This window comes from Rubrivivax rivuli, from assembly GCF_004016505.1.
Lineage (GTDB): Bacteria > Pseudomonadota > Gammaproteobacteria > Burkholderiales > Burkholderiaceae_C > Rubrivivax > Rubrivivax rivuli.
This window is the reverse complement of sequence record NZ_SACR01000004.1, coordinates 1-113,078: the sequence shown is the minus strand read 5'-3', so window position 1 is coordinate 113,078 and position 113,078 is coordinate 1. Positions and strand designations below refer to the sequence as shown.

General features: G+C 70.1%; 100 protein-coding genes and 1 tRNA gene (1 of these 101 running past the window's edge). 29 read left to right on the top strand and 72 right to left on the bottom strand.

Annotation, left to right across the window (positions count from 1 at the left end; all coding sequences use genetic code 11):
• On the top strand, positions 1–609 hold the 3' portion of the coding sequence (locus EOE66_RS12895; protein ID WP_128229119.1) for a PEP-CTERM sorting domain-containing protein. It extends 345 nt beyond the left edge of the window; the window shows 609 of its 954 coding nt (coding positions 346–954); the start codon falls outside the window, past its left edge; the stop codon is at positions 607–609.
• A gap of 934 nt (positions 610–1,543) precedes the next feature.
• Positions 1,544–3,154 carry a winged helix-turn-helix domain-containing tetratricopeptide repeat protein gene (locus EOE66_RS12890; protein WP_128229118.1) on the top strand — a complete coding sequence of 537 codons (1,611 nt, stop codon included), beginning with the start codon at positions 1,544–1,546 and terminating at the stop codon, positions 3,152–3,154.
• A 264-nt stretch (positions 3,155–3,418) separates the two neighbouring features.
• Here the strand turns inward: EOE66_RS12890 and EOE66_RS12885 are convergent, their stop codons facing one another.
• The 15 genes from EOE66_RS12885 to EOE66_RS21805 form a co-directional block, all read right to left on the bottom strand.
• Positions 3,419–3,772, bottom strand: a complete 354-nt coding sequence (locus tag EOE66_RS12885) for a hypothetical protein (protein ID WP_164885095.1) — start codon at positions 3,770–3,772, stop codon at positions 3,419–3,421.
• An 11-nt stretch (positions 3,773–3,783) separates the two neighbouring features.
• A complete protein-coding gene (locus tag EOE66_RS12880) occupies positions 3,784–4,182 on the bottom strand; it encodes a hypothetical protein (protein ID WP_128229116.1) in 399 nt (132 codons plus the stop codon).
• A 572-nt stretch (positions 4,183–4,754) separates the two neighbouring features.
• Complete coding sequence (locus tag EOE66_RS12875; protein WP_128229115.1) at positions 4,755–5,015, bottom strand: acyl carrier protein; 261 nt, start codon at positions 5,013–5,015, stop codon at positions 4,755–4,757.
• Positions 5,012–5,860: an SDR family NAD(P)-dependent oxidoreductase gene (locus EOE66_RS12870; RefSeq protein ID WP_128229114.1), complete on the bottom strand. Its 849-nt coding sequence runs from the start codon at positions 5,858–5,860 to the stop codon at positions 5,012–5,014. Before EOE66_RS12870 ends, EOE66_RS12875 begins: the two co-directional genes overlap by 4 nt.
• Positions 5,857–6,660 carry a polyketide synthase gene (locus EOE66_RS12865; protein ID WP_128229113.1) on the bottom strand — a complete coding sequence of 268 codons (804 nt, stop codon included), beginning with the start codon at positions 6,658–6,660 and terminating at the stop codon, positions 5,857–5,859. Before EOE66_RS12865 ends, EOE66_RS12870 begins: the two co-directional genes overlap by 4 nt.
• Positions 6,657–7,358 carry an enoyl-CoA hydratase/isomerase family protein gene (locus tag EOE66_RS12860; protein WP_164885094.1) on the bottom strand — a complete coding sequence of 234 codons (702 nt, stop codon included), beginning with the start codon at positions 7,356–7,358 and terminating at the stop codon, positions 6,657–6,659. The genes EOE66_RS12865 and EOE66_RS12860 overlap by 4 nt, the downstream gene beginning before the upstream one ends.
• Positions 7,359–7,362: 4 nt before the next feature.
• Entirely contained in the window at positions 7,363–8,625 is a 1,263-nt protein-coding gene (locus EOE66_RS12855; protein ID WP_128229111.1) for a hydroxymethylglutaryl-CoA synthase family protein, read from the bottom strand.
• On the bottom strand, positions 8,622–9,398 hold the full coding sequence (locus EOE66_RS12850) for an SDR family NAD(P)-dependent oxidoreductase (RefSeq protein WP_128229110.1): 777 nt from the start codon (positions 9,396–9,398) through the stop codon (positions 8,622–8,624). Before EOE66_RS12850 ends, EOE66_RS12855 begins: the two co-directional genes overlap by 4 nt.
• A complete protein-coding gene (locus tag EOE66_RS12845) occupies positions 9,395–9,946 on the bottom strand; it encodes a 3-hydroxyacyl-ACP dehydratase FabZ family protein (protein ID WP_164885093.1) in 552 nt (183 codons plus the stop codon). Before EOE66_RS12845 ends, EOE66_RS12850 begins: the two co-directional genes overlap by 4 nt.
• Positions 9,930–10,928 carry an ACP S-malonyltransferase gene (locus EOE66_RS12840; RefSeq protein ID WP_128229108.1) on the bottom strand — a complete coding sequence of 333 codons (999 nt, stop codon included), beginning with the start codon at positions 10,926–10,928 and terminating at the stop codon, positions 9,930–9,932. The genes EOE66_RS12845 and EOE66_RS12840 overlap by 17 nt, the downstream gene beginning before the upstream one ends.
• A complete protein-coding gene (locus EOE66_RS12835; protein ID WP_128229107.1) occupies positions 10,925–12,265 on the bottom strand; it encodes an aminotransferase class I/II-fold pyridoxal phosphate-dependent enzyme in 1,341 nt (446 codons plus the stop codon). Before EOE66_RS12835 ends, EOE66_RS12840 begins: the two co-directional genes overlap by 4 nt.
• Positions 12,262–12,783: a hypothetical protein gene (locus EOE66_RS12830; RefSeq protein ID WP_128229106.1), complete on the bottom strand. Its 522-nt coding sequence runs from the start codon at positions 12,781–12,783 to the stop codon at positions 12,262–12,264. The genes EOE66_RS12835 and EOE66_RS12830 overlap by 4 nt, the downstream gene beginning before the upstream one ends.
• Entirely contained in the window at positions 12,780–13,610 is an 831-nt protein-coding gene (locus tag EOE66_RS12825; RefSeq protein ID WP_164885092.1) for an SDR family NAD(P)-dependent oxidoreductase, read from the bottom strand. Before EOE66_RS12825 ends, EOE66_RS12830 begins: the two co-directional genes overlap by 4 nt.
• Positions 13,607–14,890: a beta-ketoacyl-[acyl-carrier-protein] synthase family protein gene (locus EOE66_RS12820; protein ID WP_128229104.1), complete on the bottom strand. Its 1,284-nt coding sequence runs from the start codon at positions 14,888–14,890 to the stop codon at positions 13,607–13,609. The genes EOE66_RS12825 and EOE66_RS12820 overlap by 4 nt, the downstream gene beginning before the upstream one ends.
• Positions 14,891–14,947: 57 nt before the next feature.
• On the bottom strand, positions 14,948–15,631 hold the full coding sequence (locus EOE66_RS21805; protein ID WP_164885091.1) for a hypothetical protein: 684 nt from the start codon (positions 15,629–15,631) through the stop codon (positions 14,948–14,950).
• A gap of 60 nt (positions 15,632–15,691) precedes the next feature.
• Between EOE66_RS21805 and EOE66_RS21800 the strand changes: the two genes are divergently transcribed.
• A complete protein-coding gene (locus EOE66_RS21800; RefSeq protein WP_164885090.1) occupies positions 15,692–16,498 on the top strand; it encodes an SDR family NAD(P)-dependent oxidoreductase in 807 nt (268 codons plus the stop codon).
• Positions 16,499–16,780: 282 nt separating this feature from the next.
• Here the strand turns inward: EOE66_RS21800 and EOE66_RS12810 are convergent, their stop codons facing one another.
• From EOE66_RS12810 to EOE66_RS12765, 10 genes are all read right to left on the bottom strand, one after another.
• Entirely contained in the window at positions 16,781–18,223 is a 1,443-nt protein-coding gene (locus tag EOE66_RS12810; protein WP_128229102.1) for an NAD-dependent succinate-semialdehyde dehydrogenase, read from the bottom strand.
• A 21-nt stretch (positions 18,224–18,244) separates the two neighbouring features.
• Positions 18,245–18,958 carry an ABC transporter ATP-binding protein gene (locus EOE66_RS12805; protein WP_128229101.1) on the bottom strand — a complete coding sequence of 238 codons (714 nt, stop codon included), beginning with the start codon at positions 18,956–18,958 and terminating at the stop codon, positions 18,245–18,247.
• A 1-nt stretch (position 18,959) separates the two neighbouring features.
• Positions 18,960–19,721 (bottom strand): ABC transporter ATP-binding protein, encoded by a 762-nt coding sequence (locus tag EOE66_RS12800; RefSeq protein ID WP_128229100.1) that lies wholly within the window; start codon positions 19,719–19,721, stop codon positions 18,960–18,962.
• Positions 19,718–20,731, bottom strand: coding sequence for a branched-chain amino acid ABC transporter permease (locus tag EOE66_RS12795; RefSeq protein WP_128229099.1), 1,014 nt, complete (start codon positions 20,729–20,731; stop codon positions 19,718–19,720). Before EOE66_RS12795 ends, EOE66_RS12800 begins: the two co-directional genes overlap by 4 nt.
• A gap of 79 nt (positions 20,732–20,810) precedes the next feature.
• A complete protein-coding gene (locus tag EOE66_RS12790; protein ID WP_128229098.1) occupies positions 20,811–21,701 on the bottom strand; it encodes a branched-chain amino acid ABC transporter permease in 891 nt (296 codons plus the stop codon).
• 33 nt (positions 21,702–21,734) lie between these two features.
• On the bottom strand, positions 21,735–22,913 hold the full coding sequence (locus EOE66_RS12785) for an ABC transporter substrate-binding protein (protein WP_128229097.1): 1,179 nt from the start codon (positions 22,911–22,913) through the stop codon (positions 21,735–21,737).
• The gene (locus EOE66_RS12780; RefSeq protein WP_128229096.1) at positions 22,910–23,716 is read right to left on the bottom strand and encodes an alpha/beta fold hydrolase; all 807 of its coding nucleotides are present in this window, start codon (positions 23,714–23,716) and stop codon (positions 22,910–22,912) included. Before EOE66_RS12780 ends, EOE66_RS12785 begins: the two co-directional genes overlap by 4 nt.
• Positions 23,713–25,317 carry a benzoate-CoA ligase family protein gene (locus EOE66_RS12775; RefSeq protein ID WP_128229095.1) on the bottom strand — a complete coding sequence of 535 codons (1,605 nt, stop codon included), beginning with the start codon at positions 25,315–25,317 and terminating at the stop codon, positions 23,713–23,715. Before EOE66_RS12775 ends, EOE66_RS12780 begins: the two co-directional genes overlap by 4 nt.
• 50 nt (positions 25,318–25,367) lie before the next feature.
• Complete coding sequence (locus tag EOE66_RS12770) at positions 25,368–26,924, bottom strand: 3,4-dehydroadipyl-CoA semialdehyde dehydrogenase (RefSeq protein ID WP_128229094.1); 1,557 nt, start codon at positions 26,922–26,924, stop codon at positions 25,368–25,370.
• A gap of 39 nt (positions 26,925–26,963) precedes the next feature.
• Complete coding sequence (locus EOE66_RS12765; protein WP_128229093.1) at positions 26,964–27,428, bottom strand: DUF4863 family protein; 465 nt, start codon at positions 27,426–27,428, stop codon at positions 26,964–26,966.
• Positions 27,429–27,500: 72 nt separating this feature from the next.
• Here EOE66_RS12765 and EOE66_RS12760 point away from each other — a divergent pair, with 72 nt between their 5' ends.
• The 7 genes from EOE66_RS12760 to pcaF all read left to right on the top strand — a co-directional run bounded on the left by EOE66_RS12760 (position 27,501) and on the right by pcaF (position 36,639).
• Positions 27,501–28,454, top strand: a complete 954-nt coding sequence (locus EOE66_RS12760) for a helix-turn-helix transcriptional regulator (protein WP_128229092.1) — start codon at positions 27,501–27,503, stop codon at positions 28,452–28,454.
• A gap of 127 nt (positions 28,455–28,581) precedes the next feature.
• A complete protein-coding gene (gene boxC, locus EOE66_RS12755; RefSeq protein WP_128229091.1) occupies positions 28,582–30,249 on the top strand; it encodes a 2,3-epoxybenzoyl-CoA dihydrolase in 1,668 nt (555 codons plus the stop codon).
• A gap of 105 nt (positions 30,250–30,354) precedes the next feature.
• Complete coding sequence (gene boxB, locus EOE66_RS12750) at positions 30,355–31,782, top strand: benzoyl-CoA 2,3-epoxidase subunit BoxB (protein ID WP_128229090.1); 1,428 nt, start codon at positions 30,355–30,357, stop codon at positions 31,780–31,782.
• A gap of 67 nt (positions 31,783–31,849) precedes the next feature.
• Positions 31,850–33,118, top strand: a complete 1,269-nt coding sequence (gene boxA / locus EOE66_RS12745; protein ID WP_128229089.1) for a benzoyl-CoA 2,3-epoxidase subunit BoxA — start codon at positions 31,850–31,852, stop codon at positions 33,116–33,118.
• Positions 33,118–33,903 (top strand): enoyl-CoA hydratase-related protein, encoded by a 786-nt coding sequence (locus EOE66_RS12740; RefSeq protein ID WP_128229088.1) that lies wholly within the window; start codon positions 33,118–33,120, stop codon positions 33,901–33,903. Before boxA ends, EOE66_RS12740 begins: the two co-directional genes overlap by 1 nt.
• Entirely contained in the window at positions 33,900–35,435 is a 1,536-nt protein-coding gene (locus EOE66_RS12735) for a 3-hydroxyacyl-CoA dehydrogenase (protein WP_128229087.1), read from the top strand. The genes EOE66_RS12740 and EOE66_RS12735 overlap by 4 nt, the downstream gene beginning before the upstream one ends.
• A gap of 1 nt (position 35,436) precedes the next feature.
• Positions 35,437–36,639, top strand: a complete 1,203-nt coding sequence (gene pcaF / locus EOE66_RS12730) for a 3-oxoadipyl-CoA thiolase (RefSeq protein ID WP_128229086.1) — start codon at positions 35,437–35,439, stop codon at positions 36,637–36,639.
• Positions 36,640–36,646: 7 nt separating this feature from the next.
• On the opposite strand, the gene EOE66_RS12725 is transcribed toward pcaF, so the two are convergent.
• A complete protein-coding gene (locus EOE66_RS12725) occupies positions 36,647–39,124 on the bottom strand; it encodes a heavy metal translocating P-type ATPase (RefSeq protein WP_128229085.1) in 2,478 nt (825 codons plus the stop codon).
• A 99-nt stretch (positions 39,125–39,223) separates the two neighbouring features.
• On the opposite strand from EOE66_RS12725, the gene EOE66_RS12720 reads away from it, so the two are divergent.
• The 3 genes from EOE66_RS12720 to EOE66_RS12710 all read left to right on the top strand — a co-directional run bounded on the left by EOE66_RS12720 (position 39,224) and on the right by EOE66_RS12710 (position 41,401).
• Positions 39,224–39,430, top strand: coding sequence for a heavy-metal-associated domain-containing protein (locus tag EOE66_RS12720; protein ID WP_128229084.1), 207 nt, complete (start codon positions 39,224–39,226; stop codon positions 39,428–39,430).
• Between the two features lie 79 nt (positions 39,431–39,509).
• Positions 39,510–39,974, top strand: a complete 465-nt coding sequence (locus EOE66_RS12715; protein ID WP_128229083.1) for a DUF3717 domain-containing protein — start codon at positions 39,510–39,512, stop codon at positions 39,972–39,974.
• Positions 39,971–41,401: an MATE family efflux transporter gene (locus EOE66_RS12710; protein WP_128229082.1), complete on the top strand. Its 1,431-nt coding sequence runs from the start codon at positions 39,971–39,973 to the stop codon at positions 41,399–41,401. The genes EOE66_RS12715 and EOE66_RS12710 overlap by 4 nt, the downstream gene beginning before the upstream one ends.
• 25 nt (positions 41,402–41,426) lie before the next feature.
• Here the strand turns inward: EOE66_RS12710 and EOE66_RS12705 are convergent, their stop codons facing one another.
• From EOE66_RS12705 to EOE66_RS12670, 8 genes are all read right to left on the bottom strand, one after another.
• A complete protein-coding gene (locus tag EOE66_RS12705) occupies positions 41,427–42,812 on the bottom strand; it encodes a sensor histidine kinase (RefSeq protein WP_128229081.1) in 1,386 nt (461 codons plus the stop codon).
• A gap of 45 nt (positions 42,813–42,857) precedes the next feature.
• Positions 42,858–43,568, bottom strand: coding sequence for a response regulator (locus EOE66_RS12700; RefSeq protein ID WP_164885089.1), 711 nt, complete (start codon positions 43,566–43,568; stop codon positions 42,858–42,860).
• 62 nt (positions 43,569–43,630) lie between these two features.
• Positions 43,631–44,191 carry a Spy/CpxP family protein refolding chaperone gene (locus tag EOE66_RS12695; protein WP_164885088.1) on the bottom strand — a complete coding sequence of 187 codons (561 nt, stop codon included), beginning with the start codon at positions 44,189–44,191 and terminating at the stop codon, positions 43,631–43,633.
• 110 nt (positions 44,192–44,301) lie between these two features.
• Positions 44,302–45,267 carry a hypothetical protein gene (locus EOE66_RS12690; RefSeq protein ID WP_128229078.1) on the bottom strand — a complete coding sequence of 322 codons (966 nt, stop codon included), beginning with the start codon at positions 45,265–45,267 and terminating at the stop codon, positions 44,302–44,304.
• A 47-nt stretch (positions 45,268–45,314) separates the two neighbouring features.
• Positions 45,315–45,406 (bottom strand) — tRNA-Ser (locus EOE66_RS12685).
• A 93-nt stretch (positions 45,407–45,499) separates the two neighbouring features.
• Positions 45,500–46,798: a serine--tRNA ligase gene (gene serS, locus EOE66_RS12680; RefSeq protein WP_128229077.1), complete on the bottom strand. Its 1,299-nt coding sequence runs from the start codon at positions 46,796–46,798 to the stop codon at positions 45,500–45,502.
• A 105-nt stretch (positions 46,799–46,903) separates the two neighbouring features.
• A complete protein-coding gene (ispH, locus tag EOE66_RS12675; protein ID WP_128229703.1) occupies positions 46,904–47,872 on the bottom strand; it encodes a 4-hydroxy-3-methylbut-2-enyl diphosphate reductase in 969 nt (322 codons plus the stop codon).
• Positions 47,872–48,327 (bottom strand): FKBP-type peptidyl-prolyl cis-trans isomerase, encoded by a 456-nt coding sequence (locus EOE66_RS12670; RefSeq protein WP_128229076.1) that lies wholly within the window; start codon positions 48,325–48,327, stop codon positions 47,872–47,874. Before EOE66_RS12670 ends, ispH begins: the two co-directional genes overlap by 1 nt.
• A gap of 171 nt (positions 48,328–48,498) precedes the next feature.
• Here EOE66_RS12670 and radC point away from each other — a divergent pair, with 171 nt between their 5' ends.
• Positions 48,499–49,167 carry a RadC family protein gene (radC, locus tag EOE66_RS12665; protein ID WP_128229075.1) on the top strand — a complete coding sequence of 223 codons (669 nt, stop codon included), beginning with the start codon at positions 48,499–48,501 and terminating at the stop codon, positions 49,165–49,167.
• Positions 49,168–49,184: 17 nt separating this feature from the next.
• Positions 49,185–49,829 carry a Smr/MutS family protein gene (locus EOE66_RS12660; RefSeq protein ID WP_128229074.1) on the top strand — a complete coding sequence of 215 codons (645 nt, stop codon included), beginning with the start codon at positions 49,185–49,187 and terminating at the stop codon, positions 49,827–49,829.
• Between the two features lie 19 nt (positions 49,830–49,848).
• Here the strand turns inward: EOE66_RS12660 and EOE66_RS12655 are convergent, their stop codons facing one another.
• The 4 genes from EOE66_RS12655 to EOE66_RS12640 all read right to left on the bottom strand — a co-directional run bounded on the left by EOE66_RS12655 (position 49,849) and on the right by EOE66_RS12640 (position 52,831).
• On the bottom strand, positions 49,849–50,271 hold the full coding sequence (locus tag EOE66_RS12655) for a hypothetical protein (RefSeq protein WP_128229073.1): 423 nt from the start codon (positions 50,269–50,271) through the stop codon (positions 49,849–49,851).
• Between the two features lie 100 nt (positions 50,272–50,371).
• On the bottom strand, positions 50,372–51,784 hold the full coding sequence (locus EOE66_RS12650) for a sensor histidine kinase (RefSeq protein WP_128229072.1): 1,413 nt from the start codon (positions 51,782–51,784) through the stop codon (positions 50,372–50,374).
• Entirely contained in the window at positions 51,784–52,446 is a 663-nt protein-coding gene (locus tag EOE66_RS12645; protein ID WP_128229071.1) for a response regulator, read from the bottom strand. Before EOE66_RS12645 ends, EOE66_RS12650 begins: the two co-directional genes overlap by 1 nt.
• 25 nt (positions 52,447–52,471) lie before the next feature.
• Positions 52,472–52,831, bottom strand: coding sequence for a PepSY domain-containing protein (locus tag EOE66_RS12640; RefSeq protein WP_245479024.1), 360 nt, complete (start codon positions 52,829–52,831; stop codon positions 52,472–52,474).
• A gap of 145 nt (positions 52,832–52,976) precedes the next feature.
• Between EOE66_RS12640 and EOE66_RS12635 the strand changes: the two genes are divergently transcribed.
• From EOE66_RS12635 to EOE66_RS12625, 3 genes are read left to right on the top strand one after another with little or no spacing between them, the layout of a single operon-like run.
• On the top strand, positions 52,977–53,390 hold the full coding sequence (locus EOE66_RS12635; protein ID WP_128229069.1) for a DUF1924 domain-containing protein: 414 nt from the start codon (positions 52,977–52,979) through the stop codon (positions 53,388–53,390).
• Between the two features lie 23 nt (positions 53,391–53,413).
• Entirely contained in the window at positions 53,414–53,917 is a 504-nt protein-coding gene (locus EOE66_RS12630) for a diheme cytochrome c (protein WP_128229068.1), read from the top strand.
• Between the two features lie 12 nt (positions 53,918–53,929).
• Entirely contained in the window at positions 53,930–54,676 is a 747-nt protein-coding gene (locus tag EOE66_RS12625) for a cytochrome b/b6 domain-containing protein (RefSeq protein WP_128229067.1), read from the top strand.
• On the opposite strand, the gene EOE66_RS12620 is transcribed toward EOE66_RS12625, so the two are convergent.
• The 3 genes from EOE66_RS12620 to EOE66_RS12610 are packed head-to-tail and all read right to left on the bottom strand — an operon-like array spanning position 54,673 to position 56,575.
• Entirely contained in the window at positions 54,673–55,104 is a 432-nt protein-coding gene (locus tag EOE66_RS12620) for a group II truncated hemoglobin (protein WP_128229066.1), read from the bottom strand. The two genes, EOE66_RS12625 and EOE66_RS12620, sit on opposite strands and share 4 nt — an antisense overlap.
• Positions 55,101–55,853: a MinD/ParA family protein gene (locus EOE66_RS12615; RefSeq protein ID WP_128229065.1), complete on the bottom strand. Its 753-nt coding sequence runs from the start codon at positions 55,851–55,853 to the stop codon at positions 55,101–55,103. The genes EOE66_RS12620 and EOE66_RS12615 overlap by 4 nt, the downstream gene beginning before the upstream one ends.
• Positions 55,850–56,575: a GGDEF domain-containing protein gene (locus EOE66_RS12610; RefSeq protein ID WP_128229064.1), complete on the bottom strand. Its 726-nt coding sequence runs from the start codon at positions 56,573–56,575 to the stop codon at positions 55,850–55,852. The genes EOE66_RS12615 and EOE66_RS12610 overlap by 4 nt, the downstream gene beginning before the upstream one ends.
• Before the next feature lie 242 nt (positions 56,576–56,817).
• Between EOE66_RS12610 and EOE66_RS12605 the strand changes: the two genes are divergently transcribed.
• The 3 genes from EOE66_RS12605 (at position 56,818) to EOE66_RS12595 (ending at position 59,558) form a co-directional block, all read left to right on the top strand.
• Positions 56,818–57,684, top strand: a complete 867-nt coding sequence (locus tag EOE66_RS12605; protein ID WP_128229063.1) for a CheR family methyltransferase — start codon at positions 56,818–56,820, stop codon at positions 57,682–57,684.
• 66 nt (positions 57,685–57,750) lie between these two features.
• Positions 57,751–58,431 carry a chemoreceptor glutamine deamidase CheD gene (gene cheD / locus EOE66_RS12600; protein ID WP_128229062.1) on the top strand — a complete coding sequence of 227 codons (681 nt, stop codon included), beginning with the start codon at positions 57,751–57,753 and terminating at the stop codon, positions 58,429–58,431.
• 41 nt (positions 58,432–58,472) lie between these two features.
• Complete coding sequence (locus EOE66_RS12595) at positions 58,473–59,558, top strand: protein-glutamate methylesterase/protein-glutamine glutaminase (protein ID WP_128229061.1); 1,086 nt, start codon at positions 58,473–58,475, stop codon at positions 59,556–59,558.
• Between the two features lie 25 nt (positions 59,559–59,583).
• On the opposite strand, the gene EOE66_RS12590 is transcribed toward EOE66_RS12595, so the two are convergent.
• The 6 genes from EOE66_RS12590 to EOE66_RS12565 all read right to left on the bottom strand — a co-directional run bounded on the left by EOE66_RS12590 (position 59,584) and on the right by EOE66_RS12565 (position 66,597).
• Entirely contained in the window at positions 59,584–61,758 is a 2,175-nt protein-coding gene (locus tag EOE66_RS12590) for a hypothetical protein (protein ID WP_128229060.1), read from the bottom strand.
• A gap of 127 nt (positions 61,759–61,885) precedes the next feature.
• The gene (gene hemW / locus EOE66_RS12585) at positions 61,886–63,193 is read right to left on the bottom strand and encodes a radical SAM family heme chaperone HemW (RefSeq protein WP_375137477.1); all 1,308 of its coding nucleotides are present in this window, start codon (positions 63,191–63,193) and stop codon (positions 61,886–61,888) included.
• Positions 63,190–63,831, bottom strand: coding sequence for an RdgB/HAM1 family non-canonical purine NTP pyrophosphatase (gene rdgB, locus EOE66_RS12580; protein ID WP_128229701.1), 642 nt, complete (start codon positions 63,829–63,831; stop codon positions 63,190–63,192). The genes hemW and rdgB overlap by 4 nt, the downstream gene beginning before the upstream one ends.
• Before the next feature lie 35 nt (positions 63,832–63,866).
• A complete protein-coding gene (rph, locus tag EOE66_RS12575; RefSeq protein WP_128229059.1) occupies positions 63,867–64,595 on the bottom strand; it encodes a ribonuclease PH in 729 nt (242 codons plus the stop codon).
• Between the two features lie 112 nt (positions 64,596–64,707).
• Positions 64,708–65,622 carry a PP2C family protein-serine/threonine phosphatase gene (locus EOE66_RS12570; RefSeq protein WP_128229058.1) on the bottom strand — a complete coding sequence of 305 codons (915 nt, stop codon included), beginning with the start codon at positions 65,620–65,622 and terminating at the stop codon, positions 64,708–64,710.
• Positions 65,623–65,628: 6 nt separating this feature from the next.
• Positions 65,629–66,597 (bottom strand): serine/threonine protein kinase, encoded by a 969-nt coding sequence (locus EOE66_RS12565; protein ID WP_054140413.1) that lies wholly within the window; start codon positions 66,595–66,597, stop codon positions 65,629–65,631.
• A 44-nt stretch (positions 66,598–66,641) separates the two neighbouring features.
• Between EOE66_RS12565 and EOE66_RS12560 the strand changes: the two genes are divergently transcribed.
• From EOE66_RS12560 to EOE66_RS12545, 4 genes are all read left to right on the top strand, one after another.
• Positions 66,642–67,538: a YicC/YloC family endoribonuclease gene (locus tag EOE66_RS12560; RefSeq protein ID WP_205702694.1), complete on the top strand. Its 897-nt coding sequence runs from the start codon at positions 66,642–66,644 to the stop codon at positions 67,536–67,538.
• A 34-nt stretch (positions 67,539–67,572) separates the two neighbouring features.
• Complete coding sequence (gene gmk / locus EOE66_RS12555; protein ID WP_128229056.1) at positions 67,573–68,193, top strand: guanylate kinase; 621 nt, start codon at positions 67,573–67,575, stop codon at positions 68,191–68,193.
• Between the two features lie 42 nt (positions 68,194–68,235).
• The gene (rpoZ, locus tag EOE66_RS12550) at positions 68,236–68,439 is read left to right on the top strand and encodes a DNA-directed RNA polymerase subunit omega (RefSeq protein WP_054140416.1); all 204 of its coding nucleotides are present in this window, start codon (positions 68,236–68,238) and stop codon (positions 68,437–68,439) included.
• Between the two features lie 146 nt (positions 68,440–68,585).
• On the top strand, positions 68,586–70,874 hold the full coding sequence (locus EOE66_RS12545) for a RelA/SpoT family protein (protein ID WP_128229055.1): 2,289 nt from the start codon (positions 68,586–68,588) through the stop codon (positions 70,872–70,874).
• Between the two features lie 16 nt (positions 70,875–70,890).
• Here the strand turns inward: EOE66_RS12545 and greB are convergent, their stop codons facing one another.
• The 6 genes from greB to tssK are packed head-to-tail and all read right to left on the bottom strand — an operon-like array spanning position 70,891 to position 80,449.
• The gene (greB, locus tag EOE66_RS12540; protein ID WP_128229700.1) at positions 70,891–71,445 is read right to left on the bottom strand and encodes a transcription elongation factor GreB; all 555 of its coding nucleotides are present in this window, start codon (positions 71,443–71,445) and stop codon (positions 70,891–70,893) included.
• Positions 71,442–73,427 (bottom strand): serine/threonine-protein kinase, encoded by a 1,986-nt coding sequence (locus EOE66_RS12535; RefSeq protein ID WP_128229054.1) that lies wholly within the window; start codon positions 73,425–73,427, stop codon positions 71,442–71,444. The genes greB and EOE66_RS12535 overlap by 4 nt, the downstream gene beginning before the upstream one ends.
• 31 nt (positions 73,428–73,458) lie before the next feature.
• Positions 73,459–74,205: a type VI secretion system-associated protein TagF gene (gene tagF, locus EOE66_RS12530; protein WP_128229053.1), complete on the bottom strand. Its 747-nt coding sequence runs from the start codon at positions 74,203–74,205 to the stop codon at positions 73,459–73,461.
• Between the two features lie 13 nt (positions 74,206–74,218).
• Positions 74,219–77,731 carry a type VI secretion system membrane subunit TssM gene (gene tssM, locus EOE66_RS12525; RefSeq protein WP_128229052.1) on the bottom strand — a complete coding sequence of 1,171 codons (3,513 nt, stop codon included), beginning with the start codon at positions 77,729–77,731 and terminating at the stop codon, positions 74,219–74,221.
• 1 nt (position 77,732) lies between these two features.
• A complete protein-coding gene (locus EOE66_RS12520) occupies positions 77,733–79,067 on the bottom strand; it encodes a DotU family type VI secretion system protein (RefSeq protein ID WP_128229051.1) in 1,335 nt (444 codons plus the stop codon).
• 44 nt (positions 79,068–79,111) lie between these two features.
• Positions 79,112–80,449 carry a type VI secretion system baseplate subunit TssK gene (tssK, locus tag EOE66_RS12515; protein WP_128229050.1) on the bottom strand — a complete coding sequence of 446 codons (1,338 nt, stop codon included), beginning with the start codon at positions 80,447–80,449 and terminating at the stop codon, positions 79,112–79,114.
• A 314-nt stretch (positions 80,450–80,763) separates the two neighbouring features.
• On the opposite strand from tssK, the gene EOE66_RS12510 reads away from it, so the two are divergent.
• Positions 80,764–81,306, top strand: a complete 543-nt coding sequence (locus EOE66_RS12510; RefSeq protein WP_164885086.1) for an OmpA family protein — start codon at positions 80,764–80,766, stop codon at positions 81,304–81,306.
• Between the two features lie 77 nt (positions 81,307–81,383).
• Here the strand turns inward: EOE66_RS12510 and EOE66_RS12505 are convergent, their stop codons facing one another.
• From EOE66_RS12505 to EOE66_RS12480, 6 genes are all read right to left on the bottom strand, one after another.
• A complete protein-coding gene (locus tag EOE66_RS12505; protein WP_128229048.1) occupies positions 81,384–81,770 on the bottom strand; it encodes a DUF4280 domain-containing protein in 387 nt (128 codons plus the stop codon).
• A gap of 40 nt (positions 81,771–81,810) precedes the next feature.
• Complete coding sequence (locus EOE66_RS12500) at positions 81,811–82,572, bottom strand: PP2C family protein-serine/threonine phosphatase (RefSeq protein ID WP_128229047.1); 762 nt, start codon at positions 82,570–82,572, stop codon at positions 81,811–81,813.
• A gap of 30 nt (positions 82,573–82,602) precedes the next feature.
• On the bottom strand, positions 82,603–84,330 hold the full coding sequence (gene tagH, locus EOE66_RS12495; RefSeq protein WP_128229046.1) for a type VI secretion system-associated FHA domain protein TagH: 1,728 nt from the start codon (positions 84,328–84,330) through the stop codon (positions 82,603–82,605).
• A 63-nt stretch (positions 84,331–84,393) separates the two neighbouring features.
• A complete protein-coding gene (locus EOE66_RS12490) occupies positions 84,394–85,191 on the bottom strand; it encodes a hypothetical protein (RefSeq protein ID WP_128229045.1) in 798 nt (265 codons plus the stop codon).
• Positions 85,191–86,921, bottom strand: a complete 1,731-nt coding sequence (locus EOE66_RS12485) for a hypothetical protein (protein WP_128229044.1) — start codon at positions 86,919–86,921, stop codon at positions 85,191–85,193. The genes EOE66_RS12490 and EOE66_RS12485 overlap by 1 nt, the downstream gene beginning before the upstream one ends.
• 2 nt (positions 86,922–86,923) lie before the next feature.
• Positions 86,924–88,996 (bottom strand): type VI secretion system Vgr family protein, encoded by a 2,073-nt coding sequence (locus EOE66_RS12480; RefSeq protein ID WP_128229043.1) that lies wholly within the window; start codon positions 88,994–88,996, stop codon positions 86,924–86,926.
• 306 nt (positions 88,997–89,302) lie between these two features.
• Between EOE66_RS12480 and EOE66_RS12475 the strand changes: the two genes are divergently transcribed.
• Complete coding sequence (locus EOE66_RS12475; RefSeq protein ID WP_128229042.1) at positions 89,303–90,754, top strand: type VI secretion system contractile sheath domain-containing protein; 1,452 nt, start codon at positions 89,303–89,305, stop codon at positions 90,752–90,754.
• Here the strand turns inward: EOE66_RS12475 and EOE66_RS12470 are convergent.
• The 13 genes from EOE66_RS12470 to tssA all read right to left on the bottom strand — a co-directional run bounded on the left by EOE66_RS12470 (position 90,740) and on the right by tssA (position 104,595).
• Positions 90,740–91,309, bottom strand: a complete 570-nt coding sequence (locus EOE66_RS12470) for a DUF4123 domain-containing protein (protein ID WP_128229041.1) — start codon at positions 91,307–91,309, stop codon at positions 90,740–90,742. The two genes, EOE66_RS12475 and EOE66_RS12470, sit on opposite strands and share 15 nt — an antisense overlap.
• A 3-nt stretch (positions 91,310–91,312) precedes the next feature.
• Positions 91,313–91,729 carry a hypothetical protein gene (locus tag EOE66_RS21955; RefSeq protein ID WP_205702693.1) on the bottom strand — a complete coding sequence of 139 codons (417 nt, stop codon included), beginning with the start codon at positions 91,727–91,729 and terminating at the stop codon, positions 91,313–91,315.
• Between the two features lie 232 nt (positions 91,730–91,961).
• Complete coding sequence (locus EOE66_RS12460) at positions 91,962–93,071, bottom strand: PI-PLC domain-containing protein (protein ID WP_128229040.1); 1,110 nt, start codon at positions 93,069–93,071, stop codon at positions 91,962–91,964.
• 12 nt (positions 93,072–93,083) lie between these two features.
• Positions 93,084–95,801 (bottom strand): type VI secretion system ATPase TssH, encoded by a 2,718-nt coding sequence (gene tssH, locus EOE66_RS12455; RefSeq protein ID WP_128229039.1) that lies wholly within the window; start codon positions 95,799–95,801, stop codon positions 93,084–93,086.
• Between the two features lie 67 nt (positions 95,802–95,868).
• Positions 95,869–96,957, bottom strand: coding sequence for a type VI secretion system baseplate subunit TssG (gene tssG / locus EOE66_RS12450; RefSeq protein ID WP_128229038.1), 1,089 nt, complete (start codon positions 96,955–96,957; stop codon positions 95,869–95,871).
• Positions 96,954–98,828, bottom strand: coding sequence for a type VI secretion system baseplate subunit TssF (tssF, locus tag EOE66_RS12445; protein ID WP_128229037.1), 1,875 nt, complete (start codon positions 98,826–98,828; stop codon positions 96,954–96,956). The genes tssG and tssF overlap by 4 nt, the downstream gene beginning before the upstream one ends.
• 9 nt (positions 98,829–98,837) lie before the next feature.
• Complete coding sequence (gene tssE, locus EOE66_RS12440) at positions 98,838–99,341, bottom strand: type VI secretion system baseplate subunit TssE (RefSeq protein ID WP_128229036.1); 504 nt, start codon at positions 99,339–99,341, stop codon at positions 98,838–98,840.
• A 28-nt stretch (positions 99,342–99,369) separates the two neighbouring features.
• Positions 99,370–100,194 (bottom strand): type VI secretion system accessory protein TagJ, encoded by an 825-nt coding sequence (locus EOE66_RS12435; RefSeq protein WP_128229035.1) that lies wholly within the window; start codon positions 100,192–100,194, stop codon positions 99,370–99,372.
• Positions 100,195–100,234: 40 nt separating this feature from the next.
• Entirely contained in the window at positions 100,235–100,732 is a 498-nt protein-coding gene (locus EOE66_RS12430) for an Hcp family type VI secretion system effector (protein WP_128229034.1), read from the bottom strand.
• 96 nt (positions 100,733–100,828) lie between these two features.
• Positions 100,829–101,317, bottom strand: a complete 489-nt coding sequence (locus EOE66_RS12425; protein ID WP_128229033.1) for an Hcp family type VI secretion system effector — start codon at positions 101,315–101,317, stop codon at positions 100,829–100,831.
• A 119-nt stretch (positions 101,318–101,436) separates the two neighbouring features.
• Positions 101,437–102,927 (bottom strand): type VI secretion system contractile sheath large subunit, encoded by a 1,491-nt coding sequence (gene tssC / locus EOE66_RS12420; RefSeq protein ID WP_128229032.1) that lies wholly within the window; start codon positions 102,925–102,927, stop codon positions 101,437–101,439.
• A 44-nt stretch (positions 102,928–102,971) separates the two neighbouring features.
• Positions 102,972–103,472 carry a type VI secretion system contractile sheath small subunit gene (tssB, locus tag EOE66_RS12415; RefSeq protein WP_210214356.1) on the bottom strand — a complete coding sequence of 167 codons (501 nt, stop codon included), beginning with the start codon at positions 103,470–103,472 and terminating at the stop codon, positions 102,972–102,974.
• Positions 103,473–103,539: 67 nt separating this feature from the next.
• Complete coding sequence (gene tssA / locus EOE66_RS12410) at positions 103,540–104,595, bottom strand: type VI secretion system protein TssA (RefSeq protein ID WP_128229031.1); 1,056 nt, start codon at positions 104,593–104,595, stop codon at positions 103,540–103,542.
• Between the two features lie 366 nt (positions 104,596–104,961).
• Between tssA and EOE66_RS12405 the strand changes: the two genes are divergently transcribed.
• Entirely contained in the window at positions 104,962–106,758 is a 1,797-nt protein-coding gene (locus EOE66_RS12405) for a ShlB/FhaC/HecB family hemolysin secretion/activation protein (protein WP_128229030.1), read from the top strand.
• A 34-nt stretch (positions 106,759–106,792) separates the two neighbouring features.
• A partial coding sequence (locus EOE66_RS12400) for a two-partner secretion domain-containing protein (RefSeq protein ID WP_164885085.1) occupies positions 106,793–113,078 on the top strand: 6,286 nt, incomplete at its 3' end.

Below are 113,078 nucleotides of genomic sequence, written 5' to 3'. Positions count from 1 at the left end.
ACCGGCGTGGACCCCAACGGCGCCGCGCCCGACATCGAGTTCATGCTGGGCAGCACGGGCTACCTGCAGAACGAACTGTGGTTCGACCCTGACCCGCTGACGCGCAGTGCGGAGGTGCCGAGCGACCGCACCGATGCCTACTCGGTGCTGCTTCACGAGTTCGGCCATGCCTTTGGCTTCAATGGCTGGCGCGACGGCTTGAGCGGCATGCTGCCCGGGGGTTATGCGTCCAGCTTCGACGCGCTGGTCAGCAGCGCGCCTGGTGCCGGTGCTGCCTCGCTCTTCTTCATCGGCGCCGCAGCCGTGACCACCTACGGCGCGCCGGTGCCACTGACGCTGGGGAACTACGCTCACTTCGGCAACTGGTTGCCGGGCAGCGGGGCAGACCTGGTACCCGACCTGATGAACGGCCTCGTGTTCTACCGCGGCACGCGCTACGGCATCTCGGCCCTGGACCTGGCCGTCATGAGCGACCTGGGCCTGCCCCTGCAGGGCGGCATCGCGGTGGTGCCCGAGCCCTCGGTCAGCCTTCTTCTGCTGGCCGGCCTGTGCCTGCTGGCGTGGCGATGCAAGGCCATTCGCCCGCGCGAGGGGGCGCAAGACAGTTGAGCTTCGATGGCGGTGCCGAAGGTCGTTCTGGCTCGGCGCATGCTGCGGGTCGTCCGTTGCCGCCAGACCCCTGCCGTCGGTCCCGCAGGCACTCGGACGCAGCCGACGTCAGCGGCCGGAGGTGCCGGGACACTTGAACTGTCGCGGTTGGGGGTGGGGTCAGCGCGCAGCACAGGCCTGCACAGGAGAACTGCGCCCTCACCTGCGGGGCCGCTGCCGCGAGCTTGGTGACAAGCGACCGACTGATTCGGGGCGACGGGCTGAAGACAGCGCCAGTGGCTGCTGGGTCGGCAAGCGCCGATTGCCCGCGCGAGCTCACCGCCGGAAAGTTGCCCCCCGGTCTGGCCACAGGAAAGCCGACATCCGCGGTCGGCAGTGGACGACCCGCATCAGCCCATCGACGCGCTCCGAGGCTGCCCGACGACCGACCCAGATCCTTCTCGATCCGCATCTGCGAAGCTGCCGCTCGTGGCCTACAGCGGTGGGCCACGAACCGTCATGGGTGCACGACAGCTTCGTGGCATCTCACCCGACCACGCTGACACCGCCGGCAGCGCGGAACCAGCCAACCAGGGGTTGGCCTGCGAGCAGTGGGTCAGGGTCGATCCTGCGCCATAGGCTGCAGATGCTGCCGCAGCGTTGGCTGAGACCCCATCGCGAGGCCGGCGCATGAGCTGGCAAGCCCATCTCACGGCACTTCCCGGCATTCTGGGCTTTCTGGGCTTTCTGGGCGGGCCCAGCCTCGGTCTCCGGACCCGTCTCGGATCTATCGAATCCGGTCGAGGGGTCGTTAGACTTCCGGTCGCCTGCAGGAACGCAGCATGGCCTGGTTCCGGCCGGCCTGGCCCGGCGATGGATGTGAGTCCTCCCGAACCGGGCTGATGCATGCCGTTGTTGTCGTGAACGGAGACCGCTGCCCAATCCTCTTCCAGCGATGCAGTCGACCTACCGCTTCGACGATGTTGAAGTGTTCTGCCGCGAGCGGCGAATCACGGTCCGCGGCCAGCCCGCGCCCCTGGGTGCGCGCGCCTTCGATCTGCTCGTCACCCTGATCGAACGCGCCGACCGTGTCGTCGGCAAGGAAGAGCTGATGGACGCGGTCTGGCCGGACGCCGTGGTCGAAGAGGCCAACATCGCAGTCCAGGTCTCTGCCTTGCGCAAGCTTCTGGGCCCGCGGGTGCTCTCGACAGTGCCGGGCAGGGGCTATCGCTTCGCCAGGCCACTGCTCGAAGAGGGTGCGGCGCGTGTACCCGCAGTCCAGGCACCACGCGCGGCCGATGAGACCACCGCGCCACCGCAGCCCGAAAGGCCGGCCATCGCCGTGCTGCCCTTCGCCAACCTGTCTGTCGACCGCGAGCACCGCTACTTCGCCGATGGTGTCACGCAGGACATCGTCACCGGGCTGTCCCGCTTCCGCGCCTTGGTGGTGATCGCGCACGGCAGTTCTGCGGCCTACGCCGACCGGACCATCGGCATCGACACCGTCGCCGCGCAGCTGGGTGTGCGCTACATCGTGGACGGCAGCGTGCAGCGTGAAGGGCAGAGGGTGCGGGTGACGGCGCAACTGATCGACGCCCACACGCGCAGGCACATCTGGTCGGACCAGTACGACCGGGTGCTGGAGGACATCTTCGCCGTGCAGGAGGAGCTCACGCGCAGCATCGTCATCGCCGTGGTGCCCCACGTCAGCCGCACTGAACTTCAGGGCGCCAGCCGGCGCCGGCCGGCCAGCCTCGGCGCCTACCAGCTGGCCCTGCAAGCCTGGGCCATAGTGAGCCGTGCTTACGTGGCAGCGGACGCTGCGTTGCTGCCCGACGCGATCGACCAGGCCATGCAGGCACTGGCGATCGACCCGAAGTGCAGCCTCGCCTTGCTGACCGTGGGCCAGGCCCATTGGCAGCGCTTGTTCTTCAAGAGCGCGCCGAACCTGGTCGAGGCCTGGGAGACCAGCATGCACTGGACCCGGCTGGCCATCGAGGCCGACGAGACCGACAGCGCGGGCTATACCCAGAGGGCGCTGGTGCTGCAGCACGACCCTCGCGACGACGGCCGGTCGATCCCCTACGACGAGGCGCTGCATGACCTGGAGATCGCGACGCGGCTCAATCCCAACGACGGCGGTGTCCTGCGCGTGCGCGGGCTGACCGAGGCGGTGGCCGGGCGGCCCGCTGAGGGCATCGGCCATCTGACGCAGGCCTTGCGCGTTTGCCCCGGCGATGCGGGTGTTCTGTCACACCTGTCACTGGCGCACTTCCTGGCCGGCAGCTACGGCGACGGCCTGCGCTGTGCTGCGCAGGCCCTGGCCAAGCGGCCGAAGTCGGCCAACACCCTGATGTTCATGGCCATGAACGGCGTCGGCGCTGGCGACATCGACAAGGCGAAGTTGGCCTGGCAAGCAGCGCGCGCCATCTCGCCCAGCTACATCGACGCGCGCACGAACGGCCATTCCGTCTACAGGCTCGAGCGCGACCGGCAGCGGCAGAAGCTCTTCCTTCGCATCGCCGCCGGACTGGAGGACCCTTCCGCTGTCGAAGGGCTGCGCTAGCGAAGCCTGGGCGCGCGTTGGCGCATCGGGCGTGAGGCCGTTCGAAGACGACACGCGGGCTCCCCGCCGCAGCTCGGCAGCAGGTGCAATGTGGCCACGGGCCACAGGCCACCGCCCAGGCCGCAGGCGATGAAGGACATGTTGGCCGCCAGAGCCAGCAGACGCAGCCGCAGCCGCAGCAGGTCGCGGCCGATGAAGGTGCCAAGGTCAGCGCCGCTGCCAGCCCAGCAACTGCGTGTCGAGAACGTTCATGCGCCGTGCCACTCACATCCGCAGCGAAGCGATGACCACGAAGACCGACGCGCACATCGAGGCGTTGACGAGGTTGACGGCGACGGCACGGTTCCAGCGCTGGCCCTGCTGCTCGTACAACCAGGCGGCCATCGTCACGTTGGCACCAACCCACATGCCCCAGGTCCACAGCGAGTGCTGGCTGGAGTCGCCGCTGTGGATCAGGGCCCACAGCGTGGGCAGGTACGACAACACGCGGGCCGAGTTCAACAGGGTGAAGGCCCAGGTCAGCCCGGTCAGGTAGTGGGTGCGCCACGGCATGCGATCGCGCTTTGCGGAAGCGGGCTGCGTTGCGTCGATGCCGGCGGCTGGCGGCGGCAGGTCCATCGGGCGCGCGCTCACGGCCGGCTGCTGCGGGCACCTTGCGCGGTCTGCGCCGGGGCAGCCACGCGCTCGGGCAACACCACCCACACCCGTTCGATGCCTGCACCGGCGAGGCGGCGGGCCAGGCGGACAGCGTCTTCGCCCTGCCCATCCACGAACACCCAGGCATCGGCTGCTGGCATCTGCTGCGGGGTCATGTCGCCAGCGATCGCTCGCAGTTGCACCACGCGGCTCGGGTGGAGATGCAGCAGCTGATCGCGCTGCGCCTGCGTGGCCCATCCGGGCGCCGTTCCCCCCGCTGCGGCCTCCGCAGCAGGCTCTCGCTGCGCGCCGGGGTAGGCGCTGCCGTCGTCGGCCATCAGCGGCGTGACGATGTTGATCGGCCTCTCGCGCGCCGTGGCGGGGGCCGCCATGGCGTCACAAGCGGTCAGACACGCACAAAGTGCAACGACGTGGGTGAACAGGGGCAGGCGCAGGCAGGTCATGGTCGCGGTCCTCGGGTGGCAGCGCCCGCAGCGGGCGCTTGAACGTCGAAGCAGCCATGCTCCCCACCGCGACCCGGCGCGTCCTAAAGAGATCTAAAACCCGATGTCAAGGTCCGCACTTGTGCGCGCCGAGCCACCCAGGGCTTGAGAGGCCTCGCCTGATGCCTGTCGCTCGCAGGTGCTCCTTGGCGAGAGTTGAGATCAGCCCCGGGTCGGCTTTGCGGCCAGCGCGGTATGCCACTCTCTCCACACGGTCGTGATGGGCGGTGCATCCGGCGCCGGTAGAGCGGCTCATGGGCCGGGTTGCTGCTCTCCTGGCACCCCCACGCAGCACCGCTGCCCCGGGCAGACGTGGCGCGGCAGGGCCTCGAACAGGGCTGTCACGGCGGCGGGTCTGCCCAGCGCCCAAAGACACACCGGATCGTCGCGGAACGCCTCGTCCAGCGGCGCGGCCAGGTCTCCCAGGTCGGCGACGGTGGCCTCCCGCATCGCGGGTGTGTTCAGCCGGCCTTCTTCACCACGGCCTCGTGCAGCAGGTCGACCAGGCCGCCGATGTCCTTCAGGTCGGACAGTTCCTGGCGCGAAATGCGAACGGCCAGCTCGCGCATGCTGCACGACACCACCTCCACCATGTCCAGGCTGCTGGCGCCCAGGGCCTTCATCGAGACACCGCGTGTCACTTGTTCGGGCGCGATGTCGGGGCAGATCTCGGTGAGGTGCTTCTTCACCACCGCGAAGACGTCGTCGTTGCTCTTGCTCATGAAGGCTCTCCAGGTTTCCAGACCAGCTTGCCCTTGGCGCGGGCGCGCTCGGCAATGCCCATCAGGTTGTCGAAAAACTCGAATCCGCGGTCGACCATGATCACCTGGCCGCCCACCGCGTCGCACAGGCCGCTGGCCAGCATCAGCACCACGTTGGCGATCTCCTCCGGCGTGGTGTAGCAGTCCTCGAAGCCGCCCAAGGCTTCCAGAAAGGCATGGAATTCCTCGCCGAAAGTGGCATCGAAGCTCGCCGTGCGCACCAGGCGTGAACGCACCACGTTCACGCGCACGCCGTGGTCGAACAGCCGGAAGTTCAGGTAGCGGCAGAAGGTCTCGAGCACTGCCTTGCTGGCAGCGACGAAGTCGTAGTTCATGAAGAAGCCGTCGGGCCCGTCGCTCGACAGCCCCAGCACGTGTTTCGGGTAGCGCCCGAACCGCTGGTGCAGCGCACGCGTGTAGCTGGCCAGCGGCCAGGCCGAGTAGTCGATGCTGCGGTGCAGGGCGCGCTGGCTCCAGGCCTCGAAGCCGGTGGTCTTCAGCGCGAAGGCCACGTTGGAGATGAGCACGTCGACACCCGGGTGCCGCTGCGCGATGGCTTCCAGCAGGCGCGTGGTGTCGTCCTCCTGGCTCACGTCGGCTTCCACGATCAGCGGCTCAGGGGCACCGGCGGCGGCGAACTGGGCGCGCACCTCGTCCTGGTCGGCGGTGCCCCATCGGTAGGTCAGCACGGTGTGGGCGCCCTGCCGGCCGAAGGCCAGTGCGCATGCCAGCCCGATGCCCATGGTGCCGCCGGTGACCAACACGACGCGGCCGCGCTGGTCGATGGGGTTCGTGCCGGCGTTCACGGTGTGCCCCAGGCGTCGAGCTTCAGCTCGCGCAGGCTCAGTTCATGCATCAGGGTCTCCAGGGTCGATGCCTCTTCGAAGGCGCGGCGTCGTGGCAGCGTCAGCACCCGCTTCAGGCGCAGCAGGTTGTCGCGGGGCTTCTCGGCCAGCGCGCGGGCCAGCGCCAGCGCACGGGGCCGCACCTCGGCGCGCGGCAGCACCGCGTTGAAGCCCGGGTGGCCGCGCAACACGCGGCCGCGCAGCAGGTCGCCGGTGTAGAGCATCTCGTGCGCCAGCGCAGGCCCCAGCGCGGCCGACAGCAGCGCCGTGGTGCCCATGCCCGGCGTGATGCCCAAAGACATGAAGTTGGCGCCGTAGCGGCTGTCTTCGGCCAGCACGGTGAGGTCGGCCGACATCAGCAACGCCAGCCCGCCGCCAATGGCATGGCCTTCGGCCGCGGCCACCACCGGCATCGGCAGGCCCATCAGTCGGCGGCCGAGCAGCAGTTCGGTGGGGGCCAGGCGCCCGGCGGCCAGGTCGGCCAGCGCGTCGCGCGTGGCGCCGGTGCAGAAGGCCTCGGGCAGCCCGCTCAGCAGCACCACCTTGCACTGCACATCGCCGGCCAGGTGGTCCAGCGCCCGCACGAAGGCCGCCACCCAAGCGGGCGACATGCCGTTCTGTCCGGCTTCATCGACCATGGCCAGTTCGACCACGCCCTCGTCCAGCGCACGCTGCTGCACGGGGAGGGTCGCATGTCCGCCGGTGCCGCCGGCATTGCTGCTGTCGGGCCCGGGTTCGGCGCTGTTCCACCAGGTGGTCATGGCCAGGCCCCTTGGTTCATGAAGGCCTGCCGCACGTCTTCGCGCGCCAGCGCCTGCGCGGTGGCGGCAACGCCTGCGTCCAGCGACTGCTGCAGGCGCTGCAGGTGGGGGCCGTGGCGCTTCAGCGCCGCCACGGCAGGTGCCAGCGCACGGCCCAGGCGGTGTACCTGGCGGCGCACCACGGCGTCAAGCGAAGCTGCCGGAGCGCAGAAGTCGGCCAGGCCCAGCGCCAACGCCGCGGCGCCGTCGACGCTCTCGCAGCCCAGCGCCAGAGCGCGGGCGCGCTGTGCGGGCACGCGTTCGTCCAGCACGGCCATCACGATGGCCGGGTGGAAGCCGTACAGGCACTCGGGCAGGCCGAAGCGCGCCCCAGGCCCGGCGACGACGGTGTCGCAGGCGGCCGCCAGGCCCAGGCCGCCACCGATGGCCGGGGCATCCACCACGGCCAGCGTGGGGGTGGGCGCCGTGCGCAAGGCCAGCAGCAGGTCGGCGTAAGCGCGCAGGCCGGTGTGCAGCGCTGCCGCCGGCAGGTGCAGCGCACCGGCCAGGTCCATGCCCAGGCAGAAGGTCGAGGGCTCGGCACCTTGCAGCACCAGCACCCGGTCCGGCGGTGCGGTGAGCAAATGTGCGCGCAGGGCCTGCACGGCGGCTGCATCCAGGCGCTGGGGCACGGCGATGACGTGAAAGGTGGCCGTCACCCCGTCAGCTCCGGCCATATCGGCGCACGTGGCCGCGTGCACCTTCGAACACCAGCCGCCCCCGGCCGGCGTAGTGGCTGTGCCACAGGCCGCGCAGCCCCGAGGTGGCGACGTCGAAGTCGCCTTCGTCGATCTGCGCGCTGCGCCGGGTCTCGGCTTCTTCGTACTCGGCCACGCTGGCGGCCAGGCGCGCGTCCAGCCGCTCGCGCACCTGCGCCTGCTGGGCGATGCTGGCGGCCTGCGGGCCGAAAACGCCGCTGTAGAACTCGCCCGTCGAACCCGAGCCATAGCTGTAGATGCCCACCCGGCGGCCGTTCACGCTGTCACCGGCTTGCCAGGCCAGCCCGGCCAGCGAGATGAAGACGCTGGCTGCGTAGGTGCCGCCCATGCGCCGGTTGAACACCAGCGAAGGCTCGACACGATCGGCATAGTCGGCCGCCAGCGCCCCGGCCTGCCAGCCCGGCACAGAGCGCAGCACCGCGCGGTGCGCGCGCCGCGTGATGCCGCCAAAGGGCGCGTGGTAGATCTGGAAGGGCAGCCACTGCTGCAGCGCGGCCAGGCTGCCGAGGCCGACGCCTCGCCGGGCCTGCAGCTTGACGGCATATCGTTCGAAGGCCGTGTCGACGGCGTCCATGTACGACAGCAGGCTGGTCTCGCTGTGACCGGCTTCCACGCGCGAGGTCGGGCGGATCAGGTCCGACACCTCGTGCGTGTACAGCCCCGAAAGGCCGCGGTCGATGGCGAGGAAGCGCGGCTCGTGCGACAGCAGCAGCGCCGCTGCGCCAGCGCCCATCACGAACTCGTAGGGCTGCCCGAAGTGGGCCCGGCTCTGGTCGGTGCAGACCACCAGCGCCTTCTCGCCGGGCTGGGCTTCGGCGGCCAGCCAGGCCAGCGCGAGGTGCAACGCACCGGTGCCCCCGTAACACGCGTGCTTCACTTCCAGGTTGCGGCAATCGTCGGCCAGCCCCAGGTGGCGCTGAACCCAGGTGGACAGCGCCTTCTCCTGGTCGGGCGCGCTCTCCGAAGCCACCAGCAGCAGCTTCACCGCGCCGCGGTCTTCACCGGCGAGCACGGGCTCGGCCGCGTTCACGGCCAGCGTCACCGGGTCTTCCCAGGGCGGCAGCAGCGAGCGCTGGTCGATCATCATGTCGCCACACACGGTGCCCACGTCGCCGCCGCGTGCAGCCACCAAGGCGGCCATGTCCAGCGACAGGGTGCCGGGGTCGATGCCGATGCGGTCGATGCCGATGGGGCCGTGGTCCGTCATGGCGCCCAGTCCAGCCCGCCGCTGACGCGCACGGTCTCGCCGTTGATGTAGCCCGCCGCGTCGGACAGCAGGAACAGCATGGTCGCGGCCAGTTCGTCCAGTTCGCCCAGGCGGCGCAGCGGGCAGAAGCGGTTGGCGTAGTCGACCAGGCCTGCCGACATGGTGTCGCGCGTCATGTCGGTCTCGAAGTAGGCCGGCGCCACCACATTGGTGGTGATGCCCTTGGGCCCGTATTCCTTGGCCAGCGAACGGGCCAGGCCCAGCAGGCCGGCTTTGCTGGCGGCATAGGCGGCCTGGCCGCTGGCGCCGTCGGCGATGATGGAACTGACCAGGAGGATGCGGCCCTTGCGGCGCGACACCAGCTCGGGCAGGAAGGCGCGGCAGACGTAGAACGGGCCGCTGAGGTTGGTGTCGATGACGCGCCGCCAGTCGCTGTCCGACAGGCTGTAGGCCAGCCCATTGACGCTGACCCCGGCGTTGGGCACCACGGCGTTCACGCCATCGAAATGCGCCAGCACTTCGTCGGCCACGCGGTCGACGGCCGCCGGGTCGCAAACATCCAGCTGCCACGCCTTCACGCGCGCCTGTGGCGCCTGCTGGGCCGCCTGCTGCAGCACGTCCTCGGCGGCCTGCGCCTGGCTCACGTAGGTGAAGCCCACGTCCCAGCCGGCTTGGGCGGCGGCCAGCACCAGCGCACGGCCGATGCCACGCGAGCCCCCCGTGACGAACAGCACGGGGCGGGGCACGGTCTGGGGCACGGAGGCTTCGTTCATGGCGGCTCTCCGACCATCGCTTCGAACAGGGTCAGGCACAGCACGGCAGGCCCGCGCAGCACCTGGGCCAGCGCCATGAAGGTGTAGCCGCCGGTGTCCACGGTCTGCGCCAGCACGGTGAGCTGGTCGCCGGGCAGCGCGGGGGCGACGAAGCGGGTGTCGTGGATGCGCACCAGCCGCACCGGCTGCGGCCGCGTGCCGGCGGGCACCCGGGCGCTGCCCAGCGCCTGCAGCGCGGCCAGGCACAGCGCGAACTGCCCGGCCATCTCGACCAGCAGCACGCCGGGGTAGACCGGCTGGCCCGGAAAGTGGTCGGCAAAGACCGGGTCATCGGCGCGCAGCGCCTGCGTGCCGGCCAGCCGACCGGCCAGGTCCAGCGCATGGATGTGGCCGGCCAGCAGGAAGGCGCCGCGGTGGGGCAGCAGGCCCTCGATATCGGCCCGACCCAGTGACGTTCGAAGCGGCAGCGCCTGTTCGTCGAACAAGGGCCGGCGGCGCGCCCGGCGCAGTTCGTCTTCGGTGGGCGGGCTGTCAGCGGGCCAGCGCATCGTGGATCTCCTGCACGCGCCGGCCCCAGGCGGCGGTGGCAGCGGGTGAAGCGGACGTCCCGGATTCGCCGGGCGCATCGGCCATTTCGAAGGTGTCCAGCGCGAACACCGTCCCGGCCGGCAACCAGCGCCTGGCCATCAGCCGCGACAGCACCTGCAGCGGCCCCACTTCGACGAACACCGCATCCGGCCAGCGCTGCCGCATCGCGTCGATGGTCTGTTGCCATCGCACCGGCTGGTGCACATGCCGGGCCAGTGATTGCTGCAGGCGGGCCGGCGTCACGTCGTTCATCGCGCAGCCGTCGACGTTGGGCCAGTAGTCGAGCCTCGGTGCCTGCCAGGGCGCGGCCCGCAGCGCCGGCTGCAGCGCCTGTGCCACCGGCTCGAAGCGCACCACGTGCATGGGAATGCGCCTTTCGATCACGTGCCCGAGCACGCCGTGTTCGGCATCGGCCCCTTCCAGCACGGCGTCGACCGCGGCCTGCGTGCCGGCCACCACCACCTGCTGCGGGCTGTTGAAGTTGGACACCGCCACGGCCTGCGGGTCGCCTTGCGCCAGGCACACGCGTTCGCACAGCGCCTGGGCTTCGGGCGCCGCCATCGGGAACAGCGCGGCCATCGCGCCGGACGGCCCGGCGTCGTAGCAGCGGCCGCGCGCCGCCACCAGGGCCATCGCGGCGGCTTCGTCGAGCGCGCCGATGTGCACCAGGTGCGCGTACTCGCCCAGCGACAGGCCGGCCGAGGCCTGGGCGCGCAGCCCCGCCGCTTCGGCCAGCCGCAGCCAGGCCAGGCTGGCCGCCAGCACGCAGCACTGGATGTCGAGGTTGTGATCGAAGCTGGCCGAGCAGGCCCGGCCCATCGCGGCCTCGGCCCGTGCCTGGGCCTGCGTGCCGGCTCCGGGCGAGAGGGCATCGAGGCGCCGGAACAGTCCCGCATCGCGCGAGCTCTGCCCCGGGAAGACGAACACCAGCGGACGGCTCACGCCCCGGCCCCGGGCACGGCCTCGCCCGCGGGCGGCCGCAGCAGGCCAGCCTCGCGCAGCGGCGGTACCACCACCTCGGCGAAGTGGTGCAGCGCTTCGTCCAGGTCGGCCCGCGTGTGTGCCGCGCTGACGGCCACGCGCAGGCGCACACGGTCTTCGGGCACGGCGGGAAAGTCGACGGGCGCGGCATAGACCCCGCGCTGCATCAACAGGCGCGTGGCCTCGAAAAGCAGGTCGCGCCGGCGGCCGAAGATCACCGGCACGATCCAGCTCTGGCTGAGGCCGGTGTCCAGCCCCAGTGCCTGCAGCTGCATTCGCAGGTAGTCGGCGTTGTCCACCAGGCGTTGCTGGCGCTGCGGTTCGGCGCGCACCACGCGAAGCGCCGCCGTGATGCCGGCGACCGTGGCCGGCGGCATCGCGCCCGAGAAGACGTAGGGGTGGCTGAAGTAGCGCATGTAGTCGATCAGTTCGGCGTCGGCGGCCAGGAAACCGCCCACCATCGACAGCGCCTTGGAGAAGGTGCCCATGAAGACACGCACGCCCTGCTGCTGGCCCAGGCGGGCGGTGGTGCCGCCGCCGCCGGGGCCGTCGGCAAACACCGAGTGCGCTTCGTCGACGATGAGGCCCACGCCATGGCGCTGGCACACGGCCAGCAGTTCCGGCAGCGGCGCGAAGTCACCGTCCATCGAGTACAGCGCGTCGACGATCACCGCACGCCGGCTGCCCGTGGTGCGCTGAAGCACCGCGTCCAGCGCCTGGGGGTCGTTGTGGCTGAAGGTGGCCAGGCGCGCGCCCGACAGCCGCACGCCGTCCATCCAGGACATGTGGGCCTTCTCGTCGAGCACGGCCACGTCGCCCCGGTGCAGAAGCGCCACGCACAGTCCGATGGCCGCCGCGAAGCCGCTGGTGAAAAGCATGCTGCCGCTGCGGCCGGTGAGCAGGCGCAGCTCGTCCTGCAGTTCCTCGTGCAGCGCCGTCATGCCCGACATCAGCGGCACGCCGGCCGAGCCATTGCCCCAGCGCGACAGCGCCGCCTGCTGCGCCTCGATGACGGCCGGGTGGGCGGCCAGGCCCAGGTAGTCGAGCGACGCGATGTTCAGCATCGGCCGCGCCTGGCCGCCGAGCTGCAGCGCCGTGTGCGGGCCGACGCCGGCGGCCAGGCGGCGTTCGACGAGGGCGTGGTAAGCCGGGGCCATGCGTCGCCACTGCGTGAAGCCGGGGGCGGCCGCCAGCGGGTCGGTGTCGTGGCCCAGGTGGAAGTCGGCCAGCGACAAGGCCGCGGCGGCCTCGGCGCTGGCGTCGAGCATGGTGCTGCCGGGGTGGGGTGCGGTGGTCATGGGGCGGTGAGGGCCAGTTCCTGGCCGCGCAGGTCGTCGAGGTGGCCACTGAGCAGGGCCAGCGTCGTGTCGGCCGCGCGGGCCAGGCCTGCGGCATCGGCGCCATGGCGCACCAGGTTGCAGCTGAAGGGCTGCAGCATCAGTTCGGCCGTCAGGTAGCGCAGCAGGGTCGAGGCCACGGCCACGCCGGCTTCCTGCCAGGGGTGCGCCGAGGCCGGCACCAGCAGCACCACGCGGCGCGGCAGGCCGCCGGCGGCCGTGCGCCAGGCTTTCAGCAACTCGGGCAGCAGGCCGGCTTCGGCCGAGGCGGCGCCGGCCGACGCCGGCGGCGCACTGAAGAGTGCCAGGACCACGTTGCTTCGGCCTGCAGCGGCATCGGCCAGCAGCGCGGCCAGTCCCGCGCTGCCGGCAGGCCGGGCGTGAACGGTCAGGCTCGGCAGGCGGCTGCGCAAGGCTGCTTGCAAGGGCTCGGTGCCCCCCAGCACCAGCGCCGGGCCGGGTTCGAGGCGCAGGCTCACGCGGCAACCCCGGGGCCGGGCGCAGCCCCGGCCGGCTGCAGCAGGGGCATCACCGCGATGAGGTTGTCGACGAAGCCCACGCCCTTGTCGATGGTGATCGTCTGGCCGTGCAGGCCGTCCAGCAGCCCGGTGGCCAGCATCGCGACCGCCTGGCCGATGTGCGCGGCGTCGACGCCGAAGTGCCCCAGGCGCTGCGTCAGCAGGGCGCTCGTTGCCGGGCCGAACATGTCGGCCAGGCCCTGGGTGCCCACTTGCCGCGTGCGCAGCCCGAAGATGCGCCCGCCCGACGCGGCCGTGCGCGGTGCCAGGCTGCGCACCAGCGATTCGAGCGCGGCCTTCGAGGCGGCCACGTAGTCGTAGCCGGGGTAGTAGTGGTCGGGGCCGTCGGAGGACATGGCCACCGCCACGCGAGGCAGCCGCCCGCAGGCCTGTTCCAGCGCATCCAGCGTGGCCTGCAGCGGCCAGCTGCTGGTCTGCAGGCTGTTGGCCAGGTCGCGCTGCCGCATGCCTTCGAGGCCGCGACCTCGCGCGGCCACGCAGGCGTTGGCCACGAAGATGTGCACCTGCCCGTGGCGGGCAGCGAGTGTGCGTGCCAGCTCGGTGGTGTCGGCGTCGCTGCCGGCGTCGGCCTCCAGCACCTCGGGGGGCGCTGCGCCGGCCTGCTGGAAGGCGGCGGCCAGCTCTGCCTCGTCCACGCTGCCCCAGCGGTGGGTCAGCACCACGTGGGCCCCAGCACGCGCCAGCGCGATGCCCACCGCGCGGCCCAGGCCGCGTGTGCCGCCCGTGACCAGCGCCACCTGGCCGGCGAAGCTGTGAACGGCGCTCACGCCACGCTCGCCGGGTGCCGCCACAGCGCGCAGCAGTTGATGCCGCCAAAGCCGAAGGAGTTCTTCAGCATCAGTTCGCTGCGGTGCGCCACCGGCTGGTTGGCGCAGATGTCGAGGTCGACTTCGGGGTCGAGTTCGTCGACGTTGATCGACGGGTGCAACTGCCCGTGCTTCATCTGCAGCAGCCCGGCGATGGTTTCGACGACCGGCGCCGACCAGCAGGTGTGGCCGAGCATCGACTTCGGCGCGTTGATCTTCAGCTTGTGGGCGTGCTTGCCGAACACGCTGCGCAGCGCGCGCAGCTCGGACAGGTCGCCCAGCGGCGTGGACGTGGCGTGTGCGCTGACGAAGTCGATCTGTTCCGGCGCGGTGCCGGTGTCTTCGAGCAGCCGCCGGATGGTGGCGGCCTGGCCCTCGGGCGAGGGGTTGGGCAGATGGTTGCCGTCGGACATGGCCACGCAGCCCAGCACCTCGCCGTGGATGCGGGCGCCGCGGGCGCGGGCATGTTCGTACGCTTCCAGGATGAGTGTGCCGGTGCCGTGCGACGGCACGAAGCCTTCACGCCGCCGGTCGTAGGGCCGGCTGGCGCGCGTGGGTTCGTCGTTGAAGCTGCGTGTGGTGATGGCGCCCAGCAGCGCCATCGCGTGCAGGCCCATCGGCGAGAACTCGAGCGCGGCACCGGTCATCACCGCGACGTTGTGGCCGTGGTGACGCACCTCGTCGACGGCCGCGCGCAACGCGATGTTGGCACTGGCGCAGGCGCCACCCATCGTGTAGCTGGCACCGCGGCAGCCCAGCACTTCGCTCACCGACGACGCGTGGTCGGTGTCCAGGTCGAGCAGCGCCGCGTTGGCATCGATCCAGTCGGGCTCGCTTTCCATGAACACCTGGTGGTTGCGCAGCAGGTAGTGTTCGTTCAGGTTGTGCCCTGCCAGCAGGGTGGCGGCACGCGTGAAGTCGATGTCGAAGCCCAGGCCGGCGTCGAGCCAGGCGTCGACGCTGGCCAGCACGGACAGCCGCGTCGAGAACGGCGCACCGCGCATCAGCTTGCGGGCGCGCAGGTAGTTGGCTTCGGGCAGGCGGGGGCGCAGCGACTCCAGGCGTGCCTTCCAGTCATAGCCTGACAGGTCGCCACCCACCTTGGCGTAGACACGCTCGTCGTCGAAGAAGGTCCAGCGGCCGATGCCTGAACGACCAGCCATGAGATTGCCGTACAGGCCATCCAGCGTGTCGCCCAGCGGCGTGATCACGCTCATACCGGTTACCACCACGCGACGCATGAGCAGACCTTCAGAGTTGCTCAAAGGGTATGCGAACTGATGGGGTGCCCGCTCTCCCTAACTGGGAGGAAATGCGTTGCGCCGGCGCCGCGCGCGGGGCAGCGGCCACAGGCACAGCGTGAGCACGAAGCCCGCGCGACGCGCGGCCCACAGCGTCGTCCGCCCAGGCCCGTTCACGGGGCGATGGGCAGGCGGCGAGCATCGCGCGGCCAGCCGGTTGCGCAGGGCGTCGAACGCCGCTTGCGGGGGTACGCGCCCACACGCGGCGTGAGCCGCCTTCAAGAAGCTTTCCGTGGCCGAGAAGAGCAGGAAGCGCCAGCCTGCGGCTTCGGCAGCGGGCCGGGCCCGCAGCCGCTGCTGCTGAAGCGACTTCTCGTCGAACACAGCGGCGCCTGGTGGAAACGACGGCCGCCTCGGTTCGAGGTCGATGCCCACGGCCCGGCACGCCGAGCCCCTCGCCACCACCACCATCGCGACGCCACCGCCATGCGTGATGCTGCCCTGCAAGCCCCGGGGCCAGCGCACGGCGCCGCGGTCGTCAGCGTGCAGCCTGGGTGCGCGCCCCAGCAGCGCCCGCAAGGCCCGGCGTGCGGCCAGCCGGCCGCCGGTGTGATCGGCTGCGCGTCTCTCGGCGGCGGCCGCGGTGCGCGGCAGCGGCACGCACCGGGCGCAGGCTTCGCGCAGCAGGCCTGCTGCCTTCAGCAGCCGGCGCGTGCTGCGGCGCAACTCGTGCAGCGGCACCGGGGCTTCGATGGGGAGCACTACAGTCTGCGCCCTCAGGTCGGGCGTGGGGCAGGTGTCATGGGGCAGCCGTTTCCTTTCGATGGCAGTGCGCTGGTCTTCGGTGGCTCTGAAGGCATGGGCCTGGCGGTGGCCCGGCGGCTGCGCGCGCGCGGCATGCCGGTGGGGCTGGTGGCGCGCCGCAGCGCGCCGTTGCAGGCCGCGCAGCAGCGGCTGCTGGCTGATATCCCCAGTCTTTCAACTCTAGCAGTGGCCCCAGCCGACGTGACGCGACCCGCCGAAGTCCAAGCGGCCGTTCAACTGCTGCTGCAGGCTGTCGGCCCGCCTTCGTTGGTGGTGAACTGCGCCGGCTACACGCAACCGGGCTACGTGGACGCGCTGGCGCCCGAGCAGTACGCCGCACAGTTGCATGTGCATGCGATGGGCATGCTGCACGTGGTGCAGGCCTGCCTGCCTGCGTTTCGCGCGCAAGGGCGGGGCCACTTCGTCGCCACGGCCTCTGTGCTGGGCCTGACGGGCATGTTCGGCTACAGCGCCTATGCCGCCAGCAAGTTCGCGATGGTGGGCCTGTGCCTGTCGCTGCGGGCCGAACTGCGGCGCGAGAACATCCGCGTGAGCCTGCTGTGCCCGCCGGCCGTGGACACGCCCGGCTTCGCGCAGGAGAACCGCATCAAGCCCGCGCAGGTGCTGGCGGTGGAGCGGCGGGGCGGCGTGATGTCGGCCGACGACGTGGCGCGGCGGCTGGAACGGGCGCTGCCTGGCAACCCGTTGTGGGTGCTGCCTTCGTGGTCGGCGCGCTGCGTGGGTCTGGGGCAGCGCATCGCGCCCGAATGGATGAACCGGATGCTCTCGCGCCCCCGGGACTGATCTGCACGGCACGCAGGTACGAGTTCGCACCCACGCAGCTTGCTGTCGATGCCGAGGATGAACAGCGCGAGCTCCGGCACCGGGTCCCTGTCCATGCCCATCGACGTCAAGCGCTTCGGCGCGCAAGGGCGCGCCTGCCTGGCGGGGCGCAGACCCTGGCCGCCATCGGCAACGGCGGGCAGTTCGAGGGCTACAGCATCGCGCGCAATGCCGGCCAGGCTGTCGCAGCGCAGGGGTGGGGCCCTTGGCGCATAGCCACTCGGCCCCGGGCCGCAGCCGCGCTCAGTTCAACTGCGTCACGAACTTGGTGTTGAGATAGCCGTCGAAGGTCTCCAGCCCACCTTCGCTGCCGTAGCCGCTGTCCTTGATGCCGCCGAACGGCGTCTCGGCCAGCGCCAGGCCCACGTGGTTGATGCTGACCATGCCGGCCTCCAGGCCCTCGCTCAGCATCCGCGCGTTTTTCGTGCCGCCGGTGAAGGCGTAGCTCGCCAGGCCGAAGGGCAGGCTGTTGGCGCGCTGCAGCACCTCTTCCACGGTCTTGAAGCGCACGATGCCGGCGATGGGGCCGAAGGGCTCTTCCGTCATCAGGCGGCTGTCTTCGGGCAGGTCGGCCAGCACCGTGGGCGCGAAGAAGTTGCCTTCGCCCGGCAGCGCGCTGCCGCCGGCCAGCACGGTGGCGCCGCGCTGGTGCGCGTCGTCGATGAAGCCGGCGATGGCCGCCACGCGGCGCGCCTGCGCCAGCGGGCCCATGCGGGTGTCCTTCAGCAGGCCGTCGCCGACCTTCACCTTCTCCAGCTTGGCGAGAAAGCGCGCGACGAAACGGTCGTAGGCGCCTTCCTGCACGTAGAAGCGCGTGGGGCTGATGCACACCTGCCCGGCGTTGCGGAACTTGAAGGGCACCAGCGTGTCGGCCGCGGCATCGATGTCGGCGTCGTCGCACACGATCACGGGCGCGTGGCCGCCCAGTTCCATGGTGCAGCGCTTCATCAGGCTGCCGGCCAGGCCGCCGAGCAGCTTGCCCACGGGCACGCTGCCGGTGAAGCTGATCTTGCGCACGATGGGGCTCTTGATGAGGAAATCGCTCACCTCGTGCGGCACGCCCCACACCACGTTCAGGCAGCCTGGGGGCAGGCCGGCGTCATGGAAGAGCTGCGCGATGGCCACCACGGCGCTCGGCGCATCTTCCGGGCCCTTGATGACGATGGTGCAGCCCGCGCCCAGGGCCGCAGTGATCTTGCGGATGGCCTGGTTGAAGGGGAAGTTCCAGGGGCTGAAGGCCGCGCACACGCCGATGGGCTCGCGCAGCACCGTCTGGCGCACGCCGTCTTGCCGCGCCGGGATCACGCGGCCGTAGATGCGGCGGCACTCTTCGGCGTGCCACTCGGCGTGTTCGGCGCAGAACACCACCTCGCCCACGGCCTCGGCCAGCGGCTTGCCCTGGTCGAGCGTGATGTTGCGGCCGATGTCCTGCGCGCGTTCACGCGCCAGCTCGGCCACCTTGCGCAGCACCTTGCTGCGCTCCAGGGGGCTGGTCTTCTTCCAGGTCAGAAAAGCGCGCTGCGCGGCGTTCAGCGCGTTCTGCAGGTCTTCGGTGCTGGCGTGCGGCAGCGTGCCGATGGTCTGGTTGGTGGCCGGGTTCAGCACGGGCTGGGTCTTGCGGCCTTCTGCGCCGAGGAACTGGCCGTCGATGTAGAGGCTGAGGGCGGGGTAGCTGGGGGTGGTCATGGAGATTCCTTCAAACGGAGCCTACACGCCCAGACAGCCCGCGAGTTGCGGGTCGTCGCGCAGCGTGGCGGCGCTGCCTTGTAGCACCACCTGGCCTTTCTGCAGCACCAGCGCGCGGTCAGCCTGGGCCAGCACCTTGCGGTAGTCGCGGTCGACGATGAGGGTGGCGATGCCGCTGCCGCGGATCTCGCCGATCACACGCCAGATCTCGGCCACGATCAAGGGCGCCAGGCCCTCGGTGGCTTCGTCCAGGATGATGAGCGTGGGGTGGGTCATCAGCGCACGGCCGATGGACAGCATCTGCTGTTCACCGCCCGAGAGCTGCGCGCCCAGGTTGTTCAGGCGTTCACCCAGGCGCGGGAAGGTCTGCAGCACACGCTGCAAGGTCCAGTCGTTCTGGCCTTGCGGGCCGGGGCGCGCGGCCATCACCAGGTTCTCGCGCACGGTGAGGTTGGGGAAGACGCCACGACCTTCGGGCACGTAGGCCACGCCGGCGCGCGCCACCTCGTGCGGGCGCGCGCTGCTGCGGTCGCGGCCGTCGATGTGGATGCGGCCCTCGCGCTGCGCCACATGGCCCAGCAGCGTGCGAATGAGCGTGCTCTTGCCCATGCCGTTGCGGCCCAGCAGGCCGAGCGTCTCACCGCGCTGGATGTGCAGGTCAATGCCATGCAGCACGTGGCTGCTGCCGTACCAGGCGTGCAGACCCTGGGCTTGCAGGAAGGGGGGGCTTGCCATCTCAGTGTCCCCCGCCTTCACCTTCACCCAGGTAAGCCGCCTGCACCGCCGGGCTGGCGCGCACGGCCTCGGGCGTGTCGCTGGCCAGCACGCTGCCGTTGACCATCACGGTGATGCGGTCGGCCACGCGGAAGACGGCGTCCATGTCGTGCTCCACCAGCAGGATGGCGTGGCCCTGGCGCAGTTCGGCCAGCAGCGCCAGCATGCGTTCGGTCTCTTCGGCGCCCATGCCAGCCAGGGGTTCGTCGAGCAGCAGCACCTGGGGGTCGGTGGCCAGGCACATCGCGATCTCCAGCTGGCGCTTCTGGCCGTGCGACAGGCTGTCGGCGCGGCTCTCCAGCATGTCGCTCAGGCCGGCTCGCGCGGCGGCGGCTTTGGCGGCCGCGTTGCTGGCCTCGCAGTGCTGCGCCGCGCTGAACAAGGCCCAGGGCTTCTGCACGCGCGCCTGTGCCGTGAGGCGGCAGTTCTCCAGCACCGTGAAGCTGGGGAAGATGGTGTTGCGCTGGTAGCTGCGGCCCAGGCCCGCGCGGGCACGGTGCGGCTGGCTCCAGCGCGTGACGTCCTGCCCCAGCAGTTCCACCGTGCCGCTGCTGGCCGGCAGCTCGCCCGAGAGCATGTTGATCAGCGTGCTCTTGCCCGCGCCGTTGGTGCCGATGACGGCGTGCACCTCGCCGCGTTTCAGTTCGATGGAGACACGGTCCACGGCCACCAGGCCGCCCCAGCGGCGGGTGAGTTCCTGGCCGCGCAGCAGCACCTCGCTCATGGCTGCACCTCCCGCGCCGGCCGCGCCTGGCGTTCACGTCGTTCGCGCCATTGCGCGGGCAAGCGGCCCAGGCTCATCAAGCCATTGGGCAGCAGGGCCACCGAGACGATGATGGTCAGGCCCAGCCCCAGGTGCCAGTGCTTGGCAAAGGCGCCGAACACCGCCTCGCTCTTGAAGAACTCCTGCAGCAGCGCAAACGCGAAGGCGCCCAGCAGCGCGCCGCGCAGGTGGCCCAGGCCGCCTAGGATGATCATCACCAGCACCGCGCCGCTCAGGTGCCAGCTGAGCAGTTCGGGGTTCACGAAGCCGTCCTTGATGGCGAAGAGGCTGCCCGCCAGGCCCGCGATGCCGCCTGAGATGGTGAAGGCCGCCAGCTTGTACGGGTAGGTGGAGAAGCCCGCGGCGCGCAGCCGCTGTTCGTTCACCTTGATGCCCAGCAGCGCACGGCCGAAGCGGCTGCGCAGCAGCAGCGCCAGGGCCGCAAAGGTGGCGCCCAGGCACAGCCAGATGAAGAAGTACAGCACCAGCGGTTGGCGCAATTCCAGCGCGGGCAGCAAGGCCGGCAGCAGGCTGGGTTTGTCGTCGAGGTAGATGCCGTCGGTGCCGCCGCCCAGCGGCGTGTCGTGCACCACGTAGTAGGCCATCTGCGCGAAGGCCAGCGTCACCATGATGAAGTACACGCCCTGCGTGCGCAGCGAGAGCGCGCCCACCAGCAGTGCGTAGCCCGCCGCCAGCGCGATGCACGCCGGCAGCAGCCACCACAGCGAGGCCGGCGCGCCGCTGGGCGTGAGCAGCACGGTGGCGTAGGCGCCGATGCCGAAGAAGGCCGCCTGCCCGAAACACACGAGGCCGGTGCCGCCCACCAGCAGTTCGAGGCTGAGCGCGAAGATGGCGTAGATCATGATCTTGGTGACCAGATCGACGGTGAAGCTGCCGCCGACGAAGGGCACCACCGCCAGCGCGGCAAAGGCCAGCGCGACGAAGAGGAACTTGCCTGCGTTCTGCGTCATAGCCGGGCCTCGCCGGGCCGCCCCAAGAGGCCCGAGCCCCCTTGGGGGGTAGCGAACAAAGTGAGCTTGGGGGTCATCGCTAGCCCGCCTTGAACAGGCCGTTGGGGCGCCACAGCAATATCAGCGCCATCAGCACGTAAACGAGCACCCCTGCGGCCTGCGGCAGCAGCACCTTGCCGAAGGTGTCCACCACGCCGATGAGCAGCGCCGCGGCCAGCGCGCCCTTGATGCTGCCGATGCCGCCGATCACCACCACCACGAAGCACACGATGAGCACGCTGTTGCCCATGCCCGGGTAGATGCTGCTCACCGGCGCGGCCACCATGCCCGCCAGCACCGCGATGGCCACGCCCGCAGCGAACACCACGCGGTAGAGGAACTGGATGTTCACGCCCAGGCTCTGCACCATCTCGCGCGGGCCGGGGCCGGTGCTGCCGGCGCGGATCATCATGCCCAGCCGCGTGCGCTTGAACACGAGGAACATGCCCAGGGCCAGCAGCAGGCACACACCGCTGACGAAGAGGCGGTAGACCGGGTAGGTCATGGTGTCGCCCAAGGCGATGCTGGCGTTCAGCAGCGGCGGGATGGGCACGCCGTGCACGTCGTCGCCCACGAGCAGGCTGCGCACTTCCTCGAACACGAGGATCAGGCCGTAGGTCATCAGCACCTGCTGCAGGTGTTCACGTTCGTAGAGGAAACTGAAGAACGCCCACTCCAGCACATAGCCCAGCAGCACCGCCAGCACCAGGCCCACGAGCAGCACGCTGAAGAAGCCCCCGCCGAAGGTGGCGGCCACCGGCGCGGCCAGCGCATAGGCCATGTAGGCGCCGATCATGTAAAAGCTGCCGTGCGCGAGGTTGATGACGCCCATGATCCCGAAGATCAGCGTCAGCCCGCTGGCCACCAGGAAGAGCAGCAGCCCGTACTGCAAGGCGTTCAGGCACTGGATGAGAAAGGTGGAAAGGTCCATGAAACCCCAAGGTTGAAGTGCCGCCCAGGGCGGTCACATGTTGCAGCCCTTGCCGGGGTCGGCCAAGCCCTTGACCGCGAGGCCGATGGACTTGTTCTCCTTGCCCACCACCTGGCGCAGGTAGACGTCCTGCACCGGGTCGTGGTTCCTGCCCAGCGTGAACTTGCCGCGCGGGCTGTCGATGGTGGCCTTGCGCACGGCGGCGGCAAAGGCGGCCTTGTCCTTGACGTCGCCCTGGGTGGCGGCCAGGCCGATTGCCAGGATCTGCGCGGCGTCGTAGCCCTGCACCGCGTACACGTCGGGCTGCAGCTTGTAGGTCTTGGCGTAGGCCAGGCGGAAGGCCTTGTCCTTCGGGTTGTCCAGGCCGTCGGCGTAGTGCAGCGTGGTCAGCAGGCCGGCGGCGGCGTCGCCCTGGGCTTCCAGCGTGCCGTCGGTCAGGAAGCCCGCGCCGTACAGCGGGATGCTCTTCTTCAGGCCGGCAGCGGCGTAGTCCTTGACGAACTTGACCGCGCCGCCGCCGGCGAAGAAGGTGTACACCGCGTCGGGCTTCAGCGCGGCAATCTCGGTCAGCAGCGCCTGGAACTCGACGTTGGGGAAAGGCAGGGTCAGTTCCTTCAGCACCTGGCCCTGGCCGCCCGTGGCCTTGGCAAAGCCTTCCTTGAAACCGGCCACGCTTTCATCACCCGCGGCGTACTTCCAGGTGATGGTGACGACCTTCTTGTGGCCCTTCTTGCCCATCACCTCGCCGGCTGCATAGCCGGGTTGCCAGTTGCTGAAGCTGCTGCGGTAGATGTTCTTGCCGCACATGGGGCCGGTGACGGCGCCGGCGCCGGCGTTGGGCACGATCAGCAGCGTGCCGCTTTCCCTGGCCACGCGCGCCATGGCCATGGCCACGCCGCTGTGCACGGTGCCGATGATGACGTCGACGTTGTCGCGCTTGACCAGCTTGTTGACGTTGTCGGTGGCCTTGGAGGGGTCGCTCTCGTCGTCGATCTTCACGTACTCGACCTCGCGGCCGCCGAGCTTGCCGCCCTGCTCGGCCACCTGCAGCTTGAAGCCGTTCTCGATGGCCGTGCCCAGCGAGGCAAAGGTACCCGTGGCGGGCAGCATCAGGCCGACCTTGAGCTTGGCGCCTTGAGCCTGCGCGGCCGAACCGGCCAGGGCGCTGCAGGCCACGGCCGCGGCCCATGCGGTGATCTTGAACAGGTTCATGGGGTGTCTCCGTGGGACCCGGGGGTCGAGAAAAAGGCCTTGGCGGCTTCGATCAGCGCAGCGGGCTGGTCGCGGTGCGGCGAATGGCCGCACTGCGCCAGTTCCAGCAAGCGTGTGTGCGGCACCCGGCGCTGGATGCCGCGTATCTGTTCCAGGGTGCCGTAGACGTCGTCCAGCCCCTGCACCGCCAGCAGCGGGCAGCGGATGGAGCCGATCTCGGCCTGGATGTCCCAGGCGCGGAAGGCCGGGTCCAGCCAGATGCCGTTCCAGCCCCAGAAGGCGGAGTCGGGGTCGTCGTGGTACTTCGCCAGGCCCGACTTCAGGCCGCCCTGTTCATAGGCGCTGCGTGCCTGCTCGATGCTGGCCACCGAGAGGTCTTCCACCAGGATGTGCGGCGCCAGGACGATGGCACGCGAGACCTGCGCGCCAAACCGTGCGGCATGCAGCAGGCTGATCGAGCCGCCGTCGCTGTGGCCGAACAGCGCATAGGGCTGCGTGATGTGCAGCGCCTGCAGCAGCGCCGGCAGCACCTCGAAGGCCTGGCGGTGCATGAAGTCCTGGAGCCAGCGCTCCTCAGGCGCGCGCGGCGTGCTGCGCCCGTAGCCGGGGCGCGAGTACACCAGCCCGCGCAGGCCGGCGGCCGCGCACAACTGCTGCGGAAAATCCTTCCACATCGCGAGCGAACCCAGGCCTTCGTGCAGGAACACGACGAGCGGCGCCCGTGCGTCGTCCACGCCCACGAAGGCGTGTTCGATGCGCACCGGGCGGCCGGCCCAGGCTATGCTGACGAAGGACGGGCTCAAGCGCGGCTTTCCAGCTCGCGCAGCTTGAAGCGCTGGATCTTGCCCGTGGCGGTCTTCGGCAACTCGGCCACGAAGGCGATCTGGCGCGGGTACTTGTAGGGTGCCAGCTTGTCCTTCACGAAGGCCTTCAGCTCGGCATCGGTGGCCTGCACGCCCGCCTTCAGCACCACGAAGGCCTTGGTCTTGGTCAAGCCTTCGGCGTCGGGCACGCCGATCACCGCGGCTTCCAGCACCGCCGGGTGCTGCACCAGCGTGGCCTCGACCTCGAAGGGGCTGACGTAGATGCCGCTGACCTTGAGCATGTCGTCGCTGCGGCCGCTGTAGGTGTAGGTGCCGTCGGCGTTCTTCACGTACTTGTCGCCGCTCTTGGTCCAGCCGCCCTGGAAGGTCTCGCGCGTCTTGGCGCGGTTGCCCCAGTACATCATGGCGGCGCTGGGGCCGCGGATGTACAGGTCACCGGGTTCGCCGTCGGGCACCGGGCCGCCTTCTTCGCTGCGCAGTTCGATGTCGTAGCCCGGCACCGGCCAGCCGGTGGTGCCGTAGCGCACCTGCGCAGGCGTGTTGGACAGGAAGATGTGCAGCATCTCGGTGGAGCCGATGCCGTCGACGATGGGCACGCCGTAGTGGCGCTGGAAGCGCTCGCCGATGTCGGCCGGCAGGGCCTCGCCGGCGCTGGAGGCCATGCGCAGGGCGAGCTCACTGCGCGCCGGCAGCGCGGGCGAGGCCAGCATGCCGGCAAAGCCGGTGGGGGCGCCGAAGAACACCGTGGGCTTCACACCACCGACCTCGCCGCGCCAGCGCTTGAAGGTGGCCTCGGGCGTGGGCCGCTCGGCCATCAGCACGGTGGTGGCGCCCACGCTCATCGGGAAGGTCAGGCCGTTGCCCAGGCCATAGGCGAAGAACAGCTTGGCGGCGCTGAAACAGACGTCGGCCTCGGTCAGGCCGAGCACGGCCTTGCCGTAGAGCTCGCAGGTCCAGTAGGGGTTGGCGTGCGAGTGCACGGTGCCCTTGGGGCGGCCGGTGGAGCCGCTGCTGTAGAGCCAGAAGCCGGGGTCGTCGGGGCTGGTGGCGGCGGCCTTCTGCAGCGGCGCCTGGGCCTGCAGGAAGGCCTCGAAGTCGACCTCGGACGGATGCAGCGGCGCCACCGGGCGCGACACGATCACCTTGCCGACCTCGTGGTCGCTCTTGGTGAGGGCCGCATTCAGCGCCGGCAGCAGCGCGCCCGAGACCAGCGCCGCCTGGGCGCGCGAGTGCTCCAGCATGTAGGCGTAGTCGTCGGCGGTGAGCAGCGTGTTCACGGCCACCGGCACCATGCCCGCGTACAGCGCGCCCAGGAAGGCCACGGGCCAGTCGTTGGTGTCCTGCATCAGCAGCAGCACCCGCTCTTCACGGCGCAGGCCCAACTGCCGCAGCGCAGCCGCCATGCGGCGCACACGCTCGTCCAGCTGGCCGTAACCGAGGGTGCCGAGGTCGTCGACGAAGGCGGCCTTCTCGGCGCGCAGCGCGTTCACGGCCAGCAGGTGCTGGGCGAAGTTGAAGACCTCGCCCGGCGGCTGGATGCCGGCAGGTGCGGTGGCGCTCAGGTTGGCAACAGGACTCATGGCATGTCTCCAGCAAGGCCGGCGCAGTGGGCTGCGCTCTGGCCGGGGTTTCAGGCGGGTGGGTTCAGGCTCGACAGCACCGCCGTGCTGGCCTGCACCGCGGCGCGGCGGTGGTAGAAGTTCAGCGCCTTCAGGCCGCCGAGTTCTTCGCCACCGCCAGCGCGGCCCGGGCCGCCGTGCAGCGACTGCGGCATCACGTTGCCGTGGCCGGTGTGCAGTGCCGCCACGTCGGGGCTGATGACGTGCACGCGGCCGTGGCTGCTGGCCAGCTCCAGCGCGGTGCGGCCCAGCGCACCCGGGTCGCTGCCGTACAGCGACGCCACCAGCGAGCCCTGCCCGCGGCGCACCAGCGCCAGCGCGTGGGCCGCGTCGCGGTAAGGCACCAGCGTGGCCACGGGGCCGAAGACCTCGGTGTCGTGCACCAGGCCGGCGCCGTCGGCGTCCTGCGTGCCCAGCAAGGTGGGGCCCACGCAGCAGGCCACGGCCGGGTCGGCGTCCACCAGCGCGTGCTTCGCGCCGTCGTGCAGCACGGTGGCCTGCGTCTGCAGCCGCGCCAGCCCTTCGCGCACGGCGTTCAGTTGCGCACGGCTGACCAGCGAGCCCATGCGCACGGTCTCGTTGCGCGGGTTGCCGACCGTGGTCTTGGCCAGCCGGGCGCCGATGGCTTCGGCGGCGTGCGCATACAGGCCCTGCGGCACGAAGACACGGCGGATGGCGGTGCATTTCTGGCCGCTCTTCACCGTCATCTCGCGCGCCACTTCCTTGGCCAGCAGCTCGAAGGCTTCGCTGCCGGGTGCTTCGCTTTCCAGCAGCAGAGCGCTGTTGATGCTGTCGGCCTCGATGTTGACGCGCACCGAGCGCTGCGCCACCGCCGGGTGGCTGCGGATCACCGCGGCCGTGTCGGCGCTGCCCGTGAAGCTGACCACGTCGAAGGGCTGCAGCTGGTCCATCAACCCGGCCGAACTGCCGCAGATGACGCTGAGCGCACCGGCTGGCAGCACGCCAGCCTTGACGACGTCCTGCACCATGCGCTGCGTCAGCCATGCGGTGGCCGTGGCCGGCTTCACGATCACCGGCACGCCGCTCAGCAGCGCGGGCGCGGCTTTCTCCCACAAGCCCCAGCTCGGGAAGTTGAAGGCGTTGATGAACAGCGCCACGCCCTGCGTGGGCACCAGCACGTGCTGGCTCTGGAACAGCGGGTCCTTGCCCAGGCGCGCGGGCTCGCCGTCCAGCAGGAAGCGGCGGTCACCCAGGCCCGCACCCAGCTTGGCGTAGGTGCCCAGCGTGAAGAGGCCGCCGTCCACGTCCACCGCGGTGTCGTTCTTGACGGTGCCGCTGTTGGCGGTGCTGATGGCGTCGTAGTCGTCGCGGTGCGCGTGCAGCACCTTGCCGATGTCGGCCAGCAGCTGCGCACGCTGCGCATAGCTCATCGCGCGCAAGGCGGCGCCGCCCTGTTCGCGGGCGAAGGCAAAGGCCGCCGCCAGGTCCAGCCCGGTGGCATCGACGCGGGCGAGTTCGGTGCCGAGCACCGGGTCGAAGAGCGGTGTGCCGGCACCGGTGCCGAGCTGCCAGCGGCCGGCGACGAAGTTGGAGAGCAGTTCGGTCATGGTGTCCTGGGTCGGCTTGAGCCGGGGGTGTGGGTGGGTCTAGCGTGTGAACACGATCTCGCCGGCCGGCAACAGGTACAGCACCAGCGCGCGGCCTTGGCTGACGGTGGGCCGGTGGGCACTGCCGGGGCCGTAGACCACCCAGCCGGCCGGGCGGCCGTCGAACAGCGCCCCGCCGTCCATCGGCATGACCAGATCGATCTCGCCCTGGGGGTGGCTGTGGTGCGGGCCGGCGATGTCGACCATGTCCACCACGTCCACCGAGAAGCCGTGCAGGTCGGCCGCCGGCTTGAAGATGCGGCCGTACTTGATGCCGCCGCCCTCGCGGTTGCACAACCAGCCCTCGGCCACGCCAGCGCGGCAGGCGGATTCGATGGCGGCGTAGGTGGCCGTGCCGGGCCCGGCCTGCGTGTTGAGCCAGGTGTCCAGAGCGTCGTCCAAGGGGCGGCCCGACAACTGCGCCGTCAAAGGGGCCAGGGCTTGATGCAGATCAGCTGGTGTCATGGCAGTGGCGCTTGCGCTGGTGGGCTTGATGCACTATTGTGCGTGTCAGCACGATAGAACCTCAGCGAACGCATGTCAAGCACTATATTGCATACACCTGGGTTAACCCCAGCCGATGAAGGCAAGCCGGCGGGCGGCGCCGAGGAAGAGAAGAACCCGTTCCTGGTGGCGCTGGGCGATCGCGTGCGCGCCCTGCGCGCCCGCCGCGGCATGACGCGCAAGGCCACCGCCCTGGCCGCCGACGTGAGCGAGCGCCACCTGGCCAACCTGGAATACGGCATCGGCAATGCCAGCATCCTGGTGCTGCTGCAGGTGGCCGCGGCGCTGCAGTGCAGCCTGGCCGAGCTGCTGGGCGACGTCACCACGAGCAGCCCCGAGTGGCTGCTGATCCGCGAACTGCTGGAGCGCCGCGACGAGGACACGCTGCGCCGCGTGCGCGTGGCCGTGGGCGAGCTGCTGGGCACCGGTGGCGCCAGCGCAGAGCGCGGCGCGGGGCGCAGCACGCGCGTGGCGCTGGTGGGCCTGCGCGGCGCCGGCAAGACCACGCTGGGCCAGATGCTGGCCGACGACCTGGGCTACCCCTTCGTGGAGCTCAGCCGCGAGATCGAGAAGTTCGCCGGCTGCAGCATCAGCGAGATCCAGGGCCTGTACGGCCAGAACGCCTACCGCCGCTACGAACGCCGCGCGCTGGAAGAGGCGATCCAGATCTACCCCGAGGCCGTGATCGCCACGCCGGGGGGCATCGTCAGCGACGCCGCCACCTTCAACCAGTTGCTGAGCCACTGCACCACGGTGTGGCTGCAGGCCGAACCCGAAGACCACATGAAGCGGGTCACCGCCCAGGGCGACCTGCGGCCCATGGCCGCCAGCCGCGAGGCGATGGAGGACCTGAAGGGCATCCTGGCCGGGCGCGCCGCCTTCTATTCGAAGGCGGACTTCCGGCTGGACACCAGCGCGCAGCCGCTGGAGCCCACCTTTGCGGCGCTGCGCTCCCTGGTGCGGCAGGCCCTCCAGTTGGCGCCCTGACAAAGCGATCCCCAGCACCGGCAAGAAAGTGCATTAAAGTGCTTGACGTCGTTGAAAGCATGCATTATCGTGCTCTTCACTGACCGACCCGCACACGCAACATCTTGCGTCGCACCAGGAGCCCCCGATGAGCCACAACCCCCGCGTCGACTACCGCACCGAGCCCAGCCAGTACCGCCACTGGAAGCTGAAGTTCGAAGGCCCGGTGGCCACCCTGGCCGCTGACTTCGATGAGAGCGCCGGCCTGCGCCCGGGCTACAAGCTCAAGCTCAACAGCTACGACCTGGGCGTGGACATCGAGCTGAACGACGCCATCCAGCGCATCCGCTTCGAGCACCCTGAAGTGCGCACGGTCGTCATCACCAGCGCCAAGGACCGCGTCTTCTGCTCGGGCGCCAACATCTTCATGCTGGGCGTCAGCAGCCACGCCTGGAAAGTGAACTTCTGCAAGTTCACGAACGAAACGCGCAACGGCCTGGAAGACAGCAGCGCCCACAGCGGGCTGAAGTTCCTGGCCGCCGTGAACGGCGCGTGCGCCGGCGGCGGTTATGAGCTCGCCCTGGCCTGCGACGAGATCATCCTGGTGGACGACCGCAGCAGCGCGGTGAGCCTGCCCGAGGTGCCGCTGCTGGGCGTGCTGCCGGGCACCGGCGGCCTGACCCGCGTCACCGACAAGCGCAAGGTGCGGCACGACCTTGCCGACATCTTCTGCACCAGCGTGGAAGGCGTGCGCGGTGCCAAGGCCAAGCAGTGGCGCCTGGTGGACGACATCGTCAAGCCGGCGGCCTTCGCGGCCAAGGTGCAGGAACGCGCACTGGAACTGGCCGCACAGAGCGACCGCCCCGCCCCCGAGACCCAGCCCCAAGGTGTGGCGCTGACCCCGCTGCACTGCACGGTGGAAGCCGACGCGCTGCGCTACACGCACGTCACGGTGGAGATCGACCGCGCCAAGCGCACCGCCACCTTCACCGTGAAGGCCCCCACCGGCCCGCAGCCCACCGACGTGGCCGGCATCCTGGCCGCCGGTGCCGCCTGGTACCCGCTGGCCATGGCGCGCGACCTGGAAGACGCCATCCTGCAGATGCGCACCAACGAGCTGGACATCGGCACCTGGCTCCTCAAGACGCAGGGCGACAGCGCCGCGGTGCTGGCTTCAGACGCCGTGCTGCTGGCGCACCAGAACCACTGGCTGGTGCGCGAGACCATCGGCCTGCTGCGCCGCACCTTCAGCCGCCTGGACGTGAGCAGCCGCAGCCTGTTCGCGCTGATCGAGCCCGGCAGCTGCTTCGCCGGCAGCCTGCTGGAACTGGCCCTGGCCTGCGACCGCAGCTACCAGCTGATGCTGCCCGACGACGAGGCGCAGTCACCCAAGATCACCGTGGGCGCGTTGAACTTCGGCCACTTCCCGATGGCCACCGGCCAAAGCCGCCTGCAACGCCGCTTCTACGCCGAGGCCGCACCGCTGGAGGCCGTGCGCGCCGCCGTCGGCCAGGCGCTGGATGCAGACGCCGCTTTCGCATTGGGCCTGGTGACCGGGAACCCCGACGACATCGACTGGGCCGACGAGGTGCGCATCGCCATCGAGGAGCGAGTGGCGATGAGCCCTGACGCACTGACGGGCCTGGAAGCCAACCTGCGCTTCAACGGCCCCGAGAACATGTTCACCCGCGTCTTCGGGCGCCTGACGGCCTGGCAGAACTGGATCTTCCAGCGACCCAATGCCGTGGGCGAGAAGGGCGCGCTGAAGGTCTACGGCAAGGGCGAGAAGGCCGCCTTCGACTGGAACAGAGTTTGACGACCACCCCGTAGCGCCTGACGGCGCTCCCCTCAAGGGGCGCCGCCAGCGGCCCGGCAAAGCCGGTTCCGCGGCGGCCGCTTGATACACCACCAGGAGACTTGCATGAGCAGCATCAACTACAGCGAGAAGATCCCCAACAACGTCAACCTGAGCGAAGACCGCACGCTGCAGCGCGCGCTCGAGCAATGGCAGCCGAACTTCATCAACTGGTGGGACGACATGGGGCCCGAAGGCTCCACCGACATGGACGTCTACCTGCGCACGGCCGTCAGCGTCGACCCGCAAGGCTGGGCCAGCTTCGGGCACGTGAAGATGCGCGACTACCGCTGGGGCATCTTCATGAACCCCGGTGACGCCGAGCGCACCATCCACTTCGGCGACCACAAGGGCGAGAAGGCCTGGGACAGCGTGCCCGGCGAGCACCGCGCCAACCTGCGCCGCATCATCGTGACGCAGGGCGACACCGAGCCGGCATCGGTGGAGCAGCAGCGCCACCTCGGCAACACCGCGCCCAGCATGTACGACCTGCGCAACCTCTTCCAGATCAACGTGGAAGAAGGCCGCCACCTGTGGGCCATGGTCTACCTGCTGCACAAGCACTTCGGCCGCGACGGCCGCGAAGAAGCCGAGGCGCTGCTCGAGCGCCGCAGCGGTGACCAGAACAACCCGCGCATCCTGGGTGCCTTCAACGAAGCCACGCCGGATTGGCTGAGCTTCTTCATGTTCACCTACTTCACCGACCGCGACGGCAAGTTCCAACTGTGCGCGCTGGCCGAGAGCGCGTTTGATCCGCTGGCCCGCACCACGAAGTTCATGCTGACCGAAGAAGCCCACCACATGTTCGTGGGCGAGAGCGGCATCAGCCGAGTCATCCAGCGCACGGCGCAGAAGATGAACGAGTTGAAGACCGACGACGTGCAGACCCTGCGCAACGCCGGCGTGATCGACCTGCCGACCATCCAGCGCTATATCAACTTCCACTTCAGCGTCACCATCGACCTCTTCGGTGCCGACGAGAGCAGCAACGCCGCCACCTTCTACAGCAGCGGCCTGAAGGGCCGCTACGAAGAAGGCAAGCGCGTGGACGACCACGTGCTCAAGGGCCAGACCTACCGCGTGCTGGAAGCCAAGAACGGCCAGCTCGTGGAGAAGGAAGTGCCCATGCTCAACGCCCTGAACGAAGTGCTGCGCGACGACTACATCACCGACAGCGTGGCCGGCGTGAACCGCTGGAACAAGGTGCTGGAGAAGGCGGGCATCCCTACGCGCCTGAGCGTGCCGCACAAGGCTTTCCACCGCAACATCGGCGCGCTCAAGGGCGTGAAGGTGGCGCCCGACGGCCGCGTGGTGAGCGAGGCCGAGTGGAAGGCGAATGTCGACCACTGGCTGCCCAGCGGTGGCGACCGGGCTTTCGTGGCCAGCCTGATGGGGCGTGTGGTGGAGCCGGGCCAGTTCGCGAATTGGATCGCGCCTCCGGTCATGGGCATCAACCGCCAGCCCGTGGATTTCGAGTACGTGCGCTTCAACTGAGCTGCGCCATCATCGAGAGCGTGCGACAAGGGGCCCACCGGCCCCTTTTTGCTGAAGGAGACACCCCATGGACATGGCCGACAACGCCGTCATCAAGCAGCACCTGATCGACCCCGAGATCTGCATCCGCTGCAACACCTGCGAAACGATGTGCCCGGTGGGCGCGATCACGCACGACAGCAACAACTACGTGGTCGACGCGGAGAAGTGCAACTGGTGCAACGCCTGCATTTCGCCCTGCCCCACGGGCAGCATCGACAACTACCGCAGCATGCCGCGCGTGCGGGTGTACTCGGTGGAAGAGCAGTTGGGCTGGAGCGAACTGCCGCCCGAGCTGCCGCGTGAGCAACTGCTGGCCGAGGCCGGTAGCGACACCGCCACGGTGGCTGTGCCCGAGCCCGTGGCGGCGCCGGTTGTCGCCGAGGGCTTCAACAGCAGCGCTTACGGCAGCACGCTGCCGCCGTGGTCGGCCGCGCACCCGTACACCAACCTCTACGGCCCGAAGGCGGCGGAGAAGTTCATCACTGCCACCGTGGCCGGCAACGTGCGCGTGACGCAGGTGGGCAGCGACTACGACACCCACCACATCGTGCTGGACTTCGGCGGCACGCCCTTCCCGCTGCTGGAAGGCCAGAGCATCGCCGTCATCCCGCCGGGCGTGGACGCCAAGGGCAAGCCGCACCACCCGCGCCAGTACAGCATCGCCAGCCCGCGCGACGGCGAGCGCCCGGGCTACAACAACGCCAGCCTCACCGTGAAGCGTGTGCTGGAAGACCACCAGGGCCGGCCCGTGCGCGGCGTGGCCAGCAACTACCTGTGCGATGCGCAGGTGGGCGACCAGGTGCAGGTCATCGGCCCCTTCGGCAGCAGCTTCCTGATGCCCAACCACCCGAAGAGCCACCTGGTGATGATCTGTACCGGCACGGGCTCGGCGCCCATGCGCGCGATGACCGAGCACCGGCGCCGCCTGCGCAGTGCGGGCAGGTTCGAGAGCGGCAAGCTGATGCTGTTCTTCGGCGCCCGCACGCAGGAAGAACTGCCCTACTTCGGCCCGCTGCAAGGCCTGCCGAAAGACTTCATCGACTGCAACTTCGCCTACAGCCGCACGCCGGGTGCGCCCAAGCGCTACGTTCAGGACGCCATGCGCGAACGCGCCGCCGACCTGGCGCCACTGCTGGCCGACCCCAACGCGTACTTCTACGTCTGCGGCCTGAAGGCCATGGAAGAAGGCGTGGTGCTGGCGCTGCGCGACATCGCCAAGGACGCCGGGCTCGATTGGGAAACCGTCGGCGCCTCGATGAAGCGCGAAGGCCGCCTGCACCTGGAAACCTACTGATGGAGACGCTGCGCATCGAAGTGCGCCGCCCCGGCGTGGCGCAGGTGACGATGGCCCGGCCGGCGGTCTTCAACGCCTTCGACGAGGCCATGATCGGCGAGATGGACGCCGCCTTCGCGCAGCTGATCGGAGACGACAGCGTGCGCATCATCGTGCTGGCCGGCGAGGGCAAGCACTTCAGCGCCGGCGCCGACCTGCAGTGGATGCAGCGCGCCAGCACCGCCAGCCTCGAATGGAACGTGGCCGATGCGCGGCGCTTCGCGGGCATGCTGGCGCGCATCGAAGCCTCGCCGAAACCCACGGTGGCGCGTGTGCAGGGCGCCGCGCTCGGCGGGGGCTTCGGGCTCACGGCGGCCTGCGACATCGCCATCGCGTCCAGCAGCGCCAGCTTCTCGGTGAGCGAGGCCAAGTTCGGCATCCTGCCGGCGGTGATCGGGCCCTATGTCATCCAGGCCGTGGGCAAGCGCCAGGCGCGGCGGCTCGCGCTCAGCACCGAACGCATCGGCGCCGACGAAGCGCTGGCCCTCGGCTTGGTGCAGCGCGTGGTGGCGCCCGAACAACTGGACGCCGCCGTCGACGAGATGCTGCTGCAGTTACTGGCCGGCGGCCCGAACGCGCAGCGCGAGATCAAGACGCTGTTCGCGCAACTGCCGGTGGGCGAAATCACGCCCGAGACCGTGGAACTCACGGCACAGACCATCGCCCGCGTGCGCGGCACCGAAGAGGCGCGCGAGGGTTTCGCGGCCTTCCTGGGCAAGCGCCCCGCCAACTGGATTCCGTTATGACGATCAAACTGAGTGGCGCCCCCGTCTGCGTGGTGGGCGCGGGCATCATGGGCGCGGGCATCGCGCAGGTGGCGGCGCAGGCCGGGCACGCCGTGCGCCTGTTCGACACGCGCGAAGGCGCCGCAGCCGCAGCCAAGGCCAGGATGGCCGGCGCGCTGGATGCGCTGGTGGCCAAGGGCCGCATGTCGGCCGACGCGGTGCAGGCGCTGCTGGCGCGCATCACGCCCATCGCCACCCTGCAAGAAGCCGCTGGCGTGGCGCTGGTGGTGGAAGCCATCGTCGAGAACCTCGACGCCAAGCGCGCCCTCTTCGCGCAGCTGGAAGGCCTGTGCGATGCCAGCACCGTGCTGGCCACCAACACCAGCAGCATCAGCGTCACGGCCATCGCGGGCGGCCTGCAGCACCCGGGCCGGCTGGTGGGCATGCACTTCTTCAACCCCGTGCCGCTGATGAAACTGGTGGAGGTGGTCTCGGGCCTGCAGACCGAGCCCGCGGTGGCCGAGGCCCTCTTCGAGCTGAGCGCCGCCTGGGGCAAGACGCCGGTACACGCGAAGAGCACGCCGGGTTTCATCGTCAACCGCATCGCCCGGCCCTACTACGCCGAGACCCTGGCGCTGCTGCTGGAGCAGGCGGCCACGCCCGCGGTGCTGGACGCCTGCCTGCGCGGCGCGGGCTTCCGCATGGGGCCCTGCGAGCTGATGGACCTGATCGGCCACGACACCAACTTCGCGGTGACGAACTCGGTCTACGCGGCCAACTTCTTCGACAAGCGCTACATGCCCAGCCTGCTGCAGGCCGAGATGGTGGCCGGCGGCCTGCTGGGCCGCAAGAGCGGGCGCGGCTTTTACAGCTACCGCGATGGCAAGCCCGAGAACGCCGGCCTGTCCGTGGCCGTGACCGAAGCCCCCGCCACCGCGCGCGAGGTGACGGTGCATGGCGAGGGCCCCATCGCCGACCACCTGGAGCAAGCCGCCACCGCGGCGCTGGCCCCGCAAGGCTGGGGCCCGGCACGCTTGCGCAACAGCGGTTGGACCGGCCTGGAAGTGGACGGTGCGCGCCTCATGCTGACCGACGGCCGCACGGCCACCGAACTCGCCGCCGACTTGCAACGCAGCGACATCGCCGTGTTCGACCGGCCGTTCAGCACCGCCCCCGGCACCGCCGTGGCGGTGGCCGTGGCCGAGAGCTGCCCCGCCGCGTGGCGCACGCAGGCCCACGCCTGGCTGGCCGCCTTGGGCTTCGCGCCACTGCCCATGGCCGACACGCCCGGCCTGGTCGTGGCGCGCACCGTGGGCATGCTGATCAACGAAGGCGCCGATGCGGTGCTGCAGGGCGTGTGCACGCCCGAGGGTGCTGATGCGGCCATGAAGCTGGGCCTGAACTATCCCGCGGGGCCCTTCGAGTTCCTGGCGCGCTGGAGCGTCGCCGAAGTGACCGCGCTCATCGACACGCTGGACACACACTACCGCGGCGAGCGCTATCGCTTGAGCCCTTGGTTGCGACGCCGCGCACTCACCACGAAGAACGCCTGACATGACCCACGCCTACATCTGCGACGCCCAGCGCACCCCCTTCGGCCGCTACGGCGGCGCGCTGTCTTCCGTGCGCACCGACGACCTGGCCGCGCTGCCGCTGAAGGCGCTGATGGCGCGCAACCCGAAAGTGGACTGGGGGGCGGTGGCCGACGTGCTCTACGGCTGCGCCAACCAGGCCGGTGAAGACAACCGCAACGTCGCGCGCATGGCGGCGTTGCTGGCCGGCCTGCCCATCGCCGTACCCGGCGCCACGATCAACCGTCTGTGCGGCAGCGGGCTCGATGCCGTGGGCAGCGCTGCGCGCGCCATCAAGGCCGGTGAAGCGCAGCTGATGATCGCAGGCGGTGTGGAGAGCATGAGCCGCGCGCCTTTCGTGATGCCCAAGGCGACCTCGGCCTTCAGCCGCGACAACGCCGTGTACGACACCACCATCGGCTGGCGCTTCGTCAACAAGCTGATGAAGGAGCAGTACGGCGTCGATTCGATGCCCGAGACGGCCGAGAACGTGGCCGTGGACTGGAAGATCGAACGCGAGGCGCAAGACCGCATGGCGCTCGCCAGCCAGCTGAAGGCCGTGGCCGCGCAGCAGGCCGGCTTCTTCGACGCCGAGATCTGCCCGGTGACGCTGCCGCAGAAGAAGGGCGAGGCGGTGGTCGTCAGCCAGGACGAACACCCGCGTGCCACTTCGATGGAGGCGCTGACCAAGCTCAAGCCCATCGTGCGGCCCGAGGGCACGGTGACGGCCGGCAACGCCAGCGGCGTGAACGACGGCGCCTGCGCCCTGCTGCTGGCCAGCGAGGCCGCGGCCGCGCAGCACGGCCTGACGCCACGCGCGCGCATCGTGGGCATGGCCACAGCCGGCGTGGCGCCGCGCGTGATGGGCATCGGCCCTGCACCGGCCACGCGCAAGGTGCTGGCACTCACGGGCCTGACGCTCGCGCAGATGGACGTGATCGAGCTCAACGAAGCCTTCGCTGCGCAAGGCCTGGCGGTGTTGCGCGATCTTGGCCTGCAGGACGACGATCCGCGCGTCAACCCCAATGGCGGCGCCATTGCCCTGGGCCACCCGTTGGGCGCCAGCGGCGCGCGCCTGGCCACCACGGCGGTGAACCAGCTGCACCGAAGCGGCGGTCGCTATGCGCTGTGCACCATGTGCATCGGCGTCGGTCAGGGCATCGCGCTGGTGCTGGAGCGCGTCTGAACTGGCGCTAGGCCTTCCTGGCGGCGCCCGGCCAGCGCCGCAGCAAGAGCGCATTGCTCACCACGAACACGCTGCTCAGCGCCATCGCCCCACCCGCGATCACCGGGCTCAGCTGCCCGAAGGCCGCCAGCGGGATGCCGATGCTGTTGAAGGCGAAGGCCCAGAACAGGTTCTGGTGGATCTTGGCCGTGGTGCGGCGGCTGATGGCAATGGCCTCGGCCACCCCACCCGGGTCGCCGCGCATCAGCGTGATGCCGGCCGCGTGCATGGCCACGTCGCTGCCCGAGCCCAGGCCGTTGCTCATCGCCAGGCCCACGTCGGCGGCCGCCAGGGCCGGTGCGTCGTTGATGCCGTCGCCCACCATCGCCACCGGGCCGATCTGCTTCAGCTCACCCACGATGCGCGCCTTGTCGGCCGGCAGCACCTCGGCCCGCACGTCGGTGATGCCCACGGCCGCGGCCACGCCCTCGGCACTGGCGCGCTGATCGCCCGAGATCAGCACCACCTGCACACCCAGGGCCTGCAGCTGCGCCACCGCCGCGGCAGCGCCCGGCTTGGGCGCATCGGCAAAGGCCAGCCAGCCCAGCAGGCGCGGCGTGCCGTCCATCGCGGCCAGGTAGCTCACGGTGCGGCCTTGGGTCTGCTGGGCCGCCACCTCGTCGGCCACCGCGTCCAGCGGCACCCGGCTTTCCTGCATCCATCGCTGGCTGCCCAGGTGCACCAGCAGGCCCTCGGGCCCGCCGGCGCGGCCGGCCACGCCGCGGCCGGGCACGGCGCGCACGCCGCTCATCATCACCTGGCCCGCCGCTTCGGCTTGGGCCGCCTGCAGCACGGCGCGCGCCAGCGGGTGTTCGCTGCCGGCCTGCAGGCCCGCGGCCACGGCCAGGAGCGAGGCGCGGTCGTCATTGGCCGCGCCCGCGGCCACCAGGGCGGGCCGGCCTTCTGTGAGCGTGCCGGTCTTGTCGAAGGCGACGACGCGCAGGCGGTGCGCCGCTTCCAGCGCCTGCGCGTCCTTGATGAGGATGCCGTGCTGCGCCGCCACGCCCGTGCCGGCCATCAGCGCGGCCGGCGTGGCCAGGCCCAGGGCGCAGGGGCAGGCGATCACCAGCACCGCCACGGCGTTGATGAGTGCGTGTTCCCAATCGCCCGTGCCCAGGCCCCAGGCCAGCAGCGTGACGAGCGCGATGCCCAGCACCACGGGCACGAAGACGGCGCTGACACGGTCCACCGTGCGCTGGATGGGCGCCTTGCCGGCCTGCGCCGCTTCCACCAGCCGCACGATGCGCGCGAGCACGGTCTCGGCGCCCACCGCGGTGGTGCGCAGCAGCAGCAGGCCATTGCCGTTGACGGCGCCGCCCGTCACCGCGCTGCCGGGGCCGCGCGGCACGGGCAGGCTCTCGCCGCTGATCAGCGCTTCGTCGAGTTCGCTCTCGCCTTCCAGCACCACGCCGTCCACGGCCACGCGTTCGCCGGGGCGCACCACCACCAGGTCGCCGGGCTGCACTTCGGCCAGCGGCACATCCACGTCACCCCCGGGCCTGCGCACGCGCGCGGTCTCGGGGCGCAGGCCCTGCAGCGCCCGGATGGCCGCGGTGGTCTGGCGCCGCGCGCGCGCTTCCAGCCACTTGCCCAGCAGCACGAGCGTGATGACGACGGCCGAGCTCTCGAAGTAGAGGTGCGGCATGCCGCCCCAGCCGGCCTGCGCCAGCAGCCACAGGCTCAGCCCGAAGGCGGCGCTGGTGCCCAGGGCCACCAGCAGGTCCATGTTGCCGGTGCCGGCACGCAAGGCGCCCCAGCCGGCGCGGTAGAAGCGCGCGCCCAGCCAGAACTGCACTGGCGCTGAGAGGGCGAGCTGCCAGAGGCCGGGCAGCATCAGGTGCGCATCGGGCATGAAGGGCTGCAGCAGCATGGGCAGCACCAGCGGCGCGCTCAGCAGCGCAGCGATGACCACACGCCAGCCGTCGGTCAGGCGCCGTGCCGGGGCGGCGCCCTTACCTGCCGCGGCCTCGCCAGCGGCGGGGGCGCGCAGGCCGTACCCGGCCTTCTTGAGCGCCGCGACCAGCGCGGCGCGGTTGGCGGCGTCGGGGCCGGCGGCCAGCGTGACGGTGGCCGTTTCGCTGGCCAGGTTCACGCTCACCGCAAGCACGCCAGGCTGCGGCGCCAAGGCCTTTTCCACGCGGCCCACGCAAGAGGCGCAACTCATCCCTTCCACGCCCAGCGTCAGCGTGCTGATCGAAAGCGGGTAGCCGGCCTTCGTGGCCGCCGCCTGCAGCATGTGCGCGTCGAAGCCGGGCCGCACCTGCACCGTGAGCACCTCGCTGGCGAGGTTGACGCTGGCCGCGGCCACGCCAGGCTGGGCCAGGGCCACTTTCTCGACACGGCCCACGCAAGAGGCGCAACTCATGCCGCCCACCGCGAAACGCAGTTCACGCCAGGGGCCGGCGGCGGTGGGGGGCGCCGCAGCGGCCAGGGTGGAGGTGTTCATGAAAGGGGACGGCAAGCGCTCGCAGGGACGAAGGGCATGATAGGCAGCTTGACTTGGCGCCCTTCTGCCTCACATCAAGCCCATGGAGCGCAATAAACCATGACCATCTTCCAGATTCCCGCCATGTCCTGCGGCCACTGCGTGCGCAGCATCACCGAAGCCGTACTCGCCGCCGACCCCGCGGCGCAGGTGAAGGCCGACCTCGCCAGCCACAGCGTGCAGATCGACAGCCACGTACCCCCAGCCACGCTCGCGGCCGCGCTCACGGCCGCCGGCTACGCCCCCACGCCCGCCACCGCCGGCTGAGCCCAGCCCGCGCCGCACACCGGCCATCTGCAGGCCGGCGGGGGCCTGGGTACACTCACCGCCCCCTCCCCCGCACCCCATGGCCGGCCTCCACATCACCGACATCGAAGCCGCCATCAACTGGTGGCGAGAGCGCTCACCCTCGCCCGATGGCATCAGCGCCTGCGCCGAGGTGCGTGCGCTGGCCGAGGTGTACGCGCTGATGGTGTACTACCGCGAGACGCTGTGCGACGAAGCCAGCATGCCGCGCCGCGCGAAGGAAGCCTGGCTGGCCTGGTACAGCACCACGCCCGACGCGCCCTGCATCGCCATCTGCAGCACCAGCCAGGGTGACGAAACCTGCAAGGGCTGCGGCCGCAGCTTCGACGAGGTGCAGCACTGGCCGGCCTACACGCCGGGCGAGAAACGCAGCGTCTGGCGCCGCATCACCATGGAAGGCACGGCCTGGCGTTTCAACCGCTACGCCGAACGCGCGCAGCGCGCCAGCGGCGCCGACCACCCACCGGCCGAGGCCTTCGCGCCGCCCGCGGCCCCCGGCGCTTGACGCGGCAGGCCGGCACCACCGCGTCGGCCCGCGCCGCACGAACGGCGCGCTGGGCCGACAGCCTGCGCCGCATCGTGCCGCTGGCCTGGCCGGTGTTCATCGGCCAGGTCTCGGTGCTGGCCTTCGCCACCATCGACACGCTGCTGGTGGCCCGCGCCGGCGCCAACGACCTGGCCGCGCTGGCGGTGGGCTCGGCGGCCTACATCACCGTCTTCATCGGCTTCATGGGCGTGCTGATGGCGCTGGCACCCATCGTCGGCCAGCTGCACGGCGCCGGCCGCGATGCCGAGGCCGGGCACGAGGTGCACCAGGCGCTGTGGATCGCCTTCGCGCTGGCCTTGCTGGGCAGCACGCTGCTGGTCTTTCCGGCGCCTTTCCTCGCGCTGGCGCAGGCCAGCCCCGAGGTGGGCGAGAAGGTGCGCGGCTACCTGCTGGCGCTGGCCTTCTCGCTGCCGGCCTCGCTGCTGTTCACGGTGTACCGCGCCTTCAACACCGCCGTGTCGCGGCCCAAGGCGGTGATGGTGCTGCAGCTCGGCGGCCTGGCGCTGAAGGTGCCGCTGAGCACGGCACTGGTCTTCGGCGTGCCTTCGATCGGACTGCCGGCGCTCGGCGTCACGGGCTGCGGGATCGCCACCGCGCTGGCGATGTGGGCGCAGGCGCTGGCCGCCTTCATGCTGGTGCGGCGCGACCCCTACTACCAACGCTTCGCGCTCACGGGCCACGGCCTGCACCGGCCCGAGCGCGCCCGCCTGCTGGCCATGTTGCGCCTGGGTGTGCCCATGGGCGCGGCCATCCTGGTGGAGGTGACGGGCTTCGCCTTCATGGCCATCTTCATCGCGCGGCTGGGCACCACGCCGGTGGCCGGGCACCAGATCGTCGTCAACATGGTCTCGCTGCTGTTCATGATGCCGCTGGCCCTGGCCAATGCCACCGGCACGCTGGTGGCGCAGCGCATCGGCGCCGGCGACCACGCCGACGCGCGCCGCCTGGGCTGGCACGGCCTGGCCTTGGGCTGTGCCATCGCGGCGGTGATGGGTGCGGCCGTCTACGTGCTGCGCGCGCCGGTGCTGGGCCTGTACTCGCAAGACGCCGCCGTGCTGGCCGCGGCGCTGCCACTGGTGGCCTGGCTGGCCGTCTTCCACGTGGCCGACGCGGCGCAGACGATTGCCGCCTTCGTGCTGCGCGCCTACAAGATCGCCACGGTGCCGGTGCTGATCTACGTGGCCGCTTTGTGGGGCGTGGGGCTGGGCGGCGGCTACCAGCTGGCCTTCAACGTCAGCGGTCAGGTGCCCGTCGCGCTGCAGGGCGCGCCCGGTTACTGGGTGGCTGCGACCGCCGGGCTGGTGGTGGCCGGCGTGGCGCTGAGCGCCTTCATGCTGTGGATGATGCGGCAGCAGCGCGACGCCCAGCAGGCCGCCCCGGCCTGAGCAGGCTGCCGGCCGCGGGCAGACGTCAGCCCGCCGGCAGCGTCAGCACGAAGCAGCTGCCGCCCCCTTCGCGCGCCTCGCAGCGCACGCGGCCGCCATGGCGCTCGGCGATCTGCCGCACCAGGCTCAGCCCCAGGCCCACGCCACCTTCCCGTTCGGCATGGCCGGGCAGGCGGAAGAAGGCCTCGAAGATGCGCTCGCGGTAGGCCTCGGGCACCCCGGGGCCGCGGTCGCACACACGCAGCTCGGCACCGCCGCCTGCAAGCGCCCGCACGCTGGCCTCGATGTCGCCGCCGCCGTAGCGGCGCGCGTTCTCCAGCAGGTTGCGCAGCGCGCGGCGCAGCAGGCGTTCGTCGCCGCGCACGCTCAGGTCTTCGCCCTGCACCTGCGCGCCCACGCGGGCGGCCTCTTCGGCGGCCAGGCCCAGCAGGCCCACGGGCTCGCGCACCTCGAGCACGGCGCTGGCGTCCAGGCGGCTGGCCAGCAGCACCTCTTCCACCAGCGCGTCGAGCTCGGCGATGTTGGTCTCGATCTCCTTGCGCAGCGCCGTGCGCTGCGGTGGTGCGGCGTCTTCCAGCATGGCCACGGCCATCTTCAGCCGGGCCAGCGGTGAACGCAGCTCGTGGCTGGCATTGGCCAGCAGGCTCTGGTGCGAACGCAGCAGCGCCTCGATGCGCGAGGCCGCGCGGTTGAAGCTGGCGCCCACGGCCGCCACCTCGTCGCGGCCGTCTTCGGCCACCCGCTGGTGCAACGCGCCGGCACCGAAGGCCTCCACGCCCTGCTTCAGCGCCTCCAGCCGGCGCGTGAGGCGGCGCACCACAGGCCACGCACCGGCGCCCACGGCCAGGAAGAGCACCACCAGGAAGGCCACCAGGCCCCAGCCTCCGCCTACCGTCGGGGCCCCGGGCAGGCCCGGCACCGGCGGCAGCCAGGCCAGCGGTCGATCGGGCGGGCGGGCCTCGCCCGGGCCGCGCGCGGCGGCCGCGGCGCGCAAGCCCCCGGCCAGTCCGGCCAGGCGCGGCACCCACAGCGTGCGGCCATCGTCCAGGCGCAGCGGCTGCACGCGGGCGCCGACGCCCCCGGGGTTCTCGGCCTCGCGGCGCAGAAAGCTGTCGGAAGCGCCGATGCGGCGCCCTTCGGCATCGTCCAGCGCCATCGGCAGGCGCAGGCGCTGCGACCACTCGCGCAGCGCCTCGGTCTGCGCCTCGCGCGAGGCTTCGGGCGGCGGCAGCGCACGCTGCAGCAGTTCGGCCCAGGCCTCGGCACGTTCACGCACCGCGCTCTGCATGACCTGGCGCTGCTCTTCGCGCTGGCCCTCCAGGTGGCGCTGCACCACCCAGCCCGAGATGCCGGCGAACAGCGCCAGCACGGCCAGCACCGTGAGGTAGATGCGGACGTAGAGCGAACGCATCTCAGGGACCGGGCATCACGCCCAAGCGGTGGACCGCAGCGGCCTTCAAGCCTCGGCGTCCTGCTTCTTCGCGAAGACGTAGCCCGCGCCCCGCACCGTCAGCACGCGCTTGGGGTTCTTCGGGTCGTCTTCGATGAGGGCGCGGATGCGCGAGATGTGCACGTCGATGCTGCGGTCGAAGGCTTCCAGCGGGTGGCCCTTCAGCGCGTCCATGATCTGGTCGCGCGAGAGCACGCGCCCGGGGCTGCGCGCCAGCACCGTCAGCAGCTCGAACTGGTGGCTGGTGAGGTCGCAGGCCTGGCCGGCCAGGCGGGCCTGGCGCGCGCCCAGGTCCACTTCCAGGCGGCCGAAGCGCAGCACCTCGTCGTCACCCGCCTCGGGCGCGGCGCGGCGCAGCAAGGCCTTCACCCGGGCCAGCAGCTCGCGCGGCTCGAAGGGCTTGGGCAGGTAGTCGTCGGCGCCCAGCTCCAGGCCGACGATGCGGTCCATGGGCTCGCCGCGTGCCGTCAGCATCAACAGCGGCAGGCGACGCAAGCGTGCGTCGCTGCGCAGCTCGCGCGTGAAGTCGAGGCCGTCGCCGTCGGGCAGCATCAGGTCGAGCAGCAGCGCGTCGGGCGGCGTGTGCTTCAGGCGTTCGCGGCCGGCGGCCAGCGAGCCGGCGGTCTCGACCTCGTAGCCGTTCTGGCGCAGGTAGCCGCCCACCATGTCGGTGAGGCGGGTGTCGTCGTCGATCAGGAGCAGTCGGCTCATCGGCATCTCGGCAGGGCGCGTGGGGCAGGCTGCGCTTCAGCATAGCGCCTGCCCGCCCGCACCAAGACTCAAGTCTGCGGCTTGGTGCCAGCGGCGGGGCGCGGGCCCTTCTCGCCGCGCTGCTTCTCCACCATCGCGCGGCGCTGCAGCATGCGGTCGGCCAGCAGCTTGCGCTGCTCGGGCGTGAGCACGCGGCTGATGTCCAGCATCAGCTGCAGATGGCGTTTGCTGGCCTGGTCGTGGCGGGCCATCATCTGCTGGCGCAGGGCCTCGGCGGCGCGGGCGTCCACCGTGGGCTGGGCGAAGAGCGCAGCGCTCTGCTCGCGCAGCTGGCGGCCCGAGTCGTGCTGCGCCCGCATCTCGGCGCGCGCAGCATCGGTCAGTTGCTTGACCTGCGCGCGTTGATCGGCGCTGGCGCTGACGGCATCGAGCATGCGCTCGACCATGCGCGGGTTGTCCAGGCCCATGTCGGGGCCGCCGTGGCGCATGCCGTGACGCGGACCGTGGGGCTCGCCGGCAGGCTGGGCCTGCGCGGTCTGGGCGGTGGCTGCGGCCAGGGCCACCAACACCGTGGCGGCCATCAAGCGCAGGGCGGGGCGGGGGGCGAAGGCGGCGGGGCGGGTGTTCATCAGCGTCATCCTCAGGGTGGTCGATGGGATGGACTGTGCGGGCCGGCGGTATCGCGGCTGTGCGGGCCCGGTAAAGATGTGTGTCCTGCCGCGGCGGGCGAACGCGGGGCTCAACCGCCGCCAGCCGGCGCCGCGGCCTCCACGCGCACCAGGCGCCGCTGCAACGAGAACTCGCTGATCGCGCTGCGCAGGTCCAGGCGCAGCAGCACGCCGCTGGCACGGTCGATCACCATCGCGCCGTCCACCCGCGTGGTGGTGTCGCCACGCTGGGCATCGCCGAAAAGCTCGAGCACGATCACATCGAAGCGACGCCCGGCCACGGTCTGCGGCCCCACGGCCACCACCTGGCCACGCAGTCGCGCGCGGGTGTAGGCATCACCCACCACGCGCATCTCGCCGGCCGTCACCGCGCCCAAGCTCAGCTCGCCACGCAGCAGGCGCGGCCAGCTCAGGGCACCGTCGGGCGCCTGGGTGATGTTGCCGGCCCGGTCTTGCAGCCAGGTGCCGGTGGGCGCGGCGGCGGGCGGCTTGCCGTCGGCGCGGCGGCGGTACTCGGTTTCGGTGCGGCGCAAGGCGCCGACCTGCAGCGCCCATTCGGTGGCCGGCCCGCGGGCGCGCGGCCGGTCTTCGTAGACCAGGTGCTCGCCCAAGGCCAGCGGCAGAGCGGCCATGCGCGCAGCGGGCAGTTCGACGCCAGGCGGTGGGCAGTTCTTCTGCGCGGCCGCGGCTTCGAGCGCCTCGAATCGGCCCTTCAGCCGAGCCAGTTCAGCATGCTCCAGTCCCTCGGGCCGCAAGGCCAGCATGGCGGGCCAGAACACCGCCACGCCCATGCCGAGCGCCAGGATGTTGTTGCCGGCGCGTTCGTCCACGGCCCAGGCGACATCGGCTGCACGCTGCTGCACAGCATCGCGCTCGTCGTGCAGGCGTGCGCAATCCCAGGTGATGAACTCGGCAGGATTGGACGGCACAGGCACCACATCGACCGCCGGCGTGGCGCAAGCGGCCAGGAGCACACCGGCAAGCAAGGCGGCCGGCACCGACAGCCGGGTGCAGGGGGTGGAGTCGGGGGCGCGCATCAGGGCAGGGATTCTGCAGCGGCCGGGCACACGGCCCCGGGCATCACTGGCGGAGAGAGAGGGATTCGAACCCTCGGTACTGGAGGACCAGTACGCCGGATTTCGAATCCGGTGCATTCGACCACTCTGCCATCTCTCCGATGTTCCGGGGCTGGCGCTGCAGCACCGGCCTGTGGTCTCGCGTCAAGCGAAGCCACGCATTCTAGCCCAGGCCTCGCCCGTGCCGACAGGCTCAGGCCGCGCGCAGCACCTCGGCGCCGCCCATGTAGGGGCGCAACGCGGCAGGAATGCGCACCGAGCCATCGGCCTGCTGGTGGTTCTCGAGCACTGCCACCAGCGCGCGGCCCACGGCCAGGCCGCTGCCGTTGAGGGTGTGCACGAACTCGGTCTTGCCGCTCGCGTTGCGGAAACGCGCCTGCATGCGCCGGGCCTGGAAATCACCGCAGTTGCTGCAGCTGCTGATCTCGCGGTAGGTGTTCTGCGCCGGCAGCCACACCTCCAGGTCGTAGGTTTTCTGGCTGCCGAAACCCATGTCGCCGGTGCACAGCAGCACCACGCGGTAGGGCAGCTCCAGCGCCTGCAGCACGGCCTCGGCGTGGCCCACCATCTGCTCCAGCGCCGCGGCACTGGTCTCGGGGGTGGTGACCTGCACCATCTCCACCTTGTCGAACTGGTGCTGGCGGATCAAGCCGCGCGTGTCGCGCCCGGCGCTGCCCGCTTCGCTGCGGAAGCAGGGGCTGTGCGCCGTCAGCTTGATGGGCAGGGCCTCGGCCTCCAGGATGCGCTCGCGCACCGTGTTCGTGAGGCTGATCTCGCTGGTGCTGATGAGGTACTGCTCGGTCTGCGTCTCGTCGCCACCGCGGCTGACCCAGAACATGTCTTCCTTGAACTTGGGCAGCTGGCCCGTGCCTTCCAGCACCTCGCGGTTGACGATGTAGGGCGTGTAGCACTCGGTGTAGCCGTGCTCCAGCGTCTGCTTGTCGAGCATGAACTGGGCCAGCGCCCGGTGCAGCCGCGCCATGGGCCCGCGCAGGAAGGTGAAGCGGCTGCCGCTGAGCAGCGCGCCGGTTTCGAAATCCATGCCCAGCGCGGCGCCGATGTCGACGTGGTCGCGCGGCGTGAAGTCGTAGGTGCCAGGCGTGCCCCAGCGGCGCTGCTCGACGTTGCCGGTCTCGTCGGCGCCTTCGGGCACGTCGGCCTGCGGCAGGTTGGGCAGGCCCTGCTGCAGCGCCAGCAGTTCGGCCTGCAGTTGATCGAGCCGCTCGGCACCGGCCTTCAGGCGGTCGGCGATGCCGGCCACCTCGGCCATCAGCGCCGTGGTGTCTTCGCCCTTGCCCTTGCGCATGCCGATCTGCTTGCTGGCGGCGTTGCGCTGGGCTTGCAGCTGCTCGGTTTCGGTCTGGATGGCCTTGCGCTCGGCTTCCAGCGCGCCGTAGCGCGCCACGTCGAGGTAGGGCTGGGGGTTCTTGCGGCGCTGCAGTTGCGCCACCACGGTGTCGAGCTCGCGGCGCAGCAGGTTGGGGTCGAGCATGGCGGTGTCCTTGGATGCGGTGTGTCTGTCGGCAGAGGGTTCGGCACGAGAAAACGGCGCCTGCGGGGCGCCGTTGTCATGCCAGGGGCAGGGCAGCGGCGGTTGTCAGGATCGGGAGACCGGCACGTCGGCCATGCTGCGGTGGCCCAGGCCGCGCGGCAGCGGGAAGTGCACGTCTTCCACCACGCCGTCCATGTTGCGGATGCTGGTGGCGCCGAACTCGCGCAGGCGGTCGATGACGGCCTGCACCAGCACGTCGGGCGCGCTGGCGCCGGCCGTCAGGCCCACGCGCTGGCGGCCTTCGAACCAGCTTTCCTGCAGGTCTTGCGCGCCTTCGACCATGTGCGCCTCGGTGCCCAGGCGCTCGGCCAGTTCGCGCAGGCGGTTGCTGTTGCTGCTGGTGGGGCTGCCCACCACGATGACCACGTCGACCTTGGGCGCCAGCACCTTCACGGCGTCCTGCCGGTTCTGCGTGGCGTAGCAGATGTCCTGCTTCTTGGGCTCGCGCACGTGCGGGAAGAGGCGCTTCACTTCGGCCAGGATGGCCGCCGCGTCGTCCACGCTCAGCGTGGTCTGCGTCACCACCGCCAGCTTGTCGCCACGCGGCTTCACCTTCACGACATCGGGCACGTCTTCCACGAGGTAGATGCCGTCGCTGAGCTGGCCCATGGTGCCTTCCACCTCGGGGTGGCCCTTGTGGCCGATCATGATGAACTCGAAGCCCTCTTTGGCGAGCTTGGCCACCTCCACGTGCACCTTCGTCACCAGCGGGCAGGTGGCGTCGAAGACCTGGAAGCCACGCTGCGCCGCCTCCACCCGCACGGCCTTGCTCACACCGTGCGCACTGAACACCAGCGTGGCGCCGGGCGGCACGTCAGCCAGGTCTTCGATGAAGATGGCACCCTTGGCCTTGAGGTCATTCACCACGTAGGTGTTGTGCACGATCTCGTGGCGCACGTAGATCGGGCGGCCGAACTTCAGCAGCGCGCGTTCGACGATCTCGATGGCACGGTCCACGCCCGCGCAGAAGCCGCGCGGTTCGGCCAGCAGCACTTCGCCGTTCTTGTCGGTGATCACAGCACCCCCAGCAGTTTCACCTCGAAGCGCACGGGCTGGCCGGCGAGCGGGTGGTTGAAATCAAAAAGCAGCCAGGGCTCACCGCCCGTGCTGCCCGTCTCGCGCACGACGCCGGCATAGCTGCCCTGGCCGTCGGGCGTGGGGAACTCCACCACGTCGCCCACCTGGTACTCGGCATCGGGCTCACCCAGCTGGTGCAGCAGGCTCAGCTTCACGCGCTGCAGCATCTCGGGGTTGCGCGGGCCGAAGGCGGCGCCGGCCGGCAGCTCGAACTGCGTGTGCGTGCCCTCGGCCAGGCCGAGCAGGCGCTCTTCGATGGCTGGCGCGAGCTGGCCCGTGCCCAACGACAGCGTGGCCGGCTTGTCGTCGAAGGTGTTGACCACGGTGGCGCCGTCGGGGCCCGACAGGCGGTAGTGCAGGGTCAGGAAGGAGCCGGGCTGGACGAGGTTCAAGGCGGGGCCGGAGGGTGAGCTCGGTGGAAGCGGTAGGCCGGGGTGCCACCGTCTGGGGGCATGCCGCCGGGCGGGACGCCCGAAGGCACCCCTGGCATAGACTGCCTGCAGATTCTAAGAGCCGCCTCTTTCCCCCTTGCACCTCCCCTTCCAGCCCCGCCCGGCCCGCCCATGAAGCACCTGCCCGCCGACCAGCGCCCGCGCGAGAAGCTGCTCGCCCGCGGTGCCGCTGCGCTGGGCGATGCCGAGCTGCTGGCCCTGCTGCTGCGCACCGGCTACCGCGGCCGCAGCGTGGTGGCCATGGCCGACGACGTGCTGGCCCAGTGCCAGGGCTACGCCGGCCTGCTGAACGCCACCCCCGAGACTCTGCAGGGCGTGAAGGGCCTCGGCCCGGCCAAGCGTGCCGAACTGCTGGCGGTGATGGAGATGGCGCGCCGCGCGCTGGCCCAGCAGCTGGCCGCCGCGCCCGTGTTCGACAGCCCGGCGCGTGTGAAGGACTACCTGGCGCTGAACCTCGCGGGCCGCCCGCACGAAGTTTTCTCGGTGCTGTTCCTCGATGCCCAGCACCGCCTGCTGCAGCTGGAAGAACTCTTCCGCGGCACGCTCACGCAAACCAGCGTCTACCCGCGCGAGGTGGTCAAGCGCGCGCTGCAGCTCAATGCTGGCGCCGTGGTGCTGGCGCACAACCACCCCTCGGGTGTGGCCGAGCCCTCGCGCGCCGACGAGTACCTCACGCAGACGCTGAAGAGCGCGCTGCAGCTGGTGGACGTGCGCGTGCTCGACCACGTGGTGGTGGGGCGCGGCCAGGTGGTCTCGATGGCCGAGCGGGGGCTGGTGTGAAGGCGGATGGGAAAGCGATGGCCCGCCGCCGGGGCCTGGAGGCGCTGAAGGACGTGCGCGCCGCGCTGCGCGAACGTGAGCGCCTGGCGGCCGAACGCGCCGCGCAGGAGAAGGCCGCGCGCCTGGCGGCCGAGCGCGCGCGCCGGCTGTTTGCCGACGCCGTGGGCCCGGTGACGCCTTTGCCGCCCAGCGACCGGGCCCCGCCCTCGCTGCCCCGCCCGTCGCCCGAGCCCCGCCAGCGCCTGCTGGACGAGCAGGCCGCGCTGCAGGAGGCGCTGTCCGACGAGGTGGACATCGAATCGCTGCTGCTCACCGACGACGGCCTGAGTTTCCGCCGCAGCGGCGTGGGGCCCGATGTCGTCACGCGGCTGCGGCGCGGGCACTGGGCCATCCAGGCCGAACTCGATCTGCACGGCCTGCGCCGGGAGGAAGCACGAGAAACGCTTTCGGCCTTCGTGCGCACGGCGGTGATGCGCGGCCACCGCTGCCTGCGCGTGGTGCACGGCAAGGGCCACGGCTCGCCCGGCCGCGAGCCGGTGCTCAAGGGCAAGGTGCAGCGCTGGCTGGGCCAGCGCAACGAGGTCATCGCCTTCGCACAGGCCAGCGGCCCGCAAGGCGGCGCCGGGGCGCTGATCGTGCTGCTGGCCGGCACCGTCGGCTGACGCCGGCGGGCCGCAGGCCTCAGTTCGGCAGGGCCGGCGCCGAAGCGGCGCCTTCGGACTGCGGCGCCGCCATCGCGCCGGCAGCAGGCGCTGCGGCAGAGGTCCCGGCCGGCGAGGTGGGTGGGGGCGAGGCCACCCGCGCGCACTGGCCCTGGCGCTCGAACCAGAAGATCATGTTGCCCACCAGCGCCACGCTGCCCGAGACCACCGCCGAGGCCGCCGTCACCGCGCCGGCAGCCACCAGCAGCGCCTTGCAGGCGTCGTCGCCACAGCTCTGGAAGCCGCCGAGCTGCGCCGTCTGCAGCGTCATCTGGCGCTTCATCACCTTGCAGTCGGCGTCGTAGACCTCGCGGGTTTGCGGCACCACCACGCAGGCGCTCAGCAGGCCCGTGCCCAGGGCCAGGCCCAGGTTTCGCCAACGGCGGTGGAGGATCGGGTTCACGCGGGGCTCCTGCCTGAGGTGGCGCGAGGGCTGGCGCGGGGGGCCGCGTCGCCGGGATGTCTGTCGTTCACGCCTGCGAGTGTAGGCCGGTGCCAGGCGCTCAAGCCGCTGGCAGTTCCACCACCGCCCGCAGGCCACCCGACGGCGACTGGCTCAGTTGCAGGCGCCCCCCGTACAAGCCCACCAGTTCGTCGACGATGGCCAGACCCAGCCCGCTGCCGGGCACGCTCTCGTCCAGCCGTGCGCCGCGTGCCAGCACGGTGGCGCGGCGTTCGGGCGCGATGCCGGGGCCGTCATCGTCGATGGTGATGCGCAAGCGGTGCCGGCTGTGGGCGGCACTGCCCGGCTCGGCGGGCACCACCTCGACGCCCACCTGCACCGAGTGCCGCGCCCACTGGCAGGCGTTGTCGAGCAGGTTGCCCAGCATCTCCTGCAGGTCTTCCACCTCACCGGCAAAGGCCGCGTCCGCCGGCACGGCCACGGCCTTCAGTTGCAGTTCACGCGAAGCGTGCACCCGGCCCATCACACGCAGCAGGCCGTCCACCGCTGGCTGCAGCAGCACGTGCGCGCCGGGCAGGCCCTGCGCCGCCGCAGCCCGGGCACGGGCCAGGTGCCAGTCGACCTGCCGGCGCGCCACGCTCACTTGCTCGGCCACCAGCGGGGCCCACGGCGCGTCGGGCGCGGCGGCTGCGGCCTGCGACAGCACGGCCAGTGGCGTCTTGATGGCATGAGCCAGGTTGCCCGCCTGCGTGCGGGCGCGCGCCACGACCTCGGCGTTGCGGTCCAGCACGGCGTTGAAGTGGTCCACCAGCGGCTGCACCTCGGCCGGGTGGCGCCCGTGCAGGCGCGGCTGGCGGCCGGCCAGCACGTCGGCCAGCCCGGCTTGCAGCACCCGCAACGGCGCCAGGCCGATGGCCACCTGCGCCCAGGCGGCTGCGCACAGCAGCAGCCCCAGGGCCAACAACGAGACCGCCAGCACGCCGTGGAAGCGGGCCACGGCGGCCTGCGTCTCGCGCAGTTCGCCCGCCACCATCAGCCGCCATGCAGGGCTGCCGGCGGCGGCGCGCTGCACGGCGCGCTCGACCAGCAGCAGCGGCGCGCCGTCAGGGCCGGGCAGTTCGTGCACGTGCAACTCGCCATCGGCCGGGTGGTCGGCGGGCGCGGCCAGCACGCCGTCCCACAAGGAGCGGGAGCGCAGCACGCCGCGCTGCGGCGCGCTGGCCGAAGGCCCTGCGACCACCGCATCCACCTGCCAGTACAGGCCGCCCAGCGGGCGTTGCCAGCGCGGGTCGCTGAGCGCCGTGGGGTCGATGAGGGGCCGGCCCGCGGCGTCGAACTCCAGGCGTGCGGTGAGCTGGTCGAGCTGTGTGGTCAGCGCCTGCATTTGCTGGCGCATCACGTGTTCGCGGAACAGGCCGCCGAGCAGCACGCCGGCCAGCACCAGCGCCAGCGCCAGCGCGCCCACCGTGGCCGCCAGCAGCCGGAAGCGCAGAGAGAAAGCACGGCCCGGCATCACGGCGGCGGCACCAGCCGGTAGCCCAGGCCGCGCACGGTTTCGATGAGCGCGGGCGGCAGCTTGCGGCGCAGGCGGCCGATGAAGACCTCGATGGTGTTGGAGTCGCGGTCGGCATCCTGCGCGTAGAGGTGCTCGCTGAGCTCGGTGCGCGAGACCACGCTGCCCGGGCGGTGCATCAGGTAGGCGAGCAGCCGGAACTCCAGGCTCGTCAGCACCAGCGGCCGGCCGTCGATGGTGACGCGGCTGCTGCGTGTGTCCAGCGCCACCGCACCGGCGCGCAGCACTGGCGAAGCCAGACCCTGCGCGCGGCGGATCAGCGCGCGCAGACGGGCCAGCAGTTCCTCCAGGTGGAAGGGCTTGGTGAGGTAGTCGTCGGCGCCGGCGTCGATGCCAGCCACCTTCTCGGCCCAGCCGTCGCGCGCGGTGAGGATGAGCACGGGCAGCGTGAGCCCCGCTTCGCGCCAACGCTGGAGCACGCTCAAGCCGTCGAGCTGCGGCAGGCCGAGGTCGAGCACCACGGCGTCGAAGGCCTCGTGCGCGCCGAGGTGGTGGGCGTCGATGCCGTTGTCGGCTTCGTCGACGGCGTAGCCGGCGGCCTGCAGGCCCGTGCGCAGCTGCGCGCGCAGCGTGGAGTCGTCTTCAACGAGCAGGAGGCGCATGCGTGTGAAGGCCGACCGGACGTACTCAGCGCGAGCGCTCTGGCGGGCGGGGCTGCACGGGGGCGGCCGGGCGCTCGGGCTTGCTCTCACCCGGGCGCTCATCCTTGCGCTCGCGCTTGCGCGCTGCGGTCAGCACCTCGCCCGTGGCTGCGTCCACCGCCAGCTTCATCAGCCGGCCCTGGGCCTGCAGCAGTTTCACCTCATAGACCCAGCGGCCGTCTTCACGCTCCAGCTCCAGCTCCAGCACCTGGCCCGGGTGGCTGCGCTGCAGCTTCTGCAGCAGTTGCGGCAGCGGCATCACCTCGCCGGCCTGCACGGCGGCGCGGGCACGTTCGTGGTCGCGCGCGTCACCACCGGCCAGCGCAGCGCCGTGCAGGGCCGGCAAGAGGCAGGTCAGCAGCAGGCACCGCGCTGCAGGCCGCAACAGAGAGGGAGCGGTGAACACGCAGGCATTGTCGGCCGCCGAAGCTGAACGCCCGATGAACGCGCGCTTCAGCATCGGTTCACGCGCTGCTTTCAAGAATGGCCGCATGCAACGACAAACCCAACACCCCCTGCGGCTCTGCGCCGCTTTCGCGCTGGCATGGCTGTGCGGCACCAGCGCCGCCGCCGACACCACCCCAGCCCAGCAACTGCAACGCTGGGCCACCGAAGCCGGCGCCCCCGGCCAGGCCGAGCGCGGGCGCCAGTTCTTCACCAGCCGGCATGGCGGGGAGTGGTCTTGTGCCGCGTGCCACGGCAACCCGCCCCTGCGCCCGGGCAAGCATGCCAGCACCGGCAAGGCCATCGAGCCCCTGGCGCCGGCGGCCAACGCACAGGCCTTCACCGACGCGGCCAAGGCCGACAAGTGGTTCCGCCGCAACTGCAAGGACGTGCTGCAACGCGAGTGCAGCGCCGCCGAGAAGGCCGACGTGCTGGCCTACCTCATCGCCCTCAAACCATGACCAGGACCGCCGGAGCCCGCGCCATGAAACGCCACATCGCCTTCCTCGCCGCCGCCGGCGGCCTGCTGCTCGGCGGCCCGGCCGCGGCCGACGGTGGCCGCCTCATGCCAGCCCAGGTGCCGCCGATGTATGCGCAGGAGTGCGGCGCCTGCCACACACCCTACGCACCGGGCCTGCTGCCGGCGCGCTCTTGGCAGCGCCTGATGGGCGGCCTGGGCCGGCACTACGGTACCGAAGCCGCGCTGGATGCCGCCGCCACGCAGCAGATCGAGCGCTGGCTGCTGGCCCACGCCGGCACCTACAAACGCGTGGCCGAAGAGCCGCCGCAAGACCGCATCACGCGCTCGGCCTGGTTCGAGCGCAAGCACCGCCGCGTGGCCGCGGCGACCTGGCAGTTGCCCAGCGTGAAGAGCGCGGCGAACTGCAGCGCCTGCCACGCCGGCGCCGAACGCGGCGTGTTCGACGACGACGCCCTCACCCTCCCCGCCGGCCTCAGCGCCCAGCAGCGCCGCGCCTGGCACGACTGAAAGGCCCCTGCCATGACCGCCCTCCCCCTGCCCACCGGCACGGCCACCACCTCCGCGCCACGGCGCCGCGTGGTGGACGTGCCCACGCGTGTCTTCCATGCGCTCTTCGCTCTCAGCTTTTTCGGTGCCTACCTCACTGCAGAAGGTGAACGCTGGCGCGCCATGCACGTCACGCTGGGCTACACGCTGGCCGGGCTGCTGGCCTTCCGCGTGCTCTACGGCCTGTTCGGCCCGCGCCACGCACGGCTGGGCGCGCTGCTGCGCAAGCTGGCCGGCGCCCCGGCCTGGGGGCGCAGCACGCTCCATGCGCTGAAGGCGGGCCAGTGGCAGGCGCTGCTCGCGCGGCCGGGCCAGCACCTGCTGCTGGCCGCCTCGGTGGCGGCGCTGCTGGTGCTGGCAGGGCCCCTCGCACTGAGCGGCTACGCCACCTACAACGACTGGGGCGATGCCTTCGAGGAGGTGCACGAGTTCTTCGGCAACGCGATGCTGGCCGTGGTGCTGGGGCACCTGGCGCTCGTGGCGGCCTGGAGCCTGTCGCGGCGCCAGAACCTGGCTGCGCCCATGCTCAGCGGCACGGTGGCAGGGCCGGGGCCCGACGTGGTGAAGAAGCCGCACCGCAGCCTGGCCCTGCTGCTGGTGCTGGCGGTGCTGGCTTTCGGCGTGTGGCGCTGGCAGCTGGCGCCACAAGGGCTGGTGCCCGCCTGGGGCGCAGCCGGCGCGGCCCACACGCAACCCGGCGGCGACGACGACGACGACTAAGCTGCCGGCGGCCCCGCCTGGTTCACCATCCAGTCGGCGGTGCCGAAGAAGGCCTCGGCCAGGCGCTGGGCCAGCGCGGCTTCGAGCTCGCGCTCCTGCATCGCCTGGATCATGCAGGCCATCCACTGGTCGCGCTCGCGCACGGTGATGCGGTAGGGCAGGTGGCGCGCGCGCAGCCGCGGGTGGCCGTAACGCTGGATGTAGAGATCGGGCCCACCCAGCCAGCCGCACAGGAACCAGTGCAGCTTGTCGCGCGAACCGTCCAGCGTGGCCGGGTGGATGGCACGCAGCTCGGCGTAGTGCGGCTCCAGGTCCATCAGGTCGTAGAAGCGGTCGACCAGGGCGCGCACGCCGGGCTCGCCGCCCAGGCGCTCGTAAGGCGTGAGGGGCGTGGCGGCCTCCGCGGCCGCAGCGCTGCCCCCGCTCACAGATCCATCACCTTGCCGGCCACGGCCGACAGGCCCACCGCCGCCGGCGTGCCCGGCAGCATCTCCATCAACAGCTGCCGGCGCAGGATGGATTCGCGAACGGCGCTGTCCAGCGGCACCTCGCCCAGCAGTTCCAGCCGCACCGGCGCATCGAGACCCGGGTTGACGTAGCGGTCCACCACCTGTTGCAGCTGCTGGCGCACGGCACGGCCTTCACCGGGCTTGCGCACCTGGTTGACCACGAGGTCGAAGCGCCGCCGCCCCTGCGACTGCGCCAGCACCTTGATGGTGGCGTAGGCGTCGGTCAGCGAGGTAGGCTCGGGCGTGACGACGACGAGCACGTTGCGCGCCAGGCTCACGGTGTAGAGCACCACGTCGCTGATGCCGGCGCCGGTGTCGAGCAGCACGTGGTCGAAGCGCGGCTCCAGCTCGGCGATCACCTTCTGCAGCTGCTCGCGGATCTCGGGCGTCATGCGCGAGTACTCGACCATGCCCGAGCCCGCCAGCAGCACCCAGAAGCCGTTGGACACCGGCACGATGGCCTCGGGCAGCGAGTGCTTGCCGGTGAACACGTCGTGCAGCGTGATCTTGGGGTACAGGTTCAGCAGCACGTCGAGGTTGGCCAGGCCGAGGTCGGCGTCGAGCACCAGCACCTTGCGGCCGTTGCGGGCCAGGGCCGAGGCGAGGTTGGCCGAGACGAAGGTCTTGCCCACGCCGCCCTTGCCGCTGGTGATGGCGGTGATCGTCATTCGTGGTCCTGGAACTGGAAGGTCTCGAAGAGCAGGCGGCGCTCTTCGTTGCTGACCACCGAAACGGCCGTGGGCTCCAGCCGCACGAGATTGCGGCCCTGGGCCTTGGCGAGATACAGCTGCTGGTCGGCGCGCTCCACCCACAGCGTGGGGGTCGAGCGCACCCACTGCGGCGCGAAGGCGCCGCCGATGCTCACGGTGCAGTTCAGTTGCTGCCCCGGTGCCACCGCCACCGGCATGTGCTCCACGCGGCGGCGCACACGCTCGGCCACGGTCTCGCCGAAGGCGCTGGCGCAGTTGGGCAGGATGATGGCGAACTCCTCGCCGCCGATGCGCGCCACCAGGTCCATGGGGCGCACGCTGTCCACCAGCGCGGCGGCCACGGCACGCAGCACCTGGTCGCCGGCACCGTGGCCCCAGGTGTCGTTGACGCGCTTGAAGTGGTCGATGTCCAGCGTCAGCAGCAGCGCGGGTTCACCGCTGCGGGCCACGCGGTCGATCTCGCGCGCCAGCGCCAGCTCGAAGGCGCGGCGGTTGGCCAGGCCCGTGAGGGCGTCGCGGCTGGAGATCTCGACCAGCGCGTCCACCAGGCCCTGCAGCCAGGCCTCGCTGCCGGGCTCGCCGCCGGGCAGCGCCACGCCCGAGTGCGCCAGCAGTTGCAGCGCACTTTCCAGGCGCAGGCCCGGTGCGTCGGCGGGCAGCGGAAGGGGCGATGGGTCCAAGGGTGGGACGGCAGGCGGTTGGAAGGGCAGTGGCCAGGCTCCAGCCCAGTCTAGCAGCGCCCCGCCCTGCAACGGCCCTGGCCGGAGGGCCGGGATGCCTGGAAATGGCGGGTTCGCGCACCGCACTTTGCACCTTCGCGCCCCGGGTGCCCGCGCCAAACTCGGGCAGAACCCCAGACCGCGCGGCCGCCGTGTGGCCCGTGTTGACGGGGCCCTTGCCGCACAACCACCCAGAGTTGCCCATGCCCGCTGCCGTCATGCCCCCGGTGCCCACGGTCTCCGACCAGGAGTTCACGCTGACGCCCGCCGATTTCGAGCGCGTCCGCCAGCTCATCTACCAGCGCGCCGGCATCAGCCTGCACGCCGGCAAGCAGGCGATGGTGTACAGCCGCCTCTCCCGCCGATTGAGAGAGACGCGACATGGCGGCTTCAGCGAATACCTGCAGTGGCTGGAGCGGGCCACCGGCCCCGAGGCCGAGAGCGAATGGCAGGAGTTCGTGAACTGCCTCACGACCAACCTCACCGCCTTCTTCCGAGAAGAACACCACTTCCACGCCCTGGTGGACGACCTGCGCGCCCGCGCCTCGCTGATGCAGGGGCGCCCGCTGCGCATCTGGTGCAACGCCGCGTCCACGGGTGAAGAGCCCTATTCGCTGGCGATGACGGTGGTGGAAACCCTGGGCGCCTCGGCCCAGGTGAAGCTGGTGTGCAGCGACATCGACACCAAGGTGCTGGCCACCGCGCAGCGCGGTGTGTACAGCGCCGATGCCCGCGGGCTCAGCCCCGAGCGACTGCGCCGTCACTTCATGCGCGGCACCGGCGCCAATGCCGGGCACATCCGCATCAAGCCCGAGCTGGCACGGCTGATCGAGTTCCGCCCCTTCAACCTGATGAGCACCAGTTGGTCGGCGCTGGGCGAGCCCTTCGACATCGTGTTCTGCCGCAACGTGATGATCTATTTCGACAACCCGACGCAGCGCAAGGTGCTCGAACGCATGCACGCGCAGATGAAGCCGGGTGCGCTGCTGTACGTGGGCCACTCGGAGAACTTCACCGATTCGCGCGATCTCTTCCGCCTACGCGGCAAGACCATCTACGAACGCGTCTGAGTCCCGCAGCCCTGCTGCGCACTGCCCGCCCTCAAGCGACCGTCGCGCGAGCCGATATCCCCCTTCATGGCCTTCACCTCCTACGCTGCCCCCTCGCCTGCCGCCCCGCTGGGCCGGCCCGCCCCCAGCCGGCTGGAGCGGCTGAAGGCTGCACCACGCAAGTCCGGCGAGGCGTCCTTCTTCTTCTATGACGCGCACTTCAAGAACGAGGCGGTGAAGGTGCTGCCGGGCGAGTTCTTCGTCGCCGACGAAGACCTGCTGGTGATGACGACCCTGGGTTCCTGCATCGCCGCCTGCCTGTGGGACCGCGAGAAGCGCGTCGGCGGCATGAACCACTTCCTCTTGCCCGACACCGGGCAGAGCGGCGGCGCCGACAGCGGACGCTACGGCAGCTTCGCGATGGACCTGCTGATCGGCGAGATGGTCAAGCGCGGCGCCACGCGCAGCACCATGGAGGCCAAGGTCTTCGGGGGCGGCGCCGTGATCAGCGGCATGAACACCATCAACGTCGGCGAGCGCAACACCGCCTTCGTGCTGGACTACCTGCGCACCGAGCGCATCACCGTCGTGAGCAAGGACGTGCTGGACATCTACCCGCGCAAGGTCTGCTTCCTGCCGGCCAGCGGCAAAGCCATGGTCAAGCGCCTGGCCTCGGCCAACACCGAGGCCCTGCTGGCGCAGGAACGCGCTGCCTCCAACAAGGTGGTGCCGGTGGCCAGCGGCGGCGGCAGCGTCGACCTGTTCTGAAGACAGGCACGCGACGCAAAAGAGATCAGGGAGACCTTCGAATGAGCACCAAGACCCGTGTTGTCGTCGTCGACGACTCTGCCCTCGTCCGAGGCCTGCTGGCCGAGATCATCGACCGCCAGCCCGACATGACCTGCATCGGCGCCGCCGCCGACCCGCTGGTGGCGCGCGAGATGATCCGCAACCTCAACCCCGACGTGATCACGCTCGACGTCGAGATGCCGCGCATGGACGGCATCGACTTCCTCAGCCGCCTGATGCGCCTGCGCCCCATGCCGGTGGTGATGGTCAGCACGCTGACCGAACGCGGCGCCGACGTGACACTCAAGGCGCTGGAGCTGGGCGCGATCGATTTCGTCGCCAAGCCCAAGATCGGCGTGGCCGACGGCCTGCGACAGCTGGGCGCCGACATCACCGACAAGATCCGCACCGCCGCCAAGGCACGGGTGCACCGCCTGGCCGCACCGGCGGCCACCGCACCAGGCGCGCCGCCGGCCAAGCCGGTGACCATGGCCTCGCTGGGCCGCTTGAGCACCGAGAAGATCATCTTCATCGGCGCCTCGACCGGCGGCACCGAGGCCACGCGCGAGGTGCTGGTGAACCTGCCGGCCGACTGCCCTGCGGTGATGATCACGCAGCACATGCCCCCGGGCTTCACGAAGAGCTACGCCGCGCGGCTGAACAGCCTGTGCCGCATCCGCGTGGCCGAGGCGCAGGACGGCGAGCGCGTGCTGCCGGGTCATGCCTACATCGCGCCAGGCGGCTTCCACCTCAGCGTGGAGCGCTCGGGCGCGAACTACATCGCGCGCGTGCAGGACGGCGAGCCTGTCAACCGCCACAAGCCCAGCGTGGAAGTGCTCTTCGACAGCGCTGCCCGCGTGGTGGGCCGCAACGCCCTGGGCGTGATGCTCACCGGCATGGGCGGCGATGGCGCCCGCGCCATGCGCACCATGCGCGACGCCGGCAGCTACAACCTGGTGCAGGACGAGCAGAGCTGTGTCGTCTTCGGCATGCCGCGCGAGGCCATCAACCAGGGCGCGGCCAGCGAGGTGCTGCCGCTGACGCAGATCGCGCCCAAGCTGGTCGAGTGGCTGCGCCAGCACGTGGGTGTGGCCACCCGCGTCTGAGCGGGCGCCCCACGCGCTGCGAGGCCTAGACGAGGCCCGCCAGCCAGCCAGCGCGCCACGCACCCCACAGCGCCGCCGCCACCGCGGCCAGTGCCAGCCACAGCGGCCAGCGGCTGGGCGCCTCAGCGAACGGATCCACCGCCGAGCGCGTGGCCCCGGCCGGCAGTTCGGCCAGGGCGGTGAGCGAACTGCCGAAGGGAATGTTGATGCGCGCCCGCGCGTTCACGGCCCAGCCATTGGCATCGAGCAACGGCCCCAGGTTGCGCCGGCGCAGCGTCAGCACCGCCAGCAACATCGAAGGCCCGGAGATCGCGAGCAACACCCCCGCCAGCACCAGCGGCAGTTGCCACCCCGCCAGCGTGAACAGGCCCGAGAGCGCCGCCGTCAGCGCCGTGCCGATGGCGCCGACCGCCAGGCCCAGGGCTGCGAAGATGCCGGCGAAGCGTGCGATGTCGAAAGGCGGCGTGGGCGCCGCGGGCGCTGCCGGTGCGGGCGCGGCCACGGCCTTGCCGGTGGCCGCAAGGCCGCCCTGCAGGCCGGCATCGGCCGCCTTCTCGCGGGCGGCAGCGAAGTTGCGGATCTGGTTCTCGATGAACTGTCCGGCGCGACGGTAGGGCGCGAAGAAGGCCTGCCGCACGCTGACAGGCTGGTCGACCACCTTCGTCACCGTGGCAGCCCAGTCGCGGCCCTGCCGGTCGTAGAACACGCCGTGGCGGCCCGGCACCATCAGCTCGTCGACACTGCCGCCGGTGAGCGCGGCCGCGATGGTGACGGGCGCCTCGCCCGCACGCTCGCACTGGCAATAGACGAGGTAGCAGCCCGAGAAGGGCGCCATCTTCGCGTGCGCGCCGGCATCTGCCACGCGCAGCACGAGGGTGCAGCTGCGCTGGTCGAGGTAGAGCGTGCCGGCCTGGAAGACAGCCAGCTGCTGCGGGTCGTAGAAATCGGCCAGGCTGACGAAATTGCGCAGCAGCGTCACCAGGTCGCGGTGCAGGTGCGTCAGGCGTTGCAGGCTGTCGATGGTGGCGGCCGAGGTGTCTGAGGCCGCATCGGCCGCCACCACGGCCAGCAGCTGTGCCTGGGCCTCGCCACTGCACAGGGCCTGCAGGCGCGCAGGCTCCAGCCCGGCCACGGCGCCGGCCGGGCGTTGGGCGCGCCAGGCCTGGTGCGCGGCCAGGCGCGCGGTGAGTGCGGCCCAGTCGTCGGCGCCGAGCGTCGAGCGTTCGCCCAGCAGCGGCACGACGGCAGCGCTGCGCAAGGTGGCGATGGCCGCAGCCCAGCCCGGGTTCACGCCTTCGCTCAGGGGCAAGGCGGCGCCGGCGGCCACGGTGGCCAGCGGCAACGCGGCCACGGCTGCGTCGCCGGCCCCCAGCGTGGAGCCGGCCAGCGCGCCGTAGGCGGTGGCCGCGGGGTTCAGCGGCTCGGCGGCGCGGGTATCAAACGCGGCCAGGCGGCAGCGGGTGAAGAAGTCTTCCACCTTGGCCTGCACGGCAGCCACGGCATCGGCCGCGGCGGCGGTGGCCTCGCCCAGCGGCATCACGGCCTCGGCCGCGTCTTGCGCGCGCTGGTGCCAGGCCAGCACGGCGGCGGCCTGTTCGAAGAAGGCGGCCGTGGTCTCGGCGCTGACGCCGGGTTCGCCGCTGCGGTCGGCCACGGCGCCCTGGGTGGCCACGATGTCGGCCACCAGGCCGGCCAGCAGGGCCCCGTGCTCGGCCCCGCCCTGCGCCTGCGCCAGCGCAGCCGGCACCACGCCGTCGCCGTTGGGCTGGTCGGCCGCGAACAGGCGCGTCATGTCGGCGAAATCGGCCGCCGTCAGCGCCGCAGCCTCGGTCTGGCCCAGCCGCTCCAGCACGTGGTGGGCGGCGGCCAGCAGCTTGCGGCCCTCGTCGTCGTCGGCGCGCAGCGAGGCCAGCTTCAGCGGCCCGCCCCCGAAGAGCACGCCCGGGTCGAGCAGGCGCTCGCAGGCAAAGCGCACCGCGCCCAGGATCTCGGGCACGCGGATGTTGCCGTCGCCATTGCTGTCGATGAGCTTGAGCGTGGTGGCGTCGAACTCCAGCCCTTGCGTGGGGCAGGCCAGGGCCGTCCACAGCTTGGGGTCGAGGGTATGCAGATGACGCAGGTCTTCTGCGGTTTTGAGCTCGACCTGGTCGAAGCCGCCACGGCGGAAGAACTGCCAGCGGTGCGATGCGTTGGACGTCATGGGTGCGGCGACCGTGGTCGCAGGTGGGTGGTACGGCTCCCCGCCAGCGCTGGGCCGCACGGGGCGTGACAAATGACCGGCGAAGTGTATGCAGCGCGCACCCGACTCCGCCCCTGCGAACTCGGGGTCAGCCGCCGCGCACCGGCTCGGCGAGAAAGAGCGCCTGCAGGTCGGAGAGGAAATCGAAGCCCCGCGCCGTGGGCCGCATCGCCGCCGCGAGCGCCGGCGCACCGGTCGGCGCATCGGCCGTGGGCACGGGCTCCAGCAGGCCGCGGTCCTGCGCCTGCTGCAGCGCCGACGAGATGCTGGACAGCGGCAACCCGGTGCGTTCGGTGTAGCGCGCAAGCTCGAAGCCTTCACGCAGGCGCAGCGCGTTCATCATGAACTCGAAAGGCAGGTCGCGCCGCGCCACTTCGTGTTCGTTGCTCACGGCACGGCCGGCCAGGGCGTGCTGCATGTACAGCTGCGGCTCGCGCCAGCGCACCTGGCGCAGCACGCGGTGCGGGAAGCTGAGCTTGCCGTGCGCGCCCGCGCCGATGCCGAGGTAATCGCCGAACTGCCAGTAGTTCAGGTTGTGCGCGCAGCGGTGGCCGTTCTTCGCGAAGGCGCTGACCTCGTAACGCTCCAGGCCCACGGCCGCGGTGCGCTCGGTGATGAGGTCGAGCATGTCGCTGGCCAGATCGTCGTCGGGCAGATGCTCGGGCGGACGGTTCGCAAACGCCGTGTTCGGCTCCACCGTCAGGTGGTAGATGCTCAGGTGCGGCGGCGCGTAGCCGAGTGCGGTGTCGAGCTCCTGCGCCAGCTGCGCCAGCGTCTGCCCGGGCAGCGCGTACATCAGGTCGAGGTTGAAGGTCTCGAAGGCCTCGCGCGCCTCTTCCACCGCGGCGCGGGCCATCGCGGCGTCGTGAACGCGGCCGATGCGCTGCAGCGCGGTGTCGTCGAAGCTCTGCACGCCGATGGACAGGCGGGTCACGCCCGCGGCCCGGTAGGCGCGGAAGCGTTCGCGCTCGAAGGTGCCGGGGTTGGCCTCCAGCGTGATCTCGGCGCCGGCCTCCAGCGGCAGGCGCGCACGCAGGCCGGCGATCAGCGTGTCGATGCGCTCGGGCGTGAAGAGGCTGGGCGTGCCGCCGCCAATGAAGACGCTGTGCACACGGCGGCCCCACACCAGCGGCAGCGCGGCTTCCAGGTCGGCCATCAGCGCATCGATGTACCGCTGCTGCAGCGCTTCGTCCAGCACCGCGGCGCCGCTGCTGCCGCGCTGGAGTTCGTGGCTGTTGAAGTCGCAGTAGGGGCACTTCTTCAGGCACCAGGGCAGGTGCACGTACAGCGCCAGCGGCGGCAGAGCGCCCAGACTCAGCGTGCCGGGACGCAGGTAGTGCTGCATGTCGCGCGCGGCGACGACGGGCCCCTCCACCTGCGGCGCGATGGGAATCACAGGCCCCAGGCCTCTTGCAGCAGCGTGCGCAGCTGCCCCACGGCGCGGGCGCGGTGGCTGTGCACGTTTTTCACCTCGGCCGGCAGTTCGGCCACGGTGTGGCCGAGTTCGGGGATGAACATCAGCGGGTCGTAGCCGAAGCCTTGCGAGCCGCGCGGCGCAGCCAGGATCTGCCCCGGCCAGCGCCCCACCGCCACCAGCGGCTGCGGGTCTTGCGCGTGGCGCACGGCCACCAGCGTGCTGACAAAGGCCGCGCGCCGCGCCGTGGGCTCGGCGTAGGGCTGCAAGGCCTGCAGCAGGCGCGTATTGTTGGCCGCGTCCTGCAGCGCGCGGCGAGCCTCGCGGTCGGCGGCGGCGCTGCTTGGCAGTTCACCCGCGTAATGCGAGGAGATCACCCCCGGCGCGCCGCCCAGCGCGTCCACGCACAAGCCGGAATCGTCGGCAATGGCCGCACCGCCGCAGGCCGCAGCCGCATGCCGCGCCTTGGCCAGCGCGTTCTCGATGAAGGTGAGGTGCGGCTCTTCGGCCTCGGCAATGCCCAGCTCGCCCTGGGCCACCAAATCCAGCGGCAGGTCTTGCAGCAGCGCGCGCAACTCCTTCAGCTTCTTGGCGTTGTTCGACGCCAGCACCAGGCGCAGCGGCGCCGCGCCGGCCGCGGCAACAGCGCCGCCCATCAGGCCACCCCGAGCGCCTGGCGCTGCAGCGCGTTGAGTTCGGCGATGCCCTTGGTGGCCAGCGCCAGCAGCTGGTCCATCTCGGCGCGCGAGAAGGGCGCGCCTTCGGCCGTGCCCTGCACTTCGACGAAACCGCCGCTGCCCGTCATCACCACGTTCATGTCGGTGTCGCAGGCCGAGTCTTCGGTGTACTCCAGGTCGAGCAGCGGCACGCCCTGCACCACGCCCACCGAGACGGCCGCGACGAAATCGCGGATGGGGCTGGCCGTGAGCTTGCCTTGGGCCAGCAGCACCGAGATCGCGTCGTGCGCGGCAACAAAAGCGCCGGTGATGGCCGCGGTGCGCGTGCCGCCGTCGGCCTGAAGCACGTCGCAATCGAGGCTTATGGTGCGTTCGCCCAGGGCCTGCAGGTCGAAGACGCTGCGCAGGCTGCGGCCGATCAGGCGCTGGATTTCCTGCGTGCGGCCGCTCTGCTTGCCCTTGGCGGCTTCGCGGTCGCTGCGCGTGTGCGTGGCGCGCGGCAGCATGCCGTACTCGGCCGTGAGCCAGCCCTCGCCGCTGCCGCGCTTGAAGGGCGGCACCTTCTCTTCCACCGAGGCGGTGCACAGCACCTGGGTGTCGCCGAAACACACCAGCACCGAGCCTTCGGCGTGTTTGGTGAAGTGGCGCTGGATGCGCACCGGGCGCAGGCTGTCGGCGGCGCGGCCGGAAGAACGGGAGAAGCTCATGGGGTAGGAAATCGTCGAGTGCGAACCCGACGATTGTGGTCCGTCTGACTGGAGCCCCTCCCGGAGGGGGCTCGGGGGAGCTGAACGGACAGCGCCAGCTATCCAGCGGTCCTCAGCGCTTGCGCGCTGAGGACCGCTGGATAGCTTCGTTGATCTCGCGAATGCTGCGCTCGATCTCGGCCTCGTCCAGGTCGTCGGCGTTCGCATCGGCGCCCAGGCTGGCCTGGATGGTGGAGGCAAAAACCTCATCGCCCAGCGACAGCGTGCTGATGGCGCCCTTGCTGTCCATGTCTTCAGCCGATTCCCACTCGACCGCGAGCACGGTGACGTTGTCGCTCTTCTCGCCGGCCACGCGCAGTGCACGCTCCACCAGTTCCGGCACGGCATCACCGATCTGGTGCTGGGCCAGGATGTCGGTGATCTGGTTGTCTGGCAGGCTGCCCCACAAGCCGTCGCTGCACAGCATCACGCGGTCGCCGGGGTGCACCACCAGCGGGCCCGCGGTATCCACCACCGGCTTGCCCGGGCTGCCGAGACAGGTGAAAAGCACGTTGCGGTTGACGCGGTCGCCCATGGGCACCACATGCGACAGCGTTTCCTGCAACTCCGAATAACTGTGGTCGCGCGTGCGCGCCACCAGCTTGTCACCCCGCACCAAGTACAGGCGCGAATCACCGCAGTGCGCCCAGTAGGCCTGCTTGCCCTGCAGCACGCAGGCCACGATGGTGGTGCGCGGCGTGTCCATCAGCGCGCGCTCGGTGGCGTAGCGCAGCAGCTGGTGGTGGCCGGCGATGATGGCTTCCTGCAGGAAGCGCAGCGGGTCGGCCAGCTTGGGCTTGGCCTCGCGCTGGAACATCGCCGACATGGTTTGCAGAGCCAGCTGGCTGGCCACCTCGCCTTCGGGGTGGCCGCCCATGCCGTCGGCCAGCGCGAACAGCCCGGCATCCCGCGTGTAGCAGTAGCCCATGCGGTCTTCGTTCTTCTCGCGCCCGCCCTTGCGGCTGACCTGGTACACGGAGAACTGCATGCGGCGTCAGGCCTTCTGGCCCGTCTTCAGCGTCTCGATCTGCAGCTTCAGCCGCTCGCCGAAACTCAGCTTGGTGTAGCGGCGCTCGGTCTCGCGCGCCAGCTCCTTCTGCAGGGCGAACACGCTCTGCGGGCGGCTCAGCGGGTCGAGGCTCATGCACCACTCGGTCACCTCGATGAGGTTGTCGGAGTACACGTTGCGCAGGCGGCTCAGGCTGAGCGCCAGGCGGTCTTTCTCGATGCGCTGCGGCGCGTCGTTGGGCGGGTAGCCCTGCATGCAGGCGTAGATGCAGGCGCCGATGGCGTAGATGTCGGTCCAGGGGCCGAGCGTGCCGTCGCGGCGGTACATCTCGGGCGCTGCGAAGCCCGGCGTGTACATCGGGCGGATGAAGTTGCCCTCCTTGCTCAGGACCTCGCGCGCGGCGCCGAAGTCGAGCATCACCGCCTTGTTGTCGTTGGTGACGAAGATGTTGGCCGGCTTGATGTCCAGGTGCAGCATCTTGTGCTGGTGCACGATGCGCAAGCCGCGCAGGATCTCGTCGAACAAGCTGCGGATGGTGCTCTCGCGGAACACCTTGTCGCGCTTGAGATCGCGCGCGGTGACGATGAAGTCCTGCAGGGTGTCGCCCTGCAGGTAGTTCATCACCATGTAGACGGTTTCGTTCTCGCGAAAGAAGTTCAGCACGCTCACCACGCTGGGGTGGCTGATCTGCGCGAGGCTGCGGCCTTCTTCGAAGAAACTCTTCAGGCCCAGGCGGTACAGCGGCTGCTTGTCGGGCTTGACACGCGGCGTCAGCTCGCCGGCGGAGCGCTCGGCCAGGCTGGCCGGCAGGTACTCTTTGATCGCAACGAGCTGCTTGTTGTCGCCTTCGGCCAGGTACACCACGCCAAAGCCGCCAGCAGCCAGTTTCTTGACGATCGTGTAGCCCCCTACCACGGTGCCCGAAGGCAACGGCGCTGGTTTGGGCTTCGACATAATCGGGTGTGACTTTTGAGGCGAAAAGAGTGGCTGTTTATAGCATGACGGGTTACGCCAACGCGGCGGCAAGTGGCGGCGAAACCGGCGAGACGGCCCCGGCCTCCACCGCCGCGGTGACGGTGGAGGCGCGCTCGGTCAACGGCCGCTTCCTCGACCTGTCCCTGCGCCTGCCCGACGAGCTGCGCGGCCTGGAGCCGGCGCTGCGCGAACTGCTCACCGGCGCCTTCCGCCGCGGCAAGATCGAGCTGCGCGTGGCCACCAGCCGCGAGACCGACAGCGCCGTGCCCGCGCCCACCAGCGAACAGCTCAACCGGCTGTCTCACCACCAGGGCAACGTGCAGGGCTGGCTGCCCAGCGCGCGGCCGCTGAGCGTCAACGAGGTGCTGCACTGGTGCAAGGGCGGCAGCACCACGGTCAAGCTCGACGAACCGGCGCTGGACGCCGCCCGCCGCTGCATTCAGGGCCTGCGCGAGGCGCGGGCGCGCGAAGGCGCCCGGCTGGCGGCCATCCTGCTGGAACGCGTGGCCCGCCTGCGCGAACTGGCGGCGCAGGCCGCGCCGCTGCTGCCCCAGGTGGTGCAGCGCCAGCAGGCGCGTTTCCTCGAACGCTGGAACGAGGCCCTGGCCACCGTGCAGGCTGGCGCCGCCATCCCTGCGCAGAGCCTGCACGAACGCGCGATGGCCGAGGCCGCGGCCTTCGCCATCCGCATCGACGTGGCCGAAGAACTGGGACGCCTGGGTTCGCACCTCGACGAGATCGAGCGCCTGCTGAAGACCGGCGGCGAGCTCGGCAAGCGCCTGGAGTTCCTGATCCAGGAACTCCAGCGTGAGGCCAACACCCTGGGCAGCAAGAGCGCGGCGCTGGAACTCACCAACCTGTCGGTGGAGATGAAGGTGGCCATCGAGCAGATGCGCGAGCAGGTGCAGAACGTCGAATAGGCCCGCGGCCGCGGCGCTGAGGGAAAATCCCGCCATGGAAACACCAGGCAACCTCTTCTGCGTCGCGGCGCCCAGCGGCACCGGCAAGTCCAGCCTCGTCAAGGCACTGCTGGAGCTCGATTCGCGGCTCGCCGTCTCCGTCAGCCACACCACGCGCAAGCCGCGCGGGCAGGAGGTGGACGGCCGCGAGTACCACTTCATCACCGAGCCCGAATTCCGCGCGATGGTCGCGCATGGCGACTTCTTCGAGCACGCCGAGGTGCACGGCAACCTCTACGGCACCAGCCGCAAGGCCATCGAAGCGCGCCTGACGGACGGTCAGGACGTGGTGCTGGAAATCGACTGGCAGGGCGCGCTGCAGATCAAGCGCCTGTTCCCGCACGCGGTGCTGATCTTCATCCTGCCGCCGAGCTGGGGGGAACTGATGCAGCGCCTGGACCGCCGCGGCGAAGACACGCCCGAGGTCATCGCCACGCGCATGGCCAACGCGCGCACCGAGGTGGCCCAGGCCCGGCACTTCGACTTTGTTATCATCAACAGCTTGTTCGAGACGGCGTTGTTCGACCTGAAGACGGTCGTTCACTCCCAGCGCCTGAAGTACGCCGCGCAGCAGCGCAACCGCTCGCAGGTTTTCGCTGCGCTGGGCTTGGCCTGAAAACGGGCCGGCCTCACACCTGAAACACCCCCGAAGGCACCCATGGCCCGCATCACTGTCGAAGACTGCCTCGTCAAGATCCCGAACCGCTTCCAGCTCGTCCTGGCTGCCACCTACCGGGCCCGCATGCTGAGCCAGGGCCACGCGCCCAAGATCGAGACCAAGAACAAGCCGGGCGTGACTGCCCTGCGCGAAATCGCCGCCGGCGAAGTGGGTGTCGAGATGCTGCGCAAGGTGCCCGTCTGACGCCCGACTGAAGCCTCGCTTCCCCATGAGGGGCCCCGCCTGACGGCCGGGCCCCTTTTGTTTGGTTCCGCACAAGCCGCAAGAGGATGCGCGGCGCATTGCCCCGGCGCACGGCCGGTGTGCACAAAGCAGGCTAAATTCGGGCCATGAGCCTGCGTTCCCTTGCCGCCGAACTGCTGCCTGCCGCGCTGCAAGGGCTGCAACGCGGCCCGCTGGCGCAAGGCCCGGCCGAACTGTCGGTGGAGGTCACGTCCTACGCCGAGCTCAACGTCAAGCTCAGCTATCTCTCCAAGGCCGAACTGAAGCAGGTGCGCGAGGCCTACAAGTTCGCCGACGCCGCCCACCTGGGCCAGTACCGCGCCAGCGGCCTGCCCTACATCACCCACCCCATCGCGGTGGCCGGCCTGTGCGCCGACTGGAAACTCGATGCGCAGGCCATCATGGCCGCGCTGATGCACGACACCATCGAAGACCAGGGCGTCACCAAGACCGAGCTGATCGAAAAGTTCGGCGCGCCCACGGCAGACCTTGTCGACGGCCTGACCAAGCTCGACAAGCTGCAGTTCAACACGCGCGAGGAAAGCCAGGCCGAGAGCTTCCGCAAGATGCTGCTCGCGATGGCGCGCGACGTGCGCGTCATCCTCATCAAGCTCGCCGACCGCATGCACAACATGCGCACGATGCAGGCCATGGCGCCGAACAAGCGCCAGCGCATCGCGCGCGAGACGCTCGACATCTACGCCCCCATCGCCCACCGCCTGGGCCTGAACCAGACCTACCGCGAACTGCAGGAACTGTGCTTCGAGATGCTGCACCCGTGGCGGCACGGGGCGCTGTCGAAGGCGGTGCAACGGGCGCGCGGCCATCGGCGCGACATCGTCGAGCGCGTGCAGAAGGAAGTGCTGGAAGCCTTCGTCCAGCAGAAGATGAAGGTGCAGGTCAGCGGCCGCGAGAAGACCGTCTCGTCCATCTACGAGAAGATGCGCGAGAAGCACGCCGGCTTCGCGCAGGTCAACGACATCTTCGGCTTCCGCATCGTCGTGCCCACGTTGACGGAGTGCTACATCGCCCTGGGCGTGCTGCACCAGCTCTACAAGCCGGTGCCCGGCCGCTTCAAGGACTACATCGCCATCCCCAAGGCCAACGGCTACCAGAGCCTGCACACCACGCTGGTCAGCCCGCTGGGCACGGCGGTGGAGTTCCAGGTGCGCACCGAGGCCATGCACGCGGTGGCCGAGAAGGGCATCGCAGCGCACTGGATCTACAAGACCAACGACCGCCGCAACGCCACGGCCGACGCCCAGCAGCTCAGTGCGATGTGGCTGCAGAGCCTGCTCGATATCCAGAACGAGACGCGCGACGCGGCCGAGTTCCTGGAGCACGTGAAGATCGACCTGCACCCCGACGCGGTCTACGTCTTCACGCCACGCAGCAAGATCCTGGCGCTGCCACGCGGCGCCACGCCGGTGGATTTCGCCTACGCCATCCACAGTGATGTCGGCCAGCACACGGTGGCTGCCAAGGTCAATGGCGAGCCCGTGGCGCTGCGGACCGAGCTCAAGAGCGGTGACGTGGTGGAGATCATCACCGCGCCCGGCGCCAAGCCCAACCCAGCATGGCTGAGCATGGTGCGCACGGGGCGTGCGCGCAGCAAGATCCGCCACCACCTCAAGAACATGGAGGCCGAGGAGTCGCGGGCCCTGGGCGAGAAGCTGCTGGCCCAGGCCCTGCGCGCCGAGGGCCTGCAGCCGCCCTCGGCCGACCCCACCGACACCGCCGCAGCGGCGCTGTGGCAGCAGCTGGCGCGCTGGGGCGGCAACCGCCACCGCGGCGAATTGCTGGTGGACATCGGCCTGGGCCGCAAGATCGCGATCATCGTGGCCAAGCGCCTGGCGCAGATGATGGGCGAGCGCGGCATCAGGCCCGACGCCGTCACGCTGACCCTGGGCCGCTATGGCCAGGACGACAACGCCTTCACGCAGGGCGAGGTGCTGGTGGACGGCAGCGAAGGCGCTTCCATCCAGTTCGCGCCCTGTTGCCGGCCCATCCCCGGCGACCACATCGTGGGCTACCTGGGCCGCGGAGAAGGCCTGATGGTGCACACCGCCGACTGCCCCACCGCCAAACGCCTGCTCGAGCGCGACAGCGAACGCTGGATGCGCGTCGACTGGGCCGAAGAGATGACGCGCAGCTTCGAGACCCAGCTGCACGTGCTGGTGCAGAACGGCAAGGGTGTGCTGGCGCAGGTGGCTTCGGCCGTGAGCAGTGCCGAGGCCGACATCACCCATCTCGACATGGACCCCACCCCGGCGCAGGAAACCACCGAACTGCGCCTGCTCATCAGCGTGCGCGACCGCGTGCACCTGGCCGACGTGCTGCGCACGATGCGGCGTTCGCCGGTGGTGCTGAAGGTCTCGCGCACGCGCTTGCACTGAGCCCGCAGGCCGCCGGTCAGGGGGCCGGGTAGCGGACCTCCACCACCTCGATCTTCTCCACACCGACAGGCGTGACCAGCGTCACTTCGTCACCCTCTCGCGCCTTGAGCAACGCGCGGGCGATAGGAGCGATCCAGCTCACCTCGCCCTGCAGGCTGTCGGCCTCGTCGATGCCCTTGATGGTGACGGTGCGCTCCTCGCCCGACGCGGTGGCGTAGGTGACGGTGGCACCGAAGAAGACCTGGTCGCTGCCGTGGTGGGCCGAGGGGTCGGCCACCTCGGCGATGTCCAGTCGCTTGGTGAGAAAGCGGATGCGGCGGTCGATCTCGCGCAGGCGCTTCTTGCCGTAGAGGTAGTCGCCGTTTTCGCTGCGGTCGCCGTTTTTGGCGGCCCAGGAGACGGTCTCCACCACCTTGGGCCGCTCTACGTCCAGCAGCGTCATCAGTTCGGTGCGCAGCCGCTGGTAGCCCGCGGGGGTGATGTAGTTGCGCGTGCCCGCCGGCAGCGGCGGCAGGCCCGGGCCGTCTTCCTCGTCGTCCCCCTCGGGCTCCTTGACGAAGGCCTTGTTCAGGGCACGATCTCGACGCGGACCAGCGCCGCACCGAACTCGTCTTCGCAGGGCTGGTTGGGGGTGCACAGCGGCTTGCCGGCCATCACCGGGCCGGTGCCGTCGAAGCTGGCGGCCAGGGCGGCCGCTTCGGCACCGGTCGGGAAGACGCGGATCGAGCCGTCCTTCTTGGGCTTGAGCGCGCTGTGGTCGCGCTGGCGCGGCGACACCATCACCAGCAGGTCGGTCGGGCCGGCCGGGCCGCTGGTCTCCCAGGCGGTTTCACCCGGCAGCGGCAGCTTGAGGATCTGCCCCTTCTTCACCTTCACCGAGCCCGAGGTGAAGCTGGGCACCAGTTGCAGCAGCGACTTGTCGGCGCCGTGCACGAAAAGGTAGAGGTAGCCGTCGCGCTCGGCCTGCACCGTCATGGTGAGGTCGTCGCGGCCGATGCGGTAGCTGGTCTTGTTGGTGAGCAGGCGCACGCCGAAGCCCGGTGTCTGCGCCTTCACGACACGGTCGAACTCGGCCGCGGGTTCGAAGCCGGTCGGCTGCGCGGGCACAGCCACGGCGGGCGGTGCCGCAGCCGGTGCTGGCGCAGGCGCTGCAGCCACCACGGCCGAAGCCGGCGCAGGGGCTGGCGCGGGCACCGCCGTCTGGTCCACCGGCGCCGGCCGGGGCTTGGGGGCCAGCGCGAAGTACAGCCCCACCGCGATGGCCACCACGGCGCCTGCGCCGACGCCGATCATCGCGCCCTTGCCTTTGGCTGGCGGGGTCTGGTCCGCCACGGCGGCCGACGGCGCGGCGGCAGCAGGCCGCGCCGGCGGGGCGGGCATCGAGGTCTGCGGCGCGGGCGCCCCACGGGCGGTGGGTGCATAGGCCTGGGTGGCTTCGGCAGGAAAGCGCGCAGGCATTTCGGTGCCGGGGGGCAGCGGCTGCGTCGCGTAATGCGACTCGACGGGCACGCTGTCACCCAGGCCGATGTCCTGGCGCAGTTCGCCGATGCTCTGCGTGCGGTGCTCGGGCCGCACGGCCAGCGCGCGGTCGATGGCGCCGAGGAAACGCTCGCTGAAACGGCCGGCGGCGCTTTCCACCAGCGGCTGGTAGGTGTCGTTGAGGATGCGGCCCACGCTGGGGGGCGGCGTGCGGCCGACGATGGCGAAATACAGCACCGCGGCCAGCGCGTAGACATCGGTCCACGGGCCTTGCTTCATGCCCGGGATCTCGGCGTACTGTTCCACCGGCGCGTAGCCCGGCTTCAGGATCACCGTCAGCGCCTGCGTCTGCTCGCTGATGACGCGCCGCGCCGCGCCGAAGTCGAGCAGCAGCCAGCGGCCCTTCTCAGGCAGGAACATCACGTTGTCGGGTGCGATGTCGCGGTGGTAGACCTGCTCGGCGTGGATGACGAGCAGCGCTTCCGTGATCTGGCTCAGCACCCCGCGCAACCAGGGCTCGTCGATGGGCTGGCCGCCGCGCTTCATGTCGCGCAGAACGTCCTTCAGCGTGGTGCCCTTGAGCAGCGGCATCACCATGTAGGCGGTGCCGTTGGCCTCCCAGAAACGGTAGACCTTCACCAGCGACGGGTGGTCAAAGCTGGCGAGCATCTTCGCTTCCTTCACGAAGCTCTCGCGGCCGGCCTCGAAGGTTTCGCGGTAGCGCTCGCTCTTGACCTGCACCTGCGTGCCGCCGCCCACGCGCTGCGCCAGCGACGAAGGCATGTACTCCTTCAGTGCCACCTCGCGCTCCAGCGAGGTGTCGAAGGCCTTGTAGACGACCCCGAAGCCGCCCTCGCCGATCAGTTCGGTGAGGCGGAACTCGGCCAGCATCGTGCCCACCGGCAGGTGTCCGCCATCGGCCGGCGGTGGCGCCACCATCTGTGTCGCCTCCGACGGGGGCGCGGCGCCCCCGGCATTGCCGGCCGACCACTGCGTGGGCTGGAAGCCCGTGGGCGGCGTTGCGCCGGGCGGCCGGATGACGGTGCGGTCGTCGTCGGAAGCGTCGGGGGTCATGTCCGGGTGGGGCTGTGCGGTATGCGGAAGCTCAGATTGTCGCAGCCGGGCCGAAGAGATGCGTCATGGCCGCAGCACCGGGCAGGCCGCGCGAGACCCACAGCCGGGGTGCCTGCTCGTCGGGCCGGGCGTGCCACCAGGCCAGGCCACGGGCCCCTTCGGCCCAGGCCGCCTGCGCCTGCGCGCCAATGTGCAGCGCGGCATCGGCGGGGCCGGCCCCGACCGGCGCCACCAGCGCGCCAGCCACGGTCGGCATCACTGCGGCCTCCGCCGACGGCGGGCTCAGGGCCGGCAGCGCCATGCGGGCCAGTTCGTCCTCCAAGCGGTCGGCGGTCCAGTCTTCGAAGAGCGCATCGCGGGCCAGTTCGTCCAGGCGCGAGAGCCAAGCCCACAGCCCCTGCATTTCTTGGGTGTGGGCCGGTCCGGCGCCCAGCGGCAGCACCAGCGTGAGCGGGAAGTAGCGGCCCACGCGGTCGACCGAGGGCATCAGCACCCCGGCCCAGCCCTGCCGGCCAGCCTCTCCTGGCAGCACCCCGGGCATCAACAGGAAGCGCCAGCTCGGCGAGCCCAGGTAGTCTTGCAGCCAGCCCTCGGGCCGCTGCTCGCGCAACGCGAGCAGGCCGCTGGCGAGCCAGCCGTCCCAGGGTTCGATGAAGCTGCTACCGAGCCGGCGCGAGGCGAAATCCCCCAGCGAAGGCAGCTTGCCATGCCAGCCCGGCGGCTGGCCGGCGGAGGTCGCGCTCGGCGTGGCAGGCGGGTGGGTGGCCGGGTTCGGCATAAGGAGCGCTGGCTCAGAGCGCCGCCGGGCAGCGGAACTGCTTAATCTCGCGCAGCTGGAAGGGGTTGAAGACGCTGGCCGCGATGACCTCCAGCCGCGCCCGTTTGCCGTCGAGGTTCATGATCACGCTGAACTTCTCGGGCACCGCGCCAGGCTCGATCTGGAAGCGCTCGAACAGGCGGAACAAGGCCCACGAGCCATCGGTCTGCACCAGCGGGCCGGCGTTGCCCAGGCCCGTGCTCATCTTGATCACCGAGGCCAGACGCGGGCTGGGCCAGGCGATGCTGATCGAAGGTGAGGTGGTGGTGAGCTTCTGCACCTGGCCATCGATGTCGAAGCTGAGCTCCTTCAGCGAAGGCTCCAGCTCCGACAGGCGCATCTCGATGCGGATGGCCGGCGTCTTGCCGCCGCTGCGGAAGAACACCTCGCGGATGCGCTGCGCACGCTGGAACTCGGCCAGCGCCGCCGGCGACACCGGCTTGGTGCCATCGGCCAGCGGGCGGTAGGTCCAGGTCGGCGTGCTGGTGTCGACGATGGTGGCCAGGCGTGCCTTGAAGAACTCGTCGAAGAGCCCGCCCTGGCCGAAGAGCTGGCCGAAGTCTTCCGGCAGCACATCGGCCTTGCTGCCGCTGGCAAACGGGTAGCGGTTGGTGATGCTGCGGTTGCAGATCTCGGCGATGGGCTGCAACTCGGCGGTGAGGCCCTCGCGCTCGGCGCCGCGGCTCTGGCCGGCGGTGGCATCGGCCAACTGCTCGACGAGCCCGCGCACGAACTCGGGCTGTCCGGCAGCGGCCACCTTCACCTTCTCGGCACCGCCAGGCGGCGGCGGGGGCGTCTTGCTCTTCTTGGCGGCGTCCACAGCGGCCAACTGCGCGTAAAGCTCGCCGAAGAGTTTGAGCGTGTCGTTGATCGGCGGCGGGTCGCCCGTCACGAGGCGGTGGTAACCGGCGAAGTGGTCGTCGACCATGCGCTCCAGCGGCCCGCCCGCGCCGCCGGCGGCAGGCGCTGCGCCGGCCAGGCGCGCAGCATCGGCCTTGGCCTGGTTGGCGGCCTTCTCCAGGGCGTTCGGCGCCGCGGCGGCCTGCACCAGGCGCGTCTGCTCGGTGATGCCGCGCAGGTAGGCGGCCAGCGGTGAATCGACCGCCGACAAGATGCGCGAGACAGCCAGCGCACGCTCGGGGTCGTTCAGCTTCACCAGCTTGACGTCGGCCAGGTAGGCGTCCCAGGTCTTGATGTAGTCCTCGAAGTAAAGGCGCTTGACCTTGTCGGTGATGGCATCACCGAGCGTGGCGTCGCGCAGGCGCGCCGGGTCGACCCGCAGGCCCAGCACCCAGCCCTCTTCCTGCGCCAGGCGCGGCGTGGCTTCCTTGATGGCCGGCAGCACCAGACGACGGTAGGCGTCTTTGGTGTACAGGCCGCTGATGCCCTTGCTCAAGGGCTCGGCGCTGGTGCGTTGGAAGACTTGCGCTGCGTTCGGGCCGGCGGCTGCGGCGACGCTGAAATCGTTCGCGCTGCCGGGCTTGTACTGGCGCTTGACGCGGCTGTAGACGCGGTACTCCAGCGGGTAGGCCGCCAGCATCTCGCGCACGCTGGCCACGAGGTTGGCGTCTTGCGCGATCGCCGCACGCGGCGGGCCCAGGGCCAGCAGCGCCGCGAGATGCGCATCAAGCTGCGCACGCTCTTCCGGGGCCATGCGGCCATAGTTGGCGTCCCAGTCAACGCCGATCCAGGCCTGCAGCGCCTCGGCGTCGAAGCGCTCGGGCTGGTGCAGCATCAGGTAGCTCTTCAGCGCCTCGTACGCGGCCTCCAGGTTGTCCTTGTTGGCAGCACGCAGGCGCTCTTCCAGACGGCCGGCCACGCGCGGCATCAGCGCCTTCTGCAGCACGCGGTGGTAAGCGATCTGGGCGCCGGCCTGGAGCTTGTCGCCCTGGTAAAGGCCCAGGCCGTGCAGCAGCGGCGGGTTGTCGAGGTCGACACCTTCGACCTTCGCGGCATCGCGCAAGGCGCTCAGCGGCGTGACCAGCGGCGCCACGTCGGCGCTGGTGGCCGGCGGCAAGGATTCGACGCCCTGCCGCAGCTGCGGCAGGCGCTCGGCCACCTGGGCGGCGTGGTCGAGGTTGTGCGCACGGCTGACGGCCCAGCCCACGGCCACGATGACGCTGAAGACAGCCAAGCTCGCCATCACGCCCAGGCGCAGCGCGTGGCGCCGGCGTTCCGCCACCGGGTTCAACGCCCCCAGGCCGCGCTCGGCGAACACCAGGTCCTTCAGCAGGCGGTGCAGGAAGAAGCTCTTGCCGCGCCCCGGCGCCACCGCCGCGTTGCGGCCGCCCATGCCGAAGGAAGAAGCCAGCGCGCCCATCACGCGGTCGATCGGCGAGCCTTCCTGCGTGCCGCTGGTGAAGTAGACGCCGCGCACGCGGGGCGCGGTCTCCACGGCACCGCCGCCCGAGAACACCTGGCGCAGGAAGTCGGCCAGCACGCCCTGCAGCGCCGCGAACTCCTGCGGGAAGGCAAAGATCGCGCTCTTCTTGAGCACGTCGCGCTCGGCTTCCAGGCGGTCGACCAGTTGCGCCACCAGGCGCTGCTGCAATTGCTGGTACAGCGCCGGGAACTGCGCCATCGGGTCTTCACCCGCCGGCAGGTCGTGCGGGAAGGTGAAGCCCCAGACCTGGTCGCGCTCGTCCTTGGCCAGGGCCTCGAAGCTCTCGTTGAAGCCGCCGATGAGGTCGGCCTTGGTGACCAGCACGTACACCGGCGCGCGCACGCCCAGCTTGGTCTGCAGTTCGTTCAGGCGCGCGCGCAGCTTGGCGGCGTGCTCCTTGCGCTCAGGCGCGCCTTGCTGCAGCAGGTCTTGGATGTTGACGGTGAGCAGCACGCCGTTGATGGGCTGGCGCGGGCGGGTCTTCTTCAGCAGCGCGAGGAAGTTGTCCCAGGCACTCGCGTCGACGTCCTTGTCGCTTTCCTGCGTGGCGTAGCGGCCGGCGGTGTCGATGAGCACCGCATCCTGCGTGAACCACCACTCGCAGTTGCGCGTGCCGCCCACGCCCTGCACCGAGCCCTTGCCGTCCTTGCTGTCACCCAGCAGGAACTGCAGCCCGGCGTTCATCAGCGCCGTGGTCTTGCCCGAGCCCGGCGCGCCGACGAACACGTACCAGGGCAGTTCGTACAGGTACTGCCCGCCGCCGAAGGCGCCCTTGCCCTTGGCCGCCTTCAGGCGCTGCACGGCCTCGTTGAAGCGGGTGGCGAGCACCTGCGCTTCCTTGTCGCTGGCCGAGGGACCGGCGCCAAGACCTTGCAGCAGCGCGGCGTTGGTCTTGCGGCGCTGGTGCGCCTTCCAGGCCATCACACCGCCCCAGGTGCCCCAGATCAACACCAGCACCAGCAGCCGCAGCCACAGCGTGCCGAGGGGTCGCGTCTCGCCCAGCGGGATGAGCGGGAAGACGAACCAGACGATGGCCGACAGGGCCAGCAGGCCGAGGATGCCCAGCACCAGCGGGCTGAATACCTTGCGCAGGAAGTTCTTCATGTCAGTTCTGCGCCGTGGCGAACAGCGTGATCTCGACGCGGCGGTTCTTCGCGCGCCCGTCGGCGCTGCCGTTGTCGGCCAGCGGCTCGGTGTCGGCCCGCCCTTCGGCGCTCAGGCGCTCCGGCTTCACGAAAGCGCCCAGCAGCGCCTTGACGCTGTTGGCGCGGTCTTTCGAGAGGTGCCAGTTCGACGGGAAACGCAAGGAGCGGATGGGCTGGTTGTCGGTGTGGCCGGCAATCTGCACCTGGCCGGGCACCTGGTTCAGGGCGGCGCCGATGCGTTCGAACAGCGGGCGCACCTTGCCGGAGAGGTCGGCACTGCCGGCGTCGAACACGCCGTCGCCACGCAGCGTGACGACGGAGCGGTCGGCCAGATCCTTGACCTCCAGCGCGCCGGCATCGATGTCGCTCTTCAAGAGCTGCGCCAGGCGCGGCGGCGGGGGCGCGGCCGGTGGCGGCGCTGGCGGCGCCGCCACCACCTTGGTGTCGATGGCCTGCAGCGCCGTGAAGGTGGCGTCGGTCTGCGCGTTCAGCGTCAGGCGCAGCACGAGGAAGAGCGCCAGCAGCACACCCGCCAGCACCGCCGCCACGGCCCACAGCGGCACGCCGTCGCTCAGCCGCGCCGGCGCGGCGGCCACGCCTTGCCACTGCGGCGACAGCTCGCGTTCGGCCGGGCCGGCCAGTTCGCGCAGCTTGCCGGCCAGCCGCTCACGCACGCTGTCGAGCTGCGCCTTGCCGTCGTTCAAGACCTTGTAGCGGCCTTCGAAACCCAGCGAGAGCACGGCATACACCAGCTCCAGCAAGTTGCGGTGCTGGCTGGGGTTCTCGACCAGGCGCGTGAGCAGCTGGAACACCTTCTCGCCGCCCCAGGCCTCGTTGTGGAAGTGCACCAGCAGGCTCTGCGACGACCACGCGCCCGAGCCGCCCCAGGGCGTGCTGGAGGCCGATTCGTCGAGCAGCGTGCACAGGATGTAGCGCGCGGCCACCACCTGCTCATTGGGCAGGCCCTGCGCCCGTGCCACCGATTCGAAGCGCTTGACGGACTCGACAAGTTGCACCCGCAGACCGGCCGGGTCGGGGTGGCGCAACGTCGCGCGCAGGCGTGGTGCGGCGCTGAGCAGCGGCGCCGCGGCCTGCACCAGCGGATTCAGGCTGGCGTGAGCCGGCAACTCAGGCAGCGGCACCTGCGCCAGGGCCGGGCCGGCGGCGGCCACCGGCGGCGCCCCCGCAGGTGCTGGCGCTGCAGGGCGCGCACCGCGGCCTGCGCTGGGCTTGATCACCGTGCGGTCGGACTCGAAGGCGGCGAAGGGGTCCTTCGGGCTGTCGTTGTCACTCATCCGGAAAGAACCTCAGTGGGGGCGGCCAGCGCGCGCTCGGGCGGTCAGCCGCGGATGGCCCAGAACTCGAGGGCCAGACCAGGGAACTCGCCAGCGATGTGCATCGCGAGCCCGCCCGAACTCTCGAGCTGCTTCCAGAGCTCGTTGCCGCGGGTTTCGAGTTCGAAATAGGTGAAGCCGGCGTGGTACGGGATCTGGCGCGGCGCCACGGGCAGCGCGCGCAGCGTGACACCGGGCAACTGCAGGTTGACGAGATCGCGGATGCGCTCGGCCGGGCCGATCTTGACCTGCGTGGGGAAACGCATGCGCAGCGCCTCGCCCGGCATCTGCGCGTTGACGGCCAGCACGAACATCGCGCTGCGCAGCAACTCGGCGTCGCCGATGACAGCGACGCGGATGCCGTGCTTGCGCTCCTGAAGGTCGATGGGCAGCGCCGTCTGCTCCAGCACCTGCGACAGTGATTGCCGCAGGTCGGACATCACCGCGCGGAAGCAACTCGTCAGGTCGTCGTGCCGGTACTCGGGGTAGGCCGGAGGCCGCCGCTGCTCTCTGAAGGTGGAGAGCTCGCCGGCCAGGCCCAGGCACAGGTGGTAGAAGCGCTCGGGGTGCAGCACCGGCACGCGCTGCAGGTGCGCGAACATCGGCTGGAAGCGGTTGATGGCCTGCAGCAGCAGGAAGTCGACGATCTCGCCCGTGCCGGAGCGCCCCGGCTGCGCCAGCCGTGCACCGAGTGCCTCGCCGCGCTGCTGCAGCATGCCGTGCACTTCACGCAGGTAGCCGTCGAGGATGAGCTGCGCGGGCGCGTGCAGCATCGGCGGTATGAACTGCGAGTCGAGCACGATGCGCGCATCGGACCGGCGCTCGATGACGCGCACGGCACCGATGGCCACATAGCCGTCGTTGAGGTCGCGTTGCAGCATCAGCCGCAGGTTCAGGCGCCCCACCTGCAAGGGCGCTTCGCGCAAGCTCGACGCGTGGATGTCGGCCACGCCGAGATCGGCCACGCGCCAGCGCGGCGGCATCGAGCTCTCGCCAGCCTCGACGTCACTCTCGGTCACGCCCGGCCGCGACAAAGGCACCGCCAGCACGACGAGTTCGTCGCGCGCGTCGCCGGGCACCTCCAGCGAGGGCGGCGCAGGCTCGTCGTTGGGGATGGAGAAGGCCAGCCCATCGGGCAGCACGCCGCGCGCGCCGGTGATCTGGATGCGGCCTTGCAGCAGTGCCGCGTCATCGACCTGCAGAGACAGAAACCCCCAGGCCCACGGCAGGCCTGCCGTGATGCGGCCCTCGAGCTGACGGGCAACGAATCGGTCTTGCTGCTGGAAGTGCTGTGGCTGGAGGAACATGCCCTCCGTCCACATCACCTTGTTGTGCCAAGTCATCGGGAGCTGCGGTCCTTGCGTCTTGTTCGGGCGCTGCGAGGCACGCCGTTTGCGGGCCGGGGCTGTCAACGATACACGGGCAGGCCCAGCCCGTCACCCCGCTGCAAAGGCTAGCCGAAGCCGCAGCCGCAGCGCGACCTTCCGGGGTACCACGCCCTCTCATGTGGGGATAGGAAGCTACCGGGGCGGGGAGTATCATTTTGGAACCGCTCACCGTCGCGCATGGTCGTGCAAGCAGCCCGTGACGGCCGCTCCTCACAGGAGACTGCCGACCGCCGCACCACCCTCTTCTTGTCGTCAAGGAGCCTCCGATGATGCAACCCCGTTTCCTGGCCCGCTGCCTGCTGGCCGTGGCCGCTGCGGCGGCCTTGCCCGCCCTGGCGTCCGAAGCTGTCGACATGGGCCAAACCGTGCCCGATGCCAAGGCTGTTGCCGAGGGTCTTTTCCCCGAAGACGCCTGTGAACAGCTCAAGGCCGCCGGCTTCAAGTGCATGGGCTTCAAGCCCGCTGTGCGCTACTCGCTGCCTGCAGCCTCGTTCCGCCTGGGCTCGGCCGAGCTGCCCGACGGCCTGAAGCGCCAGCTCGAGGTTTTCGCCGAAGTGCTGAAGTCCAAGCGGGGCAGTGGCAAGGTCGTGCGCATCGAAGGCCACGCCGACGCCTCCGGTGCGGCCGCAGCCAACCTGCAGCTCTCGCAGCGCCGCGCAGACGCCGTGCGCGACTTCCTGGTCGAACTGGGTGCCGACCCCGCCATGATCGCCCCGGTCGGCGTGGGCGCCGCGGCACCGAAGAATTCCAAGGACCCCTTCGCGCCGGAAAACCGCCGCGTCGAGATCGGCCGCGCCACGCCGCCGTCCTGAGCAGGCGCCCGAGGCGGCAGCCGCAGGGGCTGCCACGCATCGACCGACAAGCCCGCTCGCCGCGGGCTTGTTTCATTTCACGGGATGTCGTGGGTGACCTGGCCGGCGAAATTGATGCTGATGCTGCCACCCCAGATGCAGGTCAGCTTCGAGCTGTCGTTCAGTGCCGGCATGCCACAGACCAGCACCGTGGCAGCGCCCGGAGCCCAAGGCGCAGGGGTGGCGGGCACGCAGGGCATGGGCGTCAGCACACCCAATGCCGCCGCCGTGGCGGCGGCCACCACGGGGTTGGACGGGCTCTGGCACATCCCGAATGGCGGGATGTTCATGATCGGGATGTTGTCCATGATGTTCGCGGCCATCACGCCGCTGGTCATCACGGTCTTCGGGGTGGGCACGAGCGAGCTCGGGGCCATGCCCATCGAGCACTGCATCATCGCGCCCATGCAGACTTGCTTGGCCATGTCCGCGAACTCCTGGGATTGGTTGGCGTGTTGAGGGCTTTCAGGCCGCCGGTGCGGCCCGCGTCCACACCGTCAGGGCGCTGAAGTTGTCGTGGCTGGTCTTGTGGGCCGCGGCAGCACGCACCGCCGTTGCGAGCTCGCCGATCCATGCCCCGGGGTTGGGCGCGGCGGCCAGCGTGCTCTCGAGCACCTCGTCATCGAGGTACTCCCACAGCCCGTCGGTGCACAGCAGGAAGACGTCGCCGGCCTGCACCTCTTGAGCCGCCTCGCGCGCACTGACTTCCAGCATCTCCGGCGCCAGCCCCAGCGCGCTGCGCAGCTCGCTGCGCTTGGGGTGCGAGCGGATCTGCTCCAGCGTCAACACGCCGGAATCGACCAGCCCCTGCACGAGGCTGTGATCGCGCGTGCGGTCGAGCACACGCCCCTGGCGGAACCAGTACATGCGCGAGTCGCCGGAATGCGCCCAGTGCGCGGTGTGCTGCACGAAGTCGATGACGAGGCAGACCACGGTGCTGTGCATGTCCTGCTTCGCGGTGCCCGGCACACGCTCGCTGATGAGCACGTCGTTGGTCACGCGCAGCAGCCGCTCGAGCTCAGCGGCTCGCTCCGAGGGTTGTTGCGAGAAGCGGGCGATGAGTTCCTGCACCGCCAGCCTGGAGGCGATGTCGCCCCCGCCGTGGCCGCCTGCGCCATCGGCCAGCACACAGCACAGGTGGCGCCCCGAGTGCCAGTGGCCACAGGCATCCTCGTTGTACTTGCGGCCGCCGCGGTCGCTGAGCAAGGCTACTTCGAGTGCAAGCATGCGGGCCCCCTCCTGCCTGTGCAGCGCATGCTAGCGCGGCCCGGCCTCGTTGTGCAGCCGGTCGAGCTGGTCTTCGTAGGCCTTCAGGAAGGCCTTGCCGAAGATCTCGTCGAAATCGTCCTGCGCCTCGGTCTGCAGTTGCGCAAAGAGCTCGTTGAAGGCTTCCCACAGGCGCGCCTTGCGCGTGGCCGGGATGATGCTGTCGATGGCCGAGCGTTTGCTCAACTTGCCTTCGAGCTGCTTCGGATCGAAGCGCTGCAACACGCCTTCCAGTGCGGCGCGCATGCCGGCCATGACGCCGAGCTGGTGCGCACGCAGGTCGTCGAAGGCGTCGCGCATCGCGGTGGCCGAAGGCATGAAGCCCGGCGCCGGCGGCCCCAGCAGGTGCTGCAAGGCCACCTCGACAGTGGGCGAGAACTTCAGTGGGTTGTTCTCGCGCGAGACGATCATCGTCATCTCGGCGCGCATCTCGCGCTTGAGCGCGGCGCGCGCCACCAGCAACTCGACCGCGCCGCGCGTGGACTCGCGCAGCAGTTGCCCGACGAGTTCCATGGTCTGCGGTGTCAGCGCGTCCAGGCGCAGGCCAGGCACGCCCAGGCCACGCAGAAGAGCCTGCAGCAACTCGGCATCGGCAGCACCCGCTGTTGCCGGCCCGGGGCCCCCTGCAGCCGGCAGCGACCTCGCGGCCTCGGGACGGGAGGCTGCCGCAGCGGCGGGGGCGGAGACCAACGCAGGCTCGGCCCGCTTCAGAGGTGGCGGCGCATCCGGCCGGCGCAGGCCGGGCAAGGTGACGACGCGGCCGTCGCGAGGCGGGTCGTTCCAGGAAAAAATAGCGCCTTGCGGCAGAGGCGCCGGTGCCAGGTGGGCCGGCGGCGCCTGCACAGGCGGCAGCGACATCGGCAGGTTCAGCTCCGAGGCGTGGTCGCTGCGGCTGGCCGGCATCAAGGTGGCGGTGCGCGCCAGCGACTGCAGGGCGTCGTCGTGCTGGGCCGTGTTCGGCTGCGCCATCAGGGCCTGCTGCGGCGCACCGCCCAGCGGGTCGCCGCTTAAAGGCGCCCCGCTCAGCCCGAAGAGGTCGTCGAGCGAGTCGCCCCCGCCTGCCGGCAGGCTCGCAAAGGCGTCGGCCGGGGTGCTGCGGCCGGCAGCAGGTGCGGGCGGCTCCGCGGGATCTGGCGCGAACGGATCCCAGTCGTCAGGAATGGCAGCAGCGCTGACCGCAGGCGAACGCGGCGGCGGCGGCGGCGGCCAGGCCGCAGAAGGCGCGGGAGCCCAGACAGGCGGCGGGGGGGCCGTTACCGGCGCGGGCGCCGGCCACGCGCCTGCACTGGGCATCGCGGTGCGCTGCGCAACGCCAGGCGCTGTTCGGGGGGCGGCAGGCGCAGCCGGTGCGGCCAGGCCCAGCGGCGCATCACCGAACAGATCGGCGAACGGGTCGTCGCTCTTCAAGGCGCCAGGCGCCTCGGCAGCGAGCAGGTAGCCGCCGATCATCAGTTCGTCGCCCACCTTCAAGGGGTGCTCGCGCCCGGTGCCGATGACCTGACCGTTGACGCTGATGGGGTTGCTGCCGTTGTCCACCACCGCGTAGCCGCCAGCACGGAAGACCACCCGCGCGTGGACCCGTGAGATGGTGCGCTCCGGATCTGGCAGCACGAGCTGGTTGTTGTCGGCGCGGCCGATGGTGCCGCCGAGTTCGTCGAACTGGGCCGAAGGCCCGTCGGCCGGGCTGCCGTTGTAGCTGAGCACCCTCAGCACGATCATGCGAAAACTCCGGAATGGGGCAAGGCGCGCAGCATAGCGGGCCCGCAGACCGGTCGTGCTGATTCAGCGGATGACATAGAAACGGCCCTCGATCACCGCCAGCCGCAGCGGCCACGCGATGCGGCCCCCACCGGCCACGGGGCTGTGCAAGGCCGGCAAGAGGCCGTCGGGCGTCAGGCACTCCAGCAAGCGACCGCCGGCCAGCGGGCGCAGCATCAAGGCATCGGCCTTGGGCATCGGCGGCTGCAAGGGTGCCTTGGCATGCCACTGTTGCACTTGAAGGCGCAGGCGGCCGACGTCATCGGCCAAGTTGCGCTGGTAGGCGAGCGCCAGTTCCTCGAACCGCAGGCGTGCGGCCAGCACAAGTGGTTCAGGGTCGCCCCGGGCCAGCCCCAGCGCCAGCCCTTGCAGGTAGGCGGCGGCTTGCGGCAGCAGGACCTGCGGATCAGGCACGGGCGGCGCGTCGAACCAGCGCCAGCGCGGAAAGGCGATGGGCAGTTCGACCGTCTGCCGCAAGGTGGCCGGCACTTCGCTGACCTCGCCGGAGGGCGGCGCCCAGTCGATCTGTGCCAGCGTGCGAGCGTTCTCGGGATGCGCCAGCTGCCCAATGCGCGGCAGCAGCAGGCGCAGGCTGGCACCGCGCTGGCCATCGCTGAGCAGGGGCGCAGGCGCACCGGCCTGGCCGGGCGGTGGCGGCTGTATGACGAGTTGAAGGTCGTTCGCGCCCGAGAGCGTGTACTCGTGGATGGGCACGGTCACGGCACCGGCCGCCGGCCCGCTGCGCGCCAGGGGCACACCGTTGAGCTGGGCCTCGGCAACGACACCGATGCTGTCCAGGCGAAGAACCAGCAGGCGTTCCATCAGGCCAGGCTCCAGTCGAGCAGCGTCATCGCGGGCCACAGCGGGTGCATGAACTGCCGCTGGCCGAGCACCGGATCGACCAGCGCCAGCTTCAGCTGACCGGGCTCGAGCCGCAACTGCGCGAACCACTCCCAGCCGCTGCCGCCCGAAGTGCGCGGCCTCAGGCCCACCTCGCCCACCAGGGCGCCCGTGCAGGGGCCGGCCATCTGCAGCAGGCTGCCGGTGTCGGTGGCCAGCGGCGTGAGCTCGGCCGTGAATGGCAGACGCAAGCTCAGGCGCGCGGGCATCAGCGTCGGCAGCAGCGGCGGATCGGGTGCTTCGCGGCGCAACTGCAGCCGGAGGTCGGCCGTGCCCACACAGCGCAGCATGAGGCGGGCGCGGCCGCCATCGAGCGCCAATTCGGTCTCGGCCTGCAGGTCGGCCTGGCAGCCCTGCATCTCCAGCGCCCCCAGCAGGCGCATGAAGGCCCGGCCATCCAGCCCACCGGGGCCCTGGCACCAGCCCCAGGTCAGCGCGGCGCGGCCGACCAGCAAGGCCAGCACACCCTCCAGCCGTACCGGGCCGCAGCCCTCGATGGCCGACAGCGTCTTCAGCAACTGCTGCAGCGCCTGCGCCGTGGCGACATCCAGCCCCTGCTCGAAGCCGCGGCGCAGCGGCTGCGCATCCTGGCCCTGGCCATCGCACTCCACGCGGCAGCGGGTGGCCGGCCTGGAGGCTTGCGCCTGCCCGGCCACCACGGGCTGTGAAGCAGGCGCCTGCCGCTCGATGTCGACGAACCACTGCGCCGCGGGCCAGGCCCACAGCAGCGTGCCTTGGGCCCCGAGTGCGTCGCCCTCGTCGCGCAGGCCACAGACCTGCAGATCGAGCTTGAAGATGTCGGGCGAGGTTTCCTCGGCGATCGCCGTGCCCGGCCCGGCCGCGGGCCCGGGCTGGGCCAAGGTGCTGACAGGCCAGCTCACCGCCCGGGTTTCGTGGCCTGCCCAGCGCCACCGGCCGTGCGTGCCGCCAAAGGTCAAGGCCGGGTGCACGTCACCGTTGCACACCGCGTGGCTGCGCGAACGCAGTTGCACGCGCGCCTGGGGTTTCACACCCGGCGGGTGCGCCAGCACCCCCACCAGGCGCGGCATCGGGTTGGCCGCATCCACGCGCACCGGTGCGGGGCTGGGCAGCGCCACCCGCTGCCACTGCCCGGCCTGCCATTGGTACTGCTCGGTGACCGCCGGCTCCAGCAGCCGCAGTTCCACGGCCTCCAGGTCGCAAGCCAGCAGCGGCAAGGGCAAGGCTTCGGGTGGATGCAGGGCGCCCACAGTCCCCAGCGCACCGAAGCGAGCCATCAGCCGCTCGTCCGCGCCACGAAGGGCCTCGGGCTGGATCTGCGCGTCCGGCAGGCGTGCCAGTTCCAGCAGGGAACGACGCACGAGCTGGTGCAGGGTGGCCCATTCACGGTCACGCGGGGCTGCCAGCAGACCCTGCGCCCATTCGAAGCCCGCACGCTCGTGGAAGCTCGGGCCCCACACGAAGCTGAGGTTGGCAAACCGGGCCACGCTCGCGGCGCGGGTGAAGCCCAGCTTCAGGCCCTGCTGCACCGCCAATTCGACGAAGGCGTGGTGCTTGTCGCCCAGCCGCTCCTGCATGGCCGGCCACTGTGCTGCCAGGTGCTCGGCCAGTTGATGGACGAAAGCGGCCCAGGCAGCCGCTTCCCGGGCCTCGGTGTCGGGCGGACGGCTCACGGTCAACGGTGCGTGAGCGGGTCTTCGGGCAGGTCGGGCTCGACAGGCTCGTCAGGCGCCGTGGGGGCCACCGGGCTGGCGCCGCTGCCACTGCCGGCAGAACCGCCGGAGTTGACCTTGACCATCGTGCCCGTGATCGAGACGCCATCGGGCCCGAGCACGATGGACGATGCACCGGCCTTGATGCTGATCTGCATGCCGGCTTCGATGACGACGTTCATGCCGCCCTTGATGTGCACGTTCTGCGCCGCGTCGGCACCGAGGTTGGAGCCGATCTTCAGGTGCATGTCGCTGGTGGACTTCAACGAGATCGACGCACCGGATTCCGTGGTGACGTCGCCCGCGGTCTTCAGGCTCCAGATGTCGCCGCCTTCGAAGAGCATGCCCTGGCCGACCTTCATGCTGTACTTGGCGTCGTACTGGTGGCGCACGTCCTTCACCACCTTGAGGTGCTGCTCGCCCTCGATCTTTTCCTTGCGGTCTTTCTTGACCGTGCGGTGCTCGTCGCCCTCGCCATCTCCGATGCCGATGTGCGATTTGAAAGTGCCCTCGACGAACTCCAACCGGTCTTTCTGCGCGTGCAGCAGCACGTACTCTTCACCGGCCTTGTCTTCGAAGCGCAGTTCGTTGAAATCGGCGGCCTCGCCGAGCTTGCTGCGGCTCTTGAAGGTGCTGACCGTGGCGTTGTCGGGCAGCACATAGGGCGGCTTCTGCGTCGCGTTGTAGACGCGGCCGGTGATGAGCGGCTGGTCGGGGTCGCCCTCCAGGAAATCGACCACCACCTCCTGGCCCAGACGCGGCAAGGAAATCATGCCCCAGCCGTTGCCGGCCAGCGGGCTGGCCACACGCACCCAGCAGGAACTGCTCGCGTTCTTCTCGCCCAGGCGGTCCCAGTGGAACTGCACTTTCACGCGCGCATGTTCGTCGGTGAAGATGTCGCCGGCGTCACCATCGCCCACCACCACGGCCGTCTGCGGGCCGGCCACCGAGGGCTTGCGTGTGATGCGCGCCGGCCGGTAGGGCTCTGCATAGGGCTGCGCCGTGAAGCGGCAGGCAAACAGCGTGTCGCCCGCAGCACCGGCCTCGTAGCCCGTCTGCCGCATCTCGATGTGCGTGGCCAGCACCACGTAATCGGTGTTCTGGTCGGCACGCGGGTGCTGCGCGAACGTGAACTTGGCGCCGGCCACGAGCCCCGGCGTGTTGCCCTCGCCCGTGAAACGCGCGAAGCGGCTCTCGGCTTCGTTGAGGCGGATGGTGGCGCGGGCATCGCCGTCGGCCTTCACGCTGTAGAGGCCCGGGTAGTCGTAGGCTTCGTAGGCGTTCTCGGCATGGCTGCGGGTGGATGCCGCCGTCGTGGACGTGAGGTCGGTGGCCGGTGCGAGATAGTCGTAGTCGCGAAGCGTGCTCTTGCCCGTCTGGATCTCGTGCTGCATGCGCCATTGGCTGATGACGGGTTCGCCGACGATCTGCTCGGGGTCGTCGTCGAAGGGCACCGTGGCGAAGGGCGCAAAGGGCTGGTGCGAACTCGGGGCATCGGCCAGCACGAGTTCGTGCTTGTCTGCCGAGTGGCGGAAGAAATAGAAGATGCCCTCTTCCTCCATCAGCCGGCTGACGAAATTGAAGTCCGACTCGCGGTACTGCACGCAGTAGGTGCGCGTGGCGTAGCTCCCGCTGAGTTCGTCGACGAAGGTGCTCGTGTACTCGCCGAAGATCGCCTTGATGATGTCGGGCGCCGTCATCTCCTGAAAGATTCGGATGTTCGAGCGCCGAGTGAGCAGCCACAGCCATGGGCGCAGGGTGAGGCGGTAGCGCACGTGCCGGCCATCCACGCCGTCGACGCCGAAGCCCGCCACCAAGCCGTGAAACCAGCGCTTGTCGCTGTCGCTCACCTCCAGCGAGACCGCTGCGCTGGTGCCGAGCAGGTCGTCAGCCGAGGTGGATTCACTCTCGTCGATGGCGAGCACCTGGAACTCGAACAGGCGCGAGACTTCCTCGTCGGCCACCATGCTGCGGAACTTCAGCGTCGAGGCGCCGCTGGCGACGAGTTCCATCTGCAAAGGTGAGGCTTCAGGCATGGCTACTCTGGGGTTCGGTGATCAGTGTTGACCGGCCACTGCAGGGCGGCGCCACTGCCGCGCATGCAGGCGTCGCAGCGAGGCGCTGCGCAGGGCCTCGTCCCGGCCCACCTGCGATCGACTATAGCGGCGGCCCCCAGCCCCGGGGTGAGCGGGCGCTGCGTGCGGAGGCAGGGGAGGCGTCATGCGGAAAGCGGTTGCGTCGGGAGCGGACTCTGAAGCAAAGTACCCACAGCGGCAAGCTGCGTTGCCCCCTAGCCGGCGGGCTGCCGTTTCCTCCCCAGCACCCGCCTCACGGAGCCCCCGATGCCTGGACGCCTGCAGTTCGATTTTTCGCCCCAGCCTCGCGGGCATGCCCGCAACGACGGCAGCCCGATGAGGGTGCTGGTGGTCGGCGACTTCAGCGCCCGGCCGGGCAGCGAGAAGCGCCCCTTGGCCGAACGCCCCACGCACCGCATCGACGTCGACACGCTCGATGCCGTGATGCAGAAGCTGGCTCCCCGGCTGGCCATCGGCGGCGGCGAGATCGGCTTCGAGTCGCTCGATGATTTCCATCCCGACGCATTGTTCGCCCGCCTGCCGGTGTTTGCGTCCTTGCGTCAGATGAGGCGCCGCCTGATGGACCCCGCGCAGTTCGCGCAGGCCGCCGCCGAACTGGGCAGCGCGGCGCCGGCGCCTGCGGCGGCGCCGCCCGCTGCCGACAGCGGCAGCCTGCTGGCCGGCCTGCTGGGCGGCCGGCCGGCGGGGCTGGCGTCCACGCCCACCGCAGCGCCATCGCCGGCAGCGGCCGGTGCAGCGGGTGTCGACGCCTTCATCCGCAGCGTGATCGCCCCCCACATCCAGCCTGACCACCGCCAGGAACAGGCCACGCTGGTGGCCTCGGTCGACAAGGCCACGGCCGCCGAGATGCGCGCGGTGCTCCACGCGCCGGCTTTCCAGGCGCTGGAATCGGCGTGGCGCGGCGTGCAGTGGCTCATCTCCAGCCTGGAACTCGACGAGACACTGGAACTGCACCTCTTGGATGCCTCGCGCGAGGAACTCACCGCAGACATCGTGGCCAGCCAAGGGCGCTTGACCGAGACCGGCCTGCACCGCGCCTTGGCCGACCGTTGGCGCAATCAGCCGGGGGCGCAGGGCTGGACAGTCATCGCCGGCCTGCAGCACTTCGGTCCCGCCGATGCCGACATCGGCCTGATAGCGGCCCTGGGCCTGATCGCCAGCCAGAGTGGCGGCCCTTGGCTCGCCGGGGCAGACACGGCTCTCGCGCTGGCCGAGCCCGCCGCGCTGACTGGCTGGGCCACCCTGCGCCGTAGCGAAGCCGCTCCCTGGCTGGGTTTGGCGGCGCCAAGGGTGTTGCTCCGCCTGCCTTACGGCCAACGCAGCGACCCCTGCAGCGCCTTTGCCTTCGAAGAGTTCCCGGGTGGCAGCCCGGTGCACGAGGCGCTGCTGTGGGGCCCGGGCTCGCTGGCGGTGGCGCTTTTGCTGGGCCGCGCCTACACACAGAAAGGCTGGCAGTTCGAGCCCGGCGATGAGCGCGAGATCGGCGACCTGCCGGCCTACCACTACACGCAGGACGGCGAGCCCGAGATGCAGGCTTGCGCCGAGGCCTACCTGGGCGAGCAGGCCGGGCAGGCCCTGCTGGGCGCCGGCCTCATGCCGGTGCTGAGCCACAAGCACCGCAACGCGGTGACGGTGATGCGCTTCCAGAGCATTGCCGAACCGGCGCAGCCTCTGCCCGTGGGTTCAGCCCGCCGCTGAGGACAAGTCTGCCGGCGCTGCGGCGGCCACAAGCACCCGCCGGCGCAATTGGCCGGCCGCGAGGGTGAACTCGAGGCAGGCGCCCTCGGCGTCTTCCATCACGAAGCTGTGGATGGGTCCGAACACCTGGGCCAGCTCTTCAGGCGTGCAGGTGGGCAGGTAGCTGCGCAGCACGCGCGGGTCGTAGTAGCGGAAAAGCAGCCGGCGCCCCTGCTCGTCACGCACCTTCAGAAACTTGCGAAGGTGGTGACGCAGGTTGGCGGCATCGTCGATGCGCAGGAAGATGCCCCAGGCCCGCCCCCAGGCTGTGCCCAGCAGGCGTTCGGCGAGCCTGTGCCCTGGCAACAGCTCCACCAGCTGCGGTGCGTTCATCTCCAGGGCGCGAGGCACGGAGCCGCTGTAGAGGCTGCGGAACTCCAGCCGTGATTCGATGAGCGCGCCGTACACCGCGGGCTCACGCGCGCAGTCGAGCACGGCCCACACGCTGCCCGCGCGGGAAGCCGCGGGCGCGGGCCACAGCGCTTGCTGGCGTTCAGAAGCGCCGACGACCGTCACGCCTCAGGCCTCTTGCGCCGCCCGGACGCATTCCTCGCAGAAGGGCACGCCGTCGCGCGCAGCCTGCTGCAACACCGCCACCATGGCGGCCACGTCAACATCCAGCTCGAAGGTGCCCGCAGCGGGCGCCGCTGCCGGGGCGGCAACCCGGGATGCTGCTGCCGGGCTGGGCGCCGGTGCCGGCGGCGACGCAGCCGGCGCCGGCGCAGGCTGCGTCGGGGCCAGGCGGCGCATCTGGAGGCCGGCTGCAGCACCGGGCGTGGCATGGCGGTGAGCCAGCAAGCTGGCGCCCGTCAGCACCTGGTGGTCGTCGCAATGCCACCAGAGCTCGCCCGGGAAGGCCTGCTGCACCTGCTGGCGCACCCGGGCCATGACGGCTTCATGACCTGCAGCGGCCGGGGTGGGGATTACAGGGGTCATGTTCAAAAGGGTATCAGGACTGCCGCCAGCGCCTTCCAGGCACCGTGATGGCCGCGCAGAACGCGATGGCCCATCAGGGCACCCACAGGATGGGGCGCATCGAACCGGCCGTGGCCGGGGCCAGAACCGGTCGGCCAGATCGCGGCGAAAGGCGCGTCCAGATCGGCTCAACCGCGGCGAGGAGGGCCCGGCGGTTCATCGGCCGTGGCAGCCCGTGCGACAGCCGTGTGCGTCAGCCGCGTGCGCTGACGTACTTGTCGTAGGCCTTGGCAAGGCGATAGTCGACGACGTCGTTCAGCTCGATGATGGACTTGCACTTCCCGGCGTCCGCGAAGTCGATCATGATGATGTTCGGGAAATAGGCCTTCACGCGACGTTTGCCACCGAACTCCAGGGCCTTGATGCGATCGCGCTCCATCTGCGTTGAGATAGAGGCCTCCAGCCCTTCGGCCCAGAGCTCGTGCATGCGGGACACACCGCTGTCGCCCCACATCTGCTTGTTGCGATCGGCAATGCTCGACACCGAACCTGTCGATGTCCAGTACATCATGCCGAGCACATCTGCCGCCCAGTCGTCTTCCTGGCGGGCCATGGCCAGCAACATCTTGCGCTGCTTGTCCTCGTTCTCCTTGATCTTGGCCGAATTCGACTTCCAGATCTTCCAGGCCGCCGTGCCCCCCTTGCCGTAGTACTGCAGGCCCGGGTAGGTGGCGTCGTACCTGCCGACGCTGTTCTTCTCTCCGCGCAGGCTCTTGAAACCCAGGATGCCGTCGCGATGCGTCAGCGGGGCCATCTCTGGCAAACCCTTCTCGCTGAACACACACACCACCTTCTTCGAGAGATCGCCCAGCGTCTGCTTCGAGAACTCGGCGTTGTCTGCGGCCTTGTAGATGTTGTCGCCCAGGATCGTGATGCAGTACTCGGCGATCAACTTGTAGTTCGTGCACTTGTCGAACTTGAAGATCAGGAACTCGCCCGTCGTTTCGACGAAGACTTTGGCGTCACGCAGCATGTCCGACAGCTTGAGGCCGAACTCGCCCATGATCCGCTTGCTGGTCTCCAGTTGATGAACGGAGCCGCTGACCTTGCTCGTCAGGGTCTGCTTCTTGTCGCTGAATGCACTGCCGTGGTAACCGACGAGCGACGCGGAGCCGTCGCCATGGCGTTTTGCGGCGATGCGCAGGTCGAAGAGCCGAACGCCGGCCTTGGCCTGAAGCGCAATGTCCAGAGATTGTGTTTGCGCGTTCGATGAGCCGCTGGTGATCGACGCATCATGGCTGCCCGCGAAGACGATCTCGCTGATTCGCTTGGCCTCGCCCAGCTTGGTCCGGTACTTAACCATGGTCTTCTCCGCTCAGAAAAGGTACGTGAAACCGCCGTCGGCCACACCGACCTGCACACGCTCGATGGCCTGCCCTTCCATCATCCTTGTCAGGAACTCGCGGCTGATGTCCGGCAGCATCGTGTTGGTCAGGATCGCGTCGATCATCCGCCCCCCCGATTCGCTCTCGGTGCAGCGGCTCACGACGAGCTTGACGACGTCTTCGCCATACTCGAACGGAATCTTGTAGCGCGCTTCCACCCGTTTCTTGATGCGGTTGAGCTGCAGCTTCACGATCTTGCCCAGCATCTCGTCGGACAGCGGGTAGTACGGGATGGTGACCAGGCGCCCCAGCAGCGCGGGCGGGAAGATCTTCAGCAGGGGCTCGCGCAGCGCCTTGGCCATGCCCTCGGGGTCGGGCATCAGCTCGGGGTCTTTGCACAGGCTGGCGATCAGGTCGGTGCCGGCGTTGGTGGTCAACAGGATCAGCGTGTTCTTGAAGTCGATGAAGCGGCCTTCGCCGTCTTCCATGAAGCCCTTGTCGAAGACCTGGAAGAACATCTCGTGCACGTCGGGGTGGGCCTTTTCCACCTCGTCGAGCAGCACCACGCTGTAGGGCTTGCGGCGCACGGCTTCCGTCAGCACGCCGCCCTCGCCGTAACCCACATAGCCCGGGGGGGCGCCCTTGAGCGTGCTCACGGTGTGCGCTTCCTGGTACTCGCTCATGTTGATGGTGATGACGTTCTGCTCACCGCCATACATGGCCTCGGCCAGGGCCAGCGCCGTTTCGGTCTTGCCCACGCCCGAGGTACCCGCGAGCATGAACACGCCAATGGGCTTGCTCGGGTTGTCCAGGCCGGCGCGGCTGGTCTGGATGCGCTTGGCGATCATCTCCATCGCGTGGTCTTGGCCGATGACGCGCTGCGCCAGGTGGTCGGCGACCTTCAGGATGGTCTCGATCTCGTTGCGCGCCATGCGGCCCACGGGGATGCCCGTCCAGTCGCCCACCACGGCGGCCACGGCCTGGTAGTCGACGGTGGGCAGGATCAGCGGACTTTCGCCCTGCAGCGTGGCCAGCTTTTCCTGCACGGCGCGCAGCTGGGCCTGCAGGTCGGCACGCTCGCCGTCGGTCATGGGCGGGGTCACCGCCGCATTGGCTTCGGCCTCCAGGTTGCTGCCCGTGCCTTCAACCGGCTGGATGCCGGCGCGCAGCTTGGCGCGCAAGGCCAGCAGTTCGTCCACCAGCGTCTTCTCTTCGGCCCAGCGGGCGTCCAGCGCGGCCAGGCGCGCGCGCTCGGTCGCCAGCAGCTCGCTGGCTTCCACTTCGCGCTTGCCGATGTCCACACCGATGGCCTTCTCACGGCCGATGATCTGCAGCTCGGTCTCCAGCGCCTCGATGCGCTTGCGGCAATCGTCCACCTCGGCCGGCGTGGCGTGCAGGCTCACGGCCACGCGCGCGCAGGCGGTGTCGAGCAGGCTCACGCTCTTGTCGGGCAGCTGGCGCGCCGGGATGTAGCGGTGGCTCAGCTTCACGGCCGCCTCCAGCGCCTCGTCGAGGATCTGCACCTTGTGGTGCTTCTCCATCGTGCTGGCCACGCCGCGCATCATCAGGATGGCCTTGGGCTCGTCGGGCTCGTCGACCTGCACGGTCTGGAAGCGGCGGGTGAGCGCCGGGTCTTTCTCGATGTGCTTCTTGTACTCGGCGAAGGTGGTGGCACCGATGGTGCGCAGCGTGCCGCGCGCCAGGGCGGGCTTCAGCAGGTTGGCCGCGTCGCCCGTGCCGGCCGCGCCGCCGGCTCCCACCAGCGTGTGGGTCTCGTCGATGAAAAGGATGATGGGCTTGGCGCTGGCCTGCACTTCATCGATGACGCTGCGCAGGCGTTGTTCGAACTCGCCCTTCATGCTGGCACCGGCCTGCAGCAGGCCGACATCGAGCGCGCGCAGTTCCACCTCTTTCAGGCTCGGCGGCACGTCGCCGCGCGCGATGCGCTGCGCGAAGCCTTCCACCACGGCCGTCTTGCCGACACCGGCCTCGCCCACCAGGATGGGGTTGTTCTGGCGGCGGCGCATCAGGATGTCGACGACCTGGCGGATCTCGTCGTCGCGGCCGACGATGGGGTCCATCTTGCCGTCACGCGCCTGCGCGGTGAGGTCCACCGTGAACTTCTTCAGCGCCTCTTGCTTGCCCATGGCCGCGGGCGCGATGGCGCCACTGGCTTCACCCGGGGCCGCACCGCCCGCGCCACCGGAACCATCGCTGGCACCTTGCCCGTCTTCGGGGCTGCCGCCGATGATCTTGGCCAACTGGTCGGAGAGATCATCGACCTTGAGCTTCTCGAACTGCCGGCTGATGGCCACCAGCGCATTGCGCAGGTTCTTGGTCTTCAGCATGCCGATGAGCATGTAGCCGCTGCGCACGACGTTGTCGCCGTAGAGCAGCGTGCCATAGACCCAGCCGCGCTCGATGGCGTCGGCGATGTTCTCGGCGATGCCGCTGATGCTGGTGGCGCCGCGCGGCAGGCGGTCGAGCGCGGCCGTCAGGTCTTTGGCCAGGGCCGACATGTCGAGCTGCGTGTGCTTGATGACGCGATGCCAGTCGCTGTCTTGCGACTGCAGCAGTTGCGCCAGGAAGTGTTCCAGCTCCACGTAGGGGTTGCCGCGCAGCTTGCAGAACACCGTGGCGCCCTCCACCGCCTTGTACGTGGGTGCGTTGAGCTTGCCGAAGAGTGTGACGCGGTTGATCTCTGCCATGTTGCTTCCTTCTTGACGGGTACTGACGGGTGCTTTGGTTTCGAGCGGAAACGGCGCCAGCGCGGCCTCAAGGGCCGGCCAGGTTCGGAACGAGGTTGAGGGTAGGCGGCTGGCCTCGCGGCGGCGCGCCCAGCCAGGTGGTCCAGCCAAGGCGGCCTTGCAGCCCTGGGCGGCAAGGCGGGCGCTCTTCGGACCGCAACACGAGCCGAAGGTCCCAGCCAAATTCGTCGCCCACGTACTGGCGCACCAGCGCCCGCACTGCAGGCCATGCGCTGCCCACGGGCAAGAGCGCCTCGAAGGCCGGCAAGGACAAGGGCCCGATGTGGATGCGGAAGTGGTGCTGCCTGTCGAAGACCGCGCCCCCCAGCACCGCGCTGGCGCCCAGCTGCGAGGTGGACATGCGGCGTGAGGCGGCACGACGGCCGATGCGCGTGCGCTCGGCCGGCGGCAGGGGCATCCAGCGGCCTGTGAACTGCTCGATGCGCACCTTCATGCCCAGAAAGCCCCCCAGCAGTTGCGCCAGCCCGTCGGCGTTGCGCACCTGGCGCGACAACAGGCCAGCGAAGGCCAGGCGTGCGTGATCGGGGGCCGCGTCGCGGCCGCGCCATTCCGGCCCGCCGGTGCCCATCAGCGAGCCGATGTAGTCGGCGAAGCGGTCTTCTCCGGGCCGATCCATGCTGACGGCCGGCTGCGCCTGCGACCACGCGCGATAGAACAGCAGCAGCAGGCGGTGGTGGAACCAGTCCGCGAAACGACCAAAGGTCTCGTCGCCCTTGTGCATGCGGCGCTCGCGCGCGTAGGCCGTCAAGTGCAACGGCAGCGGACCGTTGGGGCCGAAGAGACCAAAGAAACGCACCTCGATACGCGGCTTGCCGCTGCGGTCGTTCAGGTCGACGCGCGACAGGCTGGAAGGCGCAAAAGAGAGGTCTGCCGCCTGCCCCAGGCGCACCGGCTCGTCGACAGGCCGCCGCGCCGTGCCCAGCCGGGGCTGACCGGGGTGCAGCGCGTCGATCAGGCGCAGGGTGTGGAAGAAATCGTGGCGGTGCGGCGCCTCGCTCAGGGCCTGCAAGGCCGCGGCACGGCGCTGCTGCAGCGCCTGCGCCGGCAGGCCCCCACCCGGCTCTGCGCCGGCGCCGGTGTCTTCGGGCCGGCTCATGCGATGGGCCGCAGCCCGCACTGGGGCTGCCCGACCAGGATGTCGCCGCGACCCGTGGAATGCAGGCGCAACTGGGTGAACCCGTTCATCGAGACGTGGCGCGCGACGAAACGCTCCAGCACGCAGCCCAGCAGGAAAGCACTGGCGCCTTCGAAGGAGAGGTCGTCCACCTCGATCTTCACCTCCACCCCCCGGCCGAAGGTGATGGGCCCCGGCATCGGCAGCCTGCGCACCACCTGCTGCATCCGCACGGAGCGCACACCGTCGATCTGTCGCTGGGCCCCGGCATCACCGCTCTGCGCGTAAAGGCGCAGGATCTGGCGCAACGCGGCGGCACCTTGCTCCGCGTCGCCGTCACTCAGCGACAGGTGGTTCAGCGAGAGCTGGTTGATGAGCTTCCAGGCCACGCTGCCTTCTCGCAAGGCCGACTGCGGGCGCGAAGGGCCCTTGATGACCGTGATGCTCTTGACCGGCGCCGTCTGCGTGAGTGTGAGGTCGCCCTTGGCACCACCCAGCGGCATGAGCACTGGCAGATCGCGGTTGGTGCACAAGGCGCGCACACCGAGTTGCCGCAGTTCGGCCGGGAAAGGCGTCTCGTGGGCGTCCACCAGCGACAGGTAGAGCTCGGTGCCGATGTAGGAAGTGCGGGGCCCTTCGCGCTGCTGCACCTGCGACATCAGCCTGGGCTCGCGCTGCACGGTGTAGTAGGCCTTGTGCTGGCGGTCTTCGGCGTGGAAGGCGTTGTAGAAGGGCAGGAAACGCCATTCGCTGTTGACCCCGGTGCCATAGCCGAGCACTTCCTGCACGCTGTGCACCTCGAAGTCCATGGGTCGCGTGCGGTCGGGCACAACGTGGAACTCGGCGCTGTCGGCGGAGACGTGGATGCGGTCGCACCGCTTGTCCAGCAGGTTGATGGCCGGCACGCAATGCAGCGCCAGGCTGCCGGCATCCACCGCCTGCAGCAGGGCGTTGTCGATGCGCGAGAACAGCAGCACGATGTCGACCTCGGTGCCCGCGTGAGCGCGCAGTGCCGGCCCGAGGTTGCGCAGATCGAAGAACAGGAAGCGCTGCGGAAAGGCGAAGTACTCCTGCAGCAGGCGGTAGCCCTGCAGGCCCTGCAGGGTCTCGGGCAGCAGGGCTTCGTCATCGGCATAGCCGACTGCTTCGACGATCTCGCCATCCAGCGCCTCATGCCACGCCGCCGGCCGGCGCGTGGGCAGCACCAGCACCCCCATCGTGTGGCCGCAGGCCAACTCGTGCAGGCGGTAGGCCACGTCGTCGATGCCGGCGCAGTGCAGGCGCAGGTCTTCCAGCGCCAACTGGGAGAAGTCGACGCCCGCCGTGGTGCGCAGGCGAAGGCGCAGGCCGGAGCGGTACTTTCGCCACTCAGGCACGGCAGCCATGGGCAGGTCGGCGGCGTGGGTGAAGTACTCCACCTGCGTCAGCTCGAGCGGCCACATCGTGAGTTCGCAAGCGGTTCGGAACTCGCAGGTGGTGGCACCGGCCTTGCCGGGCAGGCTGTTCATGGTGCTGCCGCGCGCCAGCTTCAAGCCGCCCGCGAGACTCGGGTCGCCCAGATCGGGCTGCATCTGCGCGATCAGCATCGACGGCGTGGGCGCCAGGAACTGCGGGTAGACGATCTCCAGCAGCCGCTGCGTGAACCGCGGGAACTCGGCATCCAGCTTCAGCTGGATGCGGCCGGCCAGGAAAGCGAAGCCTTCGAGCAGGCGCTCGACGTAGGGGTCGGTGACTTCCAGCGCTTCGACGCCCAGCCGCGAGGCGATCTTCGGAAACTGCTGCGCGAACTCACCGCCCATCTCGCGCAGGTGGCGCAGTTCCTCGTTGTAGTAGCGCAGCAGACGCGGGTCCATCGTGGGGGCTCAGCGGTTCAGTTCGCGCACGGCCACGCGGCCGGTCTCGAGGTCGATGTCGGTGTGCAGCAGCAATTCCAGGGGCACTGGCTGGGCCCAGAGCTGGCCCGAGATGCGGAAACCGATCTGGTTGTGATGGTCCATCTGCGCCTCAGAGAGAACGACCTCCACCGACAGAGACGCAGGCAGGATGCGGGGCTCGTGGTCCAGGATGGCCTGCTTGACACGCGCGGCGAGCACCAGGGGGTCGATCGTGCTCGCGGTCTGCCCCGAGAGGGGGGGCAAGCCGTAGTTCAGCACCGAGTTGCGGGCGTGGGGCGCTCGCGACCAGTCGATGAGACCGGGGGACGTTGCATTGAACAGCCACGCCAGGTCACGCAGAACGAGTTCACGCAGGCGCGCGCGGTTGATGACGCGCGATTCCGCCGACTCGGATTTCGCCTCGACATCGTCGTCGGTCAGACGGTCGAGCAGCGCGGGCTGCAGGCGATCTTGGACGCGCAGGGTGGACATGCCGGGCCAGGCGGCGAGGCCTTGCGACTCAGGCCGCCGCAGCTTCTGCGGAAGCCTCGTCGAGCGTCACGGTGCGGACGTCCATCAGACCCACTTCGGCCTGATCGGTGACCAGCAGGCGCTGCCCGAGGCCCACATACACGCCCGTGCCGTTGTCGCGCCAATCGGTGCGGCGAGAAAGCGCCAGCGCATCGCCGGCAGCCAAGGCGGTGTCGGGGTAGCGCGTCGGGATCAGACCCACCACTTCGCCGCCATTGGTGAACTGGAAGTGGGCAGGCATCCAGATCGCGTCGCGCAGGTCTTGCGGGGGATCGATCTCCACCTTGCTGAGGCGGCTCCAGGGCAGCCAGTAGTAGCGGCCGTTGATGACGGCCTCCACGGTAGGGCCGAGCCTTCCGTCGGCGTCAGCGATCCAGCTGAAGGGCTGGCCATCGATCTGACCGGATGTGGTGGGAGCCTGCTCCAGGGCCTGCTCACGCAGCTGGCGCGCTGCTTCGGGCTCATGGCGGCCCTCGCGCAACAGGGCTTCGATGAGCAGGGCGATCCAGGGCTCAGGCTCGCCGAAGAGCATCGGCACCTTCTGGCCCGCGAACACCTGCAGCCGCAAGGTTTCGCAGGCGATCGCCTCGCGGTAGGTTTGCACCATCGGCAAAGTGCTCGCATCGAGTTCGAAAGCCACGTTCAGCTGGTTCAAGGCCCGGTCCCAGTGGCCCAGGACGCACAGCAACTGGAACATGAACACGCGCAGCTTGGCGTCTTGCGGCTTAGCCCGCACTTGCTCGGTCAGCAACTTCAGCGCACGGGGGACGTCGCCTTCCTTCAGGGCCAGTTCGGCAGCACTCGGTTGGGCCATGCGGGCTCCAGTGGAAAAAGAGAAGGTGCCAGCAGCCCGGTCACTCCGGACCGGCCGTGCCCGTGAAGCTGGAGGTTCCCACCGCACCGCCGGTACTGGCCTGCGGCGTGTAATCGATGGTGATCGACTTGAAGGACAGGCTCAGGTGCTCCATCAGCACGGGGCTGCCGTCCTCCCCCATGGAGGAACTCACGTCGTAGGCGTTCACTCGCGCTCCGGTGAGCTTCAGCACGAAGTACACCAGGGACTGACCGGCACCACCCGACTTGCGCACCGCCAATTCAACGCTGGACAGCACGTCGTTGGTGTTCATCACCGACATGAGCGCCGTGGACGATTTGTCCACCCGCTTGACGACCTTCAGTTCGTGGAGCGACACGCGCCCAGTGCGCTGTCCGCTGGTGGTGGACGGGGCACTCATGCCCCATGACCAATCGACGATGTCGATCTGGTTGAGAAAGCTCTTGTCGTTGGCCTCGCCGACGATCGCACCGGTGCGCTGCCCGGTGGCCTTCAGGAACATGTCGGAACGAGCCATTTCACTCTCTCAGGGTCTGAGGGGTAGCCGGCGAGGGAGGCATGTGGCCACCCTCGCCGGACCCGTCTTCATTCAGAGCTTCAGGGCAGCGACTCGTCAGACGGAGTTCGCCGCGATGTCGTAAGTCATGGCCTTGGCGGTCTTGCTCACGACACCCTTCTCGTCCTGCTGGAAGTACTCGAACTTCACTTTGGCGAAGTTCAGCGTCACGTTCTCGGTCAGGCGGTCTTCACCGCCCGAGCCGCCCGTGCTGCACGCCACGACCATCACTTCTTCCATGGTGATGGTGACGTAGGGCTGCTGAGTCTTGCCGGCCTTGCGGACGGTCAGCACGGCCTTGGTGAAGTGCTCGCCAGTGGCGCAGGCGCCCAACAGCGCGTGCGACGAGGCATCGATGTACTTCGTGCAGTTGATGTCCTGGAAGTTGGCCTTGCCGCTGCCGCCGCCACCACCCATGTGCGTGGTGCCGGAGTTCGACACGCCCCAGCTCCAGGCCAGGATGTCGATGGCCTTCTTGGCCGACATTTCCTTGTCGGTGGTCTCCCCATCGATCGTCTCGATCTTGAGGTACATGTCTACAGCCATGGTGCTCTCCTATATGCCCGAAGACGGGCTGTTCACACTGCGATCAACGCCCGGCCATCCGGGCGCCCTCCGCTGCGCAGCCAGTGAAGGAAATGAAAGGTTGCCCGGGTTCCGTTCGCTCAGCCAGCCTTCGCCGAGGGGAGCTTCGAAACCAATCGCAAGGAAACCGTGAGGCCTTCCAGCTGGTAGTGCGGCCGCAGGAAGAACTTCGAGCTGTAGTAGCCCGGGTTGGCGGGGTCTTCTTCCACCACCACCTCGGCAGCAGCCAGCGGGTGGGTGGCCTTGTAGGCCTCGGAGGAACGCGCGGGGTCGCCGTCCACGTACTGCGCGATCCAGCCGCCCAGCCAACGCTCGACGTCGCTGCGCTCCTTGAACGAGCCGATCTTGTCGCGCACGATGCACTTCAGGTAGTGCGCAAAGCGGCAGGTGGCGAACAGGTAGGGCAGGCGTGCCGCCAGGTTGGCGTTGGCGGTGGCATCGGGGTCGTCGTACTCAGCCGGCTTGTGCAGGCTCTGCGCGCCAATGAAGGCCGCGAAGTCGCTGTTCTTGCGGTGCACCAGCGGCATGAAGCCGTTCTTAGCGAGTTCGGCCTCGCGGCGGTCTTCGATGGCGATCTCGGTGGGGCACTTCATGTCCACGCCGCCGTCATCGGTGGGGAAGCTGTGGGTCGGCAGGTTCTGCACGGCACCGCCGCTCTCGATGCCGCGGATGCGCGTGCACCAGCCGTATTCCTTGAAGGACCGGTTGATGTTCGTCGCCATGGCATAGGCCGCGTTGGCCCAGGTGTACTTGCCGTGGTCGGCCGAGCCCGTGTCTTCCTCGAAATTGAAGGCTTCCACCGGGTTGGTCTTGCTGCCGTAAGGCATGCGCGAGAGAAAGCGCGGCATGGCCAGGCCGATGTACTTGCTGTCTTCCGATTCACGCAAGGAGCGCCAGGCCGCGTACTCGGGCGTGGTGAAGATCTTGGTGAGGTCGCGCGGGTTGGCCAGCTCCTGCCAGCTGTCCATCTGCATCAGCGTGGGCGCGGCACCCGTGATGAAGGGCGCATGCGAGGCGGCTGCGATCTTGGCCATCTCGGCCAGCAGTTCCACGTCGGGGGCGCTCTGGTCGAAGTGGTAGTCACCCACCAGGCAACCAAAAGGCTCACCACCAAACTGGCTGAATTCTTCAGCGTAGATCTTCTTGAAGATCGGGCTCTGGTCCCAACTGGTGCCCTTGTAGCGCTTGAGCGTCTTGCCAAGCTCTTGCTTGGACACGTTCATGACGCGGATCTTCAACTGCTCGTCGGTCTCGGTGTTGTTCACCATGTAGTGCAGACCACGCCAGGCGCCTTCGAGCTTCTGGAAGTCTTCGTGGTGCAGGATCAGGTTGATCTGGTCCGACAGCTTCTTGTCAATCGCCGCGATCATGGCCTCGATGGAGGCGACGACATCGCTGCCGATCAACTGCGTCTGCGCCAGGGCCTGCTGGGCCAGGGTCTGCACGGCCTGCTCGACCGCGCTCTTGGCGTCGTCCGACTTGGGCTTGAACTCTTTCTGCAGCAGTGACGCCAGGTCACTGCCTTCCATCGTCACGCCCGCCAGGGCTGCTGAGGCTTGGGTTTCGGCCATGAATGGCTCCTCGTCAACGTTTGGAGTTATGGGTGGGCGCGGGCTCAGGCGTCTGCAGGCTTGGCCGAGGTGGCCAGGGCGCCTAGCAAGGCCGGGTCGTTCATCAGCTTGCCGATCAGTTCTTCAGCGCCGCCCTTGCCATCCATGTAGGTGACAAGGTTCTGCAGTTGCTGGCGGGCTTCGAGCAGCTTGTTCAGCGAGTCGACCTTGCGCGCCACGGCGTCGGGCGAAAAATCGTCCATGCTCTCGAAGGTGATGTCGACGCTGAGGTTGCCCTCGCCCGTCAGGGCGTTGGGGACCGGAAAGGCCACCCGCGGCTTCATGGCTTTCATGCGGGCGTCGAAATTGTCGACATCCACTTCGAGGAACTTGCGATCCGCCACAGGCGCCAGCGGATCGGCAGGCTTGCCCGACAGGTCGGCCAGCACACCCATGACGAACGGGAGTTGCACCTTCTTCTCGGCCCCGTAGACCTCGACGTCGTATTCGATCTGGACCCGCGGTGCGCGGTTGCGGGCGATGAATTTCTGGCTGCTGCTCATCAAGAGGCTCCTGTGCGGCGGGGGGGTAGGACAAAAGACCCGCAGGTTTTCTTCTATGTGGCTTCGTTCGTCAAGTGGGCGCGTCGGGGTCTTCCACAGAATCAGGGTCGACACCGACCACGCGCGCGACTTCCGCCAACGCGTCGGGCGCGAGCACCTTCATCAACTGCAGGAAGTTGTGGCTCACGAGCTGCCGCGCTCGGCGCAGGAACAGCGGCGCCGGGTTGGTGGGTTCGGCTCGCTCGAGGTAGGCGATGACGAGGTCGATGGCGCGCATGGCCTCCTCTCGCGAGGTGACGCTGCCTGAAAGGCCGCGCCCACCCGCACGGGCACCACCACCGCCACCCCCGCCGTCAGCTTCGCCCTCGCCTTCGTCGCCACCCTCGAAGGCCTCGGCCTCGGCGGGGAGAAGACCGGCAGCGCCATTGATCAGCGCATAGACCGGACGCAGATCGGGCGCATCGCTGCCCAGGCGATCGTTCACCAGCGCGATGCACTGCCGAACGAGATCCACCGCCTCCTGCAGGCAGGGCCGCAGGCTGGGTGTCTTCTCCAAGGCAGCGCTCAGCATGCGCGCCACCTGGTCCTTGCTCATTTCGCTGTGACCAGGACTGACCGCCGCCAGGCCGAGCGCGGCCTCGATGTCACGCATGAGCAGCAGGCCGATGGACCGGTCTTCGACCACGCGCGCATCACGCACCGCGCCGAGCAGGCCGGCCGACTCACGCAGCAAGGTCAGCGCGTTGACGCGGCCATACGGGTCACCGTCGTCAGGGTCGGGCATGGGATGCACGTGATCCCAATGGTTCTCGACCAGGCCGTTGATCAGGCTCATCACCGGCCGCAGGGCCGCGAAACCGCGCAGGTTCAAGACGCTGCGCCCCCATTCGATCGCCACGCGCAGGTCGCGAGTGCGCTCCATCAGGCCCGCGGCTACCTCTTCGGCCTTGCGCCAGTCTGGGGGTTCGGCAGGGCCGAACTGCGATTCGGGTTTCCCCGCAACAGCCTGCGAGAGCGCCAGGAAGTCGTTGTCGTATTCCAGATCGGGGCCACACGGGGCCTCGTCGTCGGACAGGGGCTGCAGCCATGCGGCCACGCTGGCCTGGAGGTCTTCGATGTCGCTCATCTTCGTCGGGGATGCTGGCGTGCAAGGGCGGACGCCAATCCGAACGGCGCCCGACAGCGCGAAGCCCGGGGCCCTGAGTGTGGCGTGAAGCGCGCTCGCTGCAAACCCCTAGCAAGCCCGGAGGAACCAGCGGCTTCAATTCAATACAGAGCGGGCAGCGGGGTGCATGACGTGATCTTGCGACCAAAACGACCCGCCCCCGTCCCCAGACCGGGGGAGCCGATGCGATGGCATGCACGCAGGCCGCGCGTTAGCATCCGCCGCCTCTGGTGGAGCACAGGAAACGAGGCCGCGATGGGGATCCACAAAGGCAGCCGCGGGCTCGGCGCAGGGTTGCAGACGCCCTCGACGCGAGCCTTGCAAGGCATGCAGGCCGTCTCCCCCCCAGCCAAGGCCGAGCGGGGGCGCATCCATCGGCGCATCCTGCTCGCGCTGTTCTCGGCCCTCAGCATGGGCATGGCCGGCACCAGCTGGGCCCAGACCCCGGCGCCCGCTGCACCGACGGCACCGGTGCGCACGCCGAGCATCGTTCCGCCCAGCTCAGAGCTGGCCCCCCCCGTTGCCCCGCCCGCGAACCAGGCCACCCTGCCCGCCAACCCCACCCCGCCGCGCGAACTGGGCAAGCCTGACGACGACCTGCGACTCGACGTCGCCGCCTACAGCGTCGACGAGACAGCACCCGCGGAATTGCGCGCTGCGCTGCCGCGGCTGACCGCCTCCTTCATCGGCAAGCAGCGCAGCTTCGAAGATCTCGTGAACGCCGCAGCAGAGGTCACCCGCTTCCTGCAGCGGGACCTGGGCTACTACCTGGGCTACGCCTACATCCCCGAGCAATCGCCGCAAGGTGCGCCGGGGGGCAGCACCATCCGCATCGCCGTGCTCGAGGGTCGGCTCGACCGCGTGGTCCTGAACTGGCGCAGCGGCATCGCCGTCGACCGCGAGGTGGTCGAGGCCTACCTGGCGCGCCTGAAGCCCGGTTCGGTGCTCAAGGTACGTGACGTCGAGCGCGTGGTGTTTCTCGTCAACGACTTGCGCGGCATGACCGCCCGCTTCGAGGTGCGGGCCGGGTCGGTGCCCGGCACGGCCACGCTGGTGGTGACGCCCAGCCCCGAGAAGGTCTACACGGGCAAGATCGATCTCGATGCCAACGGCGCCAAGGCGCTCGGCGAGTTCCGTCTCGGTGGGCTGGCGCAGATGAACAGCCCATTCGGGCGCGGCGACGGCATCACCGGCAACGTGCTGGTCAGCACCACCGGCGGCCTGGGGTTCGCACTGCTGGGCTACAACACCCCCATCGGCAGCGACGGCTTCAAGGCCGGTGTTTCCCTGTCGGCGGTGCGCTACCAGCTCGACAAGGATGCCTTCCCGCTCGACCTGAACGGCACGGCGTCCACCTTCAACGCCTTCGCCTTGTACCCGGTCGTGCGTTCGCGCAACCTCAACCTCTTCACCTTGGCCTCGCTGGAGCACAAGGCCTACACCGACCGCCAGGGTCAGGTGGGCGGGCAGGCGCGCAAGACCGTGGACGCGATCGGCCTGGGCCTCACCGGCGACTTCCGCGACAGCCTGCTCGGGGGCGCCGTCAACACCTTCGAACTCAACCTGAGCAGCGGCCAGCTCAAGTACCCCGAAGGCCGCAACCCGGCGCTGGACGATGACGACCGCTACACCAAGCTGACCTACGGCGCGTCGCGCCTGCAGGACTGGATCACCGGGCGCGCGCTGGTCTACCTGAACGTGCGCGGCCAGTACGCCGCCAACAACCTCGACACGACCGAGCAGTTCCGCCTGGGCGGGCCCGATGGCGTGCGCGCCTTCTCCACGGGCGAAGGCACCGGCGACATCGGCGTCGTCACCAGCCTGGAACTGCGGCTGCTGCCGCCCGAAAGCTGGTTCGGCCGCACGGCGCGTGAGATGGTCTTCAGCCTCTTCGTCGACGGCGGCTACGTGCAGTACCGGTACCGCCAGCGCGTGGTGACGGAGACCAACGTGGCGAAGAACAGCGGCGTCTTCAGCGGCGTCGGCTTCGGCCTGAGCTGGGTGCGCCCGGCCGGCTACGCCTTGCGCTTCTCGGTGGCGCAGCCCACCGGTGGCAGCACGCGCAGCGGTGAAAAGATCGACAAGTTGCGGGCCTATGTGCAGGCCACCATGCTCTTCAACTGAGCGCAAGCCCAGGCCCAACCTTCAAGGCCCACCGATGAGCGTCGTCCGCCTGCAGACCCTTGCTTCAGCCCGTCAACAGCAGCCCGTGCACGGGTCGGTGGCGCGCCGCCTGCCGGGTCGACACGCGCTCCGCCCGGTCAGCCTGGCCGTGTGCCTGCTGGGAGCCTCGCCGCTGGGTTTCGCGCTGCCAGAAGGCGCCACGCCCACCCACGGCCAGGTGACCGTGCAGACGCCGGCCGCCGGGCAGATGCTGATTCACCAGAGCACGGCCCGCGCTGGGCTCGACTGGACCAGCTTCTCCATCGCCGCCGGTGAGCGTGTGCAGGTGGTGCAACCCGACCGCAGTTCGGTGCTGCTGAACCGCGTGCTGGGTGACAACCCTTCGCAGATCTACGGCGCGCTGCAAAGCAACGGCAGCGTGTGGCTGATCAACCCGCGCGGCATCGTCTTCGGCGCCAACTCGCGCGTGGACGTGGGCGGCCTCGTGGCCAGCACGCTGACATTGAGCGAAGACGCGCTGTCTTCGGGCCGCCTGCAGCTGGGCATGGGCGCCGGCGGCGCCGGCGAACTGCGCAGCGAAGGCCAGATCACCGCCATCGACGGCACGGTGGCGCTCGTGGCGCCGAGGCTCTTCCACACGGGGCAGATCGAAGCCCGCCGCGTGGCCCTGGCCGCCGCCAGCGAAGTGCTGGTCGACGTGGAAGGCGACGGCCTCGTCTTCTTCAACGTCAGGAACGACGCCCTCGACACGCGTCTTGAGGTGCTGGGCGGCGTGCGCGCCGACGGTGGCAGCGCCGAGTTCCGTGCCGCGGCCCGGGCCGGCTTTGCCGATACGGTGCTCAACCTCGACGGCGTGGTGCAGGCACGCTCGCTGGGTGCCTTGATGGGGCGCGTGGTCGTCGACGGCGGTGCCTCGGGTGTCACCCGCATCGGTGGCACGGTCGATGCCACCGGCAGCCAGGGCCGAGGCGGCGACGTGCTCGTGCAGGGCGACAAGATCCTGCTCACGGACAGTGCGCGCCTGGATACCTCGGGTGAAGCAGGCGGCGGCCGCCTGCGGGTGGGCGGCGGCTTCCAGGGGCGCGACGACAGCGTGCGCAACGCCTCGATGGTGAACGTGGCGCGTGGCGCGCGGCTCTCGGCCAACGCCCTGCAGCAAGGCGATGGCGGCGAACTCATCGTGTGGTCGGACGATGCCACGCGCTTCTTCGGCGCGGCCGACGCGCGCGGTGGCCTCACAGGCGGCAACGGCGGCCTGGTGGAAGTCTCGGGTAAGCACCACCTCGACTTCCGCGGCAGCTCCGACCGCAGTGCGCCGCTGGGCCTGACAGGCCTGCTGCTGCTGGACCCGACCAACCTCGAGATCGCGGCCGACAGCCCTGACATCGACGGCAGCGCCAGCCCAGCCACCAACGATCTCACGGCCCTCAGTCTGTTGTTTGCCGCCCCGGGGGACAACAGCCGGATCACCGCCACGGCGGTACAGACGCAGCTGGGCCTGGGCAACGTGGTGCTGCAGGCCAACCAGAACATCAGCGTCAACGCGCCCATCACTGCGGCAGGCGCCAACAGCCTGACGCTGCAGGCGGGCAACAACATCACCGTCGGCCAGCCCATCACGCTCGGTGGCGCGCTCACGCTTTCGGCCAGCGACGCCGGGGCCACTGGCGGCACCACCACGGGCGCGGTGGCTGTGAATGCCGCGATCAACGTCACCGGCACCCTCACGCTCACGCGTGTCGGCACGGGGGTGCACACGGTGGCGGGCAACCTCACCGCAGGAAGCCTGGCGCTCACCGGGGCGCTCGATGTCAATGGCGCCAGCACGTGGGCCCTGGGCGCAGCGCTGGGCACTTCCGCCGTGGCGGTGAAGCCCACGGGTTCGCTCACCATCCCCGCCACGACGCTGGCGGCGGGGGCGGTGGTGTCGGTGGAAGCCGGTGGCACGCTCACGAACAACGGCGCCAACACGGTGAGTTCGCTGGCGCTGGCGGGCACGTTGGCCGGCAACACGGTGCTCAGCACCGGCAGCGCGGCGCTCGCTGGGGGCAGCACGGTCAGCACCGCGCTCACCGCCAGCGGCGATGTCACCGTGGCCGGCCCGGGTACCAGCACGGTGCTGGCCGCGGTGACCGCCGACAACATCCTCGTCAACAGCGGCACCTTGCTGGTGGGCAACGGCGGCGCTGCCGGCAGCCTGACGGCCACGACCAGCGTGGCCGTGGCCAACGCGGCCACACTGGCCTTCAACCGCAGCGGCAGCACCGATCTCGGCGCAGTGGGCGGCTCGGGCACGGTGCGGGTGGACGGCGGCACCTTGCGGCTGACCGCCACGCTGCCCAGCGTCTCCAACGTGAACGTGCTGAACGGCGCCACGCTGCAGTACGCCAACGGCGCGGTCAACCGCATCAACACCAGCGCCACCCTGAGCGTCGCCACGGGCGGCACGCTGACGCTGGGCGATGCCAACCAGGAGGTGGGCACGCTCACGCTCGGCGGCACCCTCACCGCCTCGGCGCAGACGCTCAAGGCGGGCACCTACAACCTGCAGGCGGGCGCCACGGTCAATGCCCCGCTCGACGCGGGCACCTTGATCGTCCAGGGCAATGCCACGCTGAACGCGGCCAGCGCCGCCGGAACCATCACGGTGCAAGGCGGCGCCACCCTCACGCGCGGCGCCACGGGCGATCTGGCGGCCGGGGCCGATGTCACCGTCAATGCGGGCGGCAGCCTCTCACTGGCGGCCAACGATGCCGTCAACAGCCTCGCGCTCGCCGGCACGCTCACAGGCGCCGGCACGCTCACCACCAGCAGCGCGACGCTCACGGCGGGCACGGTGGACGCAGCGCTCACCGTCACCGGCAACATCGTCAGCACCGGCGCCTCGGTGCTGCAGGCCGCGGTGTCGGCCGTGGATGTCGACATCAACTCGGGCAGCCTCACGATCGGCAACGGCGGCGCAGCCGGCGCACTCACGCCCAGCGGCAACCTGACCGTGGCCGCCGGCGCCACGCTGGCCATCAACCGCACGGGTGCGGTGAGCCTCGGCACGGTGGCGGGCGCGGGCAGCGTGCAGGTCAGCCTGGGCACGGTCACACTGGACGGCACGCTGCCGAACGTTGCCTCGGTGGCGGTCAACGGCGGCAGCCTCACCCTGGCCGACAACCTGGCCACGCGCATCAACAACGGCGCCAACCTGAGCCTCGCCGCCGGCACCACGCTGACGCTGGGCAACAGCGCGGAGACCATCAACGACCTCACGCTCACTGGTGCCACGGTGACGGGCAACGGCGCGCTGACGGTGGCGGGCAATCTGCTGAGCAGCGGCAACTCGCTGCTGACAACGACCGTCAACGTCACCGGCACCAGTGGCGTGGCCACGGGGGGCGTGCTGACGGTGGGCAGCGGCACCACCGGCAACTTCGCGCCCACCGGCACCGTCACGCTCACCGGCACGGGCGCGCTGGCCTACAACGGCACCGGGCCCTTCGCGCTGGGCACCGTGGCCGGCACCGGCAGCATCGGCGTCAGCAGCGGCGCCTTGACGATCAACGGCAATGCCGCCAGCCTCAGCGCCCTGAACGCCACCGGCGGCAGCATCGCGCTGGCCGGCGGCGCGGCGCAACTGGGCTCGGGTCTGGCCCTCAGTGTGTCCAACGGCGCCAGCTTCACACTGGGCAACAACGCCGAGGCGGTGAACACGCTCACGCTCGGCGGCACGCTGGGCAGCGCCACGGGGGTCTTGACGGCCACCACCTACACGCTGAACGCAGGGGCGCAGGTCAACGGTGGCCTGGGCACCGGCAGCATCGACGTGCAGGGCAACGCGACGATCGACAGCACGGTCAACGCCACCAGCGTGTCGGTGGCAGCAGGGCGCACCTTGCAACTGGGCAGCAATGCCAATCTCGCGGCCGGCGCCACCGTGGCGGTACCCGCCACCGCCACGCTGAACCTGGGCGCCAGCAGCGACACCGTGCAGGTGCTGAACCTGGGGGGCACGCTCACGGGCGGCGCCACCCGCACGCTGAACGCCACCACCCACAACCTGCAAGGCGGCGCCGTGGTCAACGCCCGCCTCGGCGGCACCACCGTCAACGTGGCGGGGCCGGGCACGGTGACGCTGCAGCAGGCGCTCAACGGGATCGGCGGCATCAACGTCAACAGCGGCACCCTGGCGCTGGATGCCAACGGCCTGCTGCCGACGGCTTCCACGCTCACCGTGGCCAGCGGGGCCACCCTGTCCATGGGTGGCACGGCCAGTGTCGACACCCTGGCACTGCGCGGCACGGTCAGCGGTGCCAACGCCCTGAGCGTGCAGACCTTCAACGCCACGCAGAGCGGCAGCACGCCCCGCATCGAGACCACGGTCAACGTCGCGAACAACGCCACTGTGGCCAACGGTGTCACGCTCACGCTTGGCGGCAGCGGTCCGGCCGGCGGCGCCATGCCGGTGAGCGGCACGCTCACGCTCGGCGGCACGCTGGTGATCGACCGCGACACCGACGTGCTGGCCTCTGCCCTGCTGGGCGGCGGCAACAACATCGGCGACGCCGGTTCGGGTGCCCGCACGCTGCGCCAGGCGGGCAGCGGGGTCTTCACGCTGGACAAGAACATCGCGGGCCTGCGCGTGCTGGAGAGCGCCGGCAGCGGCAGCCTCACGCTCACCGCAGGCAGCGTGCTGAGCGACCAGACCACCATCAACGTCAACAGCGGCGGGCTGTTCACGATGGGCGCGGCCGGGCACACCGTGACCACGCTGAACCTCAGCGGCACCCTGGCCGGTAGCGGCACGCTCACGGCCAATGCCGCCAACATCCCGGCCAGCGCCACGGCCACGCTCAACGGCAGCCTCAACGCGCCAGTGAGCATCGCCTCGAGCGCGCAGCTCACCCTGGGTGCGTCCGGTGCCATCGCCGATGCCCGCGACGTCACCGTGGCCAGCGGCGCCACGCTGGTGCTGGCACGCAGCGAGACCATCGACCAGCTGAACCTTGCGGGCACGCTGCAGGGCAACTTCACGCTCACGGCCACCACCGGCACGACGATGTCGGCGGGCACCATCGCGCTCGGCAGCACCCTGGCAGGCGGGCAGTTGCTCGTGACCGGCGACGCCACGCTGAACGGCCGCGCCGAAACCAGTTCGGTGCGCATCAACAGCCCGGCCACGCTCACGCTGGGCAACACCGCCGATCGGCTGATCGACACCATGTCGGTCAACATCCGCAACGGGGGCACGCTCTCGCTGCCGCAGGACGAGGTGGTGGCCAGCAAGACCGGCAGCGGCACCGTCGCCGGGCCGGGTCGGCTGATCACGGGCGTGCTGGTGCTCGAAGACGGGGACGTGCAGGGCACCACCAACGAATCGCCGGCCTCGCTGATCACCAACGGCGCGGTGCGCATCACCGGCAACGTGACCATCACGTCCACCGTGGACGTGCAGAGCGGCGTGCTGACGGTCGGATCGGTCAACGGCGACAACGGCAGCCTGAGCGCCGGCGGCACGATCACCGTGCAGGGCGGCGCGGTGCTGTCCTACAACCGAGACAACGTCGCCAGCGTCACGCTGGCCGGCAACTACGCGGGCGCCGGCACCTTGCGCAACACGAACAGCGCCGCGCTGAACATCACCGGCAGCATGGCCCTGGACAACCTCGAGCTCACCGGCGGCAACGTCACGGTGGCCTCGGGCGCCGCCGGTCTGGGCACGAACACGGCCGTGAACGTGGCCGCATCGCGCACGCTGACCATCGACAACACCGAAAGCATTGCCAGCCTCACGCTGAACGGCACGCTCAACGGCAGCGGTTCGTTGACGGCGAACAGCTACACATTGAACGCCGGCGCGCTCGTGCAGGCGGCGCTGGGCGCGGGCCCGATGACCGTGAACGGCGCCGCCACGCTGGCCGCCGCCAAGGGCGGGGGCACCCTCACGGTGGCGGGCACGGGCAGCCTCGGCATCACGGGCGGCCCGCGTCTGGCCGCGGGGGCCGACGTCGTCATCGTCACGGGCGGCACGCTCACGCTGGGTGCCGACGAATCGGTCAACAGCCTGAGCGCCGGGGGCACGCTGGCCGGCAGCGGCTTGACGCTGACCAGCGCCACGCCCATCACCCTGAGCAGCGGCGGCGTGCTCTCCGCCAACGTCAGCGCCAACACGCTCAACGTCACCGGCAACAGCACGCTCAACGGCAGCGCCACCGTCACCACGCTGGCGGTCAACAACGGCACGCTCACGCTGGCCGCAACGAACGACCGCATCGCCGACACCGCCAACGTCAGCGTGGCCGCCGGCGCGGTGCTGGCCCCGGCCGTCAACG

Coding starts and splice junctions, on each gene's coding strand:
- EOE66_RS12795 (WP_128229099.1), bottom strand. CDS start 20,731: ATGACGCAGAACGCAGGCAAGTTCCTCTTCGTCGCGCTGGCCTTTGCC.
- boxC (WP_128229091.1), top strand. CDS start 28,582: ATGAGCCACAACCCCCGCGTCGACTACCGCACCGAGCCCAGCCAGTAC.
- EOE66_RS12845 (WP_164885093.1), bottom strand. CDS start 9,946: ATGCGCTGGCCCGCTGACAGCCCGCCCACCGAAGACGAACTGCGCCGG.
- tagF (WP_128229053.1), bottom strand. CDS start 74,205: ATGCCGAACCCGGCCACCCACCCGCCTGCCACGCCGAGCGCGACCTCC.
- boxB (WP_128229090.1), top strand. CDS start 30,355: ATGAGCAGCATCAACTACAGCGAGAAGATCCCCAACAACGTCAACCTG.
- EOE66_RS12615 (WP_128229065.1), bottom strand. CDS start 55,853: ATGACGATCACCGCCATCACCAGCGGCAAGGGCGGCGTGGGCAAGACC.
- EOE66_RS12570 (WP_128229058.1), bottom strand. CDS start 65,622: ATGCAGTTCTCCGTGTACCAGGTCAGCCGCAAGGGCGGGCGCGAGAAG.
- EOE66_RS12875 (WP_128229115.1), bottom strand. CDS start 5,015: ATGAGCAAGAGCAACGACGACGTCTTCGCGGTGGTGAAGAAGCACCTC.
- EOE66_RS12510 (WP_164885086.1), top strand. CDS start 80,764: ATGCAACCCCGTTTCCTGGCCCGCTGCCTGCTGGCCGTGGCCGCTGCG.
- EOE66_RS12660 (WP_128229074.1), top strand. CDS start 49,185: ATGGCCCGCCGCCGGGGCCTGGAGGCGCTGAAGGACGTGCGCGCCGCG.
- EOE66_RS12765 (WP_128229093.1), bottom strand. CDS start 27,428: ATGACACCAGCTGATCTGCATCAAGCCCTGGCCCCTTTGACGGCGCAG.
- EOE66_RS12500 (WP_128229047.1), bottom strand. CDS start 82,572: ATGCTTGCACTCGAAGTAGCCTTGCTCAGCGACCGCGGCGGCCGCAAG.
- EOE66_RS12520 (WP_128229051.1), bottom strand. CDS start 79,067: ATGAGTGACAACGACAGCCCGAAGGACCCCTTCGCCGCCTTCGAGTCC.
- EOE66_RS12725 (WP_128229085.1), bottom strand. CDS start 39,124: ATGAACACCTCCACCCTGGCCGCTGCGGCGCCCCCCACCGCCGCCGGC.
- tssE (WP_128229036.1), bottom strand. CDS start 99,341: ATGTCCACCCTGCGCGTCCAAGATCGCCTGCAGCCCGCGCTGCTCGAC.
- EOE66_RS12535 (WP_128229054.1), bottom strand. CDS start 73,427: ATGACCCCCGACGCTTCCGACGACGACCGCACCGTCATCCGGCCGCCC.
- EOE66_RS12480 (WP_128229043.1), bottom strand. CDS start 88,996: ATGCCTGAAGCCTCACCTTTGCAGATGGAACTCGTCGCCAGCGGCGCC.
- rpoZ (WP_054140416.1), top strand. CDS start 68,236: ATGGCCCGCATCACTGTCGAAGACTGCCTCGTCAAGATCCCGAACCGC.
- EOE66_RS12645 (WP_128229071.1), bottom strand. CDS start 52,446: ATGCGCCTCCTGCTCGTTGAAGACGACTCCACGCTGCGCGCGCAGCTG.
- EOE66_RS12880 (WP_128229116.1), bottom strand. CDS start 4,182: ATGGCGGCCCCCGCCACGGCGCGCGAGAGGCCGATCAACATCGTCACG.
- EOE66_RS21955 (WP_205702693.1), bottom strand. CDS start 91,729: ATGACCCCTGTAATCCCCACCCCGGCCGCTGCAGGTCATGAAGCCGTC.
- tssG (WP_128229038.1), bottom strand. CDS start 96,957: ATGAGCCGGCCCGAAGACACCGGCGCCGGCGCAGAGCCGGGTGGGGGC.
- EOE66_RS12855 (WP_128229111.1), bottom strand. CDS start 8,625: ATGACGGACCACGGCCCCATCGGCATCGACCGCATCGGCATCGACCCC.
- boxA (WP_128229089.1), top strand. CDS start 31,850: ATGGACATGGCCGACAACGCCGTCATCAAGCAGCACCTGATCGACCCC.
- EOE66_RS12775 (WP_128229095.1), bottom strand. CDS start 25,317: ATGAGTCCTGTTGCCAACCTGAGCGCCACCGCACCTGCCGGCATCCAG.
- gmk (WP_128229056.1), top strand. CDS start 67,573: ATGGAAACACCAGGCAACCTCTTCTGCGTCGCGGCGCCCAGCGGCACC.
- EOE66_RS12705 (WP_128229081.1), bottom strand. CDS start 42,812: ATGCGTTCGCTCTACGTCCGCATCTACCTCACGGTGCTGGCCGTGCTG.
- EOE66_RS12810 (WP_128229102.1), bottom strand. CDS start 18,223: ATGACCACCCCCAGCTACCCCGCCCTCAGCCTCTACATCGACGGCCAG.
- EOE66_RS12425 (WP_128229033.1), bottom strand. CDS start 101,317: ATGGCTGTAGACATGTACCTCAAGATCGAGACGATCGATGGGGAGACC.
- EOE66_RS12835 (WP_128229107.1), bottom strand. CDS start 12,265: ATGACCACCGCACCCCACCCCGGCAGCACCATGCTCGACGCCAGCGCC.
- EOE66_RS12650 (WP_128229072.1), bottom strand. CDS start 51,784: ATGCCGGGCCGTGCTTTCTCTCTGCGCTTCCGGCTGCTGGCGGCCACG.
- EOE66_RS12435 (WP_128229035.1), bottom strand. CDS start 100,194: ATGGCCCAACCGAGTGCTGCCGAACTGGCCCTGAAGGAAGGCGACGTC.
- EOE66_RS12605 (WP_128229063.1), top strand. CDS start 56,818: ATGCCCGCTGCCGTCATGCCCCCGGTGCCCACGGTCTCCGACCAGGAG.
- EOE66_RS12760 (WP_128229092.1), top strand. CDS start 27,501: ATGTCAAGCACTATATTGCATACACCTGGGTTAACCCCAGCCGATGAA.
- EOE66_RS12820 (WP_128229104.1), bottom strand. CDS start 14,890: ATGCGTCGCGTGGTGGTAACCGGTATGAGCGTGATCACGCCGCTGGGC.
- EOE66_RS12715 (WP_128229083.1), top strand. CDS start 39,510: ATGGCCGGCCTCCACATCACCGACATCGAAGCCGCCATCAACTGGTGG.
- tagH (WP_128229046.1), bottom strand. CDS start 84,330: ATGATCGTGCTGAGGGTGCTCAGCTACAACGGCAGCCCGGCCGACGGG.
- EOE66_RS12850 (WP_128229110.1), bottom strand. CDS start 9,398: ATGAACGAAGCCTCCGTGCCCCAGACCGTGCCCCGCCCCGTGCTGTTC.
- EOE66_RS12630 (WP_128229068.1), top strand. CDS start 53,414: ATGAAACGCCACATCGCCTTCCTCGCCGCCGCCGGCGGCCTGCTGCTC.
- rph (WP_128229059.1), bottom strand. CDS start 64,595: ATGAGCTTCTCCCGTTCTTCCGGCCGCGCCGCCGACAGCCTGCGCCCG.
- cheD (WP_128229062.1), top strand. CDS start 57,751: ATGGCCTTCACCTCCTACGCTGCCCCCTCGCCTGCCGCCCCGCTGGGC.
- tssA (WP_128229031.1), bottom strand. CDS start 104,595: ATGAGCGACATCGAAGACCTCCAGGCCAGCGTGGCCGCATGGCTGCAG.
- EOE66_RS12595 (WP_128229061.1), top strand. CDS start 58,473: ATGAGCACCAAGACCCGTGTTGTCGTCGTCGACGACTCTGCCCTCGTC.
- EOE66_RS12740 (WP_128229088.1), top strand. CDS start 33,118: ATGGAGACGCTGCGCATCGAAGTGCGCCGCCCCGGCGTGGCGCAGGTG.
- EOE66_RS12565 (WP_054140413.1), bottom strand. CDS start 66,597: ATGTCGAAGCCCAAACCAGCGCCGTTGCCTTCGGGCACCGTGGTAGGG.
- EOE66_RS12545 (WP_128229055.1), top strand. CDS start 68,586: ATGAGCCTGCGTTCCCTTGCCGCCGAACTGCTGCCTGCCGCGCTGCAA.
- EOE66_RS12635 (WP_128229069.1), top strand. CDS start 52,977: ATGCAACGACAAACCCAACACCCCCTGCGGCTCTGCGCCGCTTTCGCG.
- EOE66_RS21800 (WP_164885090.1), top strand. CDS start 15,692: ATGGGGCAGCCGTTTCCTTTCGATGGCAGTGCGCTGGTCTTCGGTGGC.
- EOE66_RS12560 (WP_205702694.1), top strand. CDS start 66,642: ATGACGGGTTACGCCAACGCGGCGGCAAGTGGCGGCGAAACCGGCGAG.
- EOE66_RS12430 (WP_128229034.1), bottom strand. CDS start 100,732: ATGGCTCGTTCCGACATGTTCCTGAAGGCCACCGGGCAGCGCACCGGT.
- pcaF (WP_128229086.1), top strand. CDS start 35,437: ATGACCCACGCCTACATCTGCGACGCCCAGCGCACCCCCTTCGGCCGC.
- EOE66_RS12800 (WP_128229100.1), bottom strand. CDS start 19,721: ATGAGCGAGGTGCTGCTGCGCGGCCAGGAACTCACCCGCCGCTGGGGC.
- tssH (WP_128229039.1), bottom strand. CDS start 95,801: ATGGCAGAGATCAACCGCGTCACACTCTTCGGCAAGCTCAACGCACCC.
- EOE66_RS12865 (WP_128229113.1), bottom strand. CDS start 6,660: ATGACCACCTGGTGGAACAGCGCCGAACCCGGGCCCGACAGCAGCAAT.
- EOE66_RS12720 (WP_128229084.1), top strand. CDS start 39,224: ATGACCATCTTCCAGATTCCCGCCATGTCCTGCGGCCACTGCGTGCGC.
- EOE66_RS12695 (WP_164885088.1), bottom strand. CDS start 44,191: ATGAACACCCGCCCCGCCGCCTTCGCCCCCCGCCCCGCCCTGCGCTTG.
- EOE66_RS12790 (WP_128229098.1), bottom strand. CDS start 21,701: ATGGACCTTTCCACCTTTCTCATCCAGTGCCTGAACGCCTTGCAGTAC.
- tssK (WP_128229050.1), bottom strand. CDS start 80,449: ATGACTTGGCACAACAAGGTGATGTGGACGGAGGGCATGTTCCTCCAG.
- EOE66_RS12475 (WP_128229042.1), top strand. CDS start 89,303: ATGCCTGGACGCCTGCAGTTCGATTTTTCGCCCCAGCCTCGCGGGCAT.
- serS (WP_128229077.1), bottom strand. CDS start 46,798: ATGCTCGACCCCAACCTGCTGCGCCGCGAGCTCGACACCGTGGTGGCG.
- tssC (WP_128229032.1), bottom strand. CDS start 102,927: ATGGCCGAAACCCAAGCCTCAGCAGCCCTGGCGGGCGTGACGATGGAA.
- EOE66_RS12625 (WP_128229067.1), top strand. CDS start 53,930: ATGACCGCCCTCCCCCTGCCCACCGGCACGGCCACCACCTCCGCGCCA.
- EOE66_RS12770 (WP_128229094.1), bottom strand. CDS start 26,924: ATGACCGAACTGCTCTCCAACTTCGTCGCCGGCCGCTGGCAGCTCGGC.
- tssF (WP_128229037.1), bottom strand. CDS start 98,828: ATGGACCCGCGTCTGCTGCGCTACTACAACGAGGAACTGCGCCACCTG.
- tssM (WP_128229052.1), bottom strand. CDS start 77,731: ATGAAGAACTTCCTGCGCAAGGTATTCAGCCCGCTGGTGCTGGGCATC.
- EOE66_RS12460 (WP_128229040.1), bottom strand. CDS start 93,071: ATGGTTAAGTACCGGACCAAGCTGGGCGAGGCCAAGCGAATCAGCGAG.
- radC (WP_128229075.1), top strand. CDS start 48,499: ATGAAGCACCTGCCCGCCGACCAGCGCCCGCGCGAGAAGCTGCTCGCC.
- EOE66_RS12785 (WP_128229097.1), bottom strand. CDS start 22,913: ATGAACCTGTTCAAGATCACCGCATGGGCCGCGGCCGTGGCCTGCAGC.
- EOE66_RS12700 (WP_164885089.1), bottom strand. CDS start 43,568: ATGCCGATGAGCCGACTGCTCCTGATCGACGACGACACCCGCCTCACC.
- EOE66_RS12505 (WP_128229048.1), bottom strand. CDS start 81,770: ATGGCCAAGCAAGTCTGCATGGGCGCGATGATGCAGTGCTCGATGGGC.
- EOE66_RS12405 (WP_128229030.1), top strand. CDS start 104,962: ATGCAGGCCGTCTCCCCCCCAGCCAAGGCCGAGCGGGGGCGCATCCAT.
- EOE66_RS12890 (WP_128229118.1), top strand. CDS start 1,544: ATGCAGTCGACCTACCGCTTCGACGATGTTGAAGTGTTCTGCCGCGAG.
- EOE66_RS12590 (WP_128229060.1), bottom strand. CDS start 61,758: ATGACGTCCAACGCATCGCACCGCTGGCAGTTCTTCCGCCGTGGCGGC.
- EOE66_RS12735 (WP_128229087.1), top strand. CDS start 33,900: ATGACGATCAAACTGAGTGGCGCCCCCGTCTGCGTGGTGGGCGCGGGC.
- EOE66_RS12885 (WP_164885095.1), bottom strand. CDS start 3,772: ATGGACCTGCCGCCGCCAGCCGCCGGCATCGACGCAACGCAGCCCGCT.
- EOE66_RS12490 (WP_128229045.1), bottom strand. CDS start 85,191: ATGGAACGCCTGCTGGTTCTTCGCCTGGACAGCATCGGTGTCGTTGCC.
- EOE66_RS12690 (WP_128229078.1), bottom strand. CDS start 45,267: ATGCGCGCCCCCGACTCCACCCCCTGCACCCGGCTGTCGGTGCCGGCC.
- EOE66_RS12805 (WP_128229101.1), bottom strand. CDS start 18,958: ATGGCAAGCCCCCCCTTCCTGCAAGCCCAGGGTCTGCACGCCTGGTAC.